General features: G+C 52.1%; 78 protein-coding genes, 1 pseudogene and 1 riboswitch (2 of these 80 running past the window's edge). Of the genes and pseudogenes, 10 read left to right on the top strand and 69 right to left on the bottom strand.

Going from position 1 to position 115,343, the window contains the following annotated elements:
* The 37 genes from JYE50_RS12730 to JYE50_RS12550 form a co-directional block, all read right to left on the bottom strand.
* On the bottom strand, nucleotides 1-899 hold the 5' portion of the coding sequence (locus JYE50_RS12730; RefSeq protein ID WP_084096452.1) for a class B sortase. 373 nt of this gene lie to the left of the window's left edge; the window shows 899 of its 1,272 coding nt (coding positions 1-899); its start codon is at nucleotides 897-899; its stop codon lies off the left edge, out of view.
* Nucleotides 900-934: 35 nt separating this feature from the next.
* Nucleotides 935-1,675: a signal peptidase I gene (lepB, locus tag JYE50_RS12725; RefSeq protein WP_283399235.1), complete on the bottom strand. Its 741-nt coding sequence runs from the start codon at nucleotides 1,673-1,675 to the stop codon at nucleotides 935-937.
* Entirely contained in the window at nucleotides 1,672-3,087 is a 1,416-nt protein-coding gene (locus JYE50_RS12720; RefSeq protein WP_084096450.1) for a hypothetical protein, read from the bottom strand. The genes lepB and JYE50_RS12720 overlap by 4 nt, the downstream gene beginning before the upstream one ends.
* A gap of 103 nt (nucleotides 3,088-3,190) precedes the next feature.
* A complete protein-coding gene (locus tag JYE50_RS12715; protein WP_084096448.1) occupies nucleotides 3,191-11,515 on the bottom strand; it encodes an InlB B-repeat-containing protein in 8,325 nt (2,774 codons plus the stop codon).
* A 280-nt stretch (nucleotides 11,516-11,795) separates the two neighbouring features.
* A complete protein-coding gene (locus JYE50_RS12710; protein WP_084096446.1) occupies nucleotides 11,796-13,175 on the bottom strand; it encodes a glycine--tRNA ligase in 1,380 nt (459 codons plus the stop codon).
* 139 nt (nucleotides 13,176-13,314) lie between these two features.
* Nucleotides 13,315-14,229, bottom strand: coding sequence for a signal recognition particle-docking protein FtsY (gene ftsY / locus JYE50_RS12705; RefSeq protein WP_084096444.1), 915 nt, complete (start codon nucleotides 14,227-14,229; stop codon nucleotides 13,315-13,317).
* 83 nt (nucleotides 14,230-14,312) lie between these two features.
* The gene (serS, locus tag JYE50_RS12700) at nucleotides 14,313-15,593 is read right to left on the bottom strand and encodes a serine--tRNA ligase (protein WP_084096442.1); all 1,281 of its coding nucleotides are present in this window, start codon (nucleotides 15,591-15,593) and stop codon (nucleotides 14,313-14,315) included.
* A 44-nt stretch (nucleotides 15,594-15,637) separates the two neighbouring features.
* On the bottom strand, nucleotides 15,638-16,522 hold the full coding sequence (gene jag / locus JYE50_RS12695) for an RNA-binding cell elongation regulator Jag/EloR (RefSeq protein ID WP_084096440.1): 885 nt from the start codon (nucleotides 16,520-16,522) through the stop codon (nucleotides 15,638-15,640).
* Nucleotides 16,519-17,541, bottom strand: coding sequence for a YidC/Oxa1 family membrane protein insertase (locus JYE50_RS12690; protein WP_084096438.1), 1,023 nt, complete (start codon nucleotides 17,539-17,541; stop codon nucleotides 16,519-16,521). The genes jag and JYE50_RS12690 overlap by 4 nt, the downstream gene beginning before the upstream one ends.
* A 6-nt stretch (nucleotides 17,542-17,547) precedes the next feature.
* Nucleotides 17,548-17,790, bottom strand: coding sequence for a membrane protein insertion efficiency factor YidD (yidD, locus tag JYE50_RS12685; RefSeq protein WP_084096436.1), 243 nt, complete (start codon nucleotides 17,788-17,790; stop codon nucleotides 17,548-17,550).
* Complete coding sequence (rnpA, locus tag JYE50_RS12680) at nucleotides 17,787-18,146, bottom strand: ribonuclease P protein component (RefSeq protein WP_084096434.1); 360 nt, start codon at nucleotides 18,144-18,146, stop codon at nucleotides 17,787-17,789. Before rnpA ends, yidD begins: the two co-directional genes overlap by 4 nt.
* Before the next feature lie 132 nt (nucleotides 18,147-18,278).
* Nucleotides 18,279-18,413, bottom strand: a complete 135-nt coding sequence (gene rpmH / locus JYE50_RS12675) for a 50S ribosomal protein L34 (protein WP_084096432.1) — start codon at nucleotides 18,411-18,413, stop codon at nucleotides 18,279-18,281.
* Nucleotides 18,414-18,690: 277 nt separating this feature from the next.
* Nucleotides 18,691-19,863, bottom strand: coding sequence for a methionine adenosyltransferase (gene metK, locus JYE50_RS12670; RefSeq protein ID WP_084096430.1), 1,173 nt, complete (start codon nucleotides 19,861-19,863; stop codon nucleotides 18,691-18,693).
* A gap of 93 nt (nucleotides 19,864-19,956) precedes the next feature.
* A riboswitch (SAM riboswitch) is annotated at nucleotides 19,957-20,070 on the bottom strand.
* Between the two features lie 120 nt (nucleotides 20,071-20,190).
* Nucleotides 20,191-20,763, bottom strand: coding sequence for a phosphate propanoyltransferase (gene pduL, locus JYE50_RS12665; RefSeq protein ID WP_084096429.1), 573 nt, complete (start codon nucleotides 20,761-20,763; stop codon nucleotides 20,191-20,193).
* 235 nt (nucleotides 20,764-20,998) lie between these two features.
* Nucleotides 20,999-21,394 (bottom strand): large conductance mechanosensitive channel protein MscL, encoded by a 396-nt coding sequence (mscL, locus tag JYE50_RS12660; RefSeq protein ID WP_084096427.1) that lies wholly within the window; start codon nucleotides 21,392-21,394, stop codon nucleotides 20,999-21,001.
* Nucleotides 21,395-21,462: 68 nt separating this feature from the next.
* The gene (locus JYE50_RS12655) at nucleotides 21,463-22,227 is read right to left on the bottom strand and encodes a hypothetical protein (RefSeq protein ID WP_084096425.1); all 765 of its coding nucleotides are present in this window, start codon (nucleotides 22,225-22,227) and stop codon (nucleotides 21,463-21,465) included.
* 85 nt (nucleotides 22,228-22,312) lie between these two features.
* Nucleotides 22,313-23,686, bottom strand: coding sequence for a helicase HerA-like domain-containing protein (locus JYE50_RS12650; RefSeq protein WP_283399234.1), 1,374 nt, complete (start codon nucleotides 23,684-23,686; stop codon nucleotides 22,313-22,315).
* 194 nt (nucleotides 23,687-23,880) lie between these two features.
* On the bottom strand, nucleotides 23,881-24,270 hold the full coding sequence (locus JYE50_RS12645) for a hypothetical protein (protein ID WP_084096421.1): 390 nt from the start codon (nucleotides 24,268-24,270) through the stop codon (nucleotides 23,881-23,883).
* Nucleotides 24,271-24,582: 312 nt separating this feature from the next.
* On the bottom strand, nucleotides 24,583-25,680 hold the full coding sequence (locus JYE50_RS12640; protein ID WP_084096419.1) for a hypothetical protein: 1,098 nt from the start codon (nucleotides 25,678-25,680) through the stop codon (nucleotides 24,583-24,585).
* Between the two features lie 49 nt (nucleotides 25,681-25,729).
* On the bottom strand, nucleotides 25,730-27,136 hold the full coding sequence (locus JYE50_RS12635) for a WG repeat-containing protein (RefSeq protein WP_179138382.1): 1,407 nt from the start codon (nucleotides 27,134-27,136) through the stop codon (nucleotides 25,730-25,732).
* A 59-nt stretch (nucleotides 27,137-27,195) separates the two neighbouring features.
* A complete protein-coding gene (locus JYE50_RS12630; protein ID WP_084096415.1) occupies nucleotides 27,196-27,963 on the bottom strand; it encodes a hypothetical protein in 768 nt (255 codons plus the stop codon).
* Nucleotides 27,964-28,021: 58 nt separating this feature from the next.
* Nucleotides 28,022-29,368: a WG repeat-containing protein gene (locus JYE50_RS12625; protein ID WP_084096413.1), complete on the bottom strand. Its 1,347-nt coding sequence runs from the start codon at nucleotides 29,366-29,368 to the stop codon at nucleotides 28,022-28,024.
* Between the two features lie 170 nt (nucleotides 29,369-29,538).
* A complete protein-coding gene (locus tag JYE50_RS12620; RefSeq protein WP_084096411.1) occupies nucleotides 29,539-31,008 on the bottom strand; it encodes a WG repeat-containing protein in 1,470 nt (489 codons plus the stop codon).
* 247 nt (nucleotides 31,009-31,255) lie between these two features.
* Nucleotides 31,256-33,157: a hypothetical protein gene (locus JYE50_RS12615; RefSeq protein ID WP_084096409.1), complete on the bottom strand. Its 1,902-nt coding sequence runs from the start codon at nucleotides 33,155-33,157 to the stop codon at nucleotides 31,256-31,258.
* 28 nt (nucleotides 33,158-33,185) lie between these two features.
* The gene (locus JYE50_RS12610) at nucleotides 33,186-34,280 is read right to left on the bottom strand and encodes a hypothetical protein (RefSeq protein ID WP_084096407.1); all 1,095 of its coding nucleotides are present in this window, start codon (nucleotides 34,278-34,280) and stop codon (nucleotides 33,186-33,188) included.
* A 291-nt stretch (nucleotides 34,281-34,571) separates the two neighbouring features.
* Nucleotides 34,572-35,663 (bottom strand): hypothetical protein, encoded by a 1,092-nt coding sequence (locus JYE50_RS12605; RefSeq protein ID WP_084096405.1) that lies wholly within the window; start codon nucleotides 35,661-35,663, stop codon nucleotides 34,572-34,574.
* A 188-nt stretch (nucleotides 35,664-35,851) separates the two neighbouring features.
* Nucleotides 35,852-36,991, bottom strand: a complete 1,140-nt coding sequence (locus tag JYE50_RS12600) for a hypothetical protein (RefSeq protein WP_084096403.1) — start codon at nucleotides 36,989-36,991, stop codon at nucleotides 35,852-35,854.
* Nucleotides 36,992-37,110: 119 nt separating this feature from the next.
* Nucleotides 37,111-38,307 (bottom strand): WG repeat-containing protein, encoded by a 1,197-nt coding sequence (locus tag JYE50_RS12595; protein ID WP_283399237.1) that lies wholly within the window; start codon nucleotides 38,305-38,307, stop codon nucleotides 37,111-37,113.
* Nucleotides 38,308-38,495: 188 nt separating this feature from the next.
* Entirely contained in the window at nucleotides 38,496-39,368 is an 873-nt protein-coding gene (locus tag JYE50_RS12590) for a leucine-rich repeat domain-containing protein (RefSeq protein ID WP_084096399.1), read from the bottom strand.
* 251 nt (nucleotides 39,369-39,619) lie between these two features.
* Nucleotides 39,620-41,488 carry a DUF4214 domain-containing protein gene (locus JYE50_RS12585; protein ID WP_179138380.1) on the bottom strand — a complete coding sequence of 623 codons (1,869 nt, stop codon included), beginning with the start codon at nucleotides 41,486-41,488 and terminating at the stop codon, nucleotides 39,620-39,622.
* A gap of 1,342 nt (nucleotides 41,489-42,830) precedes the next feature.
* The gene (locus tag JYE50_RS12580; protein ID WP_143763660.1) at nucleotides 42,831-44,033 is read right to left on the bottom strand and encodes a hypothetical protein; all 1,203 of its coding nucleotides are present in this window, start codon (nucleotides 44,031-44,033) and stop codon (nucleotides 42,831-42,833) included.
* 289 nt (nucleotides 44,034-44,322) lie between these two features.
* Complete coding sequence (locus tag JYE50_RS12575) at nucleotides 44,323-45,081, bottom strand: transposase (RefSeq protein WP_084096395.1); 759 nt, start codon at nucleotides 45,079-45,081, stop codon at nucleotides 44,323-44,325.
* An 853-nt stretch (nucleotides 45,082-45,934) separates the two neighbouring features.
* Nucleotides 45,935-57,715: an RHS repeat-associated core domain-containing protein gene (locus tag JYE50_RS12570; RefSeq protein ID WP_143763659.1), complete on the bottom strand. Its 11,781-nt coding sequence runs from the start codon at nucleotides 57,713-57,715 to the stop codon at nucleotides 45,935-45,937.
* Between the two features lie 1,165 nt (nucleotides 57,716-58,880).
* A complete protein-coding gene (gene rph, locus JYE50_RS15585) occupies nucleotides 58,881-60,203 on the bottom strand; it encodes a ribonuclease PH (protein ID WP_084096387.1) in 1,323 nt (440 codons plus the stop codon).
* A 115-nt stretch (nucleotides 60,204-60,318) separates the two neighbouring features.
* Nucleotides 60,319-60,912 carry a CDP-diacylglycerol--glycerol-3-phosphate 3-phosphatidyltransferase gene (gene pgsA, locus JYE50_RS12560; RefSeq protein ID WP_179138379.1) on the bottom strand — a complete coding sequence of 198 codons (594 nt, stop codon included), beginning with the start codon at nucleotides 60,910-60,912 and terminating at the stop codon, nucleotides 60,319-60,321.
* Between the two features lie 31 nt (nucleotides 60,913-60,943).
* Nucleotides 60,944-62,434 carry a glycerol kinase GlpK gene (gene glpK / locus JYE50_RS12555; RefSeq protein WP_084096383.1) on the bottom strand — a complete coding sequence of 497 codons (1,491 nt, stop codon included), beginning with the start codon at nucleotides 62,432-62,434 and terminating at the stop codon, nucleotides 60,944-60,946.
* Nucleotides 62,409-65,786 (bottom strand): hypothetical protein, encoded by a 3,378-nt coding sequence (locus tag JYE50_RS12550; RefSeq protein WP_084096380.1) that lies wholly within the window; start codon nucleotides 65,784-65,786, stop codon nucleotides 62,409-62,411. Before JYE50_RS12550 ends, glpK begins: the two co-directional genes overlap by 26 nt.
* 211 nt (nucleotides 65,787-65,997) lie before the next feature.
* Between JYE50_RS12550 and JYE50_RS12545 the strand changes: the two genes are divergently transcribed.
* Entirely contained in the window at nucleotides 65,998-66,870 is an 873-nt protein-coding gene (locus tag JYE50_RS12545) for a radical SAM protein (RefSeq protein WP_084096378.1), read from the top strand.
* A 108-nt stretch (nucleotides 66,871-66,978) separates the two neighbouring features.
* Here the strand turns inward: JYE50_RS12545 and JYE50_RS12540 are convergent, their stop codons facing one another.
* From JYE50_RS12540 to JYE50_RS12505, 8 genes are all read right to left on the bottom strand, one after another.
* Nucleotides 66,979-67,875 carry a 2-oxo acid dehydrogenase subunit E2 gene (locus JYE50_RS12540; protein WP_084096376.1) on the bottom strand — a complete coding sequence of 299 codons (897 nt, stop codon included), beginning with the start codon at nucleotides 67,873-67,875 and terminating at the stop codon, nucleotides 66,979-66,981.
* A gap of 22 nt (nucleotides 67,876-67,897) precedes the next feature.
* Nucleotides 67,898-68,371, bottom strand: coding sequence for a DivIVA domain-containing protein (locus tag JYE50_RS12535; RefSeq protein ID WP_179138378.1), 474 nt, complete (start codon nucleotides 68,369-68,371; stop codon nucleotides 67,898-67,900).
* Nucleotides 68,372-68,444: 73 nt separating this feature from the next.
* On the bottom strand, nucleotides 68,445-69,413 hold the full coding sequence (locus tag JYE50_RS12530) for a cell division protein SepF (protein WP_084096372.1): 969 nt from the start codon (nucleotides 69,411-69,413) through the stop codon (nucleotides 68,445-68,447).
* A 24-nt stretch (nucleotides 69,414-69,437) separates the two neighbouring features.
* Nucleotides 69,438-70,133 carry a YggS family pyridoxal phosphate-dependent enzyme gene (locus tag JYE50_RS12525; RefSeq protein WP_084096370.1) on the bottom strand — a complete coding sequence of 232 codons (696 nt, stop codon included), beginning with the start codon at nucleotides 70,131-70,133 and terminating at the stop codon, nucleotides 69,438-69,440.
* Nucleotides 70,134-70,140: 7 nt separating this feature from the next.
* Nucleotides 70,141-71,316: a biotin/lipoyl attachment domain-containing protein gene (locus JYE50_RS12520; RefSeq protein ID WP_143763658.1), complete on the bottom strand. Its 1,176-nt coding sequence runs from the start codon at nucleotides 71,314-71,316 to the stop codon at nucleotides 70,141-70,143.
* A 127-nt stretch (nucleotides 71,317-71,443) separates the two neighbouring features.
* Nucleotides 71,444-72,259, bottom strand: a complete 816-nt coding sequence (gene purR / locus JYE50_RS12515) for a pur operon repressor (protein WP_179138377.1) — start codon at nucleotides 72,257-72,259, stop codon at nucleotides 71,444-71,446.
* Nucleotides 72,260-72,437: 178 nt separating this feature from the next.
* Nucleotides 72,438-72,674 carry an HPr family phosphocarrier protein gene (locus tag JYE50_RS12510; protein WP_084096364.1) on the bottom strand — a complete coding sequence of 79 codons (237 nt, stop codon included), beginning with the start codon at nucleotides 72,672-72,674 and terminating at the stop codon, nucleotides 72,438-72,440.
* Nucleotides 72,675-72,796: 122 nt separating this feature from the next.
* Nucleotides 72,797-73,969 (bottom strand): peptidoglycan-binding domain-containing protein, encoded by a 1,173-nt coding sequence (locus JYE50_RS12505; RefSeq protein WP_084096362.1) that lies wholly within the window; start codon nucleotides 73,967-73,969, stop codon nucleotides 72,797-72,799.
* Between the two features lie 277 nt (nucleotides 73,970-74,246).
* Between JYE50_RS12505 and recD2 the strand changes: the two genes are divergently transcribed.
* The 6 genes from recD2 (at nucleotide 74,247) to JYE50_RS12475 (ending at nucleotide 81,590) form a co-directional block, all read left to right on the top strand.
* A complete protein-coding gene (gene recD2, locus JYE50_RS12500; protein ID WP_084096360.1) occupies nucleotides 74,247-76,478 on the top strand; it encodes an SF1B family DNA helicase RecD2 in 2,232 nt (743 codons plus the stop codon).
* Nucleotides 76,475-77,179: a ComF family protein gene (locus JYE50_RS12495; RefSeq protein ID WP_084096358.1), complete on the top strand. Its 705-nt coding sequence runs from the start codon at nucleotides 76,475-76,477 to the stop codon at nucleotides 77,177-77,179. Before recD2 ends, JYE50_RS12495 begins: the two co-directional genes overlap by 4 nt.
* Nucleotides 77,180-77,249: 70 nt before the next feature.
* Complete coding sequence (locus JYE50_RS12490; RefSeq protein ID WP_143763656.1) at nucleotides 77,250-78,572, top strand: aspartate kinase; 1,323 nt, start codon at nucleotides 77,250-77,252, stop codon at nucleotides 78,570-78,572.
* A 376-nt stretch (nucleotides 78,573-78,948) separates the two neighbouring features.
* On the top strand, nucleotides 78,949-79,806 hold the full coding sequence (gene rfbD / locus JYE50_RS12485) for a dTDP-4-dehydrorhamnose reductase (protein WP_084096356.1): 858 nt from the start codon (nucleotides 78,949-78,951) through the stop codon (nucleotides 79,804-79,806).
* A 192-nt stretch (nucleotides 79,807-79,998) separates the two neighbouring features.
* The gene (locus tag JYE50_RS12480) at nucleotides 79,999-80,589 is read left to right on the top strand and encodes a PadR family transcriptional regulator (protein WP_143763655.1); all 591 of its coding nucleotides are present in this window, start codon (nucleotides 79,999-80,001) and stop codon (nucleotides 80,587-80,589) included.
* Entirely contained in the window at nucleotides 80,586-81,590 is a 1,005-nt protein-coding gene (locus JYE50_RS12475; protein WP_084096352.1) for an alpha/beta hydrolase, read from the top strand. The genes JYE50_RS12480 and JYE50_RS12475 overlap by 4 nt, the downstream gene beginning before the upstream one ends.
* 80 nt (nucleotides 81,591-81,670) lie before the next feature.
* On the opposite strand, the gene JYE50_RS12470 is transcribed toward JYE50_RS12475, so the two are convergent.
* From JYE50_RS12470 to JYE50_RS12465, 3 genes and pseudogenes are all read right to left on the bottom strand, one after another.
* A complete protein-coding gene (locus JYE50_RS12470) occupies nucleotides 81,671-83,293 on the bottom strand; it encodes a WG repeat-containing protein (protein WP_283399233.1) in 1,623 nt (540 codons plus the stop codon).
* Between the two features lie 468 nt (nucleotides 83,294-83,761).
* Nucleotides 83,762-83,953, bottom strand: a pseudogene (locus tag JYE50_RS15515) (WG repeat-containing protein); the annotation flags it as partial.
* A gap of 320 nt (nucleotides 83,954-84,273) precedes the next feature.
* Entirely contained in the window at nucleotides 84,274-86,610 is a 2,337-nt protein-coding gene (locus tag JYE50_RS12465; RefSeq protein ID WP_084096348.1) for an FAD-binding protein, read from the bottom strand.
* Between the two features lie 139 nt (nucleotides 86,611-86,749).
* Here JYE50_RS12465 and JYE50_RS12460 point away from each other — a divergent pair, with 139 nt between their 5' ends.
* Nucleotides 86,750-87,499: a MerR family transcriptional regulator gene (locus JYE50_RS12460; protein ID WP_179138376.1), complete on the top strand. Its 750-nt coding sequence runs from the start codon at nucleotides 86,750-86,752 to the stop codon at nucleotides 87,497-87,499.
* Between the two features lie 82 nt (nucleotides 87,500-87,581).
* Here the strand turns inward: JYE50_RS12460 and JYE50_RS12455 are convergent, their stop codons facing one another.
* The 4 genes from JYE50_RS12455 to pth form a co-directional block, all read right to left on the bottom strand.
* Nucleotides 87,582-88,487, bottom strand: coding sequence for an RluA family pseudouridine synthase (locus JYE50_RS12455; RefSeq protein WP_084096345.1), 906 nt, complete (start codon nucleotides 88,485-88,487; stop codon nucleotides 87,582-87,584).
* A 463-nt stretch (nucleotides 88,488-88,950) separates the two neighbouring features.
* Nucleotides 88,951-89,412 (bottom strand): signal peptidase II, encoded by a 462-nt coding sequence (lspA, locus tag JYE50_RS12450; protein ID WP_179138375.1) that lies wholly within the window; start codon nucleotides 89,410-89,412, stop codon nucleotides 88,951-88,953.
* Nucleotides 89,409-93,059, bottom strand: coding sequence for a transcription-repair coupling factor (gene mfd / locus JYE50_RS12445; protein ID WP_084096343.1), 3,651 nt, complete (start codon nucleotides 93,057-93,059; stop codon nucleotides 89,409-89,411). The genes lspA and mfd overlap by 4 nt, the downstream gene beginning before the upstream one ends.
* 96 nt (nucleotides 93,060-93,155) lie before the next feature.
* Nucleotides 93,156-93,734: an aminoacyl-tRNA hydrolase gene (gene pth / locus JYE50_RS12440; RefSeq protein WP_084096341.1), complete on the bottom strand. Its 579-nt coding sequence runs from the start codon at nucleotides 93,732-93,734 to the stop codon at nucleotides 93,156-93,158.
* Nucleotides 93,735-93,956: 222 nt separating this feature from the next.
* Between pth and asnA the strand changes: the two genes are divergently transcribed.
* Together asnA and JYE50_RS12430 are read left to right on the top strand one after the other, a co-directional pair.
* The gene (asnA, locus tag JYE50_RS12435) at nucleotides 93,957-94,961 is read left to right on the top strand and encodes an aspartate--ammonia ligase (RefSeq protein ID WP_084096339.1); all 1,005 of its coding nucleotides are present in this window, start codon (nucleotides 93,957-93,959) and stop codon (nucleotides 94,959-94,961) included.
* 351 nt (nucleotides 94,962-95,312) lie between these two features.
* Entirely contained in the window at nucleotides 95,313-96,524 is a 1,212-nt protein-coding gene (locus JYE50_RS12430) for a L,D-transpeptidase (RefSeq protein ID WP_179138374.1), read from the top strand.
* Nucleotides 96,525-96,658: 134 nt separating this feature from the next.
* Here the strand turns inward: JYE50_RS12430 and JYE50_RS12425 are convergent, their stop codons facing one another.
* The 17 genes from JYE50_RS12425 to JYE50_RS12345 form a co-directional block, all read right to left on the bottom strand.
* The gene (locus tag JYE50_RS12425; RefSeq protein WP_084096335.1) at nucleotides 96,659-98,881 is read right to left on the bottom strand and encodes a peptidoglycan-binding protein; all 2,223 of its coding nucleotides are present in this window, start codon (nucleotides 98,879-98,881) and stop codon (nucleotides 96,659-96,661) included.
* Between the two features lie 163 nt (nucleotides 98,882-99,044).
* Nucleotides 99,045-99,701, bottom strand: coding sequence for a ribonuclease III (gene rnc, locus JYE50_RS12420; protein ID WP_084096333.1), 657 nt, complete (start codon nucleotides 99,699-99,701; stop codon nucleotides 99,045-99,047).
* Nucleotides 99,702-99,714: 13 nt separating this feature from the next.
* A complete protein-coding gene (gene acpP, locus JYE50_RS12415; RefSeq protein ID WP_084096331.1) occupies nucleotides 99,715-99,945 on the bottom strand; it encodes an acyl carrier protein in 231 nt (76 codons plus the stop codon).
* 55 nt (nucleotides 99,946-100,000) lie between these two features.
* On the bottom strand, nucleotides 100,001-101,035 hold the full coding sequence (plsX, locus tag JYE50_RS12410; protein WP_084096330.1) for a phosphate acyltransferase PlsX: 1,035 nt from the start codon (nucleotides 101,033-101,035) through the stop codon (nucleotides 100,001-100,003).
* A 172-nt stretch (nucleotides 101,036-101,207) separates the two neighbouring features.
* Nucleotides 101,208-102,656, bottom strand: coding sequence for a proline--tRNA ligase (gene proS / locus JYE50_RS12405; protein WP_084096329.1), 1,449 nt, complete (start codon nucleotides 102,654-102,656; stop codon nucleotides 101,208-101,210).
* A gap of 54 nt (nucleotides 102,657-102,710) precedes the next feature.
* A complete protein-coding gene (locus JYE50_RS12400; protein ID WP_084096328.1) occupies nucleotides 102,711-103,898 on the bottom strand; it encodes a hypothetical protein in 1,188 nt (395 codons plus the stop codon).
* A gap of 207 nt (nucleotides 103,899-104,105) precedes the next feature.
* The gene (locus tag JYE50_RS12395; protein ID WP_084096327.1) at nucleotides 104,106-104,951 is read right to left on the bottom strand and encodes an Mrp/NBP35 family ATP-binding protein; all 846 of its coding nucleotides are present in this window, start codon (nucleotides 104,949-104,951) and stop codon (nucleotides 104,106-104,108) included.
* A 162-nt stretch (nucleotides 104,952-105,113) separates the two neighbouring features.
* Nucleotides 105,114-106,313, bottom strand: coding sequence for a caspase family protein (locus JYE50_RS12390; RefSeq protein ID WP_084096326.1), 1,200 nt, complete (start codon nucleotides 106,311-106,313; stop codon nucleotides 105,114-105,116).
* A gap of 108 nt (nucleotides 106,314-106,421) precedes the next feature.
* The gene (locus tag JYE50_RS12385) at nucleotides 106,422-108,368 is read right to left on the bottom strand and encodes a peptidoglycan-binding domain-containing protein (protein WP_179138373.1); all 1,947 of its coding nucleotides are present in this window, start codon (nucleotides 108,366-108,368) and stop codon (nucleotides 106,422-106,424) included.
* Nucleotides 108,369-108,417: 49 nt separating this feature from the next.
* Nucleotides 108,418-108,936, bottom strand: coding sequence for a ribonuclease domain-containing protein (locus tag JYE50_RS12380; RefSeq protein WP_084096324.1), 519 nt, complete (start codon nucleotides 108,934-108,936; stop codon nucleotides 108,418-108,420).
* A gap of 54 nt (nucleotides 108,937-108,990) precedes the next feature.
* Entirely contained in the window at nucleotides 108,991-109,350 is a 360-nt protein-coding gene (locus JYE50_RS12375) for a four helix bundle protein (protein WP_084096323.1), read from the bottom strand.
* A gap of 117 nt (nucleotides 109,351-109,467) precedes the next feature.
* Nucleotides 109,468-109,950 (bottom strand): 23S rRNA (pseudouridine(1915)-N(3))-methyltransferase RlmH, encoded by a 483-nt coding sequence (rlmH, locus tag JYE50_RS12370; RefSeq protein WP_084096322.1) that lies wholly within the window; start codon nucleotides 109,948-109,950, stop codon nucleotides 109,468-109,470.
* Complete coding sequence (locus tag JYE50_RS12365; protein WP_179138372.1) at nucleotides 109,947-111,041, bottom strand: GntR family transcriptional regulator; 1,095 nt, start codon at nucleotides 111,039-111,041, stop codon at nucleotides 109,947-109,949. Before JYE50_RS12365 ends, rlmH begins: the two co-directional genes overlap by 4 nt.
* 350 nt (nucleotides 111,042-111,391) lie before the next feature.
* Nucleotides 111,392-112,117, bottom strand: a complete 726-nt coding sequence (locus JYE50_RS12360; protein ID WP_084096320.1) for a TrmH family RNA methyltransferase — start codon at nucleotides 112,115-112,117, stop codon at nucleotides 111,392-111,394.
* A 2-nt stretch (nucleotides 112,118-112,119) separates the two neighbouring features.
* Nucleotides 112,120-112,638, bottom strand: a complete 519-nt coding sequence (gene nusG, locus JYE50_RS12355; RefSeq protein WP_084096319.1) for a transcription termination/antitermination protein NusG — start codon at nucleotides 112,636-112,638, stop codon at nucleotides 112,120-112,122.
* A gap of 168 nt (nucleotides 112,639-112,806) precedes the next feature.
* Nucleotides 112,807-114,084, bottom strand: coding sequence for a glycosyltransferase family 4 protein (locus JYE50_RS12350; RefSeq protein WP_084096318.1), 1,278 nt, complete (start codon nucleotides 114,082-114,084; stop codon nucleotides 112,807-112,809).
* A gap of 66 nt (nucleotides 114,085-114,150) precedes the next feature.
* Nucleotides 114,151-115,343: the 3' portion of a glycosyltransferase family 4 protein gene (locus JYE50_RS12345; protein ID WP_084096317.1), read on the bottom strand. It continues 100 nt past the right edge of the window; the window shows 1,193 of its 1,293 coding nt (coding positions 101-1,293); its start codon lies beyond the right edge, outside the window; the stop codon is at nucleotides 114,151-114,153.

The following is a 115,343-nucleotide window of genomic DNA, read 5'->3' as shown; positions in this document are numbered from 1 at the left end:
GGGGAAACCACATAGTATCCGCTGCCTCGCTGCCGCGTGAACACCTGGTCCGGGAACAGTTCCTCCCCGTTCTCGCCGTAATACTTCACGGTCAGCTTCAGCGTATCCTTCTCTGTTCTGCGTTCCGTCATCCGGCCAAATACCACCAGCCGTCCGTTGGTATTCGTATCCGCGCAGGTGGACAGAGCCAGGACCTTCTCCGCACCCTTCGCCGCTTCCTCATCCCAGGCCGCCAGGGTGGTTCCGATACCCGCGTCATGGCTTCGGTCCCCGGTCAGGAAATCAATCACCTGCTTTGCCCGGTCTCCCATGGTGTAGATCTCTTTTTCATAGGCATCTGTGACCGCAGCGGCAAAGAAGGTCACGTCATAGATCTTTCCGTTCTTCGTGGTCACAACCGCTGTCTGGTGGCTTTTCAGCCAGCTCTGCTCCCGGTACCGGTCCAGGGAGCCGAACATGGCGCCGTTATCCATATGATGCCCGTACAGCAGGTTATAGCTGTCGGAAAAGTCCGGCCTGCACGCCGCGGCCTGGTAGATGGCTCCTGTCAGGGAAACCTTGCCGTAAACGTCATGGGAGGCGTAATGCAGGTCATCCCGGCCCTGGACAACGGGATAATCAATGGGCGTGTCCTCCACTGTAATCCAGGCGCGGTAATCCTTGTTGACCGTTTCCATGGACGGTGCTTCCGCCAGGGGAGCATCCATTGCCCTCGGCTTGTATTTCAGCAAGTCGCTGCCCGAGCTGAAGGCGCTGACCCAGACCGCCATACTGTCAAAAAGAACATAGCCGGAATAGATGATCAGAACAAAGGCAAGCAGCGCGGCACAGGCGGAAACAAGCCCGCTGCCCGTTTTCAGCACGGTCAGGATGCCGTCCCGCGGTTCTTTGCGCTTCATTCCGGTTCCTCCTTTCCCTCCATGTTCCCGTTTTTTTACAGGTTGTTTCTCCTGAGAACCGTAATGACAATTCCCCGGATCTCTTCTGCTTTCACAATGCCGAAATACCGGCTGTCCATACCGCCGTTCCGCTGGTCCGCCAGAACAAAGTATTCCCCTTCTCCCAGCACCAGCGGATAGACCGTCATACCCTCCTCGTAAGGCCGGGTGGGATAAAAGATGTTGGTCTCGATCACTGCGTTTCCATTCACGGCAAGTCCCCGTTCCTCCGAAACTTCCACCGTGTCACCCGGCGCGGCGATCACCCGGCAGACAAAGCGCTGTGTCGCCGGGGCCTCCGGATCCCGGAAGCCCAGCCAGTTCAGTGCCCTCCGGAAAAAGCCCTGTCCGCCGGTTCGCGTATCCGCTTCCGTCTGCTTGTCAATCACAACAATATCCTGGGCTTTGTAGCTCTGTTCCAGTCTGTAGAACAGGAGCAGGTCCCCGGCATCCAGGCGCGGATACATATCCCGGCTGGGCATTATCGTGAGTCCCACCAGATGGAAAAACAGGAAATAGACCACCAGCACCAGGCAGACCAGCCGCAGCAGGAAGGAACGCAGTGCGCGCATCCGCCGCCTGTGTCGTTTTTCCTTCGCTGCGGCTCTTTCTTTTTCGTCCGGCAGACCCTTTCCGTCTTCCGGAAGGAAAACCGGAACCGCTTCTTCAGCAGGAACCGGTCTCCCGGCCGGCCCTTTCTCCGCCCGTTCCGGTTCCTTCAGGAAATCATGGGTCATTCATCTTCCTCCGTATGCTTCCGGTGTTTCTTTGCAACAACCAGCAGGGCAATACCGCCGATCAGCATCGCCACATACGGTGCGAAGCGTACCACATAGCCTGTGGGGGAAATGATCGACAGCGTATTGGTAAACTGGATCACCACATTGGTATCCGCCTCAGGAGCATTTGCCTGCGCGTATATGGCAGTTGCTCCGTCAGGCATCGTGGCCGTCTTATCCTCATCGGCAAGCGCCGCCGTACCGCCGGTAAATGCCGCCGCGGACCCGTCCACTGTCAGCGTGGTGGTATAGGTGGTGCCCGTCACATTGTTTGTTTCGGTAACCTCCGCCTTGGTTCCGGTTGGAATACCGATATATTTCACGGTGCCGCCGCTGGCAATGGAAGGATTCCCGTCCTTTCCGTCTGTGCCCGCTGCGTTCGCGCCGCCGACCTTGTACAGGCTGTTTGCCGCCACAGACGTTCCGCCCACAGAAGTGGCGGCTGCCTGGGCCGTCTTGGTAACCGTCGCGCCGGTTTCCTTCACCGCGAACTGGAAGGTTCCCGTTGCGCTGCCGGCTGTCCACGCCGCGTCAAAGGGGAACTGATGGCTGTTCATGGTGCTGTCCCCTGCCAGGGTCTTGCCCACCGTCAGGTTGAATGTGTGGTACTCATCGGCCTTCACCTTTGTACCGTCATTGGTTGCCGCCACAAAGCCGTTGGTCTTCACAGCGCCGGTTGAAGTGGTATCCCCGTCGGGTGTAATATCCTCATTTTCGATGACGCAGACATAGCCGTAAATCCGCCAGTCATCGCTGGTGATTTCCGCGGCGTCATATTCATCGCTCCGCATCACATATACGTCCAGGCAGCGGGTATGGGTTCCGGTGGTTTCCGTAACGCCGCTTGTCGTGTAAGCGTCAGCAGATTCCGTGATCAGGTACCGGTACACGCCGGGCTGGGTGAAAACCACGTCGGTAAAATCCAGGGTGAATGCTTTGCAGTTAGCCGTACCTGCATCGGCCGCGTCCAGGATATCCGCGTTTGTCCATTCCAGCGTACCGGCTGCGGAAGCCGCTGTTCCCGCTGTCCCGCCGTTGACTTTCATCCCCGTGGTGATGCCCGGCAGCGTGGTGGTTTCGGCCGCTGTACCGGAGGAATGATCGGAGGCCGCGTCCGTGACGCTCACTGCCGTGCCGGGCGTCACCGTATAGGTATAGGTGATCGCCGGTCCGTAAATCAGGGCCTCATCCGGGTTGAAAACGGTAATCTCCTTCTGGATGCTGACCACCTTATCATTCACGTTCGGGGTGTCCGGCTGGGTGAAACCGCCCGCCTCACCGCCGTCCAGCCCGACGGCAAAGGACGCGCTCACCATCAGCGCCAGCACCAGTACCAGCAGCAGGAATCCGGTCTTTTGCAGTTTCTTCATTCTGATTCTCCTCGCTTCTGTTTGATTTGTCCGCCTTATTTCATGCTCCGCAGTGTTTTGTTTTCGTTTCATTCTCCGGGGTCACCCCGGTTTTCCGCTTTTCTCATTTCACAGGATCACCCTGCTTTCCGGCTGTTTCCTCCGTCTGCGCGGCCTTTCCCTGCCTGTATTTCCTCACACGTCCCGGCAGGATGATTCCGGCGGCCAGCAGCAGCCCTGCCAGCATCATCAGCGCAAACGGAACGATTCCTGTCCGGACGCCCGTCGGCGCGATGATGGGTTCACCTGTGTTGGTAAAGACAATCCGGAGGCTGTTGTCTGCTCCTGCTGTATAGTCATTCCGGGCCTGTGCAAACCGGCTGCCCTGGCGTACAGTGAAACTGAACGCGCGCTCTTCCTGGCTCGTGTCGCAGACGATTTCTCCGACCATATCCTCCACAGTCACTTCTGTGTCATAACCCGCCGCGGCTTCTTCGGAGATCTTCAGGGTATACTGGTAATCCGAGACAAAGTTTTTATAGGTGTTCTTTTCGCAGTAGATCACCTGTCCGCTCCTGATGACGGCGCTGTTTGCGTCTGTTACTTCTATCCCGACGCCGTAAGCACCGTCCCAGTCGGGTATATAGGATACCGTAACGTTCACCGTATACTGCTGGTTGTTTTTCAGCCTCACGGCCGCGGAACCCCATCTCCTGGCCGGAGGTCCTATGGTGTTCGTGCTGCTCGTGATCTTGCCGTAAACCAGTTCATCCAGCACCTCCACATTGAAGGTGAACTCATCATTCGGATTGCCGTCCACCACCCGTTTTTCCACCGTGAAGGTGAAGTGCTGCGGTTTGTTCGATGTCCAGGAAGTGACCAGCGTCACCGTTTCCATAATCCGCTGTGAAAAGTCAAAACCATAGTCCGCGATTTCACTCGAACTGGGCTTTCTGTCATTGCTGCGGAAGCCGTCTGTCTTCGCGTTATGTTCCAGCCAGGTAATGAAGTTCCAGTTTGGCCTTTCGGAATGGGGAGACGGGTTTTCCGGCTTGACCGCCCGGTCGCCCTTGGCCATGGACCAGATCACATACCGGGGATCCTCCTGGCTTCTGTAGAACACATAAGGCTTATCAGTATCCGTTGTTTCCGGCCCGTTCCATATATGCAGCTTAGTGTTGCTGCTGTACATCATGTTATAGACCACGCTGACCTTGTCGCTCCACACGGCATACAGCGTCTGCTCATAAGGCGGCGGCTGGCTGAAGTCCCACAGATACTCTTCCCTTACCTTATCCAGCACAACGCCCCCCTCGTCCGGGATAATCGTTGTGCTGCCCCAGGTTACCGCCTCTTCTGTGCTGAAATCCCTCTGCGCTGCGATATCCGCGTTGGTGGTCCAGCCGATGAACACCAGGCCCGGATGGGCCGGATCCGCCGGCCGGTAGGCGTTGTCCGTGATCTTTGCCTCGTAGATCGTATACAGGTCATCCTCCAGCTGGATATAATCCGTGGAGGTTTCCTGCCAGTGGCCGGTATTCACGTCAAAGAGCACCTGGTTGTCCGGTTCCTCTGTATAGGTGACCACAATGCCTTCTTCGTCAAACTGCAGCGTTCCGGACCAGGTCGCCGTATCGTCATAGCGGACGCCCTCTTCACCCGTTCCACAGGGCTCGTCCCGGAATGTGCCGCTGACGCTCATCTTCTTCCGCGCGTGATCGTTCAGTGCCTCGGCTGTCAGGACGTCCGTCCCGGCCTCCGCGCAGGGAAGGACCACTTTGATCATGCCGTCGGTCTCTCCGGTCCTTGCCGGAATGGTGATCGTGCCCCGGGTTTCCTCCCGGTCGTATTCTCCGGTGACCATATTCACCACCCGGACCGTTTCCGTACCGGCGGTTCCGCTGAATCTGACCGTGATCGGTTCGGAGGTGGTGTTCACAAAGATCGCGTAGATCATGGGTTCCCACATGGCATAGAGGGTCTTCTGCCCTTCCCTTGTCACCGCAGCCACCCCATCGGCGGCAAAAGCGGGGATGTAGGGGGAGCCGGTTGTGGGATTCAGGGGATCCTCCTGCTCGTCAAAGCCAAGCAGCAGGTAGAAATCATCGTTCGAGAAATAGCTGGTTCCCTGCACGCCGTCATGCGTCTGTTCCGTCGCATACCGGTACAGGTGCAGCGCCAGGTTGGACTGCAGCAGCTCTTCCGTATCGCCGAACAGGATCTGTGTCGGCCGTCCGCTGCCGTCCAGGTGATCCTCCGTGTTGATCCAGGTATGGCCCGGATGGTCCAGCGCGGGAAGGCCTGCGGAATCCGCGCTGTTCACATATCCGCCCCGGGGATCGTTCGCGTCCAGGATGAGGCTCGTCACGTCCGGCCTGCGGTAGGAGGTATCATCCGGTTCATAATAAGCCTGCATATGAATCACAGCACCGTTGCCCGCAATTTCCGAAACCAGGCCGGAGTCAATGATAAAGTCACTGCCGGGCTGATAATACACGGCTTCCCCGTTCTCATCCAGCTGGATCGGTTCCCAGGTTTCCCCGTTCAGGCGGACCACCCGCCATCCCCGGAAAACCCAGCCCGGGGTAATGTTCGAGGGTGCCCGCAGGATATGCGTGGGGGACTGGTCCGCGTACAGCAGCCTGGAGGGGTCCTCCGGATCGCTCCATTGCTCCACGTTGCCCATGACCGTTGTTACGTTTCCGTGGCCGTCATCTTCGGTATAGTTCGGGTTGTACCGGATATAATATCCGCCGTCCAGCCGCCACAGCGCACGGATCTCGGTATCCTCCGTGATCATCGTGTTGAAATTGAAGGGAGCGGAAGCCAGCGATCCATCCTCCATCACCTGGTACCAGCCCATAAAGGAGTAATGCTCCGCGCCCTGCTTCCGGCGGTATTTTGTCAGGTTATCCAGGTTGTGTCCGCCCAGATAGGCGTCCATCCACTCTTCCTTATTGGTAAACTTCACCGCGCCGCGCTCGGTAAACCGTTCTTCCGGGAAGGAACTGTAATAGGTCCAGTACTCGTCAATTTCAGCCGCGGTCAGGTACAGCGCGCTTCGGAGGGCGCCCGGAATAAAGTTCCCGTCATGCTCCTCGCTGATATACCGGGTATTCAGGTAGTAATAGAGTTCCGTTTCCGGATTCAGGCCGAGCTCCCGGATCTCCTGCTCGTAGGTGGGCAGGTAATTGCGCTCCAGGAAGTTGTAGGCGCTGATAGTTTCCTTGTAGTTCACCCGGAATCCCGTGGAGGCGCCGGCGGAAGTGGATCCGGCCCGCCAGCGGTCGATCTCCGCCCCGTTCGGATCGATCCGGATCACGTAATCCAGCTTTTTGAACACCGGATAGAGCACAATGCTCTGGCTCGGCATGGTTGAATGTTCAAAATCAAAGGGCTCGCCCGCACCTGCCTCATTGGTATACCAGCCCAGGAAGCTGTATCCTTCCTTCCAGGGATCCTCGTATTTTCTCGCGTCCGCCAGGGACTGTCTGTAGAAGTAGGTGTCCATCTTCCGGTCCGCCTCGTTCTCATACATGAACGTCAGCGTATACTGCTTCGGCGTATAGAAGAAATAAACGTGATTATCATATCTTTCCGGTACGTTATAGCAGCTGTAGAAGTAGTCATACCCTGAAAAATCCCACGCCATCTGGAATTCCGGATTCACGTTGGAAATAACCGGCACCGGCGAACCGTCGGACTCATAGAACATCTTGTCTGTGATGACTTCAGGGCTTACATGGGCAATATCGCTGCTCCAGGTTGTCCGGCTGTACCCGGTATAGTCCTCACCCGGCACCAGGGTAACTTCCGCCGGGTCATAGGTCCCTTCCACTGCCTCAAACAGCGTATGGTACTGCTTGATCCTGTCCTGGTTCGATTTACGGCCAAAGTAAGCCACAATATGGTGGACCTGGTTCTGGTTGATAATGCCGGTACCTGCCCGGTTGGTGCACAGTTCCGCGGACATATAGCTGTAGATGCCGTTCAGGTCCGGGTTGTTGCCCTGCTGTCCTGCCCAGGTCGGCCGGTCGTTGGCGATCTGGCAGTACAGGCTGCCGTAATACCCCGCCCATGTATACATGGTATGTGTGGTATTGGAAGGCTCATCAAATCTGAACCTGGGATTGGAAGGGCTCGGCCAGCGGTCCCCGATATAAGCGCCGTATTTCGCTGCCAGCACATAGACGTTCTCATCCGCGGCCGGCACATAGTCGCCCATAACGTTCGCGTTGGTCGTCACATATTCAGATGTATACGTCCGTCCTTCGAAGGTCATGCTGTACAGGCCCCGCAGGGATGAACCGCTGTGGGCCGTATAACCCAGCTGCGTAAGTTTGGGGTCATTGAACATGAACTCAATCCAGTTGCCGTCCCATCCCTCGGCAGTCTTCTGGGCGCCCCCGGTCTTCACATATCCGTCCCGGCCGATGTGGAAAACCAGTTTGAATACCTTCCGGCTGTAGTAAACATTGAAGATCGCGTTGCCATCCCCGTCTATAATCTTCGACCGGTCGGATTTTTCCGTATTCAGGTCATAGAAGATTTCCTCTCCCGCCGGCACGGCACTTACATCGTCCAGGAATCCGGTGCTCAGCACGCTGACGGAATCTTCGGTATAGGCCTGCAGGCCCTCCAGCGTAATCTCGGATCCGGAAGCATAAGCTGTGTTCAGCTGATCATTCAGTTGTTTTGTGGAAATGGTCTTCACCGCGCTGGAGGAATATCCGTCGTCATCCGCGTTCTCCGTCCAGTAGACCACAGTGATGCCGGAAAGATCGGGGATCCAGTTGGCATACAGCGTCAGGCGGTCCAGGGCGTCATAGAACTTCAGGGAGGTGCCTGAACCTTCAAACAGGTCGTATCCGCTCCCGGTATCCAGCGTATATTTGCCGCTGTAGACAATCCGGCCGTTTCTGTCCGTAATCTTCTTCGCTGTTGTGTTGATCGTAACCAGCTGTTCCTGCAGGTTGTCGTCAATGTAGCTGACGGGCACGTCCTTCGGCTCCGTCAGGTTGGTGATTTCCCCTGTATCCGGGTCAGTGCTGGCAAAGGCATACCAGCCTTCGAACAGATAACCCTGCCGCTGTGAAACCGGAATGGACGGATCAAATACATTAACGTCCGGATCCGGCGTCATTCCCTCGGGCGTCACGCCGTTCCTGCCCCAGGATTCCAGGAAGCGGGATCCGACAAAGGCTGCGCCGCTGCCGCTGACGCCGCTCACAAAGTCCACCCAGCGCGCTTCCACAAAAATGGGATAAAGGTTGATGCTTTCCCCTTCCGCCATTCCGGAAGAGGTGAAATAAACCCCGTCCCTGCCGGGATCCTTCAGTTCCGCGCCGGTATAGTCCACTGTCGGAAGCTGCACCCAGTCCGGATTTTCTTCCGTTCCGGCGTTGTACTCCCATCCGATAAAAATCAGGTGTACCGCGTCCGTGCTGCTGGACCGGATATCGCTGATCCGTACGTCGATATCCTGCGAGCTGCCCTTGGCGATCAGCTTCCGGGTCATCAGGTTGCTGGCGCCGGAAACGCCCGCGTCCCGGGCATACAGCATAAAGTTGATAAAGTTGTATTTGTCATAAACCGGAGCCAGGAAGACATGCACGCTGCCGTCTTTGTCCACCGTGCCCGCGCCGGAAACGCCGTTCAGGCTCCAGTGAACCGTATCGCCGATACTGACGTTGCTTTCCCCGATGCTGATGGGCTTCTCAAAAGCGATGGCATCCGGATTGGCCGGCCAGCTGTAATACAGCTTTGAATCCGCCGTGCCGATTCCATATTCGTTCGTTGTTCCGCTGATGATGTACGGATCCACCACATACCAGCCGTAGAAATGCTTGTCCTCCAGGTTTCCCGGATCCGTAATCAGCTCCAGCGTCTCTCCGTCTTTCAGGATCTGCGTGGTCTGGTTCTGCCCGTCCTTGTTCCGGAAGGGATATGGGGCGCTCGCGTAGTAAACACGGTTCCCTCCGGTCAGCGCGTTATCATCCCGGGAGATAAAATGGAATTCAACCCGGGGATTGGCCACCGTGCCGTCCTCATGGACAACCACCACATAAACGGAGAAACCGGCTGCCTCAAAGACAATCCTGCCCTCCTCCACGGTGATGTTTTCTATTTTTTCTTCTGTTCCGTCATCCCGGATGTGCCACAGTTCGGTTTCCCGGTCCGGGGTAATCCGGCTGTCAATGATTTCCACGCGGATGGGTTTATCCTCATCCGGCTGGTATTCCCCTTTTTCGTCCGTAATGCTGATGTCAAACGCAGCCAGCGTAATCCATTCCTCCGGCGTTCCCCCCTGCGGCGCTGCCTTCCGTGCCTTCAGCAGGCTTCTCTGCGGGAGCCGCGGGAATACATATCCGGCAAAGCGCTCCGTCACATCTTCCGCCGTGACCTCCGCATTCATGGGCACCAGGCCGTTCAGCGTGATCGTCTGTTCTTCGGTTTTCCCCTCCGGATTTGTGCTCAGCGTCCGGCGGCGCAGGCCCGTATCCCTGATTACAGCAATCTGTTCCGCATCCGGCTTTACGATCCAGCCTTCCGCAGTCTTCTCCCCTGTTACCGCTTCCGCCTGTCCGTCCTTCACCCGGTACAGGGAAACGCTTTCCATCGACTCCGCCGCCGCGTCCTTCTTCAGTTCCGCCCGGATCCGGAAGGTTTCCTGTTCTTCCCCGGCCGGTATCTCCGCCTGCCTGCCGATGGTAAAGGTGCCGAGCACTTCCAGGCCTTCCGCGACCTCCGGATCCTCCGCCCGGTTCAGGCTTACCGGCACGCCGGAAGCAAACCCCAGCACTTCCACCCGGACCAGTTCGGTCTCCCCGGCAGCCAGGGACGTCAGCGCGTTGCCGATGCCGAATACCCCCAGGGTATCCGTACGGAAGGAGAGGATTCCCCTCTGCAGGCTGCTGTCCAGCCCTTCAGGCTCCGCGCCGTCAAGGCGCACAACCCGCAGGACTTCCGCGCCTTCCCGCACATCCGGCAGCCGCATACAAACCGTCATAGGAGCCTTCAGCTCCAGCTCCTTCCCTTCCCCGGTCAGCGTGAACTCTATGTATTTTGTATATCTCAGACAGGATTCATTTTCACACTTCAGGGCTTTCGCCAGCCCCTTCCGACAGGCTTCCTCCCTGTCGGCAGGGATTTCCCTCACATGCAGTTCCGCCTCCGGAGGTATCCCCGCGTCAGGCAGGAAACAGATCCACGCCTCCGTTCCGGGCTCCGTCGCATCCAGCCGCATTTCCGCGGGTTCTTCCGTCTCCTCTTCAGGCAGAAGTTCGCCCGCTTCCGGTTCCGCCGGTTCTTCGTCCGGAGCGGTCCCGTCTTCCGGCTGAAGCACTTCCTCCGGCAGTTCTTCCCCGGTTTCTTCTTCTGTTTGTTCTTCCTTCTCTTCTCCGGGCTCTTCCCCCGGCAGTCCCTCTCCGGTCTCTTCGCCGGATTCTTCTTCCGGCAGTTCCTCTCCGGTCTCTTCTTCCTTTTCGTCGGGCAGTTCTTCCGGAGCCTCTTCTTCTGTTTGTTCTTCCGTCTCTTCCCCGGGTTCCTCCTCCGGTTCCGTCACGGCTTCCCCGTCCGGTTCGGATTCAGGCTCAGTCTCCGGCTCTTCTGCCGGCATGCCGGTTTCTTCTTCTGTTTCCTCTCTCTTCTCTTCCGGAATCGCTTCCCCGGCAGTTTCCGGCTGTTCTTCCGGAGCTTCTCCGGTTTCTTCGCCGGATTCTTCTTCCGGCAGTTCCTCCCCGATCTCTTCTGCCTTTTCGTCAGCCGGTTCTTCCGGAACCTCTTCTTCTGTTTGTTTTTCCGTCTCTTCCCCGGGCTCTTCCTCCGCGCGTTCCGTATTCTCCGTTTCCCTCTCGCGCGTCAGGACGCTCTTTTTCACTATTCTCAGGGTAAATTCCGCTGATACCGCACCGGTAATCCGGACCAGATACGCCTGATCCTTTCCGGTTTTGTATTCTGCCGCGATCCACACGTTTCGGCCGTCTTCGTCCGTCCCGTCCGGAACAAACCGTACCGCGGCACCCGTTTCTTCCGCCGTTACAACTGCCTCAAGCTGTTTGTCGGAGGACAGGATCAGATAAGCCGTCTGCGTTTCCGACGGCGTAAAGCGGACAAGGTATTCCTTCTTTTCCAGTTTACCTTTGATTGTCTGGTCATTCCCGGTGACCAGCTCCCGGTTCACCTTCAGTTTTCCCTCTCCTGCGGCGTTTTCCCCATCCGCAGGCTTTTCCGGTTCCGGCTCCGGGCTTTCATTTTCCTGCTCTGCCGGTTCGGCCGCAGGCGCGTCGATATTCCGGATTCCGTCTTCCTCGGTTACTTCCGCTGCATCCGGCTGCAGGTCGGTCGGTGTGGCGGGAGCATTATCAGACAGTACGGAATAAGGTATGCTCGTCAGCAGCATACAGAAAACGCACAGCCACGCAACATACCTGCGCGTTCCCTTTCTCATTTTCTGCGTCGCCTCCGTCAACGATACGATAATCTGGAAAATGTTGTCTCTGAATGTGATTATATCACAAAACAGTTACACATTCCAGATGCTGGAAATATATGTAACTTAATTGTATACTTCCTCGTGTTCATTTCTGATTCTCCATTTCCCTGATCTTCCGGAATCTCAACGCCTCCGGTCTCTTCCGGAACCGGTTTTTCCGTCTTGGCGGAAATTGACTTTTTTATACAAAAACCCCGGACCGTACGGTCCGGGGTTGCTGATTGGTTCAGATGAATCAGAATCTCATTCTGTCTTCGATGTACTTGCGGATCTCGCTGATCGGAACACGCTCCTGCTGCATGGTGTCGCGGTCGCGGATGGTGACCGTCTGGGTCTCTTCCGTCTCAAAGTCCACGCAGATGCTGAAGGGCGTACCGATCTCATCCTGGCGGCGGTAGCGCTTACCGATGGAGCCGGTTTCATCGTATTCCACCGGGAAGTACTTGCACAGTTCAGCGTGGATCTCGCTGGCCAGGCCGCCCAGCTTGTTCTTCTGCAGGGGCAGCACGGCAGCCTTGTAAGGTGCCAGGGCGGGATGCAGGTGCAGCACGGTGCGCACGTCGCCGCCTTCCAGCTCCTCTTCCTCATAAGCGTTGCACAGGAAGGCCAGGACCATACGGTCAACACCCAGGGAGGGCTCAATGCAGTACGGAATGTACCTCTCGTTGGTCACCGGATCCAGGTACTCCATGCTCTTGCCGGAGTGTTCCTGGTGCTGGGTCAGGTCGTAGTCGGTACGGTCCGCAACGCCCCACAGTTCGCCCCAGCCGAAGGGGAACAGGAACTCGAAGTCGGTTGTAGCCTTGGAATAGAAGGCCAGCTTCTCCGGCTCATGATCCCGCAGGCGCAGGCTTTCTTCCTTGATGCCCAGGCTCAGCAGCCAGTCACGGCAGAAGCCGCGCCAGTAGTTGAACCACTCCAGGTCCTCGCCGGGCTTGCAGAAGAACTCCAGTTCCATCTGCTCAAATTCCCGCACGCGGAAGATGAAGTTACCGGGGGTGATCTCATTCCGGAAGGACTTACCGATCTGGGCGATACCCGCCGGCAGCTTTTTCCGGGTGGTGCGCATGGCGTTCTGGAAGTTGACGAAGATGCCCTGCGCGGTTTCCGGACGCAGGTAGATCTCGTTCGCGCTGTCTTCGTTGACACCGGCGAAGGTCTTGAACATCAGGTTGAACTGACGGATACCGGTGAAATCCTTCTTGCCGCAGACCGGGCACACGATGTCATGCTCGGCAATGAACTTCTCCAGTTCGGCATTGCTCCAGCCGTCGCCGGTCTCAGCGCCCTGGGTAAAGTCCTCGATCAGTTTATCCGCGCGGAAACGGGCTTTACAGGCCTTGCAGTCCATCAGCGGATCGTTGAAACCGCCCACGTGGCCGCTGGCCACCCAGACTTCACGGTTCATCAGGATCGCGCAGTCCAGGCCTGTATTGTACTTGCTCTCCTGCACGAACTTCTGCCACCAGGCTTTTTTCACATTGTTTTTGAATTCCACACCCAGGGGGCCGTAGTCCCAGGTGTTCGCCAGGCCGCCGTAGATTTCGGAACCCGCAAAGATAAATCCGCGGTTCTTACACAGCGCTACCAGCTTGTCCATTGTCAGTTCAGCCATATTCTCATCCTCCCGATAATAGGATTTCCGCACTGCATTTAAGGATGTCATCTCGACCAGGGCCTTCAGGCCGCGTGGAGAGATCTCCCCCGCCGCAGCGGACTTAATTGTTCATTGTTCCTTGTTCTGATGATTCTCATCAGAACAACGCTTCCACAAATTCCTTCGCGTTGAAGGGCTGCAGGTCATCAATTCCTTCACCCACGCCGATGTACCACACCGGCACTTCCAGTTCCTGCCGGATCGCCAGCGCGATGCCGCCCTTGGCGGTACCGTCCAGCTTCGACAGGATGATGCCGCCGATTTCAGCGACTTCCTTGAAGGCCCGTGCCTGCATCAGTCCGTTCTGGCCCGTGGTGGCATCCAGCACAAGGATGCAGCGGGTGTCGGCTTCCGGATACTCCCGGTCGATCACGCGGCGCATCTTGCTCAGCTCATCCATCAGGTTCTTCTTGTTGTGAAGCCGTCCGGCCGTATCCACGATCAGCAGGTCAGCGCCCTGCGCTTTCGCGGACTGGATGGCGTCAAACACCACCGCCGCCGGATCAGCGCCTTCAGCGTGCTTGATGATCGGCACCCTGGCCCGTTCCGCCCAGACGGTCAGCTGTTCGGCCGCCGCCGCGCGGAAAGTATCCCCGGCGCACAGCATAACCTTCCGGCCGATGGCCTGGAAACGCAGCGCCAGCTTCCCGATGGTCGTAGTCTTGCCGACGCCGTTGACGCCGACCAGCAGCATGACCATGGGCCATTTCAGCGGAGGACGCGGGATATCCATCTGCTCAACCATGATCTGCTTGAGCATCTCCCGGGCTTCCGCGGCATCTTTTACCTTACCGGCCTTCACGCGGCTCTTCAGCTCGTCCACGATCGCTTCGGTCGCTTTCAGGCCGCAGTCCGCCATGAGCAGGATGTCTTCCAGTTCTTCATAGAAGTCATCGTCGATCTTCCGGTTTTCCCTGACCATGTCATCGACTTTCTCGGTCATGTTTCCCCGGGTCTTGCTCAGTCCTTCCCGCAGCCGCGCAAAAAGGCCTTTTTTCTTCTCTTCAGACATAGCTGTCTCCTTTGGATAATGAAGATTCTATAATTGTTCATTGTTCATTCTTCATTATTCATTGATCACATTGGATGATGGAATCATCCAATGTGATCTTTACCGCCCATATAAACTCTCAACGCTTCCGGAATCGCCACAGTGCCGTCTGCCCGCAGGTTGTTCTCCAGGAAGGCGATCAGCATCCGGGGCGGAGCCACGCAGGTGTTGTTCAGGGTGTGGGCCAGGTACTTGCTGCCGTCAGCGCCCTTCACGCGGATCTGCAGGCGGCGGGCCTGGGCATCACCCAGGTTGGAGCAGGAACCGACCTCAAAATACTTCTTCTGCCGGGGAGACCAGGCTTCCACGTCCAGGCTCTTCACCTTCAGGTCAGCCAGGTCGCCGCTGCAGCACTCCAGGGTGCGCACCGGGATATCCAGCGTCCGGAAGAAGTCCACCGTGTTCTGCCACAGCCGGTCAAACCACATGGGGCTTTCCTCGGGCTTGCAGATAACGATCATTTCCTGCTTCTCAAACTGATGGATGCGGTACACGCCGCGCTCCTCGATGCCGTGGGCGCCCACTTCCTTGCGGAAGCAGGGGCTGTAGCTCGTCAGGGTCTGGGGCAGCTGGCTCTCGTCCAGGATCGTATCGATAAACTTACCGATCATCGAATGCTCGGACGTACCGATCAGGTACAGGTCCTCGCCTTCGATCTTGTACATCATGTTTTCCATTTCGGCGAAGCTCATCACGCCGGTCACCACGTTGCCGTGGATCATGAACGGCGGCACCACATAGGTGAAGCCCCGGTCGATCATGAAGTCGCGGGCATAGCTCAGGATCGCGCTGTGCAGCCGGGCAATATCGCCCATCAGGTAATAGAACCCGTTGCCGCTGGTCTTGCGGGCGGCATCCAGGTCAATACCGGACAGCCGTTCCATGATGTCCACATGGTAGGGGATCTCCCATTCCGGCACCACAGGCTCGCCAAAGCGCTGGATCTCAACGTTCTCGCTGTCGTCCTTGCCGATCGGCACGCTGTCATCGATGATGTTGGGAATCACCAGCATCCGCTTGCGGATCTCAGCCTTCAGTTCTTCTTCCTTCGCTTCCAGCGCGGCCAGTTCATCGGCCATGGCAGCCACTTCCGCCTTGACCTTCTCGGCTTCTTCCTTCTCGCCCTTGGCGAGCAGGCCGCCGATCTGCTTGGACAGCGTCTTGCGCTTGTTGCGCAGGTTATCGCCCTGCTGGATCGCGTCCCGGAATTCCCGGTCCATGCTGATCACTTCATCCACCATGGGCAGTTTTTCGTCCTGGAACTTTTTCCGGATATTCTCCCGTACTTTGTCGGGATCATTTCTGAGCAGATTAATGTCTAACATTACAAAAACCCCCCGAAAGTTATATATTGTCGGTTACCGTGCTATTACTTCTTGTTGGTAATAACAACGTGGCGGTTGGGTTCTTCTCCCTCGGAATGGGTGGTCACACCGCTCGTCTGCTGCAGCGCGTAATGGATAATCCGGCGCTCATAGGGATTCATGGGCTCCAGGCTCACCTTACGGCCGGTGCGCAGGGCACGGTTGGCCATCCGGTTGGCCAGGCGGATCAGGGTATCCTCCCGCTTCGCGCGGTAGTTTTCCGTATCCAGCGTAACGCGGATATAACCTTCACGGCCACGGTTCACTTTCAGGCTGGTCAGGTACTGAACAGCGTCCAGGGTTTCACCCCGGCGGCCGATCAGGATGCCCAGGGTATCGCCGTTGATATAGCCGTACACATTGCCGTCAGCGTCCGTGCCCATATCAATGGTCACGTCCACACCCATCAGTCTGGTCATCTCCATCAGGAACGCATGGGCGATCCCGGCAGGAGAATCAGCGGCCAGCTCCTCAGCGGGGATCATGGTCACTTCAGGCTTCTCCATCGGACGGATCTCGGGCTTTTCGATCTTCGTTTCAGCCTTCTTTTCCGCGGCGGGTTCGGGCTTCTTCTCAGCCTTCTTCTTTTCGGGAGCGGGCTTCTTCTCTTCCACTTTCTTCTCTGCGGGCTTCTTTTCAGGCTTCTTTTCCGGCTCTTTTTTGGCCTTGGCAGGCTTCTTGTCTTCCAGCAAATCCGCCAGGGGATCTTCCTCGGAATCCTTCACCGTCAGGCGAACCTTAACGGGGCGGGAACCGAACAGGCCAAACAGGCCCTTGCTGCCTTCTTCCACAACCTGAACATCCACGTCACCGATGGAAACGCCAAGCTCCTGAAGCCCCAGTTCGATGGCTTCTTCCACTGTCTTGGCGGAAGCTTCATACTGTTTCATTTTACGGATCCTTCCCCGGCCACAGCACTGGCCGCTTTCTCTTTGTTATCCAGAATCTTGTTAATGATCATTGTCTGGGCGGAGCTTACCAGGTTACCGGCCACCCAGTACAGGGCAAACGCGGAGGAATAGCTCAGGCAGATTACCATGGAGAAGATCGGGAAGAACCACTGCATGAATTTGCCGGTTCCCGCTCCGCTTCCCTGCGCGGCAGGCTGCTGTTGGGTTGTTCCCATGAGCTTGGTCATCGCCATCTGGGTGGCTGCGGACAGTACGGGCAGGAGCAGCCAGCCATTGTATTCATTTACAAGGGAGAATTGTGTAATCAGCAGGTTAAAGGTCCATTGCGGATTGGTCGCGATTGCTTTTGCGTAAGCAGCATTCGCAAAGACTGCGCCGGGTTCTTTGATTGTGCCGATCATCGTCTGCAGCGTGGTAACCAGGTTGTTCTGGCTGAAGCTGTCAACTGTCAGCCCCAGATCCTTGATCAGCACCGGCAGGCTGCTCTGGTCCAGTCCGTTGAACCAGGTCACCCACTGATCGGTGGGAATCTGGCGCAGGGTGTTCAGATCCGGCATGCTGGAAGCGAACAGGCTGTCCGGCATCCACAGGTTCTTGATCCACAGCCAGCGTTCCAGTGTCGGAACCTCGTTGTTCAGGATCTGGGTCAGCTGCATCAGCAGTTCCTTGTTGGCTGCCATGCGCATCGCGCCGAAAACGGCGATCAGGATAGGCCAGGTCAGCAGCAGCGGCAGGCAGCTGGACAGGGGATTGATATGCTCTTTTTTATAGAGTTCAGCAGTCTTGGCGTTCAGCTTTTCCTTGTCGTTGGCGTACTTTTTCTGCAGGGCCTGCAGCTGGGGCTGCAGTTTCGTGGTCTTGCGCATGCTCACGCGGCTCTTGATATCAAGAGGCGTAAGCACGAGACGGATCATGACGGTGAAAACCACCATGGACCAGCCCCAGCTCCCGACCCAGCTTCTGATCCAGGCCAGGATGTTGAAAAGAAAGTCATTCATTCCGGGTTATTCCCTCCTTAAAGTAGTGCAGGGATCATCCGGTACGGGATCATAACCACCCTTGCTGAATGGGTTGCAGCGAAGCAGCCGCCAGGCCGCCATCCGCCCGCCCTTCCAGGCGCCGTACCGCTCGATCGCTGTTACGGCGTATTCTGAACAGGTGGGAATATAGCGGCAGGAGGGTTTATGCTTGCGCGGGCTCAGCTCCCGTCTGTAGAAACGGATCAGGAACAGAAGAAAGCGTTTCATTCGGCGCGGTTCCCTTCATCTGAAGAACGTTTCAGCAGTGCGTTCTGCTTTTTCAGCAGATACCGCACATCCTTCTTCAGGTCTTCGAAGGCGGCCTCTGCAGCTGAAGCTCTGGCGACAATAACGTACAGACCGGTTTTCACATCCCCTAAATAGGGCCGGAAGCATTCCCGCAGGCGGCGCTTGATCTTGTTCCGGGTCACAGCGTTGCCTGTTTTCTTGCTGACGGAAAACCCGATCTTCAGCTCCCTGCCCGGGGCAAGAAGCATGACCAGATTACGGCAGGCGACAGAATGTCCTCTACGATAGACATACTGGAACGCCTTGTTTTTCTTCAGCCGATAACGTCTTTCCATTCGTTTTCCTTCCGCTCCGCGCGGAGTATCCCCCGGCGCCGGTAAAACAGCGCCTTTATGAGGAAAAGCCCGCCCATCTTCAACGGGCGGGCCTTATCCACAGTCATACTGAAGCAGGCTTTACGGCGGTAATTACACCGTCAGTTCCTTGCGGCCGCGGCGACGGCGGGCAGCCAGAACCCGGCGGCCATTCTTGGTCGCCATACGGGCGCGGAAGCCATGCACCTTGCTGCGCTGGCGCTTCTTGGGCTGATAAGTACGGAACATGGTCAACACTCCTCACAGATTTAACTCGTTTTGCGGATCCCGGGAGCAGACCCGGTTCCGGGGAACGTCTTACGATGCATGTCCGCAATGAACGGACAGCTAAATAAATATATCAGAATTGTCGAATCCTTGTCAAGCCTTTTTTGGCAAGGATTGCACGCTTCCAATGCTTTACAATACTCTCCACAATATCCTGTGGTTCAGAGAACAACAATACCCTATTGACGACTATTTCAGTCCAAAAGAATGTCATTGTTCATTGTTAATTGTTCATTGTTCATTTGTTGAAGCTTTTCAAAGCTTCAACATAGTCTTCCTTCTCCCAGGGCAGATCCACATCCGTCCGGCCGAAATGACCGTAGGCGGCAGTCTGCCGGTAGATCGGGCGGCGCAGGTTCAGCCGCTCAATGATGGCGGAAGGACGGAAGTCAAACACCTTTGTCACGATCTCCGCCAGCTTGTCATCCGGCATCACACCGGTACCGAAGGTATCCACCAGCACGCTGACGGGTTCCGCCACGCCGATGGCATAGGCCAGCTGGATCTGGCAGCGCTCCGCAAGGCCGGCAGCCACCACGTTCTTCGCGGCATGGCGGGCAGCGTAGGCAGCGCTCCGGTCCACCTTGGTCGGATCCTTGCCGGAGAAGCATCCGCCGCCATGGGGTGCGGAACCGCCGTAGGTGTCCACAATGATCTTCCGGCCGGTCAGACCGGTATCGCCGGTCGGTCCGCCGATAACGAAACGGCCGGTGGGGTTGATCAGGATCCGGGTCTTTTCCGTCAGCAGCTCCTTGGGGATAATGGGCAGGATCACCTGCTCCTTAATTTCCTTCCGCAGCACATCCATATCCACGTCAGCGGAATGCTGGGCAGAAACAACAACGGTGTCCACCGCCACGGGCTTGTCGTTTTCATATTCCACAGTCACCTGGGTTTTTCCGTCCGGATAGAGGAAAGGCAGGGTGCCGTCCTTGCGCACCTGCGTCAGGCGAAGCGCCATCCGGTGGCTCAGGGCAATCGCCAGGGGCATCCTTTCGGGGGTTTCGGTACAGGCATAGCCAAACATCATACCCTGGTCGCCCGCGCCGATATCCGCTTCCTTGTTGTCACCCCGGGTCTCCAGGGCGTCATTCACACCCATGGCGATATCGGGGCTCTGCTCATGGATAGCGGTCATTACGGCACAGGTGTTGCCGTTGAAGGATTTTTCGGGAGAATCATAACCGATCTCGGTCACAACCTTCCGGACAATGGCATTGATGTCCACATAGGAAGTAGTGGTGATCTCACCCATGACGGTGATAATTCCCGTGGTGGCGAAGGTCTCGCAGGCCACGCGGGCAGTGGGATCATTCTCCAGGATGGCGTCCAGCACCGCGTCGGAAACCTGGTCGCACAGTTTATCAGGATGTCCCTCGGTAACGGATTCGGAAGTAAACAGTCTGCGCATCTTTTTCTCTCCTTTTCTGTTCATATAGTCCGCTGCAAAAGCAAACCGCCTGGCTTGCACACAAACCAGGCGGGATTCGATCTCTTCAGACCGTCCTTATCTGTCAGCGCCTCCCATGGGGGTGTGCACGCTGCGGGATTTGGCACCTTGCTCAAGCCGGTTGCCGTGACGTCATCGGGCCCATCCCTCGGTCACTCGTGATAAGGTATTCAGTTGCGGAGCTATTATATCTGTACCCTGTACCCTTGTCAATATATAATATATACCAAAAAGCAGGATCCGTTTCCGGACCCTGCTTTTGATAAACAATTAATTGTTCATTGTTCATTATTTGATCAGTTCGCCCATAGTGCCGTTCACGGCGCAGGCAGCGTTGCTCTCATCCGTGTCGATATGCATCGCCAGGGAGAACTTCTCGCTCACGCGGACCACAACGTCACCGAAGGTCAGGGCGCGGCCGTCGGTATCCACCTTCACGGAAACAACGTCCTTGTCCTTCACGCCGAACTCTTCAGCATCGGCAGGAGTCATATGGATGTGGCGCTTGGCGGCGATCACGCCTTCGGCTACTTCAACCTCGCCCGCGGGGCCAACCAGCTTGCAGGCGCCGGAACCGGCGATGTCACCGGACTCACGTACGGGAGCGGTCACGCCGATGGAACGGGCGTCAGTCAGGGAAAGCTCCACCTGGGTGGCGGGACGGACAGGCCCGAGGATACGGACGCGCTTCAGTGTGTTCTTGGGGCCGACCACGTCCACCTGCTCTTCGCTGGCGAACTGTCCGGGCTGGCTCAGCCAGCTCTTCACAGTCAGCTCATGACCCGCGCCGAACAGGGCTTCCAGGTCTTCCTTGGTCACATGCACGTGGCGGGCAGAAGTTTCAACCAGAATCTTTTTCATGGATATATCTCTCTTTCTGTTATTCTCACGGTTTCCACCTTCCGTTTTGCTTCAGGCAGCCAACCAATCAGGAATTATAGCACGGAGGCACATTATGCGCCAGTGCATATGTGCCTCCATATTGTATCGGTTATTCCATAATCAAAACAACCTTGTCTTTCCAGACAGGACTAGGGATATAACCCAGTCTTGCAGAAAAACATATAATTCTGAATTCTTAATTCTGAATTCTGAATTAGTCTTTGAGTTCGCTGGTGCAGTTCGGGCAGCGGGTAGCCTTGATGCTGATCTCGCTCTGGCAGAAGGGGCACACCTTGGTGGTGGGTTCCGCGGGAGCTTCTTCCTTCTTCTTCAGGTTCTTGGCCTTGTTGGCAGCCTTCACGATGATGAAGAGCACCAGGGCAGTAAGCAGGAATTCAACAACCACAGCCGCGAAGGAGATCAGCGGAGCGGTCCAGGCGGATCCGCCGTCTTCGATCTTGGGCAGGCTCTCAATAATCGGGTTCAGGAAGATTTCCACCACAGCGGTGACAACCTTGTTGAACGCGGCGCCCAGAACAACGGCTACTGCCAGGTCCAGGACATTACCCTTCATTGCGAAGTCTTTGAACTCTTTAAGAAGCTTTTTCATAATTCAGATCCTCCCCGTATTATTATATATGTTTTTTCAATTGTGATCGTCGCAGCCGTTCGTCGTCATCACTTTTTGCTGCCGAAAATGCCGCCGATCGCTTTGCCCAGATTTTTGATCAGGCCGTTTACAATCGTACGGGTTGCGGAGCTGATCGCGGTGTTCTTTACACGGCCGGCAACGGAGTCATTCCGGCGGGCACGCTCAGCCGCTTCTTCACGCAGCTGGTCATTGCGGGCACGGCGTTCAGCCGCTTCCTGCTCACGGGCTTTCCGCTCCGCTTCCTTGGCGGCAGCGGCAGCAGCCTTCTGCTGGGCTTCCAGAGCTTTGGGATCCACAGCCACGGGGGCGGGCACATAGTTCCCGGTCGCGGGATCAAGTACCATGTCCACCATCTGCTGCACATACTGGCCGGTAGCCTGGTCGAGCACCATCACGGGCATCTTCTGGGCCTGGGGCTGCACCTGAATGGTGGGAACAGCCTGCTGGACAGCCTGAACCACGGGCTGCGCAGCCTGCTGCACAGCCTGCACCACGGGCTGGGCGGCCTGCTGCACGGCATTCACGACAGGAGCGGCAGCCTGCTGGACTGCTTCAACCACAGTGCCCTGCTGAACAGCTTCCACCACAGGGGCAGCTGCCTGCTGCACGGCTTCAACCACGGGAGCCGCGGCCTGCTGAACCGCCTCAACCACGGGAGCGGCAGCTTCCTGCACAGCTTCCACAACGGGAGCGGCAGCTTCCTTCACGGCCTCAGCCACAGGAGCCATGCCTTCGACTTCTTTTTCAACATACTGACCGGTGGTAGGATCGAATACTTTGAATGTTGCCATCTTCTCTCTGCGGCGCTCTCCTCCCTGCGCCGTTCCGGGGTCGTTAAGTAAACAGTGACAATGGAGATCAGCTTCCTGCCGCACCTCAGAAATAGTACCACTGGCCGTTTATCAGCTTAAACCGCTGTGGATCCATTTCCTGTACCTGTGGTACCGGCGGTGCAGGCGGTGTCGGCTGTTCCTGAGTTCCGGGATCATCTGCAGGCTCTGCATCTTCATACTTGTCCTTCATGGGACTGGCGTTGATGACCATCCTGCGGATTTCCTGGCTGATCGCACCCATATAGCTTTGCGGGGGTAGAATGGTGGCCCGCTCCACCACGCTCGGAGCTCCGTGCTCATCCAGGAAGGAAACCAGTGCCTCGCCTGTCTTCAGGGTGGTAATGGCTTCTTCTGTATCAAAGGACGGATTCGTCCGGAACGTCTGTGCCGCGACCTTGACCGCCTTCTGGTCCAGCGGGGTGTATGCCCGCAGGGCGTGCTGGATGCGGTTACCCAGCTGGCCAAGGATCGTCATGGGAATGTCCGCGGGGCTCTGGGTGATGAAATACACGCCCACGCCCTTGGAGCGGACCAGCCGGACCACCTGTTCGATCTTTTCCATCAGGGACCGGCTGCAGTTGTTGAACAACAGGTGTGCTTCATCAAAGAAGAACACAACGATCGGTTTATCGGCGTCTCCCCGCTCCGGAAGCAGGTCATACAGCTTCGTCAGCATCCACAGCAGGAAGGTGGAGTACATCGTGGGATTGTTGAACAGCCGGTCCGCGCACAGAATGTTGATCTTCCCCCTGCCGCTGGCCGGGTCCACCTGGATCCAGTCGTTGATATCAATGGCCGGTTCCCGGAAGAATACGTTGCCGCCCTGGTCCTCCAGCACGCCCACAGCCCGCTGGATGGCGCCCACGCTGGCCGCGGAAACATTGCCGTATTCCAGGGTATATTCCTTCGCGTTCTCACCCACGTGGATCAGCAGGTTTTTCAGGTCCTGCAGGTGTTCCAGCGGAATGTTCTCCCGTGCGGCCACCCGGAACGCGATATTCATCACGCCGCTCTGGGTCTCGTTCAGGTTCAGCATCCGGCTCATCAGCAGCGGACCCATGTCCTGCACTGTCGCCCGGATCGGAATGCCCTGTTCCCCGTATACATCCCAGTATTCTGTCGGATAGGAGGTGTATTTGAACACATCCTTCGGCACGCCGCACTTCCCCAGCCGCTTATCGATCGCTTCTGTCGGGGTGCCGTCCATGACCATGCCGCTCAGGTCGCTCTTGATATCGCTCAGGAACACCGGAACGCCAAGATCGGAAAAGCCTTCCGCCAGCACTTTCAGGGAAACGGTCTTGCCGGTACCCGTCGCACCGGCGATCAGGCCGTGGCGGTTAGCCATGGAGGGCAGCAGATACACAGGGGTGCCGTTTTCGCAGGACCCGATCCAGATCTTGCCATTGTAAAGCACCAGTATCCCTCCCATATCCGATTATTGTCTTCTTTTGATATATTTTACACAGTTTCCCTTGTACCGTCAAGATTTTGAGGGGTTTTGCATTGTATTTCCGGTAACAAAAAAGCAGGTGTTTGCGCCAAGGCAAACCCCTGCTTTTTCTTCATTTCCGGCCTTTTATCCTTCGGCTTTCAGCGTTCCCTTCAGGCTCATTGCCTTCTCCAGTCATCCGGTAATGATTTGTGCAGTTTTCTCAGCTCATAAAGCCGGTAAACAAAGATGATAACAAAAAGCGCCGGTGCTATCATTAACAAAAAACCACAAAAACGCCCGAACCGTCTTGTCCTTATATTAGATCTCCTGTAAACATGGTCATCTGCCACAAATTCAAATATCAGGTATAATCCGCCAAATACTGATCCAAAAAACAGATACCCCGGCCATTCATTCGATATGCCATCCATGAATTGGCCACCGCGCTGAGAGGAGATAAGCCAGCCAAGCAGCATTATTCCCAGGACGAAAAGGATCAACGATATACCCAGCTGTTTCCAGATCCAGTCAATTCGTTCCAGGATCTTTTCCTCTTTCCTGTTCATCCTTCAATACCTCTTTCCCGGGTCAACAGGGGCCTCTGTCCGTTATTGCTCAATACTTCCCCCGTCTCCACATTTTATGGTCTCGGAGAGTCTCATGCAATACCTGTTGTCTTTTCCCAGAGAACCTGTCTGGATAATCTGCTTCCAAATCATTATAATTGTGCATCTATAACCCTGTCTCCTTGTCTCGTATCTCCTGTAATTATATTTCATCCATCAACAGAAAATCGGAGTCAACGGGGACGGTTCTGTTTGACTCATTCAGCACTCCGATACATTGTCTTCCCTGAATCGTTCCCTGTCTTCTTGATTCTACAGTGTTATTTCTCCCAGATGTACCCTGTAGCACGGTCCAAACGAAAACCCGAACGAGTTGAAATTCGCTTCATATTTGTCAAATTCCACCACTAGCCAAACATCAAATGTATCATGTGTCTTTTTTTGTTTGGGAACAAAATAGTACAGAATAATCGTATTGGACTCCATGTCTGAACAACCATCAAAGATATCTTCATCCACAAAAATGATCTCTGATTCAGTTGAGTCGAACTCGGGTTTGGCAAAGTAAAACTCAGGATTTTCATCCGAAAGAGTGATAGTACATGACCTGCATTCATACTGATCCGGATGATCTGTCAGCTTTTGCTTCTTGTTTCTGTCCTTAACACCAGACTTCATAAAATATTGGATTACATTCTCGTCCAACTTTGTCTCACTATCTTCTATGGATTCAATTTGAAAAGTTACTGCCTCTTCAGGATTAATCCGGACAGCCTCGCTGAGATCCGCAGTATATGTATACTCATTTCCTATCATGTCCGAGAACACAAATCTGATGTGCGCTCCGGTTATCGCCTGATTCACATCATCGAATAAGTCATTTTGAACGATGATGATCAAATACACGTCATTGCTGATATCCTTTTTTATTTCCACATCATCATATCTGGGTAATTCCTGTCCGCAGCCCCTGTCTATCCAGAGACCTTTATCATCCGTCTCTGAATACAACAGAAGCAGGTCTTCCCGGGTTTCTATCCGGCAATGCGCCCAGAAACGACTGTACTGTTCTGGATTCATATACATTTTGATCAGATCATCATCATTCATTCCAAACTGAGTTTGAACACATGATACTTTTTTTACCTCTATTGGTACATTGATATCATCTTCACTGTATAAAGAACACTGTGCAAGAATATCTTTGATGTGTTTCATTTTTTCTGTTATATCAACTTGTGAGTCCTGCACAAAAATATAATCTGTTGCTTTTCCAACCCAGTTATTCCTGAATTCACCCGCACATTCATATGTTGTTCCTGTTATTCTTGCCTGACACCCTGAAGCATAACAAACTGAACACAAAGCACAGCAAACAATACATAACAACACCAATAACTCTTTTTTCATTTTACACTTCCTCCAGGGATACAGGAGACACGAAATCGTCCCCTGGCTCTTACCATACAGGCAGTTTTACTCCGCATATGGGCTGACCATTCTGGTCGATATACCCTTCCACGAACCCCGTATCTGTCCGCATACATACCTTGGACAGCAGCATTTCATCATATTGCTCAAAGCAACCCGGCATAGCCCAAATATAGTCAGTCACATATTCACCTTTGTTGTTTATGACAGCCCATGCTTCCCCATCCCCTACAAACGCCAGACCGTTTGAAAAACCATCTGCAAGTTCCCATTGAAAGGGGAATACCATATTTCCGTAAATATCCATATACCCATCTTTTTTACCTTTTATTACCACACTCAAACCTTCCTGCTTTATTGGTTCGCCCATATAATGCTGATAATTCACTTTACAAAGGATATTACCGTTTCGATCCATGTATCCCCATTGGTTTATATCGTTTATATCAGTAAAACAAACTGTTTCGTCTGAATCAAAATAATCATCTGTTACCATCTTTTGTAATGGAATAACATATTCGCCCTCTTTGTTGATAAAACCAGACAGATTGTCTGTTTCGACTTTTGCAACCCCTTGGGAGAATGCATATACGTTATCCCATAAAAAAGGAATTACCTGATTACCGTCCAGATCAATAAAACCCCATTTCCCATCTTTTCGTGCCATCAGGGGATCACCGCTTTTAACATAAAAAGAAGATATGTCATCCCATTCCAGCGCAGCGCGAAGTTCACCCTTGCTGTTTAAAATCCCTTTTTTCTCATCCTTCCCCACGATATAGCAATCGTCCGCTTTTCTTATATAATCCCATTCAAAGGAGATCAGAACTTCTCCCGCGGGTCCCAATGCCCCATACTTTCCCTGCGCATCCTGCGCTAAAAGCGAAGAAGATAATTGATCATAATCAAAGTTGATTTTCGAATACCATTCCTGGCACAGGATTCTGCCTTGCGTGTCAATCAAATTATATTGATTGTTACGCTTTACAATTGCTGTTCCACCGACAAAAGGGGATATATCGTCCCATAGCTCTTCGTTAATAACACCATCAAGTGTTACAAAACCAAACTTTCGCTCTTTTTCATATATCAATGTTTCATGATGCATGGTTTTATTGATGGCAGTGCCCATAAAATATAGGGCATCCCATTGATGAACAGGCTCAATCAATACCTCTCCTTTATCTGTAATCGCACCAAGAAGACCATTTTCTTCCACAACAGCTATGTTGAAATAAAAAGGCTTTGCGTTCGTGAACCTTGGCTCAATGAGCACTTCCCCGTTAGTCTTCATAAGTCCGATCAGTCCATCTTTTTCAAAGTAGCATACTTCTCCCTGAGGTGCCCATATATAGGTATTCTCAACAGTTTCGCACCGACAGACAGGGGACCATAAACATATTCCAATCAAAAAGAATATTATGAATCTTCTCATATGGCTAACCTCCTCCGGGGAGACAGAGAACTGTCTCCCGTCCCCTTTATCTCCAGCATTCATGACTTCAGACTGAAAAACCTTGAAGTAAAGAATTGTTGACAGGTCTTCTCCGATATCGCCCTGTTTTCATCAATAATACGACGAACAGTCTCTGGCTTTTTGTTGATTAAGTCTGCCAACTCAATTGTTTTTTGTTTCTCCTGCATCCACCAGCGCACACTGTCTTTAGATTCTGCGTTATACTTTTCTATCTGCTTTTCACACAGATCTGTATTCAAATCAATAATCCTCATGGAGCGCTTGATATCACCCAGTCTGTATGCTTCAAGTGCCAGATCCAGCCATTTGACTCCTTTTTCTCCAAGATATGCTTCGCATTCCATCAGATACAGTTTTTCCATGCTTGCAAAATATTTTTCCACGTCATTATCAAACATAAGTAAAGGATATAAATATGTTCCAAGATATGGTTTCAAAGCTTCATATTGTTTTTTCATAACAAGATCTGCTTTTTCATACGGATCATCCCAGGTGATCACTTGTTTTCCTTCATGTCTTAATACATACATGCCAACCCGCAGGCATGTCTTGAAATAAAACCCGTTCGCCTTTCTTGTCTCTTTTAGTTTTACGGGTTCCTGACTCGTTGCGGCACATAAAACAATATCGTTGAGTGTTCCCCATCTTGTTGAATCGACCTCCAACGACATAACATAACCTATCGAAGGATCATATTTCCAGATTTTCCCTTTATATAGTTTAAACCCATAATCCTGTATATGTTTCAGCATATCAAGATATATTTCTTTCAACACTGGTTTCACAGCAAATCCCCCTGACAGAAAACTGTCCTGTCTGCATCCCCGGTCTCCTGCGCAGTCATTACCACTTACTATTGTTCCAGAAATAAGGACAAACCCATTCTCCTTTTATGTTATATACCTGTACTTCATAATCTTGTCTTTTTCTGCCTATAATATAAACCTCTTTATCTCTTTCAATAATCATGTCAAGGAATTCCCATTGCGGTTTACACACCCATTCTCCCATCTTATTTATTATTCCATAGAGTGACCCCAATTCAGCATATGTATACTCACCTTCAAAGTCTCCAACAGAATCATATTCCGTTTCAAGAATCCATGTCCCATCATGTTTTATCATGCCATACTTTTCTTTGAGTGTATCATAAACCGGAATATATTCCAGCGAACTATAAAGATCAGGGAACCATGAATATCGACTGCTATCCACTTCAAAAAGAACATTCCCCCGTTCGTCCATAAAACCCCATATTTGTTTATCTTCCTCCGAAAAAAGTATGCCCCATTTTGAAAAATGTGTAATTAGGGAAATCGCATCTGTTCTAATTTTATGCAATTCTTCACCGGCCGTATTTATAAAGTAATAAAATAGATCGTCCTCTACAACAGCTTTACCATTGGAAAAATTGTTCGAGCCAATGTTATATATAAACGGAACAGTCAAAACACCTTGTTTATCAAAAAACCCAATTTTATCTTTTCTTCTTGCAAGAATAAGTCCATCGTGATAACCGGTATAATCTATAAAATCACAATCCCCTATTATTTTGGCTAAATCAGATAAGCTGCGCAGTGAACATTTTCCATGTATCGAAGAATCATGCATATATACATATTCTTCGGAACAACGGCCTACAGTTTCTCCATCCGCCTGTATTTGAGCAACAACTTCCCCATTGTCATCAATTTCAATAATATTTTCACCGTCTTCTATTAGTGCTCCGCCTAGAGGCATAGCCGTTACTTTTTCATACCAGCCTTCGGACAGCAAATCTCCGTCAGGGTTGCAGATATTATATTTATTTGTGACAGTATTTTTGATGACCATCAGATTGCCGATAAAATACTCGTATTTGCTGTTGTTCCACTCAGGATCATATTTCACCACTTTACCATTTTTACTGATACAGCCTGCTTCCTCACCTTTTCTGTAAATATACCAACCATACTCTTCAGATGAAGGTAAATATAACCCTTTGGCCATGATTATGCTGTCATATTCTGCCTTTGTAAGTTTAACACCATCTGTATTGATAAGGCCATACCGATCATTTTCCTTATAGATGGCAACTCCGTTTTTATCATAAAAACCGATTACAATATTATCACTTGCATCAGCATAAGCAGAAAGCCCCGACATTAGAAACATTACTAAGCATAGAATTACTAATACTATCTTTTTCATCCTTAATCTCCTATTGCAAAAGCAGGTTGTATTCCCCAGGCATTTATTTTCGAATAATGCCAGAAAAAGGAGATAGTTTTATTCCACATATGGGCTGACCATCCTGGTTGATGCACTCTCCTTACTGGTTGTCCAGTAAAGAGGGTGCACATCACTTTTGCTTTATATTATCATCCAAATGATTGCCCCAAATAATGCATGCTTTCAAGAATATCACCGTGTGTGTCAAAGATGAAACTGTCGCTGGAATCCTCATATTCCTTATCCGCATAAAAAACTCCGTCTGCTTGTGATATGGAGGAATACTCCGGCTTCACAATATATTGTCCATCAGCATCAATGACACCCAGCTTCGGTTCCTCTTCCTCCCCGCAGTTCACAATCGCGTAACCGTTCTCAAACGGTTCAATTGTCTTCCATTCGGGTTTAGAAATTACTTCCCCGGTATCAATGTTCACAACTGCGGCTGCCGGCTGATCTTCTCCGTTATCAAGATAAACAGCCAGAAGCCCGCTTTTCTCCTCAATGCTGTTCGGAAAATATACATTCTGTATCTCCGATATCATTTTGCCTTCCCGGTCATATAGGGTTAGCCGCTTTTTCTCTTCGTCGTAAACAGCGATCTGCACACTTCTTAAGACCCGCAGTTCCTGATTCGAAAGATCCAGAACCGTGCGACCATTCTCATCGATCACCGATTTCCGCTCTCTGTTATATACAACGGCTAAACCATTATGAAACTGCCCCGCTCCATCCCACTGCGGAGAAATGACCCATTCCAGTTCCGGATTCATATAACCGACTTTGCCGTCCTGTAAAACCGCGATCCGGTTCTCTGAGGGTACGGCGATATCCTCAAATTGAAGCGGCAGAAGCACTTTGCCCTCACAGGAAATCATGCCAACCTGCCCTTTTTCACTTCCCTGACCCTTTACGATGATTCCCCAGTCTGTACTGATCATCCAGTCATAAAGATAATCCACTGTAAGCTTTCCAGTGCTGTCAACGATTCCCCAGAGCCCGCCGTCCTTCTGCACGCAGCCTCCGCCGGATGGCAGAGGAATGCAATTGCTCCACGTTTCAGGGAAAAGGGGCTGAAAGTTTTTGTCAAACAGCCGATATCCCTTGTCGGTATAAAGGAAAATCGACCCGTTTATAAAATAGAAATCAGAATTGCGCTCAGCCTGCAGGCCGGTAAGATTTAATTCTTCCTGATCTGGAAACCGGCTCACTGTTCCATCTGCAAACACAACGTACTTTTCACCGTTTTTTCCTTCTGCGTAATATGAACCATATTGTCCGGAATAACCGAGCCCTGGGTGTTCCCGCTCACAGATATAACTAAACTGATCTGATTCTATGAGTTTTTTTCCATTCCGGCTGATCATTCCCCAACTTTCTTCTCCATTCACTGTTTTACAGACCGGAGCCAAGCCATTCTGATCAAAGAAACCAATATAGTCATATTCTGCCGCTGCCAAAACTATTCCAGGCTCCTTCAACAAGCCCAGCTTCCCCTCCGCGTTTCGGTATCGGGCAATTCCATCCATATAGGCGTATTCCTGCTCAGTATCTTCGGCATAGCACACTAGTTCACAAAGTAGAATCAGTATGAGTACAGGTATGATAATTCTTTTCATCTTATCTCCCTCTCAATTATTCATCACAGGGGACAACTCTGTATCTCCTTTTACTCTTACTTTTGTTCTCTGTCTATTATGACGTTTTTTGCTGTCAATTGCTTCCAGTTCTCTGGTTTTTCCCTGTGTTTTTTCGTAAAGAAAAGGCCCTGCATCTGCAGGACCTTGTGATGGAGACAGGGTGGGAGACAGGGGACTGAAAAGGAGGCAGAGAACTGTCTCCTGTCTCCCGTTAAGTAGAAACTCTTTATTCACATAGGTCAATTTCCCCTTTTGTCGCCCATAGTCCAAATTCAATTGAGTCGATACAGTTATAAAAAACCGGTTCATATGAGAGCGGAAAGACCACCTGAGAATCAGACAGCATATTAACAACATCTTCCCTGGATGCGTTTCCATCTCTGACCACCAAATGGATCATAAACTGATTATTCTTCCCAATTTCCTTGTTTGTAAATGCCGGATAAAAGTAATCATGATCCTCGAAAATATAGATTTCTTCACTTCGGGGAGATTCCATTCCGGCATAGCAATAAAATATGGAATCATCTGATGCCGGTTCACACTCCAGCGTAATCTCCCAGCAACTGTATCCATTCCATAAATAAGAACAATGCCATAGATCAGGCGTCTCAGACTCTTCTGTCAGAGGTTCAACAGATACGATTCGTATATGCGATTGAGGATATGAACTGTATTTCCACAATTTCAGTTTGTCATTATATACCATCGCATCCCGGTTGATTGGTGTGTTTATACCGGGATCTGTTACTGGTTTCAGCTCAACGACCTGTTTGTTTACATTGCCTTTCAGTATCATTGCATCAGGTTGCAGCAGCGCATAGACCGCTTCTTCCGGCTCTGTATTCTTATCCACGCTGATTGCAATTGCGATCCTGAACCACATTGTTTCATCGATATTGATTGTATTGGTATCAGATAAAAACGGAGGAATGCAGACATTCACACCATCAATGGAACATGATACTTCTATGTCTTCGAGATCAGGAATATAATCTGATCCATATATCCATCCCAGCAACCAGACAAGTTTATGTTCGCTGTCTGTATAGTCAGAGAAAAACTCTCTTCCAGTCTCATCCATGTTTGGATAATATAACGGCGAATCATCCCATGAATCCAGGCAAAAAGTATATGACACTGGCTTTGCCAGTTTCACTTTTATCGGAGTGCACATCCTTGGCCCGTCAAACCGATCCCCGGCATCAAATGTGTCAAAAGTCCCCGCATACTCCGTTGAATAGGTCACAACCATTTCAGCATTCCGGATGAGGTCAGGAATGGATTCGGTATCATCCGCCAACAGAGTCCCTTCGAAATAGATATCTTTCTCGGTTTCATATAGAAGGTCATACGCGTCAAGCCATTCGAAAGATGATACGCCGCCAACCCCGCCATCCCAGTTAAGGGACAGATAAGATGATAAGGAATAGAATTCTACTGCGCCTATTACTTTGTACGGAGGTTTCCGTTTCTCCTTTCCGTACAGTTTGACACGGTAACACTTTATTCCTGGATGCGTATCTCTGTACATCCTTAGCTTCGTATCAAGATTCCGATCTGATATGTCAATCTCTTCATACTCATATTTGTTGACAGTTATCTCATAGGCTTCCTCATCTGTCTCTGTCTCCATAACTGCATTTTCACTGTCTATATCGCATTCAACTGCCAGTTCTTCACCGCTGTCCTTTTCGCGCAAAACAAACCGGGCTTCCATATACCCGTCACTTATCAGATCCCTGATATAACTGTCATCTACAGGATCCTTCATCCGCATATAGCCAAACCGGTAATCAAAAATATATGGATCAGATGAGGATAATAACTCGACATCAAGAACTCTGTTTTCGTTCGGACCATAGTACAGTATTTCTGTATCTTCTATTGTAAAGCGTTCCTCATCATACTCTACAATAAACCGAAGCCAAACATTCTTTTTGTATTCTTCATATGTACTTTTATATCTGTCGACAATATCATACGAAACAAGCGTCATGTTCACGTTTGCCGGCTGTAAGTCTTCGATATCTTCCGTTTCTGCGCGGCATGCACATAAAGGCATCATAACCAGCATCATCACTGCTGCCAGGCAAATAATCCCTTTCTCGATCCGCATCTGTTTCATCACTTTTTCTCCATTGTAATCATTCATTTCAGCAAATAGTGTCCAAATGTTTTTTGGGTGCAAATCCTCTAATAGTTTCCCCGTTTATTTCAACCTCAACATATACATAATTTGCGTCTAATCCTCCCAGACCAATCATTTTTGTCCCAGCCGGTATTTCTATATACTGATTCTGAGAATAGAAAGGATCCATTGTCAACCATGTGTTTTCTTCAGCTATCAACGGAGTATTATATAATGCTATTTTTGTAATCCTTTGTTCCCTTTTGCTCAAGGATAGCATTTTCTTCGTTATATAGCCCACACAGGAATAATCGTGATCATTTTGATAACCGACAATGTACCATTCATCGTCCAAACAGCCATAATATATAAATGTATCCTGTTTAAATAAAAGAGATGTGTCTATTTCTTTGCTGTTTTTATCAGGGCAGTTATACAAGTGAGTTTTTCTTTTCAAATGCTTGATTTTAATGGCAGTCCCATCCGGAAAATACTCGCTTAAGGATGCCATAATTCTATTGCTCCGGTCAGCTTCTTCAATACTTTTAGGAAACAAATATGGGTTAAAATTCAGCCATGTTTGGTTGTCATAGTATGGTGGAAACCATCTCGTTTCTTCTCCGTTGCATGTAAAGAGAATGCTTTCTCTTCCTTCTCCTTTTGCAATACATATTCCTTTGTCAGTCTGAATCTCCGCTTCATAGAACCAGCAATAATGATCCGTTCCTCCAGCATAGAATCGATAGGTTTCGCCAGGCCAGCCTATTTCAAAGCGTTGTGAATCAATTTTTGTGAGTTTTATTCCTTCATTCATAACCTTTGTTGGATATAGGCTTTTGCGGGAACAAGCTTGTGTAATCCATCCTGCATCCGTTTCCCTTGCAACAAAAAGGATACAGCACTCCCCTTTTGCCAGCATAACCAATGATATATCTGTCGGGTATCCCCTCAATGTATCCTCATCGGCTGTTATCAATTCAAACCCATTAAGTGTCTCTTCTTTCTGAATGAGTAATCGAATCTCTTCTGGCAAATATGTATTATCCATAGATAATGCACATACTATACCAGGTATAAGGATTACTGCTATTAAGCATATACATATCACTTTTTTTATCATGTTTTTCTCCTATTAGTTCGCTGTGCCATCAAGGCATATACAGGACAATTCCGCGTCTCTTTTGCCATTGCTTTTTGTTCTCTGTCTATTATGACGTTTTTTGCTGTCAATTGCTTCCAGTAATCTGGTTTTTCCCTGTGTTTTTTCGTAAAGAAAAGCCCTGCGTCTGCAGGACCTTGTGATGGAGACAGGGGACTGAAAAGGAGACAGCGAACCGTCCCCTGTCTCCTTGTCTCCTTGCGTTCTTGCAAACTGGCTGGGGCACTACATATTATCCTCTGTCTCCACTCTTTAGTTATTGTATATTAACGGTAATTCTATTATAGGCCCAGGCCATCCTGACCCACCACCTTCTTCCCAGTCAATATAGCCAGCATACTCATTTGACAAGCTAATGCTAATCCTCAGTTTATTCATCAATTCTTCTATTTGTGGGTAATTGTTTTTTCGATATAGTAATAAAATATCTTCACAGAAATACTTACCTTTCCCCCAATACACTTGGAAATCGCCGCCCGAATCATCTGTTCCCCATATCATCCAGATATTATCTGTTGGATAAGTCATCCTTCTCCTTATATTGCATATTCCTGCCCCAATCCTGTTCTCAATATAGAATGATATTTTAGTCAACACAAAATTTTCCGGATTCTCCAACAATTCACATTGAACTGCTTGTGGAATATATCTGGAAATATATCCTTTGATATATTCTTCATCGTAGAAATCACTATCAACAGATAATGATTCCTCCTTTATTGATGAAACAACCGCAGAATATGCGTTATCATCCAGTAGCCTTTTTCTTTTTACAGAGTCATCAATATGTATTTTAGCGTTTTGTTGTTCTTCCTTACCAAAAACTATATCACATTCGAACTCTGTATCGTATATAGCAGATTCGACAGCATCTTCGATATATATATCTATCGGATAGACACACAATGCTTCCAACAGCCAGTAGCGCTCAAACATTTCCCCTTCATCTTCCGTATAACCTGTCGAAAAAAACATTTGTCCTTTAGGGAATAGATAACAGTCACCTTGGCAAAAAGATCTGACGTTCATAATCTGAACAATGTTATTCTCTTCATCATTAATTTGATGATTCTCAATCTGAAAACGAAGTAACACCTTATGCATGCTCATGTTCTCTTCGTGTTGTGCTAAATCAAATCCAACATAATCAGTATCCAGAAATTCATATGAGGAGCCGCCTATCGTATATATACTGTTTTTTTCGCCCCAATTGTTCGATGCTGAGAAATCATAACTAACAAGCTTAATTTCCACCGATTGGTTCTCTGTTGTTTCACATATTGATATCGAGTATTGAAATAATAACACCATGGATATTACAATACATAAAACCGTTTTTCTCATAGTACATATCTCCTTTATGCCTTTCTGACATTAGTTACTTTTTTTCTTTTTCTCTTGATCTTCTTTGTAAATCTCAAATTTTTGTATTATTTCCGGATTATTGTATATATAGGAGACAGGGAACTGAAAAAGGAGACAGAGAACCATCCCCCTCTCCATCTCCCAGTGTTTCCTCAATGGTCTCAGGTTCACGGCTTCTGTGCTTCAGCCTTTCCACTAATCTCCTGTGATATTTCAATTACAATATTAAAAGGTATTTCGTTGAACCATTCTTTGCCCTGAATATGTACTGTACAAAAGCTCAGCCATAGGTCACCAGTGCGGATATCTGTTAGCTTTTTATTGGTCAGCAAGTAGTAATTTTCGAGTTTCGCGTTTTTCACCGGACCCCATACAGTCTCCTGACTTTCATCCTCCAGAAACACAACCCAGGAGTCTTCAATTGGTTGTTCCTCATAATCGTATGGCGTTACAGATATATCATCGTTTATACTGATATCTAGCTCAAGCGCATACAAATATGACGGCAAATCGTCTGTATCTCTATCCAATTCGTCATCTACATAGATAATATCATAAGCAGTATCAAGGTTTGGATCATCATCTTCAGTGCATAATTCTGCTTTGTTTAGGCGAACCGAAACCGCCGCTTTATTCAATGGTTGTGCCTTTTTGATATTATTCAAACTAATCTCAACATCCTTATATGTGTAAAATCCGTCAGATTGCAATACGTATACATCAGCATACAGGCAAATATCCCGCATTTTTTCTTCCAATATATCATCCGGATTGTCGGCTTTTTTGTAAACATATTCCAAAACCCATTCATTACTGATCATGGAATTATCTGTATCCGGGTCTTCATTATACAATACTTGCATATAATAATATGGATATATACCTATCTCATTGCTATTGTCTATTCTGATATTTTCAATTGACATGTTCCCGTAATACAATAATCCCCTATTGCTGTATTTTCCTGTTATCTCTTTCAATACTTCAGGTGTTGAAAAATAACCGAGATTGCCGACCCCATCTACCCATGAAGGGGATACGCTAAATAGAATCCATCCCTTCCCCCAATTTTCAGGATGATCATACATATCCTGTAATTCGGATTGCGGCATATCCTGAAACTTCTGGAAGGTCGCATCCAGATCTTCATTATTCCAAGTCGCAGAGTATCCCCAATAAAGAGAAGAAGAGTAATCATATCTTAAAGGGTTAATGCGAGCCGATTCTTCAGCGCATGATGCCACAGGGAAAAGGAAGCATAATAAAATTATAATGATCTTCAAGCAAACAATAATATCTCTTTTCATTTTTCCTCCCGTATTATTTATCATATTTTATATAATGGAGACAGGGGATGGAAAACGCCGAAACACAAAGACATGGCGACTGGAGACAGAGAACCGTCCCCTGTCTTCCTGTCTCCTTCTTAGTCTTGTATGGTAGTCTTATATGGTGCTATAACATGACCTTCTCTATCTATCCAATAAGCATTATATTCTTTGTCGTAAACCACTGTATACTCATCTTCAAAATCATTTGCACTTTGCCATTCTGGCGCAATAACCAAGTTCATATTATAATCATAATATCCATATGCACATTTATCTATATCGTAATAACATACTCGTTCACCAGAAGCTAATTCTCCACCTGGTATTGTAAACAATAGTTCTCCATTAATATCATAATAATATGCATTGTCTGATTCATAATCATAAGCAGTGACAATTCCATCCTGATAGCCAATAGGAATCCTATCATGCTCAAGTTCAAATAAAGTGTTACCAGTCTTATCGAAGCATAACCACTTGTGTTCTTCTGCTTTTACAAAACCCCGTCCTTCCGCAAAAGAAGTCATATCATCTATCGTTCCAATTATGCGAGACCATTGTCTTCCATCTGGATTAATATACCTGACTGTGTTTTCTGAAGACGATTCTTCATCAATCAATATAAGGATATCATCCGATATATATGCTATATCTGCTTTGCTTATAAACGGACCAATCAAAGTAAATTCTGTATTTAAGACATAGTAGTGATAATTCTCGCCATATGTTTTCTGCCACATTCTGAGTATATAGCAACCGTTAACACATGTAGTTATAGCCAAGTCATCCGGAATATCGAAATGTTGATCGTTTATAAAATCCATAAAACGAAAAACTATATTACCATTATTATCTATAAGATATGGATTACCCTCCAAGTCATAGACTAAAGCACGATTACAGTAGAAATACTTGCTTGACTTCTCAGACCATATAGGTTGAACAATTATATTTCCTAATGTATCGATAAATCCGATTCTATTTTCAATCATTATTGAAGCAAGTCCACATTGGTAATCCCAAGCTTTTTCCCAAATCGGTTCTGAAATAATAGATCCAACCTCATTATAAAAACCAATGAGGTGGTCTTTTATCAACATGGCACACCCATTATGAAAATCAGGTGATATATATTCATATTCAGCATCTACAATAGTATTCCCGTTATTATCACATATCCCCATCTTCCCATTTTGTTCAAATTGTTGTAACCCATATTGACCATATGGAGAAAAAAGCTTCTCTCCGTATGCAAAAACTGGTATTATAAGCAAAATAAGTAAAAAACACATTTTTCTCACGACAACCTTCTCCTTTTGACTTCTGCATATAATATTGGAGACAGGGAATAATATGTAGTGCCCCAGCCAGTTTGCAAGAACGTGGAGGAGACAGGGGACGGTTCTGTGTCTCCCGTCCCTTTCTCCCATGGAGGGAACTTATCAATCCCCTGTCACTTGTATCTCTTGTGCCTAAATGCTTAAGGGGCAAGCTCCATAATGCCATCAAGACTGATAAGCGGCAGGTCTTTCAGCGTCTGAAGGTTTTCTATAGGGTTTCCTGCCAGATACAAATATTCCAGTTTCTTCAGTTTGCTCAGTGGAAATACATCAAAAATGTTATTATTTCTCACATCTAGCCAAATCAAATTCTCCAGTGCAGATATAGGATCCAGATTGTCTATTCCATTCCCTGCCACAGATAATTCCTCCAGTTTTTTCAGAGTGCATAGAGATTCAATATCTTTAACAGCCGTATTGGATAAAGATAATGCTTCGAGTTTTTCAAGGGTGGATAATGGAGTTATATCTGATATTCCCTTGTTTCCTTCAATATATAACACTTTCAGATTTATCAACTCTGAAACAAAAGAGATGTCTGATAATTCATTCTCTGAAACATCAAGAAACTCCAAATCACGCAAAGATGCTATTGGATTCCCATTCCTGATGCTATTGCCAGATAACCCAAGGATTTGAAGATTGGTTAATGAATTGAGGAAATCTATGTTTACAAGGTCAGCATCACATAGATTAAGCACTGTTAGATTTCTTAAGTCTTTTATAGAACTATAATCTTCACAAGTGACACCGGAATCAATAGTTAATTCCTGTACATTGGGAAAGAAAGAAAAAGCGTTTTGAGGAATAGTATTCAAGCCATCCTCATCATATAGGATCTCCAAATACAAGCATTGTTCATATTCAGCGGTATTCCCATCACGTATTGCCGTAATAATATCATCTGCTGTTTCAAACATTTCGCCTACCCGATTATCGTCTGATAATGATATTACTGGGGAAAAAATAATACTACTAATGATAAACAATATTATAAGGGTTTTTGTTTTCATAGCTTAATTACCTCACTTTTACTGGGCGACAGGCGGACGGGCGACTGGGAGCAGCTCTGTATCTCCTTTTACTCTTACTTTTGTTCTCTGTCTATTATGACGTTTTTTGCTGTCAATTGCTTCCGGGCAGCTGCTTTTTTCTAGTTTGGAGTCAACAGCGACTGTCCTGTTTGACTCATCCAGCACTTCGATACCTTCATATGGCACAGGGGTTACAGCATGCCGCCGTAACCCCTGTACTTATACCCACCTCAATCAATCATCGAAGATATTATAGCCTTAAATTCTTTTGTCTTTGAGAATGTCTTCACCAGTTCCTGCAGTTTTGTGCCATTGTTCAGTTTTTCGACCCAGGTGTTCAGGTCTTCCTGATCAGCTTCACGGCCCATGTACACCCTATATAGGATTTTCACAATCTCCTCGCTATCCAGGTTCCTGTTCTCGAATTCCTCAGAAGAGAAGAAGCTGTTAGCCACCTGCTCCGGCGTCATCTGTCCACTTGTCAGTATCTCGGCCCAGTTGGTCAGGCCGTCCTGGTCCACTTCCCTGCCCAGAATCCGTGCATAACAACGGCGGATAAAGTTTTCCGCTTTCTCCTTTTTGATCGTACGCCTGGCAGACGTCAGGATTCTCGGGTTATCCGCTCCGTTATTGCCGTTTCCTGTTTCGTTTGCACTCTCGACCTTCACCGAACCGGGTGTGATTCCGTATTCCCTGCAGATCCGTTGGAATTCATTGGACGCGCAGAACCCATTGATGGCTGCCCCCACAGGCTGACCATCCTCCAGTTTCGTAACCCAATATTCCTTGCCTTTGGCATCAGAACCGCGTCCCAGCATGGCTTTGTACAGGATCTCAACAACATCAGAGCAGCTGTAGTTCTTGTTTTTGAACTCGTTGCTCCCCACAAAACCGTAGATAATCTCAGAAGCGGTCTTTGTCTTGTTCCTCAGGGCTGTCGTCCAGTCCGCGAATCCCGCGGCATCCGGTTTCCGGCCCAGGATGATGCTGTAGCACCGGGTCACAAAGGCTTCCACCTTGTCTCCCGAATCAACAATAACCGTGCAGCTTGCTGTTTTTGTACCGTCTTCTGACATTGCGGTGATTGTTGCCTTGCCGGCCGCAACAGCAGTCACCTTACCTCCCGCGTCCACCGTTGCAACGCTGTTGTTATTGCTGCTCCAGATGAATTTACCGTTAGTAGCATAGGCGGGAGTAACCGTGGCAAACAGCGTTTCCATGGCGCCTTCTGACAGTGTCAGTTCGGCCTTGTTCAGTGTCACACCCAACACAGGTACAGAGCCTTCTCCATTAGGAGAAACTGTAACCACACACGCGGCAGTCTTTCCGCTGTCCTCAGTTGTCACCGTTATCGTTGCGCGTCCAGGCGTCACAGCCGTTATCTTTCCGTTTGAATCCACTATCGCAATTTCCGGATGATCACTATCCCATCTGATATTCTGATTCCCCGCATAGAAAGGAGATATTGTTTCTGTCAGCTGCTTATTCTCGCCCGCGGTCATATCCAGCTTGGTATAGTTCAAAGAAACACTTTCAACCGCCACCGGAATGAGCCTGACATTTTTATCCACGGCGAAGTATTCCTCCGGGATATATCGGCTCCAGCCATAGGTTTTATCATCCTCAAATCTTGTTTCATCCACAATCAGTTTGATAAGGGCAGGACATTTACTTATATCCAGTACCGTTATTTTGTTTTCGCTGCAGTTGAAATAAGCCAGTTTGGGATTTTTACTCACGTCCAGCGTTGTCAGCTGATTACCGTTGCACCAGATTGAAAATATGGTTCCGTTGTTTTCTGTGTTCAGTTCGGTAAGCTGATTATTATAGCAATACACGCCCCATAGGTCAGCGCATTTGCTGATATCCAATGCTGTCAGCTGGTTGTCATTACATACCACAGTTTTCAGTTTTGTGTTGTTGCTTAAATCCAGTTTTGTCAGCTGGTTTTCCCTGCAGTCCAGCTGCGTCAGTTCCGGATTGTGGCTTAAATCCAGCTCCCTAAGATTATTATGCAGGCAATCCAGTTCCTGCAGATTTGCATTCTGGCTCAGATCAATAGATGTTATCGGAAGATACCAGCAGGTCAGTTTCTCCAATAAAGTATTTTTGCTGACATCCAGAGATGATATATTCGTCCGTGAACAGTTTAGCAATCTCAGTTTTGTACATTGACCCAAATCCAGCGATTCTATGGGACATCCATAACAATTAAGCTCTTCCAGATTCGTATTTGCCCTCAGATCCAAAGACGTAATGTCTATATCCATGCAGCGAAGCTCTTTGAGGGATGTAAAGAACTCAATACCCTTGAATGATTTTATATCTTCGTAATTTACATATATTGAGGTGACGCTATCCACTTCTTCCGGAGTTAAAATCGCGTCGCCGTTATCACAATACCTTTCAATATAAGCTCTGAATGTTTCATCCGGGAAATTGGTGTCATTCAGGACAATCCCTTTATCAACACCTGTTATCAGGCTTACTGTTTTATCAACACTCAAACATCCTGATTCTCCGCCGTCCCAGGAATAGTAGGTATCATATTCCTTCTGTTTGTTCTTTATGATCACTTTCACAAGATCATGGCATTCACTGATATCCAGTTCAGATATTTTGTTGCCTTTGCATTCAAGGCTTTTCAGATATGGATATGCGCTGCTGACATCCAATGATGTCAGCTCATTTCCGCTGCAATTCAGTTTTTCCAGGTTGTAGTTGCCCGTCACCGATAATGATGTCAGGCTATTATCTTCACACGAAACAACCTTAAGATTCCGGTTGTCACCGGTAAACAGGGCCGTCAGCTGGTTACCACTGCAATACAATTCTTCCAGTTCTGTAAAGTTATAAAGTCCTCCAAGCGTTTTGACTCCCAGATTGGTGACATCTATACATGTAACAGCATCAATCTCTTCATCATTCAGAGAATGATCTCCATCTGTATCAAACTGAAGTAAATATGCCCGGAATGTTTCATCCGGAATAAAAGTTTCACCGTCCAAATCCAGTCCGTCAGCACATGCTCCAACAGCTATACACAGCATTACAACCATCACAGCAATAAACAAACCAAGCTTCTTCATGAACTTTCCCCCAATGCTTTTGATCAACCTTTATGATCCGGAAAGGCTTCTGATCCACAGCTGCATTATGTTGCTTCCATATATTTACAGATGCAAATGTGGTTCTATTTTCGCATATTTGACCGTACATTTCAATCATGCTTACAAATCTTTCCTGTTTGTGTTGCTAAAGCCAGCACTTGCCGACTCACTCATGTCCCCAAATGCCCACAAAAAAGGCCCTGCGACTACAGGACCTTTCTTTCATCAGCGTAAGGCGATTGAAACATTGAGACAGCATCGTACTGTTATTCTTCACATTTCTTAGTCATTCTCAGCGCACAAGGACTCTATCCATTTCCCGTCAGGCTTTTCAATGATCTTGAGCTGTTCCATTGCTTTCGTATCCTTTACGGCAGAAATAGCGTAACAATTCTATAATTAATGGCACCTTGTACATTGATGATAAAACTATTAAGCTTATACAATCTTTGGTATAATTTCCTGTTTTACATAATAAACAAGGAATTATAGCCATGATGGCATATATAACCAATCTAAGAACAGAATCCCATTTCTTCATATGATGAGTACTTTGAACTATAGTTGTTAGTATAAGATAAAAAGCAGGAAATAGTGTGCAATTAAATATTTTAATACCCGGGTAGTAACTATCAGTGCTCAAGCTCAGATATCCCATAAATAATTCTATAAATACTGCTAATATTATACTCATGAAAAAGAATCGATATTTTCTTATGCATTTTATAGCAAACAACAAATAAATCGCTATTCCAAAGATAATAATAGTTACAACTCCAGTAATCAAAACCGGCCAGTTAATTCTTCCCAACATTGACCACAAGCCAATCTCAGAGCATCCTATCAAAGCATTCCATATGATTGAAATAATCAATCCAAACACAATCAATAGATAGGGCAATCTGTGTATCATCACTATTTCGCTATTCGTTATTTTATTACATAATCCACATAATAACATAGAAACAGCTGGAATGCTCATGACTAATACAAATATAACTTTGCTTAACGAATTACAAACATCATTATAATATGCACCCGTAACCAAATCACATATAATGACATGTAGCCCAAAAATAACTAGGATATATGCACAAAACACAATCTTTTTTGTTCGATTGCCATAAACAAATATCATTGAAAAACCAAACCAACTCACAACAAATAATAAAGCAAGAGAAGACGTAGAAAAAACTCGATAGATTTCATAATCGTCTGTCACTTCTTGTTGTGCTACCATCCATATACATAGGAAGCCACTTAAGTAAATCATGAACTTCATATGGATAGATAATGAGTTGTTGTCATGTGCACTGCGTTTTTTTAACCAGTATATAATTATACTCACGCAGGTAAAGCAAGACATTTCACACCTGCATACCGGATTGATTGTATAGCCCAATGAAATACAACTATTATTTAATATATTCGATGTAATATAATATACATTACTCATATTAGCAACGCTAAATCCAACCAACATAACCCATATTGCTAAGAAAACAATCCTAGTATCTTTTGTACTGATTTTCAAACAAAGGGCCCTCCTATTTCCACATAATATGTATACAGGTATATAACAATATATCAAAGCAGAAGCATTAATGCATTATATCTACTGTGCATAAATCAGTTTACTTTTGTTCGCTTTTATCTTTGCTAATTGTTTTTTCAGGAGACACAGGAGACAGGGGACGGTTCCATTCCAGGAGACAGGGGACGCAGGAGACAGGAGGAGACAGGGGAGGAGGAGACAGGGGACGGTTCTGGGAGACAGGGGACTGGGAGACAGGGGACGGTTCTGTGTCTCCTTTTTTTGTTCATTATTCCAACGCGTTTTCAATGATCTTTTTGGTTATCCCTGTCAGCCGGCTCAGCTGCCGTATGGATATTCCGGCACGAATCAGTCTGTTTATTGAGCTGTTCAGTCCTTTTCGCTCTTTCGCTTTCCCTATTGCAGGTATAACGCCGCCCAGTTCCTTGCTGATCAGTTGCCTGGCTTCTTCATCCGTTACCCTTTTTCGGTTCGTTTCATCCATTTCCATGCACTGATCTTCATTCTTCTGGTATATGTATTCCTTCAGGTTCTTTTCATTATACATTCCCTTGATATATGACGTATCAGTTATTCCGTTTATTCCTTTCAGATACTCCCCCGCACTGCTGTATGGATACTCTTCCGCTTTGCAGCATAATCCCGCCTTTACAGGGTTATTCAGTATATATCTGAACACTGTCAAAAGATATGTCTCATCTTCAACCGGTTCACTTTTATATCTGTCCTGAAACAGATGTCCTACTCTCTCATACTTGATGTTATACCAATAAACAAACGCACTGCCTATATGCCTGAAGATATCTCCTGTTGTTACTTCATTTCCTTCCCGGATCAACAGATGAATATGATTCCCCATCAGGCAATACGCATATATCTCATATCCGCACGGTTCCTTGTACCGTTCCAGCAAACTGACAAAGAACTGATAATCTTCTTTTTCATAAAAGATCTGCTGTTTATTGATCCCTCGCAGCATGACGTGGTAGATTTGCTTACAGCTCTTTTTCCTGGCCGTACGGGGCATCTGTTATCCCTCTTTTCCTGTCGATATGCTGTTCCTCCTATGGCTTTTTCATATCAAGCCTGTTGAATGCCGTCAATAAAAAAGGAGACAGAGAACCGTCCCCTGTCTCCTTTTTTTGTGTCGCATAAAGCTTACAGGTAAATCCACGATGTTGCAAACTGGTAGGGGCACTACATATTATCCCCTGTCTCCTGCTGGTTTATGCATAGAATACCAATATAATTGGATAGATGATAAAACTAATATTATAGTCTACATATACTTTTTCAGTGTAAAAATCAAACGAAAAGGAAAGTATTGGTAAAATACATATAACCGCAGTACAAATTGTCCCTATACATAGTACTTTCACTAAAAATCCATCTCTATCGGATGTAAAGAAACAATATGCTGCAAAAAAAGCCATCGGATATATTGAAGAGCAAAGAAGTTGAATTCTGTTTTCGGATGATATGCCATATATTTTCCACTTTATGAATTCTATTATACCCATACATATTAGAATAACTGAAAACGCTTTTAAGCGATTTACAGATACTTTTTCCTTTGATGTTTGAAAATGCTTTATATACCGATAAAATAATAATGGGCCTGCAATTCTTCCTATAATCTGAAGGAAAAACATTCGATTAACCACCTGGATAGATGATAAATCTTCAAACTGATAAAAACCCGTATCTAGCAGATATACATAATAATTCCATACTATAATTGATAAGATAAACTGTAACCAAAGGAATAGAAAACATAATCGCAATGGTTGCACATTATTCTTATGCATTTATTACCACCCCTTTTTATCTTTACCACAGTTTTTTTTTTCATGTAAGGACTATGACTATCTTATTGTCTCCTATTTGACTTTTTGTTTTCTTGGATAAGGCGTTGGTTGTGTGATAGGTCCAGGCGTTGGTTGTGCTAAAGGCATGGGTATAGTCAACTGTTTCACAGGTTGTAAAGTGGGGGTAGGTGTTGGGCGCAGGCTAAGCAACGGAGGTGGTGTTTCCTCTGGCACTACTAGATTCGGAAAAGATTCTACTTTTGTTGGTTTTTTATCTTTTTTAAAAACGTAACTTTGAGCTGGACTCGGAAAGCCTTGGAACAAACCTTGGGCGATAGATTTTATACTAAAATCAGCTGCAGTTGGTGCCCATATTGAACCAGTTGGAATAAAACCTTTATCTTTATTTTCTTCACGCAATTTGTCCACTTCTATAACTATTGGCGCCTTAGATACAGTCCCTTTATCATCTACCAATATTCTCTTCTCTTTGGGATAATCAATAAAACTATATTCTGATTTTCCAGCGTATGCGTATACATCTACTCCAATTGCATTAGCCATATATTGTGCAAGACTATTTTCAAGTCGAGAACCCGCATTACACGCTTGAATATATATTTCTGCGTTTTTTGCAAATGCTTGTTTATTCCATGAGCTTACTGTTTCTTTTGTAATATTTAATTTATCATTATGAGTGGAATATCCAAGTGCAATAGTCCCATCATTATTTACTGTTCCGTGGCTATATATTTTCATACTTGTTATTTCATCGTTTTCTCTTCCTTCTTTGTTAATATATTGACTACATTCATCAGCTGTTTTTATGTATGTTATTGTTACTTGTTTTCCAGCCAAGTCTTTCGCTGCTTTCTCAAAATTAGGTTTATCTACATCTTCTATCCAACCGTCATCTGCAATAAGCCACCCTATTTTTTCATTTGATTCTGTTTGCACTATCTCTCTAATATCGCGTAAGGCAGATGATATAAAATTGTAATCCCCAAAAGCAATTTTTCTATCACCATCTTTAGGTGGTTCATTGACCACATTGCCAGATACTATTATTTTTTCCATTCCATCTATATCCACAAACACTATCGGACTATTCACACAATACCCATACCTGTTCAAAGACAAAGGACTGGTCACCTTGCCCTTCAGAATATCTTTCTGACTGAACCGGTTCATTGTCGCCTCATACTGCCGTGCGCGTAGATTCAGCATTCCCGTAGCAGCGTCATATGCTTCCGCGTTATACGTAAATCCACTTGTCTTTGTATGCTGTTGTTCTCCGAAAGGTGTGTACCTGTAAGATTGGATATTCTTGCTTTGTACAGGATCGGTTGTGATTCCCGCCATGAGCGTTATCACCGTCTGTGATACAGAGCCCCTGCCATCATAAATATATGAGGTCTTTGTGTCTGCGGTATATCCTGCAATCCGTTCCAGACCATAGATATAGTTGGAAGTACTTTCCTCATTTCCCTTGGTGGTTGTTTCCTGCAGCACCTGATAGTATCCTTCGGTAATATCATACAGATACTCTGTTGTCGCCCACTCATAGTCTTCTTCCACGGCCCCGGGTTCAACAATTTCCGGTAATCCTTCAATGTTACCCCTAAGCAGTTCTTCGAGAGTAGACCGTTTCGCGTTTCCCTTCTCCTGCTTCTTCAGGCGCATACCACCCGCGTCATAGGTGAAGGCCTGGGTATAGCCATCATAACCGGTATAGCCGATCAGCTGATCCATCACATCATACGTATAACTATCCGTCAGTGTTCCGTACTTCTGGCTGTTCAGCACCTTCTGTACCATGCTGCCATTAGGATCATAGCTGTAGCTGATACGATCCCTGCCATTCAGCATTTCTGTCAGCTGATTTCCCTTGTTGTATTTCATTTTCAGGGTAACTGGTGCCTTTTTGTTCTCCGGTGTGATAGTCTTCTGCGTCATATTACCGGCAGCGTCATAAGTATACCGTTCTGCGTAGCCTGTGCTCTGCACGAAAGCGGTCAGCTGTCCCAGAGCATCATACGTATAGCTGCTTTCTGTGTCCTCACCGTTTTCTGTCCGGATCTCTTTGGTAATATATCCGTTTTTGTTATGACTGTAGCTGAAGGATACATTACTGTCGCCTTCGGTCAGCTGACGAATCAGATTGCCGACACTGTCATATTCATATGCTGTTGTCAAGGTGCTGTTTTCCGTCTTTATCCTTCTGCCAATAGCATCATAACTGTAACGGGTTTCCTCACCATCAAATTCCTTTACACTCGTCAGCCGGTTCAGGGCGTCATAGGTATAGCGGATCTCCCGTCCATCCGGAAGGATCATTGTTTCTTTATTGCCAAACGCATCGTAGGTATACCTGACTGTTTCGCCCTTAACATTCGTCACAGAAACCAGATATCCCTGCTCATTATACTGGTAGACGATATCTCCTTCCTGACTGCTTAGCCGGTTGACCTGTCCCATCACGTTATAGCCTGTGGAAACAGTGTATTCATCCCCGGCTTTCTGTGCCAGAAGATTACCAGTCTTATCATAGGTAAAGGTTATTTCTTTTCCGTCCGCCTTTATGACCTTGTCCGTCCAGCCTTCCGGTGTGTATATATAACGCACCGTATTCCCGAGAGCATCCGTTTCTTCGGTCAGGTTGCCCTGGTTATCATACACATAGCTGGTAATACGCCCAAGGGCATCCTTTACCTGCGCAAGGTTATCCGCCGCGTCATAGGTATAGCTGGTCCTGTGTCCCAGTTCATCCGTCACAGCAGTCAGGCGATTCACTTTGTCATACTGGTATTTCTTTGTATAACCTTCCGCGTCTGTTTCGGAAAGCATATTGCCCGCAAGGTCATACCTGAGTGACTGCTGTGCGCCGTTGGCATAGGTAACCTTCTCCAGCAGGGATTCAGGCGTATAGGCATATTCGGTTTTATTCCCAAGCGGATCAGTTGAGGTAATCAGATTGCCGATAGCATCGTATTCATAGCTCGTTTCAGATCCGTCCGGAGCTATTGTTTTTGTCAGGCGGGAAAGCAGATCATACTCATATCGGGTGATTCTGTCTCCCTGCTTAACACTTATTGTATTACCAAGCTCGTCATAAGCATATTCCGTTATCAGGCCCGTACGAGAAACCTGCCGGAGAATCCTGCCCAGGACATCATATTCTGTTGTGTCCTTGCTTCCGTCCGGATAGATCACTTCTATAGTATTGCCCGCAAGGTCATACACGAAGCGAACCGTTCTGCCTTCCGCATCCATCACTGCAGAAATATTTCCGGCGGCATCGTACTCATAAGTGTCAGCATTACCGTTAACGGCGCTGGAAGCAATCTGTCCGGCAGCGTTATATGTATAAACCGTCTCACAGCCTGCCGCGTCCGTGGTTTTCTCCAACCGTCCGGCGGTATCGTATTCATAGAGGGTGACCCCTCCGTCAGGCGCAGCAATCCTGGAGATGTTTCCAAGCGAGTCGTATTCAATGCTCGCTTTCTGGTTCAGAGCATCCGTAATCTCCGTTATCAGGCCGCGCTTGTTATAATTGTACTTTGTAGTGTTTCCGTTAGCATCTGTTTCAGACGCCACCTGTCCGGCTTTGTCATACGTTGTGGCAAGCACGCCGCCATTTTTCTGCCTGGCTGATATAGCCTGCCCAATCTTGTCATACTTTACGGTGGTCACCTGACCAAGAGCGTCTCTGACTGCTGTCAGATTACCGTTTGTATCATATTCGTATGCTGTTGTATTGCCAAGCGCGTCTATGGATGCGATCAGATTTCCGGTCACATCATATTCATACTTCGTAACTGCCCCGTTAGGTGCTTTTTCTTCCGTAACCCGGTTCAGCGCGTCATAGGTATAAGAAAGTGTATTTCCGAGCGTGTCCGTGGCTGTCAGAAGATTACCGTTGGCATCATAGGAATAGGTCGTCTTTGCACCCAACGGGTCTGTTACCTCTGTAATCCTGCCCAGCAGGTCATAGGAAATCCGGGTTTCGCCGCCTATAGCGTTGACCTGCCGGATCACACGGTTCATGCTGTCATATTCCGCCGTAATTTGCGCGCCATTGGGGAGTATTCTTGTCAGGATGTTACCGCAGCCATCATACTCGAAGGTTTGCGTACTGCCAACAGGATCTGTTACTGCCAGTGGCAAACCAACCGAGTCATAGGTATAGACAGTCTTTCCGCCAAGCGCGTTGGTTTCAGACAGCAGATGTCCGGCAGCGTCATAGGTGTCGGTGGTTGTATATCCATCCGCGTCGGTTGCTGTCAGGCGGTTCCCGTTGGCGTCATAAGTGAAGAAAGCAGCATTCCCAAGGGCATCCGTTATAGATGCAGTCTGGCCGTTCTTCGTGTAAGAGGCTTCCTGTCTGCTGCCATCCGGAAGCGTGGTCCGGATCAACTGGCCAAGGCCATCATACTGATACCGGATGGTATTTCCTTTCGGATCCGTCATGGCCGTTTTACGGCCGAGGGCATCATAGGTATACGAAACAGAAGTATGATCCGCATAGGTAATCTTCAGCAGATTGCCTTTCGTGTCATACTTTGTCTGGGTTGTTTCGCCCAAAGCATTGGTCTCGGATGCCGGATAACCGTATTCATCATATTGATAACTGGTTTTATTCCCAAGCGGATCTGTTACTGTTTCCAGCAATCCCCTGCTGTTATATGTATAGTTCGTTGCGTTTCCAAGAGTGTCCGTAATGGACAGCATCTGCCCATGATCGTCATAGGTATAACTTGTCACGCCGCCATCCGGTGCTGTTTCAGTAAGCACATTGCCTGCTTTGTCATAGGAATAGCTTGTTGTGTTTCCGTTCTGGTCTGTTCTGCTGAGCAGGTGATGTGCTCCGTCCCAGATGAAGAATACGCTTTCGCCCCGGGCATCGGTTGAACTGATCTTGTTCCCCAGCCTGTCATAGCTGTACATGGTCACGTTGCCCAGGGGATCCGTTTCGGAAATGATTTCTCCCTGTTCACCATAGGTAAATAAGGTCACTCCGCCCAGCGCATCAACAATCTTGCTGGTACGCTGCTGTTCATCCCGGAAATATGTCACGGAATTGCCTTCAGCATCTGTAGCGGTTGTATAATCCTCTCCGTATTCCAGCCGGTATTCTCCGCCATTAGCATCTGTCTGGGCAATGACCCGATTCTGGTCATCATAGGTATTCTTGGCCTGGCATACGCCGTTACCGTCATACCAGGCAGTCATCTGTCCTTCCGGATCATATTCATAACGGGTCTTGTTACCCTCTGCATCCGTCACTTCAGTCAGCATATTCCCTTTATAGGAATAGCGCACAAAGGAAGTATTGGTCAGCCAAATCTTCACAATCTGTCCCTGATCGTTTGTTTCCACACGCAGTTCCCTACCGGAAGGCAGAATGACTTTTTCGAGGCGGCCATTTTCATTTCTGACATATTTGATTTCCTGCCGTCCGCCATTCTTCTTAGTCCAGATCAGGCTGCCTTCTCTGTCGAATCCGTATCCCGTTCCGTCTTCCAGCAGGATTACGTATCCTTCTTCAGTCTCAGCGATCGCTTCATATTCTGTTGTATCCGTAATGAAATGACCGTCTTCCTTCTTCATAAAGCGGACAACACTGCCGTCACTGCGTTTCCAGCAGAGAACCCCGTTATCATTCATTGTCAGGGTCTGTTCTGCTTCGCAGGACCACTTATCACCGAAAAGTATACCTTTAGTCAGAGACTGGCTGTTGTAGGTACGGATCAGATCAAGTCCTGTTCCGCCCATATCCGGGATCACGAAATCCCGGGCTTCCACAAAGAAATCGCCGGTGTTGAAGTTGATCGGTTCAAAGCCAAGCGAACAGAAACGATGAGGACCAAGCAGGCTCTGATCCAGCGCAAAATCCACTGCCGGAATCTCGCCCGAACTCACATACTCCATGTTGGCATAAACCCGGCTCGGATCCTCAAATTCTATCAGTTTAGGGATTTCAACCGGCACAGGTGTTACACTTTCAATGCCGTATGTCGGCAGCGCCATCGGCGTCGCCGTTACTGTTACAGGCTCCGGTGTTGGACGGGGAGTCGGTTTCGGGGTGGACGGCGGCGGAGTTGGATCATCCGCGATATATATCGGTGTCGGTGTTACAACAACCGGTGGATTAACTTTGCTAACAGACCCGGTTTTTGCTTCAGATTCTCTTGTCAGAATGTTATCTTTGCCATCTTTAGGGTCTTCATACACTTTACGAATGGCAACTTTATATACAGCATTATCAATATATTCTGTATCTGTAAAAGTAGTCCGCCGGACAGACGCAATCAGCTCGTTATCCCGGTAAATATCATAGAATACTGTATTATCACAGGTTGTATCCTTTTCATTCGGATCCGTCCAGGACAAAACATATCTCTTCAGGTCTCCGGTATAGCTGCCATAGTCGGAAACACGGACATTGGCAGCCGGTTTTACCAGTGTTGAAATAATGGATGCGTTCTTCAGACTAATGCCTTCGACATGAATACCCTTCAGAACAATTCCTTTGGGGAGTACAGCACGCAGGTACACTGAACGGGTCGCTTCCTGCAGGAAACAATACTCCGAAAGATCCAGCGTCTTCCATTCATCCCCATCAACAGAGTACTCAAACTGTCCCTGTGCCGCAGGCGTCCCGTTTTCATCCATGCACAATGCTTCTGCCCGAAGAGCATGGATCTCGTTCTTCAGATCGATCTTCCCTGTTTCAAAAGCGTCCGTTGCATCCGGAGCGCTTCGAAGGATCACAAAGGAAGAAGCACCACCGCCATAAAAAGAACCGTCTTCCGTCACGCCGGCCTGAGCCACCGTATGTTTTGTTCCATCCTCATAAGGAAGCAGATGAACCGTCTGACTGTCATCCTGCTGCGCTCCGTCAACATACAGCGCAACAGAAGCAAACTCAGCGTCACAGTTGTTCTCCGGAACTACCGCTGCTGTCGAACCCTGTGCCGGTACCAACAAAGAATAGGTGTGGACCGGTTTGAGCAGATTGCTCCTGAAACGAACAGGATTCCCTTCATGGATCTCTGTAAGATCCATGCCCTGCAGAACAGTACCCGCATTATTCATTTTGCAGCGGATCTGTATGGACTTTTTCGGAGACGGGAGCACCGTGTCTTTATCCCCATACAGCGGAAGCCAGTTTGCTCCGTTATCAATACTGTATTCGCAGGAAATGACAGAGGATCTGTTTGACAGGCAATGTATCCGTACTGCCACTGCCTCACGCAGGAAGGAAATGGTCTTTAAGGTAAAGGTCGCGCCGTCTGCCAAAGCCAGAGCTCCGGTTTCTGAAAACTGCACATTATTGGAATCGGCTATCTTTTCATCGTTCTGCAGCAGATCACTGAAGGCCAGGGTACTCTGGAACCCCTGGGAATAATGGGACTGTCCTTCTGCGTCTGTGGAAACAACAGAAACAGTATGGATGGAATTTTCGGGATAAATAATGGGATACAGCAGGAAGCTCAATCCATCTGTCTTCCTGAGTACATTTCTGTCCAGGATGGCAATGCCTTCCGTTTCCTCTTCAGAGTACTGCAATTCATATTGTCCGGAAGTCTGAACCGCAGACAATACCTCGTTGTTTTCCGGTGATGTGATTTCAACACCGGCGGAGACCCGCTGCGCCTGATGGACCGCTTTGATACAGATACCCTGTGACACCGTTTCATGACCTGCCGAATCATGCGCCGTCAGTTCCATGTGAATTTCAGCACCGTCAGGGAAAACACTGGTGTCCAGCAAGCCTAATTGTTCTGCCTGTTTCTCCTCATTTCCCTGCAGCTGAACCGTTTTTCCGGAATCGTCCCAGGCAGTAAACACCCAATCCTTCAGTGAAATGTCTGTCACGCTGCCCTGGATATCCAGGACGCCCGTCACAATATCTCCCTCTGCAGGGTAAAGGATCTCTGTTTCCGGTACTGTCCGGTCAATCCGGTAAGTCAGAGGAATAATGCTGGCATTCTGTGCGTTATCAGTAAACCGCAAAAGCAGTTTCTGTTCCCCGTCCGGTATTTCGGATACAGAAATCTCGCTTTCACCATTTGGGGCTGTATCAAGAGCAGTATAGGAAAGGCCATTATCGAGGCTGTACTCTACAGATGCCAGGCCACTATGGGCATCGGCAGCACCATTCCAGAGGATCTTCACAGTCTCTGTGTCTGCCCAATCATCCGGAGTGACGGTCGTTACTTCCACAGTGGGAGAAGTTCTGTCAATCCAAAGGGAAGTTTTGTCTTCCGCTGTCACACCAGCCTTGTCTGTTACGCGGAAAGTAACAGTATGCTTTCCGTCCGCCAAAGCTGAAAGATCCATTGAAGCGGAATCGCTTTCTTTCAAAGAGACAGATATAGGATCCCTTGTATCAATCTGATAAGAAATAGTATTCAGGCCGCTCTTTGCATCCGACACTCCTTTCCAGGTCAGGGTACCTTCCTTGTCATTGCTCCAGATATCCGGAGTAATGCCCCATTCCCTGATAATCGGCGAAGTACGGTCAATATAGATAGGAACCTCTTTTTGCGTCTCGTAGCCTATTTTATCTTTTACATACAGCGTCAGGGAATGGATTCCGTCTGTCAACGCGGAAACATTCACTTTGACCCATCCGCTTGCAAGCAGCGCGGCGTCCAGTTTTTGTCCTTTATCCACAGTATATTTGATTGAATTTAATCCGCTGTATTGATCTGCCGCGTTTTCCCATATCAGCTGCAGTTCTTTTTGTGCCGTCCAGGTTGCAGGATCGGCGTTTACTTTCCCGATGGTCGGAGCGGATCGGTCAATTTTAAACCATGCGGAATACGCCCTTGCATTACCCGCTTTATCTGTCAGCTTTAGCCTGGCAAGGTGTTCTCCTTCCGATACGCCCGAGACACTAATATCCGTTGGTCCATTCACAGATGTAGTAGTATCTGTAAATGCACCATTGTCTACCGCGTAGGCTATTTTGTTTAGTCCACTGTATTTGTCTGCAGCACCGAACCACTGAATCTTTATTGTGTTTAGGTTTGTCCAGTCTGCTGGTTCAACTGTCAGATCCTTGGAAAGAGTTGGCCCGTTTCGGTCAATATATATTGTTGCCGTTCCTTCTTTACCTGCATTTCCTACACTGTCCACACCACGAATGCTTATAGTGTGCGTCCCCTCAGAAAGGTTCTTCAGATCTATTGTATCAACTGTACCCGCTCCCGCGTTGGGTTTGTTCAGATTGATATAACTTCCCTGATCTATGCGGTATTCAACACGGAAATTACTTAGTTCATCACTGAGTCCTTTCCATGATACCGCACCTTTAGCCTGCGATGTCCATGTGTCAGGAGTAAACGATACTGTCGGTGTTGTAGGCGCTTTCTTGTCGATATATATGTATTCGCCCTTAGCCGCCCCATAATTTTTATTTTTATCCTTGCCACGAATATATATGATATGTGCCCCATCATTCAGCCCGCTTACATTCAAAGAAAATGATTCTTTATCCGGTGTAACTCCCGTATCTATCCATGTCCATGTTGTTTCTTTTGTATTTGCCGGCGGATCCAAAGTATATTCAATATGCCCGCCATCCATAGAAGGCGATGGAACATCTGTAATTCCCGACCAACTTACCGTTACATTTTTGGCATTTGTATATCCTTTTGGATCGACTTTCACACTAGTCGGCATGGTTGGACCTAATCTATCCGGAAGTGAAACCGCCAGTGTAGCCGCAGCTCTGGAGCTTGTTGTCTGACCGTATTTGTTTGCAGGAACCAGAATAAAGCAGTAATCCATATTGGACACGCCTTCTCTTGGGACTGTTGTCAATTCACGGCCTTTTCCATCCCAGTGTATAACATATTTTTTTTCTTTATCTTCTTGTTCCGTTATCCAGAGCTTTTTCCCTTTAGTTGTATATGTATATACATCTTCCCCGACATAGGTATACCTATATTCGTTTATATTTTCACGTTTATCCTCTCCGGTCCAGATTCCTAAAAGATAGTTTTTTGCGCCTTCAACGGGATTCCAGCTTAACTCTACCCAACCAGTTCCGGAACTAATATCTCCGCCGGTTTTTGCGGAAACACTTGGCGCCGGTACATTCGTATAGTATGTTGCGGAAAAGTTCATTCGCTGTGAACGTTCTCTGTCCGCAGAATAGATATGGGCCCAGGATGAGGATATTGTTACGGCAAAACCATAATTAGGCAATTGTCCCCATGCGTTCAGCCATGAAGAAAAAAGTGGTGTCACGTCAATCCAGTTCCAGCCTTTATGCAACGGTTCTGTTGACTCGGCGTAAATATCAGCTGATACTGAAGGCTTCGTGTTATATGTTACATCTTTCGAGTTCCATGAGCTGGTGGCAAGGTTGACCCTGATTTTTGCATTCGCGTCACCAAAGTTTTCCACATAATAATACCAAATAACACTTTCTATCAGAATCGGAACCTTCTCGTCTAAAGGAAATCCGACTGCTTCCGGTCTTGCAGAATCTTCAAAACCCCTTAATGACGGACAAACAAAGGCGGTATAATCTCCACCATCTTTTTGCCCAACATACAAATCATCTGACTTGAAATCATATAGCCTGGCCCCGTTATTTGCATTTACATAATTATCTCCGATACCACTTGCCAGATTGTTATAGTATTGTGCTGTCGGATCAATTGTTACCGGATAAACAGCGGACTTCATCCATTCATCATTAGGCACATAGGTAAGCGTATAACTTCCGCCGTTTCCTGTCAGTGTTACAGCGATATCCGTGCTGTAGTTCCCGGCGGCGTCTGTCATATTCGGCGCGCCAATGCGCGCAAGGCAGTTTCCGTCACTGTCAATAAGATTGACCACGTTTCCGGACAGGGAAGCTGTCAAGTCTTCTGTATTCAGCTTATAAGAATAGACATGGTTCCCGGTATACCGTGAAACAAGGATATCTTCCTTCACACCGGTTGTGGTAGCAGACAGGCGTACATCCGTAGCTTCGTCAAACAATCCGGAATAAAGGGCAGCACTGAAACCGGACGAAGCAGGTGCCGCGCTCTTGAGCATCCTTTTTTGAACGCCTCTGCTGCCGCCGATTTTTTGTCCTGTAATAACTGTCGGACGGGTTTTCTCTTCTTCCGGCCGGATCTCCTCCGCGGCAGCGGAAGAGATGAAAAGGTCCAACAGACTCCTGCCTGTATTATTATCCGAGTCATCAGTGTTTTCCGTGGGCGTTTCTGTAACTGAAACCACTTCTGTTGGATCCGGAGCAGGTGACTCTGTCGGCGCGGGTTCCGGTGTGTCTGTAGGTATGGGGGTCGGTGTGTCGGTTGGTACAGGCGTCGGAGTATCTGTAGGTACCGGAGTGGGTGTGTCTGTAGGCACAGGAGTGGGGGTATCCGTTGTTTCCGGAACAGGCGTGTCTGTTACGTCCGGAGTATTGGTTGGCGTAGGATCCGGCGTGGATGTTTCGTCCGGTTTCTCCGTTTCCTCCGGATCTGTGGTTTCATCTGTTGTCGGTGTTTCTGACGGAGTTTCTGTCGGATCAGGAGTTTCATCTGATTCCGGTTCATTGCCTGGTGCGGGTGTTTCCTGAGATGCAGGTGTTTCAGATACAGAAGGCTCTTCCGTATTGCCCGGTGTTATCACATATTTGCTTGTACGGAGAAGCGGATGTTCGTGCCATTCACGATAATCTTCCTGCTTTTTCGCTTCTTTAACGGCGTTCTGTTCTTCTTCCGGATCCAGGTTAACAAGCCTGTTTGCCCGGACATATCCTTCCACAATTCCGTCCGGAGTATCAAAAACGATATAAGCCCATTGGCGTGATATCTGTGAAATAATATAAACGATCACATTGGCAGGCAGTTTTCCGACAGGTTCCGTATCTCTTGCCCTGTGATATACTTCTATCTCTTTTTCTGTTTTTCCATACCCTGTTTGAAGCGTTGCTGTGTCTTCCGCGGGTTCATCTATCGGTTCTTCCGCCGGTCCCTCTGTTGGATCTTCCGCAGGTGTATCTGTTGGTTCTTCTGCAGGTTCATCTGCAGGCGTTTCTGTAGGTCCTTCTGTCGGTTTGTCTGTCGGTTTATCTGCAGGCTCATCCGCAGGTTCGTCCAGAGCCGGCGTCTCTTCCGGTTCCCCGGTTTCAGCCGGCTCTTCCGTATTGTCAGGTTCTTCAGGATCTACTTCGTCAGGATCATCTTCATCAATATCCGGATAATAATCATCATGCATGATCGGCGCAAACGAAAACCCGGTTCCATCCATGCTGACTGAAACAAGCGTCTGGTTCACATGGTACGCAGACTGAATCTCTGTACGGGCAGGACCATCAGTATTGGTAAAAACCTGTCCGTCTTCTGTCATGGATGTCCTCTCCGGAGTCAGGGCTTTCAAGGTATACTCCGGATCCAGTGCCCATGTCACGGTATGGAGCTGCGGACCGTCATCCGTCTTTTCCGACTCTGTGAATGCTGGGGCTTGTACATTGAAAAGAATCAGGAAAGAGAGGATAAATGAGACAATTCGCTTGATACGCATACGTTTCACTCCTAGTCCGAATACTGAAGATTAGGGTTGGGTCCTGCGGCTTTGAACTAAAGAAGAAGCCCTACCGTCATCAGGCAGGACTCCTTTTTCTCACTGATTACTCAGTTGTTTGTCAGCAGCTGTGACATGTTACTGCACATTTCAATCTCTGCCGGAATAACAGCTGATCTCTTTGCTGTGTTTTTTTCGAGACAACCTTTCGTTTTTATCCCCCGGAAAGCGAAAGCTGAAATCAGCCGGATATGGATTTTTATGGTCTGTTCATCAGGGTTCTGTTTTTCCTTCAAATACCGTAAATGTCTTTGCAATTATACTATTTGTATTTACTTTTGTCCATATTTTCCCAATCGGTTATATAAAAAATATACCTTGAACCATTAATGTGTTACCAGGCAGTCAGTGATCTATACAATCGAGTGAATAAAAAAGATCCTGCGTCTGCAGGACCTTTTGATACTTGAATCTGTTGTTATTCTTTTGTAATCAGCTGGGACATGATGCTGCGCATCATCTCCGCCGCGCGGGAACGGTGACTGATCTGGTTCTTTTCCTCCGCGTTCATCTCCGCGTAGGTCTTGTTCATCGGCTCATAGAGGAACAGCGGATCATAGCCGAAACCGCCGGTACCCCTGCGCTCTGTCAGCAGGACGCCGGGGCAGCTGCCCTCCGCGATAATGGTATCCTTGCCCGGGATCTTCAGGGCCAGCGCGCACTTAAAGGCCGCGGCACGGTCCTCTTTTCCTTCCATCCGGCTCAGAAGCAGATCGTTGTTTGCCTCATCGTCCCCGTGTTCTCCGGCATAACGGGCGGAGTAGACGCCGGGTTCTCCGTCCAGCGCTTCCACTTCCAGGCCGCTGTCATCACCGATGGCGGGCAGGCCGGTCGCCTCGCACACAGCTTCCGCCTTGATGGCGGCATTGCCGGCAAAGGTATTGGCGTTCTCCTCAATTGGTCCGAAGAAACCGACAGCAGTCATCGGGGCAAGGGTATAGAAATCCTTGAACATCTCCTGCAGTTCCCGCAGCTTGTGTTCATTGCCCGTGGCCACCAGCAGCAGGGGCTTCGGCGCGATATACGCTGCCCGGTCCCCGAGGGCTTCCCGCTGGGCATCCATCAGCTCCCGGATACCCTTGGCACCGTAGTCCATGATGGTATCCAGTTCCTGCTTGGTGAAGGCACGGCCTTCACCGGTGCCCTGCAGTTCGATGAACTCGCCCTTCTCGTTCATCACAAAGTTCATATCCACCTGGGCATGGCTGTCTTCCTGATAGCACAGGTCCAGGCATGGAACGTCATCAATCACACCGGCGCTGATGGCCGCCACCTGGTGAATAACGGGACTGATCGGAAGTTTCTTCTCCCGCACCAGCCGTTCCGCCGCGCAGGTCAGGGCCACCATGGCTCCGGTGATGGAGGCCGTGCGGGTACCGCCGTCTGCTTCCAGCACGTCGCAGTCCAGCGTAATAGTCCTTTCTCCCAGGGCTTTCAGGTCCACTGCCTGCCGCAGGGCCCGGCCGATCAGCCGCTGGATCTCCACGCTCCGGCCGTCCTTTTTGATGCCGTCGCGCTTTTTCCGTTCCGTGGTGGATGCCGGCAGCATTGCGTATTCCGCTGTCACCCAGCCCTGTCCCTTCCCCTTCAGGAAAGGAGGCACTGCCTCTTCCACGCTCGCGGTGCAGATCACCCGGGTGTTTCCCGTGGCGATCAGGCAGCTGCCATAGGCCGTGCGAACAAAATCTGTTTGAATGCTTACCGGCCGCTTCTCGTCCGGTGCTCTTCCGTCTAGTCTCATAAAAATCCTCCGGATTTTCTTTAATTCAGAATGCAGAATTCAGAATTTTATAATGTGAACCAATATTGCCGGTCTTTCCAAACACAGCAAAGCTAAATAAACAACAGTTCCGAAATTATGCCTGCCCGCTTTTCTTCGCCCGGATGGTTTTGATCGCGCCTGCGGCATAGACGCCCATGGCGATGATGGCCAGGGCCACGGTGAGCCACAGGATCAGGATATCCGGCGTCATTCCGAACAGGACAATGTTTCCTTCAAGGAACTTGTCATGGAAGAAGGACAGGATCAGGGCTGCGATGAAGCCCACCTGTGCCGCCTTGCCGAAGTAGTTGCTGTAGACAACCACGTCCTTGCTGAGCATAAACACACCGCCGAGAACCATCATCAGTTCTTTGGCGGCAACAATGATCACCGCGACCAGCGGCAGAGGGCCCCAGAACGTCTGGCAGACCATGGCGGTCAGAACCATCAGCTTATCGGCCAGCGGGTCAAACAGCTTGCCGAAGTCCGTGATCTGGTTCAGCTTCCGGGCAAGATACCCGTCCAGCATATCCGTCAGGCTGGCGGCGCAGAAGACTGCCAGGGCCGCCATTTTCTGTCCTTTGAAGAACAGGACGACGAACACGGGGATCAGGATGATCCGGAGGATCGTCAGCACATTGGGGATCGTCCAGACATTGGAAAACAGTTTGTGGATCTTCTCTTTCAAGAGTAAGGACTTCCTTCCGTAAAATGATATGTTAATCCTTTGCCCAGTTTAAGCTTCTTTCAACAGCCTTATGCCAGCCCTTCAGGTTCAGCAGCCTGGTGGCTTCATCCATTTTGGGATCAAACTCCAGGTCCTTCTGCCATACCTTCGCGGTTTCCTCCAGGCTGCTGTAGATTCCCGCGCCGAGGCCGGCCAGCAGTGCCGCGCCCAGTGCTGTTGTTTCCAGCACCCGCGGCCGCACCACCGGGATGTTTGTGATATCCGCCTGGAACTGCATCAGGAAACTGTTGGCGCTCGCGCCGCCGTCCACCTGCAGGCTTTCCGGCCTGCTGCCGCAGTCCGCGATCATCGCGTCCATCAGGTCCGCGCTCTGGTAGGCGATGGCTTCCAATGCCGCCCGGATAATATGGGCCCTGCCTGTACCCCGGGTCATGCCGACCAGTGTCCCCCGGCTGTACATATCCCACCAGGGGGCCCCCAGGCCCGTAAAGGCCGGCACGAGGTAAACCCCGCCGGTGCTCTGCACGGAACGGGCAATGCCTTCCGTTTCCGCCGCGTGATCAATGATCTTCAGTTCATCCCGAAGCCACTGGATGGTGGCTCCGCCCATGAACACGCTTCCCTCCAGGGCGTAGGTCGGCTTTCCGCCTATACGCCAGGCCATGGTGGTCAGCAGGCCGTGTTCGCTCATCACCGGCCGGTCGCCGGTATTCATCAGCATAAAGCAGCCGGTGCCGTAGGTGTTCTTGATATCACCGGTTTTCAGGCATGCCTGGCCAAAAAGGCTGGCATGCTGGTCGCCCGCCATGGCGGTCACCGGTATCGCCCGTCCCAGGATCGCGGGATCCAGCATACCAATCGGTCCGGCTGTATCCACCACCCGGGGCAGGCAGGCCTTCGGGATGCCCAGCAGCTTCAGCAGGTCGTCATCCCAGTCCTGCGTCCGCAGGTTAAACAGCATCGTCCGGCCGGCGTTGGTCGCGTCGGTCACATGCGGCCTGCCTTCCAGCAGGTTCCAGCACAGGAAGCTGTCAACCGTACCGAAGCACAGCTCGCCTTTTTCCGCCCGGTCTGTCAGATTGTAATAATCCAGCAGCCATTTCAGCTTGGTTCCGGAGAAATAGGCGTCCGGAACCAGACCGGTCTTTTCCCGGATCATATCCCCGCAGCCGTCCGCCACAAGCCGGTCCACGATCTGGCTGGTGCGCCGGCACTGCCATACAATCGCGTTGCCAACACACTCGCCGGTTTTCCGGTCCCAGAGGAAGGTGGTCTCACGCTGGTTGGTGATGCCGATCGCCGCAATATCCGCCGCGTTCACACCGCTCAGGCGCACTGCTTCCCGCAGGGCTGAAATCTGGCTGTCCAGGATGTCCTTCGGATCGTGTTCCACCCAGCCCGGTTTCGGATAATACTGGGGGAATTCTTTGTTGAAGGCGGACAGGATCTCTCCGTCTTCGGTAAAGATCACTGCCCTGGAGCTGGTTGTTCCCTGATCAAGCGCCGCCAGAATCTTCTTCATTGCCGGCCTCCTCTTCCAGTCCGACTCCTGTTTCAATCTTGATACCGTATACGTAAGATGTTCCCTTGCCCGTTGTGCCGATGACCATGATATCGTCATAGGCCGCGGGGGATGCCTCAATCTGGGCTTTCAGCTCGCAGGTGTCCACCAGGCTGCCGTTCCGGCCGTCCAGCAGGTGGATCTTGCCGTTCTGTTCGCACTGGATGATCCAGCCGTTTCCGTCCTTGTCATAAACCGCGATCGGAGAGGATTCGCTGCGGCTGGACAGTCCGAAGGCCCAGACGATGTTCCCTGTTTTCTTTTCAAGCGCGATCAGCGCCGCGGGAGCGTCACCGGACAGACCGAGCCGGCTCCTGCCTTCATCTGAAAGGCCGGTCACCGTGTAGTAAACCAGATCGCTCAGCCTGTTCTGTCCGATCACCGGGGAGGCCTTGGCACCGACGTCTTCCTTATCCTTCTTGCCCTTGTGCACGCCGATGTCCACGCTCCAGGCCTGCTTGCCGCTCAGCGCGTCATACCGGCGGATCTGGATGTTGCTGTCTCCCTTTTTCCGGTTATTCAGCATATTCGCCGTATACAGGCTCAGTTCCCGGTTGTCATCAATCGTTGTTTCAGTCTGTTCTGCGTCTTCCGCTTCTTCTGTTTCGGCCGTTTCCGCTTCTCCGGCTTCCCCTTCCTCTTTTTCAGTCAGGTCCAGGGCGATTGCCGCCATAACGGAGTCTCCCGTATCCACAGCCCAGACCGGTTTCAGGAAGTCCGTATCCACACACCGCAGGATGCCGCCCATATCCGCGTAGAAGACGTATTTGTCATATGCCGCAATGGAGGATTCCACCGCCATCAGCGCTGTGCTCTTCTGGCCCTTGGCCTTGGAGGTCATCACGGTGATGGACGGGGAAATGCTCATCACATTGGCATTGTAGTCAAAATTCGTGTTCAGGGCTTCCAGGTACAGCATACCGTTTGAGCCGGCAGTGATCAGCGTTTCAGTGGTCCAGTCAATCAGCGCCGACGTCTCGAAGCTGCCCACGTCATTCAGCGGACGGTGGTACTTTCCGTCCAGGCCGTCCAGGAGCTTCAGTTCCTTCTGGGAATACAGGTTATACTGCCGCAGGCCGATCTTGCCCGTCTTGACTTTCATCTTCCGGGCAAACTGTCCAACGCTCATGAAAGGAGCTCCGCCGGGATGTAAACTCGGGGTTCCGCGCATGGGATAACCCAGTTTGATGCTGTTACGCGTGATTGAGCCGTCCTTCAGGTCCAGGAAGCGGATGTTGCCGTCCATTCCGGCAATGATCACTTCCTTCAGGCCGCTCTTTTCCTGTTTCGACTGGAACAGGTTGCTTCCCGTGCGGACTTCTTTACTCCACAGGGCGATAGCAGGCTGGCCCGTCCAGCCGTAGCCGTAATAGGTCGTGTTTGTGCCGCGGGCGCTGCCGCTCTCTTCATCCCAGATCACTGAAAGCTTCGTCGGGGCCCCGTCCAGGGTACCGACAGCGGCGTTCCGGCGGAAGTTATCGCCCCGGAACGTCAGTACTCCGAGTTTTTTCCCGCCACGGTAGTATCCGTCAGCTTCCGGCATATGGATCAGTTCCTTGGCCGGCCTGCTGTATGATTTTTCCTTCTTGGTGTTGCTGGTATAAACCGTTGTGCTGGTGATCAGCGACGGATCCGCTTCAGCAGCCGCTTCCACCTTCATCGGCGGAGTTGCTGTCGGCTTCGGGGTTGCAGGCGCCGGCGTTTCTGTCGGCTGTATCGTCCGCAGTTCAGCGATTACCGGCACATCCTCATCCGGTTCATCTGCTGATCCTTCGTTCAGTCCCTCTTCCGGTTCGTCTTCAGGTTCGTCCTCCGGTTCCCCTTCAGGCTCGCCCTCCGGCTCTCCTTCCGGTTCGTCGTCTCCGGCGGCCGTTCCGTCAGCCGCTTCCCCGTCACCGGTCAGTTCTCCCTCCGCTTCCGCAGCCGCTTTGGCAGCCTCCGCGTCGGGATCATAGTAATCATCATCTTCCTCCGGATTGGCACCGTCATAAAGGTCAGCCGCGGCTTCGCCTGTTCCGTCTTCGCCGTCAGCCGGAGGCTCTGTGTCCTCACCGGAGCTGCCTTCTTCCGGTTCCACTGTTGTCAGCGGCGCGATCACGTGAATCGGTGTAGTGTACTCGGTGTTATACCACAGGTCATCACCGGCCCGGTGAACCTGAAGGGTTACCGTACCGTCAAAGCCGGTTTCTATATGGAGTTTGATGCCCCATTCCATGGCATCTGTATTGGAGGCAACCACAGTCTCTGTATCCAGGGCCCTGTCACCGTCCGCGTACAGGCGGACCATGTCCACGTCCTTTTCGGTTGTCACCGCAAAGCTCAGGTCTGCCGGAGCTGTCAGGCCTTCTGTCTCCGGTTTGACCACGTAATCAATCACCCTGGGAGCTGTCCGGCGGACCGTCGCGTCCCTCTTGTTTTTGTTCCGGATGATCATCACACCTGCCATGACAAGGCCGGCAATGATCAGCAGCGCCACAACGATCCGCAGCAGCTTATGCTCCGGACGGTCCTGTATGGGGGCTCCGCTGTTCTCTGTGCGGAAAGGCTGGCTCCGTTTTTCAAGATAGGCTTTGGCGTCACGGGAATAAAGCTGTTCCCGGATCGTTTCCTGCGTGGGGATCTGCTGGGTCATATCATCGCTCATCCGTCCGGGAGCATAGCCCACCCGTACCCGCGGTGACCTGCCCTGCTGGTTTCTTTCGGGAGCAGCCGTCCGTGCGTTTGCGTTCACATTGCCCTGCGGCCTCGGCCTGGGCCGGGGATTCACCGGCCGTTCGGTCTGGATCGGTTTCCTGGGCGGCGCAACCTGCGGACGGGTACCCGGCCGCTTTGCTTCCGGCCTGGCCGTTCCATACGGCGCTGCCGCCATGCGGCGCGCTTCCGGAGGCACCCGGCTGTCCGCCTCCTGTCCGATGACAGGTGTCTCTTCTTTTATTTCTCCGGCGGATGTCTCTTCCTTCGTTTCCGCAGCAGGAGAAACGGGAGAATCATCAGATTCTTCCGGAATTTCACTTTCTTCCGGCTTGTCATTCACTTCCGGCAGATCAGCCGCGGCCTCTTCAGGCATGGCCGCTTCTTCCGGCAGATCCGGCTCTTCCGGTACGGCCGGCGTCTCCGGTTCTGCGGGCGTTTCCGGTTCGCTCTTCACAACCGGCCTGCGGAATATATTGGGGTCATACCGGATTTCCGGTTCTTCCGCCGCATTCTTTGCGTCCGGCGCTTCCGGGACTGCCTGGTCCGGTTTCCTCCGGTGCCTGCGCTGGGCGTTCATATCTGTATATAGATTCTGACCGTCACGATTCCATTTATCCAATCTCGTCTTCTCCTTTTCTGCAAAGTTTCCGACAGCATATATTATATCTGAAAGCGCTTCTGTTCTCAAGTCCCGTACCGGTTGCCATTTCCTCAGCGCCCTTATATAATACGGTCACGGACAGTTTTCTGTTTCCGTTTCCCCTATATCTTCTCCAAAAGTTGGCTGTTAGCTTCCCAAACATATCATTATGCATTGTGAATTGTGAATTATGAATTGTACTTTATGTCCCCGCCAATGCGGCGCTGACCGGTCCAGGCAGCCGGGTTTCTGCGGTCTGGGTGAGGATATGCTCATTGCCCGTATTGCCCCGCACCTGTGGGAGGAACCGCCTGTTTCGGGTGCCCGCGGCACCGGCGCGGTTTTCTTTTCCGGATGCACCCTCCGCTGTGTCTATTGCCAGAACGGAGACATTTCCCACCGGAATGAAGGCCGTCCTTTTACCCCGCGGGAATTGTCAGACGCCTTGAAGCGCCTGACGGATCTCGGCGTTCACACCCTGTCGTTCATCACCGGAACCCCTTTTATTCCCCGGATCCTGGAAGCGCTGGAACTCTGGCGCCCGCCCCTCCCGCTCGTCTGGAACACCTCCGGTTATGAAACAGTGGAAACCCTTCGCCGGCTGGAAGGCGTCATCGACGTATACCTTCCGGACCTGAAGCATTTCAGCCAGCGGGCCGGACGGGTATGCGCCGGTGCGCCGGATTACTTTACTGCCGCCTCCGCCGCGCTGAAGGAAATGTGCCGCCAGACCGGCACCCCGGTTTATGATGAAGACGGCATCATGCTCCGCGGCACCCTTGTCCGCCATCTGATCCTGCCCGGTTTTACCTCCGAAAGTCTGCGTCTCCTCACCTGGATCCGGGATGAACTGCCAGCAGGTACCCCTGTCAGCCTGATGCGGCAGTATATTCCCTGCAACAATGTATCCGTGCCCGGTCTGGACCGTCGGATCACGGAAAAAGAGTATAACCGGGTACGGGACCATATGCTGGCCCTGGACCTTCCCGGCTTCCTGCAGGAGCCCGACTCCGCCGACCGGGATTTCATTCCGCTGTTCAATCAGGACGAAAGCTTTGTTTAAATCCCATTCCGAAACAAAGGAGTGTGCGTTTGCACACTCCTTTCAGTATTTCATTCTGCATTCTTCATTCTGAATTCTGCATTGCCAAAGTGAAAAGGCTTGACGATGTCAAGCCTTTTTCACTTTAGGCACATGGTATTCATACTTGTTGTCAAAATCAAACCGGACAGATTCCGGCGGGGCTTCCAGCAAAGCGGGATCATCCATGTATTTGATCATGGAGGCGAAGAACGCCGAATAGTGGGCGCCGGAGCACATCCGCTCATCCGCCGTCATGCCCAGCGGCAGCCAGCGCTTCATCCTCGTCTTGCCTTCGCTGTCCGTAATGGCTTCCTTCAGGATGTTGCCCATGCCGATAAACATGCTCACACTGCCGAAGTTATAGATGTGATGCCATACATGGTTCAGGCCGATGGACGCGTTGTTCGTGATGAACAGGCCGCTGTAGAAGGGCAGTTCCCGGATCAGGAATCCCGGTGCGAGGCCGTAACGGTCCAGCAGCCGATACAGTCCCACAATGCCTGTGGCCAGGCCGGGGATCTTCAGCAGGGCACCTGCCAGCTTGGTGAGGAAAGCATCGTCTTCCTCTTCCCGGATCTTCTCCTGGGCGGCGATCATCCGGTCCCGTACGTCAAAGATCGTATCTGTCAGGTCAAACTCGATCCGCGCCGTCACTTCGTTGCTCTCATTGTTCTGGGGATCCTTCAGGACCACGTAGGAAATGGAGCAGTTGTTCCGGGCATAGTATTGTTTGTTGAAAATATACCGGTTCAGTTCAGGCAGCTGGCTGACCGACCGGACATAAGCGGCGGCGATGATCTGCATAAAGGTGATCTTTTCGCCCTGCCGGTTCTTCTCGGCGATATACCGGGCCGCCTTTTCATAGTCCATTTTGTGCTGCAGGAACACCTGCGCGTCGCAGCGCATGGGCATCAGGTAAGGAGTAATCTGCACAATGGGGTCTACGTCCCTCAGACGTTTTCCATCCGGTCTGAAACCAAACATACCGATGCCCTCCCTTTATTCCTTAAAACAGGCCAGTAGCCTTTTCCAGCGCTTCCTGCTGCGCGTGAAGGAGTTCCTCAAACTGCCTGCGGTATTCCACCGCGGTTTCCTTCAGGGCGGCAACTTCCTTCTCCAGACCTTCCCGCTCTTCAGCCAGGCCGTTCAGGCGCTCACTCGCTTCGGTTTCAGCCTTCAGGCGGATCGCTTCCGCGTCTTCCCGGGCTTTACGGATGGTTTCTTCCTTCACGGTTGCGGCCATTTCCAGGATCTCCCGGAATTTGCCTTCATCTTCTTTGCTGATCCCGTTGTTTTCGGTCTCAGGTGCCGTGGGTCTTACGATCGTGGTCTTCTGGCGCAGGTCCTGGATTTCATTGTTCAGTCTGTCCAGTTCTTCACAGATCAGGTCCAGGAAGCCGTCCACCTCGTCCCGGTTGTAACCTCTTGCTTCAATGGTAAACTCCTTGTCCGCAATGATATCGGCCGTGATTCTTTCCATGCTCGTATCCTCCTTCCGGCTCATAAATTATTCATTGTTCATTATTCATTGATTCAGAATCAGCGATTCTGAATCAGAACCCGTATCCTCCGAAGCTGCCATAGGCTCCGGCAGCCACCGGCATCGTTCCGGTATACGGATTATATCCCTGCAGCTCGCCGTTGCGTGCCGCGTTCCATTCCACCGTGTTTGACCCGTTCCGGCGTTCACGCCGGCCCGGATAGGGCGCTTCCGCCGCCGCAGCCGGCGGCACCCACGCGGACATTACGTCCGGCTGCCGCAGCATTTCCGCGGCTGCCGGCTGTTCCGGCAGGATCTTCACGCCTTCCGGCGCGATCACCACAATACGTGCGCCTGCCAGCAGACGGACAGAGCAGCCAAGGGTGAAGGCCGCGCCCGCCAGCATATCCTGGCAGCGCATGCTCTCGCTCTCATTGGCGATGGCATCCAGCATCACGATCAGGGTTTCCCCGTCTTTCATGCACTCAATCGCTTCATAGCAGCTCTTCAGGCCGGTCAGGGTAATGATATGCTCCACATGATACTGCGCGTGGTCCATTCTCGGTTCCATGCCGGGCATATAGGAAATATTATCCCTGCCGCCCTGCATATAGCTGGTCTGTCCGCTGAAGCTGCCCTTGCCGACATAGTCCTGCGCGGGCATCTGTTCCTGCGTACGGAAATATCCGGTTCCCTGCTGCTGGCCGTAAACCGTCTGATTATAGGCGGTCTGGTTGTAGGCAGTCTGCCCGTAGGCAGTCTGGTCATACGCGGTCTGACCGTAAGCTGTCTGGCCGAAAGCAGTCTGCTGTTCGTAACCGCCGTAGTTCACGGGCGGATTCATTCCGGTAAACCCTGTATGTACATAAAGGGGATCCTGGCCGGCACCCTGCGCCTGGGGCATTCCGCCCTGCTGGGGTTCCGCCGACTTTTTCCGAAGCGGGCGGTAATGACTGGTGCCTCCGTCCGGCCGGCGGGTAATATCCGCCGACACCCGGGAAAAGACCCCTTCAATACTCTTCATCAGATCTTTCAGTGCCATCTGCATTTCCTTTCTTTTGCCCCGTCAACCGCGGGGTCCGAATATCGCGCTTCCTACGCGAACCATGGTCGCTCCGTGAGCCGCCGCCAGCTGGTAGTCACCGGACATTCCCATGCTCAGCTCTTCCATGGCGGCTCCGCTCAGATTCCTGTCTTTCAGGCGATCAAACAGTTCCCGTGTCCGCGCGAACAATCCGTCAAGATATTCCCGGTCTTCCGTCAGCGGCATCACCGCCATCAGGCCCCGGATCTCCAGTCCCTCCAGGGGAGCGATCTTTTTCAGGAACGCTTCCGTTTCTTCGAAGGGAACCCCGCCTTTCTGTTCTTCCCCGGCAGGGCTGATCTCCACCAGGACCGGCATCCGCTTTCCGGCGGCCAGTGCCCGGTTATGAATCTCCATGGCCAGCGGTTCGCTGTCCACGGACTGGATCATACATACGTCTCCGACAATCTGCTTTACCTTGTTCCGCTGAAGGCGGCCGATCAGGTGGATCCGGAAGCTGTCCCGGAGCGCCGGCAGTTTGGTCAGCAGCTCCTGCACCCTGTTTTCGCCGATCTCCGTGATCCCCATCTCCGCCAGCGGCAGGATCTCCTCCGCGCTGTGGGTCTTGGTCACAGCGATCAGCTTCGGAACGGGATACCGGCCGTTCGCGGCCTCCTCCAGTTCCTGCCGTACCAGCGTAACCCTGCGTTCCAGTTCCTCCCGGGTCATGGATTCCATGTCCTCCTCACCAGAACAGTTTTACCGTCTGTCCTTCATAGATCGTATCCGGCTGGATCGGGGAGATATAAACCATCCCGTCCCGCTTGTCCACAACATTCACGGGGATAAAGAACGGATAATCTCCGTCCAGCACCACCACGCCGGGCATATTGTCCTGCGTCCAGATCGCCTGGGGCGGAACCATGAGGCTGGTCACGTTGTCACCCAGGACGCCTGTGCATGTACGGATATACATAACCGGCTGGACATCGGACATGACCTCAAGCTGTACCTCCAGCTCTCCGCCCGTCCGGGTAAAGCTCAGCACCCTGGCGCGAACCATCGTATCCTTGAAGTTTTCCAGCTTCAGTTCGTATTCAGCGCCTTCCACCGGATTCCAGTTGTTGTCCCTGATCAGCATCAGCACAACCCAGTGCCCGTCCTTGATCAGGCGGTAAACGGTGGTCTTGCCCTTCAGGCTCAGATTGTCCGAAGGTTTCGCTCCGTTGATCATCGCCCGGACTTCCGCGGGACTGAACTCAGAGTAGTTGGACATCGTCAGCCCGTACTCGTAGCCGTCGGAATAGAAGCTTACCAGGCCTTCAGCCTTTGCGTCACACTGCTTTGTCCAGCTGGTGATCCGCTGAAGCTGGCTCTGCTCATCGTCATAGTAACGGCTCAGGCGCTGATCCTTGACATACAGTTCCCGAAGCCTTTCCTGCCGTTTCTTGATCGCGGCGGCAAGCTCCGTTTCCTGGTTATACATATTGCCCCTGGCGCCGGCGATCAGTTCCCTGACCTCCCGCGCGCGGGTCAGCACGTCAGCCTCCAGTTTTTCCATGTAGGCGTCAGTGCTCACCTGCTGCCTGAGCAGTTTAATCTGGTATTCCTTGATCTGGTCCCGGTAATCCTGCAGCACTTTCTGTTCCTTGGTGCTGTAGCTGGTGGAGTAAACGTTGCAGATCTTGGTTCCCTTTGTGACATAGCTTCCCTCTTCCGCCACGTAGCGCACGCTGGAAACCGTGTCCTCGTTATAAGGAATCTCATCCCGCACGATCAGGCAGTCACCCGTATACCGGGAACCGATCACACCGGCCTGGATCTGGGCGGAAGTCGGGTTCTGGGGGGCCAGCGCGGTGACAAGATACCAGACAGCAAACGCAAGCACCAGCACGATCAGCATGATCTGCGGCACACTCATTCGTTTGTTTTCCGGCGGCGTCGGCATTTGTACCGGCTCCGGAGGCATCATTTCATACACCCGCGTTTCCCCTCCTTCCCACAACAGAATATTATATCATGCGTATTCGCTCTTTGGCAAATTCAGCTCAGCGCAGCCATTCCGCGGGACGCACAACGGCTACGGGCGTTTCATCATTCGTTACTTCCAGTGTCATCAGGGCTTTCTCCCCGCTGATCCGCTTCTTTTCCGGGGTCGCGGTAGCCATGACAAACGCCATTCCGACCACTTTCACATTGAACTCCCGCATCAGTTCCACCATACCGCCGGCGGTTCCGCCGCCCTTGAGGAAGTCATCCACAATCAGCGCCTGCTGGTTTTCCTTCACCGCGCGGCGGCTCAGGCTCATGGTTTCAATGCTTCCGCTTCCGGAAACATAGTTGATGTTCACCGCGGATCCCTCATACACCCTGGAGGAATGGCGGGCGATCACCAGCGGGACACCCAGCGCGTTCGCCGTGGCGAAGGCAACCGGAATGCCCTTCGTTTCCATCGTCAGCACAAAGTCCGGCTGTGTGTCATAGTACTCGGTCGCGATGATCTCGCCCATGCGGTTCACGATCTCCGGCGTGGACAGGATATCGCTGTAATACAGGAATCCGCCCGGCAGGACCCGTTCCGTTCCGCTGAGCTTCTCGCACAGGTCTCCGATCGTCACGCGCGCCTTTTCCCGGCTGACCGTCGGGCGGTATCTCACGCCGCCGGCAGCGCCGGTCACGGTCTCCACTTCGCCCAGGTCGAAAGCTTTGGAAACCTGCTGCAGCAGGTCAACGTCCTCGCTCATCGTGGACTTCGCGGTACCAAACAGTTCACAAAAGCTGTTCAGTGTGAAAATCCTGTTCGGTGTCCCCGACAGCAGTTTCATCATGGCAGTCATTCGTTCATTCCGGCGGATTCTGTCCATATGCTGTATCTCCCCATCCCTGCTCCAGCAGCGTCCATAAATGCATAACCTTACAAATAAACAGTATACCACTTTTCCCGAATGATTTAAAGATTTTTTGCCGTATTGTTCGGAAAAAACAGAAAAGCCGGCCTTGTGAGGCCGGCAAATCTTCAGTTTCCATTCCGGTTCGGGGAGCTTACTCCTCCGCTGCCAGGAACGGTTTAATTTCCTCCAGCAGGTCGCTGCAGTCATCGCTGTAGATTTCCAGGGTGATAGGCTTTGACAGGTCCAGGGAGAAGATTCCGAGGATCGACTTGGCATCAACCACATGGCGCCCTGCACGCAGATCCATCTCATACGGGTAGCGCGCAACGATGTTGACGAAGTTGTTTACATTCTCGACCAGGCTCAGTCGGATCAAAGCGGACTTCACGGCAAAGCACCTCCTTTGTTTTTTGTCCGTCACCGGAACAATTCCGGTGAGGGTTCATATCATACAGCATTTCGATATCGGTTTCAATTTCCTGTCCGGACGTTTCCAGACCGGATTGTCCATCAGTCAGCTGACTGGGTGGCTTCCTTGTCCCGGATCCGAAGCATCAGCGTGTTCTCTTCCTGATCCCAGACCGCTTCTCCCTTCAGGGCGGAAGCCAGGAACTGGGCATTGATGAAGTGGCCTTCCGTGGCGAAGTCGTAATCGTCTTCCTTCATGGAGATCTCCATGCCGTCCACCGACGCGGAGCAGCCCTTGTCCTCGTTATACAGGACCAGGGTATATCCCGCGGCTTCCAGCACAACGGAACCCACGCCGTCATCCGTCAGCTGCCATCCGTCCACGCACTCGCACAGGTCATCCAGGCTGACGCGGATCTTGTTTTCGTTCTGGCTCAGGCGCGGCCGGGTTGTGACCGGAACGCCGTCTTCCATCACCATGAATTCCAGCGGGCCATCTCCCTCGTTCAGGGCAACGTTACCGCTGACCGGTTCATAGAAGTCCGCGTCCAGATCCACGTTTTCAACCACTTCCGGAATATCCTCATCCGTTGCCGGGGCGGTTTCGGTTTCCTGAACCGCTTCTGTTTCCGCCGGCACGGCGGTTTCTTCGGCCGGAGCTTCTGTCTCAGGCGCATCCGTCACAGGGGCGTCTGTCTCGGGGGGGACAGTTTCAGGAGCCGCGGTCTCGGAGGCAGGGGGTGTTTCCGGCGCATTCGTGGCTTCCGGCGGAGCGGGTGTCACTTCCGGCGCGGCGGTCTGTTCCGGATTCGGAACGATCTGGTCGTTTTCAAACAGGTTGGTCTGCGTCGCCCGTCCGGCAATGCCGTCGGCCTTCAGGCCGTTGTAATACTGGAATTTCTTAACTGCGTTATAGGTTTGCCGTCCGTAGGCTCCGTCCGCGGAATCATCCGGCAGGTATTTCAGCTCGATCAGTTTTTCCTGCAGTTTTTTGACTTCCTTGCCCTTGGTCCCCATGGTCAGGTTGTGATAACCCTTCGTGTTCGGCGTAATGGTAGGCACCGGGAAGGGCGTGATCTTCTCCGTCTCCTTCTCCTTTGCCTTCGGCGCCGCGGTGATGGTTTCACTGCCCTTTTCGACAGTGTCCGTAGTCTCCACGATCGCCGTATCCTGAACGGGACTCGGGATGGGCGTCTCCTTCGGAGCGGCCGTGCTCTGCACCGCCAGCGTTAACGTCGCCGACATGTATATCAGCAGGGTCCTCATTAAATCCATACGTGCCACTCCTCCGTCCTATATGCTGTTACCTTTTCAAATTATTATATCAAACCGCGGCTCTGATGACAATAGATGTTTTGTATGATACAATCAGGCGTCGGCAGTCTGAAATTCCGGAATCAGGAATTCAGGAATATAACGAATCATCACCTGCATATCTTTCACGTAAATCATCTTTTTTCGGTGCTGATATCAAACCTCACCAGACACCCGGTTCATGCATATAAATGATGAATTGTGAATTATGAATTACTGTTAACAGCGGAGCGTATGTATGGAACAGCTTGAAGCAACCATCGAGGGAACCGTCTTCCGGAATGAGGAAAACGGCTGGACCGTCCTTACCGTCCGTTCAGGCCGGTCTGAGGTCACTGTCACCGGTTCCCTGCCGGAACTCAGCCCCGGCGAGCAGGCTGTCTTCACCGGCGAATGGACTGAGCACCGTACCTACGGCCGCCAGTTCCGCTGCGTCTCCTGTGAACTGAAAACGCCCACAACACTCCTGGGTATAGAACGTTTCCTCGGCAGCGGCCTCATCCACGGGGTAGGTCCTTCCACCGCTACGCTGATCGTTGCCGCCTTCGGCGAGGATACCCTTACCATCCTTTCCGAGCATCCCGAGCGGCTGAGCGAGGTCAAGGGGATCGGCAAAAAGCGCGCCGCCATGATCGCCGAAAGTTTCCTGGAGCAGCAGAGCACCCGCCGTGCCATGATCTTCCTCCAGTCCTACGGCATCTCCCCCGCCCTGGCCATCCGGATCAGCCGCCATTATGGCGACCGTACACCGGAGATGATCCGAGAAAATCCCTACCGCCTCTGCGATGACCTGGAGGGTGTCGGTTTCAAAACAGCCGACCGGATCGGCCTGTCCCTGGGGATTCCGCCTGAAAGTGAAGACCGCGTCTGTTCCGCCATGAAATACATCCTGCGTGACGCCGCCGCGGTTTCCGGCCATATCTACCTGCCGGAGCAGGAACTCTGTTCCTCCTCCGCGTCTTTGCTCAACGTTCCCCTGTCGCTCTGCCAGCAGGCGCTGCGCGGCCTGCTGGTTTCCGGCGCCCTTCTGTCCGAATCGGATGATCCGGACACCCGCCGGATCTACCTGCCGTACTACTGGCACGCGGAGCAGGAGGTCGCCCTCATGATCCGCCGCCTGATGACCGCCGCTTCCGCCGATAAATACGCGGGTGTTTCCCGCGCCATCACGTCTTTTGAAAAGAGCCGCGGAATCACTTTTTCCCCCACCCAGCGCAAGGCCATCGCCGGCGCGCTGGAAAACGGCGTCTTTGTCATCACCGGCGGCCCCGGCACCGGCAAGACCACCATCATCAACTGTATCCTGGAGCTGCTCTCGAAGGAGCATGAAACCGTCCTGTGCGCGCCGACCGGCCGTGCCGCCAAGCGCATGAGCGAGGCCACCGGGGCCGAAGCCCGCACCATCCACCGCCTGCTGGAATACAGCGGTGAGCAGGGTGCCTTCACCCGCACCGAAGACAATCCGCTGGATACGGACTGCGTCATTGCCGATGAAACCTCCATGATCGACCTGGTGCTCATGCGGGCCCTCCTCAAGGCCATCCGTCCCGACACCCGCCTGATCCTCGTCGGTGACGCGGACCAGCTGCCCAGCGTCGGCGCCGGCAATGTACTGGGGGATATCCTTGACAGCGGGGAAGTTCCCTGCGTCCGCCTCACGGAGATCTACCGCCAGAGCGGCGAAAGCCATATCGTCCTCAACGCCCACCTGATCAACAGCGGAAAAATGCCCATCCTCAACGAAAAGGGCACCGATTTCTTCTTTGAGCGAAAGACTGCCCTGGCGGACGCGGCCCAGAGCATCACGGCCCTGGTCACCTCCCGCCTGCCCGGCTACCTGCACTATCCGGAAAAGGACCGCCTGGCCCTTTCCGTCCGGAACATCCAGGTCCTGGCCCCTTCCCGCAAGGGGGAATGCGGCGTCAACGCCCTTAACCTGCGCCTGCAGGAAGTCCTGAACCCGCCGTCCCCGGACAAGCCGCAGCTCCTCTGGGGAGAGATTCTCTTCCGTCTTGGCGATAAGGTGATCCAGACCCGGAACGACTACCGGCTGCCCTGGTATCGGAAAACCCCGGAAGGCATTGAGGAAGGCGCCGGTGTCTTCAACGGGGATGTGGGCTTCATCACCGCCGTGGATCCGGAAAACCAGACACTGACCGTCCGCTTCGACGAAGACCGGGATGTCACCTATGAAACCGGGGACCTGGAAGACCTGGAACCCGCCTACTGCCTCAGCGTGCACAAATCCCAGGGCAGTGAGTTCCCGGTCATCGTGATGCCGGTGACCCCCGGCCCGCCCATGCTGCTTACCCGCAACCTGCTTTATACCGCCCTGACCCGGGCAAAAAGCCTGGTGGTGCTCGTCGGCATGGAGTCCGTCATCCGCCGCATGGTGGAGAACGACCATGTGATCCGCCGCTATACCACCCTGGCCCGGCGGCTCATTGATACCGGGGAGCTGGTCCGATGAGTTCCCGTAAATTTGAAAAATGGCTCTTTGGCAAGTGGGGGCCTTTGGAAAAAGCGCTTGCCGCCTGGGGCCGGGATGTGATCTGGCCCGAGAATGTTTTGTGCTGCGCCTGCGGCCGGGCAACGGACGGAGGCGCGCTTTGCGCTGCCTGCCGTGATTCCCTCCGGTACAATGGCCTTTTCTATGCCTGGCGGGAAAAGGAACTGCAGCCAGGACTGACCGTCTGGTCCCTCCGTCCCCATGACGGCGTTCCCCGCCAGCTGATCATCCGGCTCAAATACGGCGCGGAGGCCCGGGCAGCCGGTGTGCTCGCGGACCTGCTCCTGCCCCTGCCGGATGACGTTGTTTTTCCGCCGGATACCGTTGTCACCTGGGTCACCATGCCGGAATCCCGCCGCCGGGACCGGGCTGTTGATCACGGGAGACTGCTGGCGGAAGCCTTTGCCGAAAAGCTGTCCCTGCCCTGCCGCCAGCTGCTGCTTCGGCGGGACCGGTTTGAAAAACACCAGGTCGGCCTCAGCGCCGGGCAGCGTGCCGCTAACCTGAAAGGCGCTTTCCGGGCCAAAGAACCCATTTCTTTTCCCGTGCTTATCGTGGATGACGTACGCACCACAGGCACCACCCTGTGCCGCTGCGCCGATGCTTTGCATGCCGGCGGCGCGGAAAAGATTTTTGCCCTGACCGTCACAGCCCGAAAATGATTGACATAAAAGCCCTTTCAGCGGTATTATAAGCGTTAGTCTGCTATGTACGATCAATGGAGGAACGCCTGTGCTTGAATGTATTGTGACAAAGTTCGGCGGCAGTTCGCTGGCCAATGACGAACAGTTCCGCAAAGTGCGGAGCATCCTGGAGCTGGAACCCACCCGCCGTTACCTGATCCCCAGCGCCCCCGGAAAGCGCTACAAGGAAGACGATAAAGTCACTGATCTGCTGTATCAGTGCTACGATCTTGCCACCGAAGGCAAGTCCATCGCCGAGCCTTTTTCCCGTATCCGGGATCGCTATCTGTCCATCGCCCGCGGCCTGCATCTGAAGGTGGATATCGCCTCCAAGCTGGACGAGGTGGAACAGGGCATCTCCGGCGGCAAGGGCAAGGACTGGTGCGCCAGCCGCGGTGAGTACCTCTGCGGTATCCTCATGGCTGACTACCTGGGATGGCGTTTCGTGGATCCCTATGACGGAATCATCTTCCGCGAAAACGGCACCCTGGATGATGAGAAAACCCAGGAAAAGCTTTCCGCCCTCCTGAAGGACGGCGAGCCTTCCGTTGTGCCCGGTTTCTACGGTTCCAAGGAGAACGGCGAAGTCTGCACTTTCTCCCGCAGCGGCAGTGATATCACCGGCGCCCTGGTTGCCCGCGCGGTCAATGCCGATGTGTATGAAAACTGGACCGACGTTTCCGGTTTCCTGATGGCGGATCCCCGGATCATTGACAACCCGGCGGAAATCTCCTCCATCACCTACAAGGAACTCCGGGAGCTGAGCCACATGGGCGCTTCCGTCCTGCATGAGGACGCCATGTTCCCCGTGCACAAGGCCGGCATCCCCACCAACATCCGCAACACCAACAAGCCGTATCATCCCGGCACCATGATCAGCAAGAACGCTCCCAACGAGATCTCCGTTCCCACGATCACCGGTATCGCCGGCCACAAGGGATACAGCGTTATCTCCGTGGAAAAGAGCATGATGAACAGCGAGGTCGGTTTCGGCCGCAAGGTTCTGCAGGTCCTCGAGAATTACGGCGTGTCCTTTGAGCATATGCCCACCGGTATCGACAGCATGTGCGTCGTGGTGAACAGCTCCTCCCTGGAGCCCCACCGCACCGATATCCTCCGGGAGATCGAAAACCTGGTCAACGGCAGTGGCAGCGTCTCTGTCAGCGACAACATGTCCATCATTGCGACCGTCGGCCGCGGCATGGTGCATAACTGCGGCACCGCCGCCCGTCTCTTCTCCGCCATGAGCCGTGCCCGCATCAACGTGCGGATGATCGACCAGGGCTCCAGCGAGCTGAGCATTATCGTCGGTGTCAATGACAACGACTTCGAAGCCACCATCCACGCCATTTATCATGAATTTGTAGGATAAACATATGATTATTACGCCTGCGGAAATCCGCAGGCGTTTTTCTTTTCCTCACTTCTTGCCGGAAAAACCCCTGATGTTATATAATATATTGTTGTTATTTGATGTTTCCCCGCCGCGGCAGAGATTATTCATTGTGCATTGATTAAGTCTCCCCCACAGTAGTAGAAACCCGTTCGCCAAAGTGTCATTTCGACCGGAACGCAGTGGAGCGGAGAAATCTCCCCCGCCGCCGCGGTCATTGTTGAGCAACTGTCCAAATCTTTGATTTGGGTAACGGTTGCCATGCTACAGCTGTCAAAAGGCGTTTCAGCCTTTTGGTAACAGCGATCGCAGAATTCTGAATTCTTAATTCTTAATTAAATTCCGGAGGTGCTGTATGAGAGTTCTCGTAACCGGATACGCCGGTCAGCTCGGCTGGGACACCGTACGCCAGCTGGAGGCCCGGGGCATTGAATGCCGCGGCGTCGACATGCAGGATTTTGACCTGACCGACGGCCAGGCCGTCAAAAACTATGTACAGGAGTTCCGCCCGTCCGTCATTGTCCATTGCGCTGCCTATACCGGCGTGGACAAAGCGGAGTCGCAGCCTGAAATCTGTGCCGCCGTCAACGGCATGGGTACGGTTAATGTGGTCCGGGCCGCCCTCAGCGTAGGTGCGAAACTGGTGTTCATCTCCACCGACTATGTTTTCCCCGGCACCGGGGATAAGCCCTACCAGGTGGATGATCCCTACGGCCCCCAGAACGTCTACGGCATGAGCAAGGTTCAGGGCGAGGACGCCGTCCGCTCCCTGATGACCCGCTACTTCATCCTTCGCACCAGCTGGGTCTTCGGCAAAAACGGCCACAACTTCGTCCGCACCATGCTGCGCCTCGGTGCTGAGAAAAAGGAGATCCGCGTGGTCAATGACCAGATCGGATCCCCCACCTATACCCAGGACCTCGCCCGCGTCATCTGCGATATGATCATCACCGACAAATACGGCATCTATCATGTCCGCAATGAAGGTTTCCTGTCCTGGTATGATTTCGCGAAGATGATTATGGAGAAGGCCGGCCTTCCCTGTCGGGTCATTCCGGTTCCCTCCTCCGAATATCCCACCCCCGCCAAGCGGCCTCTCAATTCCCGCCTGGACGGTTCCAAGCTTGCCGAATCCGGCTTCACTCCCATGCCCACCGTGGAAAATGCCCTGGACCGGTACCTGGAAGAGATCAAAGACGAAATCCATGCCTGATAAACACTTCAGGATCAGGCAGCGCTCCGGATCAAACGATCCGGAGCGCTGTTTTTATATCATTTGGAACGTTTCTGTTTGACTCAGTTTCTTGACAGAATATATTACTAATAGTAATATTCCTATTAGCAACACAGGAAAGGAGCACTGACGATGGAAAACATGATCCTCAGCCTGCTTATTCTGAAAGCCATGACGATCTATGAAATGCGCACCTATATACAGCAGAATCTTTCCACAGTTTGCAGTGACAGCCTTGGAAGTATGCAGACTGCAATCAGGAAACTTCTGGACAAAGGATATGTTTCCGTAACCGAATATGTGGACAATAATACCCTGAAGAAGCAGTACAGCCTCACACCCGAAGGCGTGTACTATTATAAAGATTGGGTGGGAACTCCGATCAACATCCAAAAGATGAAGAGCATGGAGGAGGGGAAGTTTTTCTTCCTTGGAATCGCCCCCGGCAAGAAAAGAGTCGCGTTCCTTAAATCGTTCATTTCCGATCTGGAGGACGAGTACAGGAAACTTCTTGTCATTAAAGACTGCGTTGATAAAACCCAGAAAACCGCGATAGAAAGAAACACCAGACGAATAAAGGAAGACCCCGGCCTTGTCAGCAACCTGCTGGAGGTTTCCGGAGAAAAGTCCGTTGAACAGGCTGTCACCAACATAGACAATTACCAGCTCTACATGCTGGAGTATGGGTTGGAGAGAGTGAAGACAGATTTGGAGTTTTATAAGAAAATCCTGAAACGCGAACTGAAGGAAGATTCGTTATGAAAAAAGCAGCAGGAAACAGGAAGGTGAAACGCGTGATGATTGCGATCGTAATCGTGGCTGTGGTAATCGTGGCCCTTAAGTTTATATTGTTCCCGCCGGTAAAAGAGATTCCTGTCACAGGGAAATACCAAGTCACTTCCGAAGATTACTGGGTGAATGAAGACAAGGCAGATCCCTATTCCGGGAAGGACAGCAAGAGGCAGCTTCAGGTCAGAAGATGGTATCCCGTTGATTGTACCGAAGAAAAGTCGGTTATTGTGGCGTCTCATGGATCCTGCGGAACAATAGATAACAACGTGAGTCTTTATCGGGAACTGGCAAGCCACGGATACACAGTCCTTGCGGTAGCTCACCCCGGTCAGGCGGCATGGGTCAGATATGAAAATGGCAGGAAAAGCGGCCCAAGCATGGACTTTTTAAAGGAAATGTCTGCCCTGAAACCGGATGAGGATCCTGAGAAGGCCTATGAAGTTTTCCATAAGTGGATGGAAATCAGAACCGATGATCTGAATGCGGTCATGGATGACTGGACAGCAAAAGCCGGAGCATCTCAGTTTATCGCTGAAGGGCATTCCCTCGGCGGGTCGGCGGCATATGCCATGGCCAGGATCAGGAATGACGTGGTCGGTGTTATTGCTTTGGAATCACCGTTTATGTACGACATTAAGGGTGTTGAAAACGGCAAGTTCATTTTTGATGACAGCGATTATAATGTCCCTGTATTAAGCATCTATTCCGATGCCAGTTATCCGCATCTGAAGGAATGGGGACAGTACGGAAACAACGCAAAGTTTTGGGACAGTCCCAACCCTCTTTATACAAACATCCATTATGAAAACATAGGTCATATGGGTTTATGCGACCTATCCCTGGTCTCGCCTGTCTTAACAGCCATTATGGATGGCGGCTTCCAGAAAGTAAAAGCCACCGACCAGCTCACAAAGATGAATGAAGATTGCCTCACCTGGGTTGTTAACCTGACAGACGGAATGTTGAAATAAAGAAAGAGGAAACAAAAGAAATCTTTACGCTTGTATTTTCACGATGGAATAATCATCTGCACAAATAAACATATTCCGGTTTAATAGTATTCATATTCGTATTCCCCCGTATCCGGTACGGTTTCCGTAAACAGGATTTCTCCCGCCTGATTGATCAGCTTCCGTTCATAGATAATCCACCCATAATAACCAAACGGTGCAGCTCTTCCTTCTGTCACCCAGGCCCTGCCATTTATGAAAGATTCCGCTTCTTTATATCGTGGCGGAATAACCCAGTTCCCAACCGCGTCAATATATCCTGCTTTTCCGGATTCAGCATCTATCACAGCACACAAGCCTTCACAAAAACGATACTTGCTGTCGCTATATTTTCTGCCAAACTGCGGTTCTGTCAGGATATTCCCCTGATCATTCATCAGGCCAAACCTGTGTCTTGTTACGAAATCTTCCCCATCCGGATCTTCAATCTCATACCAGAGCACGCCATCCGCTCCGCATGCTTTTATATACTTCAGGTTCGGCACAGTCACGGTGAACAGCAATGTGTCCCCTTCCCCGAAAACAGCCAGCGTATCAGGATTGTCTTCCTGTTGAATATAATCCATATTCTCGGATATATACCAACGTGTTTCAGTGTTTTTGGGGGCGACCTTCAGTTGTCCTTCCGGAGTGATTTCATACCATACATTGTCTTTTCTCACTGAAGCAGTTCCGTCATCAAATGAATATGCCGAGCTGTATTCCGCTGGAATCACCAGCTTCCCTTCCATATCCATGTATCCATATAAACCGCTTTCCTTGTCTTGAACAACGCACAGGTCATCAGAAAAGCGGTTTCCGTATATAGTGGTTCCTTCAGGCGCGATATATTCTTTTCCGTTCTCATCAATCAGCAGGGTTTGTCCGTCCGGAGAGGTCACTGTCGCATAGCCTCTTGCGAAATCATCAGCTGCCTCATACTGGCACGGTATACGGATTCCCCCTGTCTTTCTGTCCGCGAACCCGGTCTTCCCATCTATCTTGATACGGATCAGGCTGGAAGTATTACCATCAGAAGCATAGCCATACAAGTATTGTGGTATTACATCATCATACAAATACCCCGAGAAAAACCCTGTCTCAATATCCAGGAAACCGCATTTGCCGTTAAGTCCCAATATATACAATCCATCATCAGAACGCTTCAGCCAAGCAGACTTGTCCGGATGCAGTACCCACTCTCCATTTGTATTAATCAGCCCTTCGCGGTTTTCTATCGATACTTCCGGTATGACTTCTACTTCTGCATAATCACCTGCAAAGTCATCTGCGTGAATAAATTGCGGGGGCATAACAACCTGGCCCTGTTCATCAATATAACCGAACAATCCGTTTTCTCCTCGATAAGCGTATTTTGGTTTTCCGGTTCCGGCTTTTTCAGCCATAATGACTGTAAACTGTTCATCCTCATCAAGAAGAACTATCTTCCCTTCATGGTCAATAAGAGCATAATTATCCTCCGTCAGTTCCACCGTTGCCTGCCCGTCCACAAATACGCTCGCCCACACATAAGCCGGTGTAATCACCACATTTCCGTTGATATCAGCATAGCCAAACAGTCCTGTACTGTCATCCATTACGTCGATCAGTCCTTCCGACATACGACTGCCATCCACCGCTGAAATACCATCCGGCAGCTGAATGATCCCGCCGTCAGTTTTCACAAGCTCAAATTTGCCCGGAACAGCATCCCCGGTTTCTTCATCCTGTCCGGTCACAGGAGCCAGCGCTTCCACGCCCTCATGAAAAGCGGATATAAAGTATTCTGTGCTGATCCAGTATTGATAAGGAAGCACCAGTTCACCGGTAGTTCGATCGGCGAAACCCATGTATTCTGTTCCATCCCGTTTTTCTGACACAGGAATCAGATCACACTTTCCATATGTATCCAGGACATTTTCATACTTTAATCCGGAAAAGAAACCTGACGGCACATCAAAAAAACCGTATGACTCGTTATCATTCCTATCCCGTTGCCAGACTATATAATACCCGTCATCCCATGTTCCGAATCCTCCAAAACCTTCTCCGTAGCCGTCTTCAATATCATACTCCGGCTGCAGAACAAACTCTCCGCTGCGATCGATGATACCGTCATAAATATATCCATCATCTTTGCGGATACTGACACAGGCATAGTTTCCCCGGAAACCATCAGTATCCTGATACTGTGCAGGGATCACCCAGTTCCCGGCAGCATCGGAATATCCCCACAGTTGATTCTCCGCCTGTTTGGGATACAGTTCATCATTCGTTCCTGCATTTTCCGCGCCTGCAGCCGCAGCCAGCAGGCACAGGATCACCAGGATCACTGATACGGTCATGAGTCGGCGTTTCATTCTCCCGCTCCCCTTTCGGAATGGTCTCCCGCTCTGTTTTGAAATGCGTTTCTGCTTATATGACGGATCAGAATGACAGCAGGTTCCCTTTGTTGCCTTATCATTCTGAATAAAAAGAAAACCGGCTATAACCTCTTGTTTGTACTGGCTTTGATTCTATTATCGTCATACCGGTTCGTCAATGTTTCTTTGACAGTTTTTTCCTTTTCCCTTTCCATACAGCAAAGCCCGGATACGATTTACCGTATCCGGGCTGCTTATGGGGGTATAGAGGTTGCCCTGTCTGTCAGATTTCAGTTGGCTGCTTATTCAGCCAGGATCGTTTCAGCCAGCTTCTGGCCGGCCAGGTAGCCGGAAGTGAAAGCCCAGCCCTGGTCCGCGCCGCCGTAGGTGACGTATTCCTTCTTTTCGGTGAACATGATGCCCAGGCAGTCGGTACCAACCGCGTACAGGCCTTCCAGCGGTTCGCCGTCAGCCTTCAGCACACGGAACTGCTCGTCCACGTCCAGGGCGCCAGTGGTGGAATAGATCCATGGCGCGCCCTTCACGGCGTAGTACGGTCCGTTGCCTTCGACCTTCTCATAGACGTTGTACTCACCCTCCATGGGACGTCCGCTCAGGTCATAGATGACGGGGTTCTTTTCAATACCCTGGGGCGGATTTTCCTTGGTGTCGCAGTAGCTGTTGTAATCCGCCACGGTCTTCGCCAGTGTCGCGGGATCCACGCCGATCTTTTCAGCCAGTTCCTCAAGGGTATCTGCCTTGTAGATGTAATCCATCTCGATGCCCTTCTCCAGGACGTCATACAGTTCGGGGATCGGGGTGTTGGCCGGCCAGCCGCCCTGGTTGATAAAGATACCGATGTTGCTGAACTTCAGGCCGTTTTCCCGGATGGACTGCATCTGCTCATCGGACCAGATGGTGAAGAAGTACGCGCCGGCAGCCCAGTTGCCGTAAGCTGTCAGGGTTGTCTCATCCTTGAAGCGTACGCCCTGGCGGTTGACGGCCAGGCTGTTCGGTGCCACCGCCAGCATCATGGGAACGTCGTTCAGGGAGATGGTGGCAGGCTTGCCGGTGAAGAAGTCCGGATACTCCTGCTGGATGATCGGGAACTCATGCATCACCTTGTAGGCGCCGCCGATGTGGCTCACAGGAGGCATGCCGATGTTATAGGTTGCCGCGCCGTTGTCAATGGCGGACTGGATGATCTTACCGTCGTTCTGGGTCATGCCGTACGCGTTCCAGCGTCCGCCGCCGGAGAGGTTGTAGTATTTGTCAGAGAAATACTTGTCTTCCATTTCCCCGTTGCCGGCGAAACCGCCGGTGGCGGAAACAATGTATTCAGCGTTGATGATATAGGTGGTTCCGTCCGCGCCGACCGCGTTCACACCGGTGACCTTGCCGTCTTCCACGATCAGGGAGGTCGCCTCGGTCTGCAGCATGTACTTACCGCCCTTGGCGGTATAGTTGCTCATGAACTTGTCAAAGTAAGCCTGCACGATGGACTTGTCCACCATGAACCCGTCACCGTAGTTGCAGCAGATCAGGTAGGGATCGGACAGGCCCTGCACCGGCGCGCCGAAGACAAAGCCGTTGTCGATCAGGTAATTCACCGCGTCGCCGGAGGATTCCATCATCATGTCGATGGCCCATTCCTTGGCGTCGCCTTCCGTGTACTCCATCCAGACTTTCTTCAGGTTTTCGGCATCCACGTATTCCTTGCCGTCATTCTTCTCCACAAAGTAGCTGGGGTTGATGGACATGGGGGAAGAGGTAGTGACAGAGGTTCCGCCGTACTTGGCGGCCTTGTCGATCATCAGGACATCAATCTTTGAGGTGTCGCCTTCATAGGCTTCATACAGTTTATCCACAACGCGGTTGCCTGTCATAATGCCGGCGCCGCCCATACCGATAACCAGCACCTTGGTGTTGATGGTTTCGACGGCAGTGCTCTTCTCAGGCACGCTGTAGAAAGCGGTGATCGCGGAAGGATCGCCGCCGGCCGCGTTGATCGCCTGGAGCAGGCAGTCTTCCGTTGCCGCCTTGATGGCTCCGCTGGATACCGTTGCGCCGGTAATGGAGTCCACCTTCACGGACTGGTTTTCGATCATGGCGGGGATCAGGTTTTCAATGGCGGTATTCAGGATGATCGCGGTATCTCCGTTATCTCCCACTTCGATGGATGCGATCTTTCCGCCTTCAATCACCGTCTTCACATTCATCTGGTAGTTCAGGGAAAAGCTCCATGCCTGGGCTTCATAGGTTCCGTCGGCAATAACCAGTTCAGCCGCGCCTTTTCCGGACGCTTCCGCCAGGATCTCGGCAACAGCCGCCTTCGCGGCTCCGGAGGTCACGGTCGCGCCGGCCACACCGTCAATCGCGGCAGACTGCGCTTCCTTCACCTGTCCGGCCAGCGGTTCGAGAGCCGCGGCTCCAACGCCTTCGGTCTCGTTATCGCCGGTGATCGCAACGCCGGTGATCTGACCGCCTTCGATGGTGATCTCAACTTTCACAGGACCGCCAAAGCCCTGCTGTTCCGCGCTGTATGTACCGTCGGTCAGGGCGCTTTCCGCGCAGGCCATGCCGGTCAGCACAGGCAGAACTAGAATTGCGGCAATGAGAATGGCCAGAATCTTTTTCATGTTCTTCTCCTCCTTCGTATGTTCCCGTCAGACGGGTCTTCTCTTTCTGATTTTATTGTAAACGTTGGAACTGTTCCAATGTCAATAGATGCATGCTATAATGTATGCACAGAATGCCTGCCGCAGAAAGGATCCGGATATGAAGATCAATGACGCCTCCCGCTCAACCGGAGTATCCCGTGATATGATCCGCTTCTATGAAAAACTGGGGCTTGTCCGCCCCGGGCGCCTGCCCAACGGCTACCGGGACTATACCGATGACGACCTGTATCAGTTAACCGTCATCCGGTACCTGTCGAACCTGGGCGTCCCTCTGAAGGTTATTGCGAAGGCCTTCAGCAACGGACAAACCGACCTTCTCGTTGGAAATCTGCATACAGAGATTGACCGCCTGACCCTGCTGAAAACGCAGATCGATGCCCGGATCGCCGCCGCCCGGGAATCCATTGACTGCTTCAATCTGCTTTCAGCCGGAACACCCTGGGAAATGTATGAAACCCAGGAGCGGTACCTGTTTTCCTTCGGAAACCAGCACTATCCGGTTTACCGTTCCGCCCCGGAAGAAGGAGATTCTTTTGTCTTTTACTATCGCCAGCGGTATAGTGTGGGCGAAGAGATCACCCCGCTGGGTCCTGCTGACCGCGGGATCATGTTCTACAGCTCTCTGCCCGGCACAGAATGTGTTCCGTCGCAGCGGTGCCTGCGGACAGTGTTGACCCACCCATCCGGAAGCAATCACCTCCTGGGCGCCGGCGAACTGGAGCCATCCCTGCGGCAGGCTGCTTCCCTGACGGGGCAGAGAGCATTTACCGTGCTCATTCACCAGTTCTTCCGGCAGACAGGCAGCAACGATGCCGCCATCCTTTGCGCGGAGATCCTCCCCGGATAACAAAACTCCGGCAGCTTTCGCTGCCGGCGTAATCTGTGTCTTCTCTTCTGCTTTGTTCCGACTTATCAATCTGGATTCTGAATCAAATGATGATCCCGTTGCTTTTCAGGCCTTTCAGGAAATCCTCCGGCAGCGGAGCCTGGAAGGTCATTTCCTGTTTGGTCCGGGGATGGTGAAACTTCAGGCTGAAGGCATGGAGCATCAGACAGGGCACCTTCACACCCCGGTCAAACCCGTACAGTTCATCCCCGCATACCGGGTGATGGATACTTCTCAGGTGTACGCGGATCTGGTGGGTCCGCCCGGTCAGGATGTGAACATCCAGCAGCGTGCATCCCGGTCCTTCCGCCAGCACTTTCCAGCGGGTCAGGGCCGGACGGCCTTCCGGATCCACCGCCATCTTCTTCCGGTCTTTTTTGCTCCGGTCGATCGGCGCGTTGATCTCGCCTTCCGGTTCCTTGAAATGTCCCTCCGCCAGGGCCCGGTAATGCTTTTCGATCTCCCGGTCCTTCAGCATCCGGCTTAGTTCTTCCTGAGTCTCATCATTCTTGGCGACCAGCATCAGCCCGCTGGTCTCTTTGTCCAGCCGGTGCACAATACCAGGCCGCAGTTCCCCGCCGATCCCGCCGAGGGAATCCAGTTTTCCCAGCAGCGCGTTTACCAGGGTTCCATCCGGATGGCCTGCCGCGGGATGCACCACCATGCCCCGGGGCTTCACCACCACCGCAAGATCCTCATCTTCATACAGGATCTCCAGTGTAATGTCCTCCGCCTTTGGAACAGCCTCCCGGGGAGCGGGAACCATCAGGATGATCTCCTGTCCCTCCGGCAGTTTCAGGCCTGCCTTCCGGCATTCCTTCCCGCCGGATACACACAGTCCATCCTCCATCAGGGATGCCACACGGCTCCGGCTCAGGCCGGTCGCCTCGCTCAGCAGCACATCCAGCCGCCGTCCGTCAGAAGACACTTTGTACTCCGTATCTGTCATAGCAGCACCTTTCTGTCCAGCAGTTCACAGTAATCATCATTATGAATTATGAATTGTGAATTATGAATTAATCTCCGTCCGCAACCTCAATCGTCGCGACTGTCTTCCGCAATCTCAGTCGGCGCAGTGGGTATTGCTGACGCTTCAACCCACTGCTTGCTTCGATTGACTCGTTCGGGTCACTTCCGCTTTCAGCGGACAGCCCACTGGGCTGCCGTTTCCCTCGCTCCCCAGACAGCTCGCTCGTTTCGGTTCCTTGCCCGGGGCTGCCGCCCGTTCTCCACTGAAAACGATCCACTGGATCGTTTTCCGGGCGTTCCGAACCCCAGCTCTGACGAAATTTCTTCCCGCAACTTCAATGGTCATGGCTCCCCACTGGGGAGACCATTCCCTTTCAGTTGACCTCAGAATCGATGAGATTCCCTCCACTGGAGGTCATCGGTTCTTCGCCCACTGGCAGTCCTCAGAGCTTCGCCCAGTCCTTAGGCCTGCACAGCAGGCTGATCATCATCAGCACACAGCCCACCGTCAGGCAGCTGTCCGCGATATTGAACACCGGAAAGTTCATAAAAAGCGTCTCGATCATATCCGGCACAAAGCCCCGGATCAGCCGGTCCGCCATGTTGCCCAATGCGCCTCCGGCCATCAGGGCCAGCGCGACTGTCGGGAAAGGAGCGATGTCTTTTGTCCGCAGCCACACATAGCCGCCGGCCACCACCGCCAGCCCCAGGACGCCTGTCAGCCGCGGCACACCACTCAGCAGGGAGAAGGCGATCCCCGTGTTTTCCGCGTACCGTAGTCCGATGACCCCCGGGATCAGCATGATACCCCCGGCCGGGATTCCCGGCGCCAGTTCCTTTGTGATCCTGTCCAGCACCAGCACCGCGGCCACAATCAGCCAGAATGTTAACTTCCTTCTTTTCATTGCTCTTTTACCGATTCCTGATTCTTTGTTTCTTCCAGTTCTGCGATCCGCTTCACCAGTTTCCTCGTTACCTTCAGCGCTTCCTGGAGCATCTCGCCTTCCTGCAGGGTCGGTGCCTTCAGGATCATTTTGGCCGGAGCCCTGGCGGAAAGCGCCAGCCGTCCGTCCGTTTCGGAAATAGCCTGCAGCAGGCATGCCGGATCCGGCACATACCGCTCATCCAGCTTCATGATCAGGCCTTCCTTGCCGCGTGTGACCTGGCTTACGCCCAGCCGGTTGCACAGTGCCCGCAGCTGGCTTACGTCAAGCAGCGTCTCCGCTGCCGGCGGCAGGTCGCCGTAGCGGTCGATCAGTTCGTCCGTCACGTCCGCCCGGTCCTCGTCTGTCACCACCGAAGCGATCCGCTTGTACATCTCCATCCGCTGCTTTTCTTCCGCCACATAGTCGGAAGGCAGGAACGCATCCACCCGCAGGTCCACCCGGGTTTCCAGTTCCCGGGTCGTCTGGCGGCCCTGCACCTCGTTCAGCGTTTCCTCCATCAGCTTGCAGTACATATCATAGCCGACCGTGGCCAGATGGCCGTGCTGCTCCGGTCCCAGGATATTGCCCGCGCCACGGATCTCCAGGTCGCGCATCGCGATACGGAATCCGGCACCGAATTCGGTAAACTCCCGGATGGCCGTCAGTCGCTGCTGGGCCGTCTCCGTCAGGATATGATCCGGGCGTACGGTGAAATAGGCATAAGCCTGCCGGTTGCTCCGGCCCACCCGGCCCCGCAGCTGATACAGCTGGCTCAGGCCGAAGCGTTCCGCGTCATATACGATCAGGGTATTTGCGTTCGGAACATCCAGTCCGTTCTCGATGATCGTGGTGCACAGCAGCACGTCATAGGTGCCGTTGTAGAAGTCCATCATCACGTCTTCCAGCTGGTGTTCCCTCATCTGCCCGTGGGCCACGCCCACCCGGGCCTCCGGCACCAGGGCCCGCAGCCGCTCATAGAAGCTGCCGATGCTCCGTACCCGGTTGTACAGGAAGTATACCTGTCCGCCGCGGCCCAGTTCACGCAGGATAGCATCCCGGATCAGCGCGTCGGAGTATTCCGTCACCACCGTTTGAACCGGGATCCGCTCTTCCGGCGGTGTCTCCAGCACGCTCATATCCCGGATACCGGTCATGGACATATGCAGTGTCCGCGGAATGGGCGTCGCGCTCAGCGTCAGCACGTCCACCTGCCGCTTCATGTTCTTGATGACTTCCTTGTGGGCCACACCGAAGCGCTGCTCCTCGTCCACGATGAGCAGTCCCAGGTCCTTGAACTTCACGTCCTTGCCCAGCAGCCGGTGGGTACCGACGATCAGGTCAATATCCCCGATGGCCAGCTTGGCCAGCACGTCCCGCTGTTCCGCAGCGGTCCGGAACCGGCTCAGGAAATCCACCCGCGCGCCTGTATGCCGGAAGCGCTTCACAATGGTATTGTAATGCTGCTGCACCAGAATCGTTGTCGGGGCCAGCAGCGCCACCTGCTTATTATCCGCAATGGCCTTGAAGGCAGCCCGCAGGCTGACCTCGGTCTTGCCGTATCCCACGTCACCGCACAGCAGCCGGTCCATGTTCCGGTCGCTTTCCATATCCTCCCGGATTTCCTGCACGCTCTGGGCCTGGTCCGGCGTCAGCTCCCACGGGAATTCATCCTCAAACTCCCGCTGCCATGCCGTATCCGGGCCGAACGCATGACCGGTATTCTGGGACCGTTCCGCGTACAGGGCCTTCAGGTCGAAGGCCAGGGACTTCAGGCTTTCCTTAACCTTGCCCTTCTGCCGAGCCCATTCGCCGCCGCCCAGCTTGTTCAGCTTCGGTGCCTGATTCGGGTTGCCGATATACCGCTGCACCCGCTCCAGCTGTTCCACCGGAACATACAGCTTGTCGTTTCCGCCGTAATGGATCAGAAGGTAGTCATGCCAGCTGCCCTCACTCTGGATCCGGGTGATGCCCTGGTAGATACCGACACCGTGGTCCTCATGCACCACATAGTCGCCCACCTTCAGATCCGTAAAGGTGGAAATCCGCTCACCGGAATGCTTCCGGCTCTTGCTCCGCCGGTAGCCTTCTCCCCAGATGTCCGCGTCGGAGACCACCGCCGTTCCGGGGATATCCTTGCCGCCCCGGATCACGAAACCGCCGCTCAGCGTGATCGGCAGGATCACCGCTTCACCCGGCTTTGCCCCGCTGAAGTGTTCCGCCAGCCGGGTCTTTTCATTCAGTTCCTTCAGGTTTTCTTCCAGGCGCTTTCCGCGGCTGCTTCCGCCGGAAAGCAGGTAGATCCTGTATCCGTTTTCCCGCCACAGGGCCATGTCGTTCTTCAGCGCCCGCATCTGGCCGCCGTATCCCTGCAGACCGGTAGCTTCCACCGTAATCGTCTTTTCCGGACGGATGCCGCCCAGTCCCAGCAGGATCTCTGTCAGCAGTCCCTGGGGATAACCGGACAGCTCCTTCCGGACCGTATCCCAGTCCTTCATCAGGTTTTCCTGCGCCGCCACAGCCTCATGCCGTGTCATGGCGCTCTGCAGGTCCTCCGCGAAGCCCTGCATCCGCTCCTCGATCCGGTTGCGCAGCCTGTCCGGTTCGCACAGCAGCACCAGGTCCGGCTTGAACCAGTCGCATACCGTTGCCGTTTTATCCGTCAGTACCGGCAGCCACGCGCGCATCCGCCGGAAGGGAAGCCCCTGCTCCAGCTGCTCCGCGTCTTCCCGCAGGCGCTCCATCCGCCGGTCCGCTTCCAGTTCCTTCTGTTCCTGATACTGTTTCTCCCGGATCTTCGGGGCAACAGCCTTGTCAAAGAGATCCGCGTCGTCATCATCGTCAGGCAGCGGGGGAAGGTCGTCGAAAAGCATTTCCTTTCCCGTATCCGCGCCGGGCAGGTCATCAATGGCTTCCCGCATCCGGCGGGCAGCCTCTGTATATTCTTTTTCTTCCAGCAGTGCCTCGCACGCCGGCGTCAGCACAGCTTTTTCGGCATCTCCCAGGCTTCGCTGGCTGATGCAGTCGAATTCCCGGATGCCGTCAACCTCATCGTCAAAGAACTCGATCCGCAGGCCCTGGCTCAGTGCCGGGGGATACACGTCCACGATCGATCCGCGCTGGGCAAACTGGCCTTTGCCTTCCACCATGCCCACACGGTCATAGCCCATCCGGCTCAGCCGCCGTGCCAGGTCCGCCGGCGGGAACACGTCTCCCGGCTTCAGGGTCAGGCTCAGCTTCCGGAAGGGTTCCGGACGACCCATCCGCTGTGCCAGTGCTTCCGCTCCGGCGCACAGGATCTTTACCTTTCCTTCCGACACCGCGGCCAGTGCTTCCAGCCTGCGCCAGCTGCTTTCCAGGCTTCCCGCAGCCCGCGTCAGGTCGATCTCGCCTCCGGGCAGGCAGCAGCCATCACCGGTCAGCTGACGGATGTCATCCGCCGCGCGGGCTGCCTTCAGGTCGTTGTCTGCCACCAGCAGGGTCTTCTTTCCCTTTTCCGCGGCAAGGCACGCAATCACTGCCGCCAGCGTCTGGTTCACGCCGGCGACCGCGGTCGCTTTGCCCGGTTCCGTGGAAAGCAGTGTTTCCAGCCCCGGTACCGTGATGGAAGATAAAATGTTCGTTCCCATATCCTCTTTCCTGATTAATCTGTCCTTGGGCTTTAAGTCCTCATGATACTGTCTATATTTCAACTCACGGAAAGACTACTAATTCTGAATTCTGAATTATCCTTTGTTGCCCATTTGCATGGCCTTGTCAATGCCTTCCTTCACCCAAAGCCGCGCGCATTCCGCCGCCTTGTTAAAGGCTGCTTCCATGATCTCCTTATCTTCCGGCTTCCAGTGCCCCAGCACCCAGGCCGCCAGGTCCTCACCCGCCGGACGGTCGCCGGTTCCCACGCGGATCCTTGGAAAATCCGTCTTCCCAAGCTGTCCGGCAATACTCCGCATGCCGTTATGCGTTCCGGGTCCGCCGTTTTTGCGTACCCGCACCTTTCCGGGCGGCAGGTCGATGTCATCATAAATGACGATCATATTCTCCTGCGGCACTTTAAAGCGGTTCAGCAGCTTTTTCACACAGTCGCCGCTCCGGTTCATGAAGGTCAGCGGCTCGCACAGCACGACTTTCGTTTCCCCGTCCGTCACTTCCGCCGTCATTCCCTGCAGGAGCAGCCGCTTGCGCAGCTTCACACCATAGTATTCCTCCAGCCGGCTCATGACCTCAAAACCCGCGTTATGGCGGGTATGGGCATACTTTTCCCCGGGATTCCCCAGGCCGACGATCAGTAATGTGTTCTTTACCATAATGGTCTTCTCCAAACTGTCAGGATATTGTTCAATTCACAATGGATTGCGTTTTCTCCAAAAGGGATTGGCGAAGTGAGAGATTCACTCCCCTTCGCTGTTTCATATCATGGCATTTTTCCCTGTTTGTGTCAAGAACACAGCGAATACTTTCCTTTTAACGGTTTTGGTGCTATCCTTTTTTATATTATTTTCGGATGTTCCGGAAGGAGGGTTTCTCCAATGAACCTCATTATTCCCAAGAACTATAATCCTGTCCTGGATCTGCGGGACACGGAGATCGCCATCAAGCTCGTCAAGGACTTTTTCGAGCAGGAACTGGCCAAAGCCCTGAACCTCACCCGTGTCTCCGCGCCCATCATGGTCACGCCGGAGAGCGGTCTGAATGATAACCTGAACGGCGTGGAACGCCCCGTTTCCTTCGACGTGCTGGAAACCGGCGCCACGGTGGAGATCGTTCATTCCCTGGCCAAGTGGAAGCGCCAGGCCCTGAAGACCTATGGTTTCTCCGTGGGTGAAGGCCTTTACACCGACATGAACGCTATCCGCCGGGACGAAGTGACCGATAATATCCACTCCATCTTCGTGGACCAGTGGGACTGGGAACGCATCATGGCCCCCTCCGAGCGGAATGAGCAGTTCCTGCGGGACATCGTCAACCGGATCTATATGACCCTCCGCAAGACCGAAGGTTTTGTCTGTGCCCACTATCCGCACATTAAGCCGGAACTTCCGGATGCCATCACCTTCGTCACCACCCAGCAGCTGGAAGATGAATATCCGGACAAAACCTCCAAAGAACGGGAATACCTCGCGGCCAAGAAATATGGTGCCGTGTTCCTGATGCAGGTCGGCGGCGCGTTGCGCAGCGGCAAGCCCCATGACGGCCGCGCCCCGGACTATGACGACTGGAGCCTGAACGGCGACATCCTGCTTTACGATCCGCTGCTCGATATCTCTCTGGAAGTCTCCTCCATGGGTATCCGCGTGGATCCGGACACACTCCGGAAACAGCTGAAGATCCGCGGCTGCGAGGAACGGGCTGAGCTGCCCTTCCAGAAGGCCCTTCTTGCCGGCGAACTGCCCCAGACCATCGGCGGCGGTATCGGCCAGAGCCGTATGTGTGTTTACTTCCTGCGCAAGGCCCATGTGGGCGAGGTGCAGGCCAGCATGTGGCCGGACGAAGTTGTGAAGGCCTGCCGTAACGGCAATATTCCGCTCTTATAATGCCAAAGGCATTATAAGAAGTTGAGCAGCTGTCCAAATCTATGATTTGGGTAACAGCTGCCATGCTACAGCCGTCAAAGTACCGCAGGTACTTTGGGCGAAGATCCGATGACCGCCAGTGGCGGAAATCTCATCGGATCTGAGGTCAATCGAAAGGGAGCAAGCTCCATAGTGTGGAGTTGCGACCATTGAGATTGCGGAACACGGCGATCGCACTTCACTCTTCACTCTTCACTACCCCGTACAGGTTTTTTTGACATCCATCACCAATTCAGTTTATCATTACATAGGGATTCTATCCCTATGTTTTGTTACTCCCCAAAAACTGTAATCTTGTGACAAATGGTGATTATGAATAAGTATCTGAAAAAACTCCTTTCCCTTCTCCTGGTATTCCTCCTTCTCTTCCCTGCGTTCTGCCTTGCGGAAGATTATGAGGACTACGGGGATTTCGGAGAGGAAATCGAAGAATGGGAAGACATTGTTGAACCGGGGGACACCCTCCTGGCTACCGACGTGTCCTATCATACCCCCAATGAGCACAGCGAGGTCAAATGCGACCACGAGCTGTGTTTCTGGAACCTGGAGATGGGCCGTATGGACGAGGAGTCCATCTGGAAGGTCCTGACCCAGCCGGTTACCGTCCTCAGCGGAAAACAGCGTGAACAGGTGCGGATCCTCGCCAGGCCGGAAGAGAAATGCACCGATTACGTCGGTGTTGTCACCTGCGCCAGCCAGGGCGTCCATGTGCTCCGGCAGGAAGGAGACTGGACCCTGATCGAAGCCTACTCCTCCTCTGAGGAAGGCTCCGCTGTCAAGGTTTTCGCTGAACAGTTCCAGGGCTGGGTGAAAACAAGCCGGCTGAAAGAAGAGCAGGTGGACCAGCACTACGGCCTGGTCATCGACAAGCTCCAGCAGCGGCTCTATGTTTTCAAGGAAGGTAAGCTCTTTACCACCATGCTGTGCTCCACCGGTTTCGCGAAAAACAAGGCCAACCTCTTCCATGAGACTCCCGCCGGTGAATTCCTCATGGTCAGCTGGGTCGGCGGTTTCCAGGCAGAAACCCTTTGGTGCGCCTACGGTATGCGGATCAACAGCGGCATCCTGATCCATGAAGTTCCCAGCCGTCAGGAAACCAACAAGGCCGGTGAAACCTATACATCCTATGCCCGCTGCGAACGGTACCTGGGCGAAAAAGCCAGCCACGGCTGCATCCGTGTCCAGCGCCAGCTGACCCCGGAAGGCGTCAATGCCAAATGGCTCTGGGACAATCTTTCCCGCAAGCCCTATACCAAGGTCATCATCTGGGATGACATGGACCGGGAACTGGGTTATCCGGACGACAGCCTCCTGCTGTACTATAACCCCAAGGGCGGAACGAATTATCATTCCCAGCCCACCTGTTCCCTGGTCAAGGACAAATATGAACCCATGACTGCCTTTACATACGGCGAGCTGGACACCAAGCCCTATAACAAACTGGAACCCTGTCCCGGCTGCGCGCCGATGCCCAGGAAAACCAAAATCGATGAACTCAACGCAAAGAGCCGGAAGCGTCAGTAACGCTCCCGGCCCTTTTTTATTTCTTCCCGCATTGAAAAAAAACACATCAAATGAAAAGAGACAGCGCTTGACAGCGCTGTCTCTTCCACCATTCTTCATTTTTCATTCTTCATTCTTCATTCGCAAAAGATGAATTACTTCATCTTTTGTGTAGTCGCCCATCCGGCATCGATGATCTCCTGATGCTTTGTGGCATACGGTCCGATCGAGGTGACCTGTTCCTGCGTCCGCGGGAAATGCAGGCAGGAGTGTCCGCCGAAGTTATTGTCCCTTATATGCTGCACTTCATGCGGCATGGAATGGGTTGAACCGATATAGACGCTGCCGTCGGAGAAGACGACCCATACGGCCCGGGGATTCCATGTATTGCCGCCGAACACCTTCTCCATCCTGGCGGTATCATTCGCCGTAACGGGCTCATAGTCCGCATGGGCACCAAGGGAGAAGATGTGAATCTGCCAGCTGATGCCGGTGGCAAAGTCATATACCGTTGCGTAAGGATAGTTCCTGGCGACAGACTTTACCTTCTCATACCAGTTCGCGTACTGCACCTTTCCGGCGCTCGGGGCTGTGCTGGTCTTCTGGGTCGGTGTGCTGGCGGTGGCTTTACCGTTGTTCGCCGCAGCGGAAGCGCTGCTCAGGCTGGACAGGGTCTTGGAACCCGCCACGCCGTCGGCAGTCAGCTTCTGGGCCTTCTGGTAGGCCTTCACAGCCGCGGCGGTCTTGTTTCCGTACACGCCGTCCGCGCTGCCGGAAAGATATCCCAGTTCAATCAGCTTCTGCTGCAGGGATTTAACATCATTGCCAGTTGAGCCAACCTTCAGCGCGCCGCTGCTGGCCGGTTCAGCCGTCGCGGTCGCAGTCTGCGGTGCGGCAGTCGCTTTGGCATTTGCTTTCTTGGCGTTTCCGCCGTAGAGCACTCTCTGTGTCTGCTCGCCGGCAGTACCGTCTTCGGTCAGTCCGTTCGCCTTCTGGAAGGCTTTCACTGCCTTCACGGTCTGGTCTCCGTAGTTGCCATCCGCCTTGCCGGACAGGTAGCCCAGTGAGATCAGTGCTTCCTGCAGCTGGGCCACATTGGTTCCGCTGTCGTTCTTCCGCAGCGTAGGCCAGCTGGCGGAAGCTGTCGCGGTCTGTTCAGGCGCGGGTGTCACGGTTTCCGTAGGCGCCGGGGTCGGTGTAACTCCCTTGGCCAGCGCGCTGTCGCTGAACAGGATGGCATAGGTCGCTTTGCCTGCCACGCCGTCCGCTTCCAGTCCGTTGGCCTCCTGGAAGGCCTTCAGGGCTTTCACAGTGGATTTACCCATCTTGCCGTCCACGGTACCCTTATAGTATTTCAGTTCTTTCAGCCGCTTCTGTAGCGTCTTCACATCGGCGCCCGTATCCCCGTTCTTCAGGGATTTTTCAGGCGGAGCCACAGTAGGCGTGGGGGTGGGTGTCGGCGCGGGCGTATTCGTCACCTTCGGGGTGGCGGTTGCGCTGGCGCTGATGGCCGCTTCGGAATGGACCAGCTTTCGGGTTTCCGCGTCCGCGGTACCGTTGGAAAGCAGGCCGTTTTTTTTCTGGAAGGAGCGGATCGCTCCGATAGTGTCAGTATCATAGGTTCCCGAAGGCGTGCCCTTCAGGTAGCCCAGCTCGATCAGCCGCTGCTGCAGGGCTGTCACCGCCGCGCCTTTGTTGCCCTTTTTCATGGATACGCCTTCCACCGGGCTCAGGGTTTTGATGGAAACCTTCTGTCCGGCGGAGTTCTTCGGCTGGCCGCTGTACAGGAAAGCCTGGATATTGGCGTCCATAATGCCTGTGGCGGGATAATCATTCTTCTGCTGGAAGGCGATAACAGCCTTCTCTGTAGCAGCACCGAAATCGCCGTCCGCCTGGCCCATCAGGAAGCCCAGTTCGATCAGCGCCTCCTGCAGCGATACAACATCCGCGCCGGTGGCGCCTTTCTGCAGGATCTGGTATCCGCCGGCATCCTCTTCGGGGCTCAGGGTTACAACAGGTGTGGGCGTGGGAGTCGCCTTCACCTTTTTGACTTCCTTAAGGACAATATAGTCCGTCTTGACATATCCGGAATACTTCTTGTATTCCACTTCAGCCCAGGAGCCCTTCACCGCGTTCACGGTGATCTCGGCCTCCGCGGGAATCTTCTTCAGCAGTGTGCTCCGGGTGGATCGTTTTGCCCGCAGGTTCACCTTTACCTTTGTTGTAGTGGTATAAGGATAGCTGCTGACGGTCTCCAGCACCTCTGTCTGCTCAGATCCGGACGCGGCAGAAACCACGACAGGAACAGCGCAGGCAATCAATACCAGCGCCATCATAAGTGCTGTCAGCGTACGAAGGCAGATCTTCAGCCGTGACATACGATAACCTCCCACAGGCGGGAAAAGGGTATAAAAATCCCGCCGACATTCGCATACAGATTAATTCTATCTCATGCGTTACAGAATGTCAACGGGATATTCATTTTTCTGTAATAATTTCTTAAGGTTTGCGGACCTGGAATCAATAAAGAAAATCCAGGACTTACTGATCCTGGATTTTCTTCAAGGCTGCCAGTGCGGCAGCCTGTTCAGCCTGTTTCTTGGTTTTGCCTTCGCCTTCAGCCAGCGCGTTTCCGCGCCAGTATACTGTTGCGCTGAAGACCGGCGCATGGGGCGGACCGCTTTGCCCGGTGATCTCGTAGGTCGGGGATTCTCCCCCGTCCTTCTGCAGCACTTCCTGCAGCGCGCCTTTGGAATCCTGCAGCGGACGGGCCACTTCGTCCTCGCCCGGCCAGCAGCGTTCCACCACGCCGCGCGCGGCTTCCATGCCGCCGTCCAGGTAAACCGCGGCCAGCACCGCTTCCATGGTGTCGCAGAGAACGCTCGGCTTTTCCCGGCCACCCGTCAGTTCCTCGCCCCGGTCCATGATCAGGGCCTCGCCCAGTCCCAGCTTCTTCGCGATGGGACTCAGCGCGGCCTCACAGACCATAAGCGCCCGCCGGTGGGTCAGCGAACCTTCCCGGTCATCCGGATGCGCCTGGTAAAGCGCGTCGCTCATCAGGTACTGGAGCACCGCGTCCCCCAGGAATTCAAGCCGCTGGTTATCGTTCTTTCCCATGGATGGGTGCGTCAAAGCGCGGCGAAGCAGCGCTTCGTCGCGGAATGTGTACCCCAGGGCTTTCATTACCTGATCAAGCATGACGGTCTTATGCTCAGCCCTTCACCTTGGCGATATATTCAGCCACATCGCCCACAGTCTTCAGTTTCATGATCTGGTCATCTTCCACAGTGATGCCAAACCGGTCTTCCATATCCATGATCATAACCATGATGTTCGCGCTGTCGGCCTTCAGGTCTTCCATCAGGCGGCTTTCGGGCTTAATCTCGGCGGGATCCACCTTCAGCTGTTCCGCGATCATGTTCTTTACGGCTTCAAAATCCATTTTTTCTTCCTCCTCACTTGTGTCTATGTTCACCGGGTTCTCCCGGCAGAAACCATTACTGTTCCGCTTCCTGCTTCTGGTCCTGTTCCTGTTCCTTCAGCATCTTCGTAACGTTTTCCTCAATGATCTTCACAACGTTGCCGTCGATCATCTTCACGCACTGCCCGATCGCGCTGCAGAAGGCGTAGGCATTGCTGGAACCATGGGCCTTAATGACAGCGCCTTGCACACCCAGCAGCGGAGCGCCGCCGATCTCATCGGAGCTCATGGTCTTCTTCACCCGTTTGAATGCCGGTTTGGCAATCAGTCCGGCGATCTTTCCGCGGGTATCCGCCATCAGCTCGTGCTTGATGGTTCCCATCAGCGCACTGGCCAGTCCCTCGGTATACTTCAGGATCAGGTTTCCGCCGAATCCGTCTGTCACGCAGACATCCGCCTGGTCCAGGGGAACGTCACGGGCTTCCACATTGCCGATGAAATTATACGGAGCCTTCTCCATCAGCGGATAGGTTTCCTTCACCAGCTTGTTGCCCTTCTCAGCTTCCGCGCCGATGTTCACCAGGCCGATCCGGGGATTTTCCATGCCCATCACGCCGCGCATGTAGGCATCGCCCATGATGCCGAACTGCACCAGGTATTCCGGCTTGCAATCCACGTTTGCCCCGCAGTCGATCAGCAGGAAGTGTCCGCGGCCGTTGGGCATCAGCGGAGCAAGTGCCGGCCGTTCAATGCCGGGGATCCGGCCCAGCCGGAACATGCCGCCCGCCAGCGTCGCTCCCGTGGAGCCCGCGGAAACGAATCCGTCCGCCTCACCGCTGCGCACCTTCAGCATGCCCTGCACCGTGGCGCTGTTAACCTTTTTGCGCACACCCATCACGGGGCTCTCGTGGTTTGTGATGATCTCCGGCTCTTCCTCCAGGATCAGCCGGTCCTTCACATCCTCGTAATCACCCAGGAAAGGCTTTACCTCATCCAGCTTTCCGGCCAGGATGATCGTCAGGTGCGGATACTGCCGCAGTGCTTTCAGGGCTCCTTTTACCGGTGCTTCAGGCGCCAGGTCTCCACCCATCGCGTCAACGTAGATCGTCATGAATGCAACCTCCAAACAAAGGTATTACATTTGAGATTATACTCTATGAGAAGGCAATCCCACTTCCTTCATTTCTGCGAAGTCTCATGGGCTCGTCCAACCACATACGGCATTTTCTAAGTGCTGCTTAAGTTATAATTCTGAATTCTGAATTCTGAATTCTGAATTAATCTTAGTATGCTTTCGCGAAATACATGACCTTTTCAGCCTTTTTGCCGCAGCACACGCACTTGTCTCCGAACCGGTGCGCATCCTGGTCAAAGGGCATATTGCGGGAGGACGCGTTGAACTTCTCCTTGATCTCGTCCTCACAGGCACGGTCGCCGCACCACATAGCCTTGGCAAAACCGTTCTCCACAGCCTTGCCCAGCTCTTCCATGTTCTCGACCTTCACGGTCCGCTCGTCACGGAAAGCCTTGGCCTGTTCATACAGGGTCTTCTGGATGTCATCCAGCAGCTCGCCAAGCTTCCCGGTAATGCCTTCCAGCGGCACAGTGAACTTCTCCAGCGTATCACGGCGGAACACGGTTACCACACCGTTCTCCAGGTCCCTCGGACCGACTTCCAGCCGCACCGGCACGCCCTTCAGTTCCCAGTCATTGAACTTGAAGCCGGGAGATACGGTATCGCGGTCATCCAGCTTCACGCGGAAACCGGCCTTCTTCAGGTCGCCGAACAACTTTTCGCAGGCTTCCATTACGCCGCCCTTATGGGCCGCGATGGGCAGGATCACCGCCTGGATCGGGGCAACCTTCGGGGGCAGCCGCAGGCCGCGCTCATCGCCGTGGGTCATGATGATGGCACCGATCAGCCGTGTGCTGACGCCCCAGCTGGTCTCATTGACATATTCCAGCTTGCCTTCCTTGCTCTGATAACGGATATCGAAGGCTTCGGCAAAGTTCGTTCCGAAGTTGTGGCTCGTACCGGCCTGCAGGGCTTTACCGTCCTGCATCATGGCTTCCATGGAATAGGTAGCCCGGGCACCGGCAAACTTTTCCTTGTCGCTCTTGCGGCCCACATATACCGGCAGCGCCAGGATATTTTCAGCCACTTCGCGGTAAACTTCCAGCATCTTCAGGGTTTCTTCTTCCGCTTCCTCCGCGGTGGCATGGATGGTATGGCCTTCCTGCCAGAGGAACTCACTGGTACGCAGGAAAGGACGGGTTGCCTTTTCCCAGCGCATGACGGAGCACCACTGGTTATACATCATCGGCAGGTCACGCCAGGTCTGTACCCACTTGGAATACATGGAACAGAAGATGGTCTCACTCGTCGGACGCACAGCCAGGCGCTCCTGCAGTTCTTCGGTACCGCCCTTTGTTACCCAGGCGACTTCCGGCGCGAAGCCTTCCACATGCTCCGCTTCCTTCAGCAGCAGGCTTTCAGGGATCAGCATCGGGAAATACACGTTTTCTGCGCCGGTCTCCTTAAACCGGGCATCCATCTCCGCCTGGATCCGTTCCCAGATCGCGTAGCCGTAGGGACGGATGATCATGCAGCCGCGCACCGGTGCGTAATCGCACAGTTCCGTCTGCTTGATCACATCCGTGTACCACTGTGAAAAGTCTTCACTGCGGGGAGTGATAAAGTTCACAAATTCCTGCTTCTGTTCCTTAGCCATGGTTCTGTTCTCTCCCTTTCCAAACTCTGTTTCCACCGGAAATCTTTTTATATGTTATCTTTCAGGCAATGTCATGGAATACATTGTTTCTCCCGAGGCCAGCAGCATTCTTCCGTCATCCGTGATCCCGTAGAATGCTGTCACTGACACACCTTCCGGAGCCGGGATCTGGTAGCCGAAGAATTTCGTGCTGTTCACGTCCGCCCGGTAGATATAATCCGATGAGATCGCGTAAATGTTGCCGCGGTAGATACTCGCGCCGACACAGGTGGTCGGCAGGGTGTACCGCTTGTCATTCATGCCTTCCAGCACCCGCAGTTCAGAGATCAGCTGCGTACTGGACGTCTGGCTCGTCGGAGCCAGCAGCATCTTGGCGCGTCCGCGCTCCGGGACCTCCGCGTCGATCAGCTTCCATCCGTAAACCAGCATCGTGCTGTTCGACTCCGGTGTGCCCTGATAGTCATAGGTATAAACCTGCTGGGTCGTAAACACCCTCAGCCGGGCGTTTTCATAAATGACCTTGTAGGTCAGGCATTCTCCCAGGGATACTTCCTTGTAGTTCATTTTGCCTACCTGGAAGGTGTTCATCACCGTGTTGGGAGCTGTACCGAACACGTCCAGCGCCAGCGTCCACAGATACTCACCCTGTTCGCCGTAGAAACCGGCGTCCAGGAGCATCAGTGAGCTGAAGGCGTCTTCCATGTCCACCTGGGTACCCTTCAGGTCCTTGACGATCAGCTTGGGCTCTGTATCCTCACCCACAACCACCGCCACGTACCGTTCACCCACGCGGGCAAACTGTACCTTGGATTCCATGCTCTCGTTGTAGGTGGCTTTGCCATCCTTGTCAACCAGGAACAACTGGGTTCCGGACCAGATGGCCAGGTGGGCGGGGCCCACCGCGAACTTCACATCACTGCCGGCCGGGAAGCTCCAGCGGATCGTTCCCGCCGAGGACAGATGATGGATGGATGCTCCGTCATAATAAACAAGTCCGTCACGGAAGGGTGTAACGTTCTGGTTCGAGTAGCACGGCAGCTTGGACATGCCGATCTCTTTGCCTTTTCCGTACCGGCCCAGGAAATGAATTCCCAGTACCACAGCCAGAACAACGCTCACCAGAATAATCCAGCTGCGAATCTGCCGCCGCCGGATATCTTCCGCGCTTTCCCGGGTCTCGGCAGCGTTTCGGCTGCGGGTCCGGTACAGCTGATCGTTAATGTTCTGGTTTCCCCTAGCCATTATGCTCGTTCCTCACAAATTCAGAATTCAGAATGCAGAATGCAGAATGATCTACTCATCCGCTTGCGGAATAATACCATTCCTGTTTCTGTCTCCCATATTCCGAATTGTACTCCTGTCTTTCTGTCTTCTTTCCAATCCCTTGGTGTCATCCCGACCAAGGGCACTTGTGCCCGCGTGGAGGGATCTGTCTATCCTAATTATGAATTATGAATTAATTACCCTCTTGGGGCAGTTCTCCACGGCGCTGATGACCGGGTCCATCCAGTCTTCGTTGAACAGTTCGATCACGCCGGTATCGCACTCCCTGGCAAGCGCCGGATCAATGGGCAGCTGCGCCAGCAGCGGAATACCTTCCTCCAGGGCCACCTTTGCGGTCTGGCTTTCCCCGAAGGGGAAGATCTTTTTGCCGCAGTCCGGGCAGCTGATCCAGCTCATGTTTTCCACCAGGCCGAGCACCGGGATGTTCATCATCTTCGCCATCTTCGCGGCTTTTTCCACGATCATGCCCACCAGTTCCTGCGGGCTGGTCACAATGATGATGCCGTCCACCGGCAGGCTCTGGAACACGGTCAGCGGCACGTCTCCGGTTCCCGGAGGCATATCCACAAACATGTAGTCCACATCACCCCAGAGCACGTCTGTCCAGAACTGCTTTACCGTTCCGGCAATCAGCGCTCCGCGCCAGATGACCGGATCCGTATCGTTTTCCAGGAGCAGGTTCACGCTCATCATTTTCACACCCGTGCGGCTTTCCACCGGCAGGATGCCGTCCTCTGTGCCCATGGCTTTATCATGAACACCGAACATTTTCGGGATGGACGGTCCCGTGATATCAGCGTCCAGAATTGCGGTGCTGTGCCCGTTGCGTTTGGTCAGCACAGACAGCAGGCCGGTGACCAGGCTTTTGCCCACGCCGCCCTTACCACTCACCACGGCGATTACTTTTTTTACATTGCTGAACGCGTTCTGTGCTTCCAGCAGGCTTTCCGGCTTGTTACGGGATGCGCAGTCGGCACCGCAGCTGGAGCAGTCATGCGTACATTCTGACACGAACTCTCACCTCAGTCTCTTGATCCATAAAGGGATTCCAACCTATATATTATGCATGATAAACCATCAATTGTCCATGACCCATCCGGTAAAAAACAAAACAGAACAATACCGGATTAGCTGAAATGATGTTTTTTCCATACAGCAAACACACTGTCAGGTTCAGGTTTTATCCGTTGCTTCCGAATCCTGGACCTCTGTTTCCGGTTTTTCATATGATATGACTATTTCGGCTTCCACTACCGGCGTTCTTTCATCTCCGTGCAGGGAAACGACCTGAAACAAACCTATCCCGTCCGTGCCCAGGTTCCCCCTCGGTATGGAAAAAGTACGGTTACGTGGTTTCCCGTCCGGCTCCAGAAGACCGCGGATCAGGTTTTTCTTTTCCGGGTCTTTTCGTTTCACCGAATGCTCAAAATCCCATTCGCCGTTATTGCTGGGAACCGTACGATACATCAGCCACGTCGATTCTTCTATGTTGAAATGTATCTTCAGTTCCACTGGAGCAGTATCGTCATCCGCCTTGATCGGATCGAAGTAAAGTCCCCGCAGCCGGTTGCCCGGTTTCCGGTCCTTCGGCAGGCTGAACAGCGGCATACGGCTTTTTTCCGGCCAGCAGTAAACCGTGCTGGCTCCGTGGATCCCGCGCAGGCGCGCGGTCAGTTCCTCCAGGCTTACATTCCCGCTCCCGTTCGGGTCAATCTGGGAAAGGTCGCTCGCGCGCAGGGCATTGTTCATAGCCGAGGTAAAATACCCTGTTCCCGTATATGCATCCTTATCCGCGCTCCAGAACCAGCTTTCCTCATCGGCTCCGCTGGATACCAGCACCCGGCAGGCATCATTCTCGAACCAGTTAATGTTCGCGCCTTCGCCGCAGCCGATCATCGCGCCGGAATGGCAGGCATCCAGGATCAGCACTTTCTCTCCCGGAATCCCGTCCAGAATCTGCCGCAGCCTTTCCGGTCCCAGTCCCTCTTCGTCAGTACCGTCCGACAGCAGGAGTTCCACCCACTGCCGGCCTGATTCATCCTCCTTCAGGATCCCATGTGTGCTCAGGTAGATGACAGCGGTGTCAGCAGTGTTGGCGTCCCGGAAAGTATCCGCGATCAGCTCTTCAAAGCCCCCGATCGTTCCCGGGCCGTTCACCTGCTGCTGTACTGTCGTGCCTTTCGGAAGGAAATCCGTCAGCAGCGCCGCCATCGTATCCACGTTGTTGGCGCTGGCCGGCTCTGTTCCGGGCATCGACACAAACCGGTCGCACCCGATCAGCAGGCACCTGGTCTTACCGTCCCCTCCCGCGTTTTTCATCCCAATTGGAATCAGCAGCAGACAGAGAAGAAGGCAGAGTAGTTTCTTTTTCATTCCCTTATCTCTGTACCCGGCGGCCCTGTTTTCACAGGTGCCGGTTTTCTATATTATTATGCAGAATGCGTCACATACGATGCACCTGCTCTTCGATATTGACTGGAATCAATAACCAAAGAGAATCATCAGCGTCCTGGAACCGCACTTGCCGTCAGGTGTCAGCCCGTTTGCGCTCTGGAACGCCTTCACCGCGGCAACAGTGGCGTCATCATAAACACCGGTAATGGAATCCAGATAGCCTCTTTGCACCAGGCAGTCCTGGATCTCAACCACCATTTCGCCCCTGTCGCCGGACTGTACAGTATCATAGCTCACATCTGCGACAGTCGCGGCAACCGCGTCGGAGGAATACATCTTCCCCAGCGTCTTGGAGCCTGCCACGCCATCCACCGGCGTGATCTTGTTCTGGATCTGGAAAGCGCGTACGGCGTCCGCGGTTGTTTGTCCGTATTTGCCGTCGATCGCGCCGTCATAATAACCCAGTTCATACAGGGTGTACTGCAGGTTCTTGACAGCGTTTCCTTCATCTCCCTGCCGCATGGAAGCGTAGGTGATGTTCGTCTTGCTGCCATACAGGACCCGCTGCGTGGCGGGACCGGCCTTGCCGTCCACCGTCAGGTTGTTGTTCTGCTGGAAAGCCATCACCGCTGTTTCGGTGCCTTCGCCGAAGTTTCCGTCCACATTGCCGTGATAATAACCCAGTTCCTTCAGCCGGTTCTGCAGCGTCCTGACCTGTTCACCGCTGCTTCCGCTTTCCAGGGTGATATATCCGGTGGAAGAGATGTTGGAAGTATCCCGTCCGGAGGAGTTATTGTCATCCAGCTTTGCCTGTGTGCCTGTGAACTTTTTGGCCGTACCGCTGTACAGCTTGTTCAGGGTGGCGGTGCCGGCCTTGCCGTCCGCGGTCAGGCCGTTATTCTTCTGGAAGGTGATGACAGCCGCTTCCGTAGCTTTACCGAACTTTCCGTCCGCGCTTCCGCTCAGGTAGCCCAGGTCCTTCAGCTTCTGCTGAAGCTGTTTCACATCATTGCCCTCACTGCCCATCTCCAGTGTCTCCATCTTGCTGGACACCGGGTTTGAGCCCTTCGGAGCATTCGCGGAATACAAGGCATTCAGCGTATCCGGACCGGCCTTGCCGTCCACCCACAGCTTCGCCTTCTTCTGGAAAGCGCTTACTGCCGCCTCTGTTGCGGCGTCATATTTTCCGGTTACGGAACCGCTCATCCAGCCCAGTTCGATCAGCCTGCGCTGCAGGGTTTCGACCTTCTTACCGGAAGATCCGGATTCAAGATAAATGTCCCTGGACAGGTCCGGAGTGGCTGTGGGCCGCGGAGTATTCGTCACCTTCGCGGTCGGTTTGTTTGTCACCTTCGGAGCAGCAGTCGCGTTGGCTTCCTTAGCGCTGACAACATTTTTCGCGTTCATCTTGGCCAGGGTCTTCTCCCCGACCTTTCCGTCTGCTGTCAGTCCGTTTGCCTTCTGGAAGGCTTTGACCGCTTCTTCCGTCGCGGGGCCGAAATCGCCATCGGCGGATCCCTTGTAATAGCCCAGTTCTTTCAGCCGTTTCTGCACCGCGCGTACCGCGTCGCTTCCGGTAAAGCCCTTCTGCAGGCTCTTGGGAACAGGCGAAGGCGTCACCGGCGCCGGGGTCGGGCTTGCCGTCGGAGGCGCTGTTGTGATCACCGCAATGTTGCCGCTTCCGTCAGTCGCGGCAGGCGTCTCACCCGTATAGCCTTCAGGCGTCGGCGTCGGAATAGTTGTCGGTGCCGAGCCCCAGTTATCCCACGCGCTTCCGATGCTGCTGCCGGATGTCGGGGTGGGAGTCTCCTGGTTTCCGACCACTCCGATATTAGGATTGGTGGTCTCAACAACCGTATCCGGCGCTACCGGCGTCGAAGTTGCCTTCGGCGCCAGCGTATTAAAGAACGATGCCGTGATCGCGCCTGTCGGACTGCCGTTATTCACTTCATCCGGCGGCTGGTAGCAGCCTGTCAGCAGCAGGCATAGAGCCAGAACTGCCACTAAACCTATCAATTTCAGATTTCTCTTCATTTTCTGCTTGCCTCCTCGCCCGGTCTCTGCAAACATTTCTCATTCTGAATTAATTATCTGTCGGAAACAATTCTATAAATGTCTGGTAGTGGTCTCCGGTGAACCACACATGGCCGTCGTTTGAATAAATGATACGGTATTCGTTCCTGTCTCCTCCGAAATAGTAACAATCCGCCTCATAATACTTTCGGCCCTGTACCACCGGAAGCTGTTTTTCATAGTTTCCGAAATAGTCCCCGCCGATACTTTTCCCGGGAGCTACATCGCTTACTTTGTTTACATACTTATCCCAGCCAAGTGCCTGGGCTTCTTTCTTTGTGATGAAATTATCCGGCAGTTCCCCGTGTTCAAAAATATAATCAGCAATACGCTGTGCTTCATCCAGGGGCCCTGGCTCCGCAGTGGGTTCAGCCACGGCAGGTGTTTCTGTCACAGCGGGTGCAGCGGTATTCTTTTTTCGTTTGGCTGTCTCAACCGCGTTCGCTGAGCAGGCGCATAAAAGCAGCACCGCTGCAAGCAGCACAGCGAACAGTTTAGAAAATCTGATCAGCCTTCTCCTGCCAAACATAATCAGGACCTCCTAACAATTCAGAATTCAGAATTCAGAATTCAGAATTATAGGTTACTGTTTTCCATCTTTCGAGGTTTTGACAATCGCCACAATCAATCTTATCAGTTCTTCGCAATCAGCAAGCAGGCTTTCTGCCGCATTACCGGTAATATAATCTGTTTCTTTCAGCAGCTCGAGCCAGTACTCTGTTTCATCTGCTTCTTTAAGAGATATCTGCATTTTAGCCTGGAAGTCCGCTGTGCTTTGAGCTCTTACGCTCTCCCGGATATTGGCACCAATACTTGTCCCGCTTTTGAGAATCTGCTTTGAAAGAATATACTCTTTTTTCTCAGTCGTCAGATACTGATACAAACGAATAATCCTGATCGCAAAAGCCTTGCTTTTCTCTAAAACGGGATTATTGTCTTTCATCAGAAACCTCCGTAAAACAGAACTCGTTTCTTCCGCTTCGGCTTGCAGTCTCAATCTCCGTATAGTTTTCCAGACTCGTTCCAGCCTAATTCTGAATTCTGAATTCTGAATTCTGAATTATTTATGGTAACGTTCACCTGCGTTAATCTTTTCCGCCCGGTACAGCTGTTCCAGCAGCATAACCCGTGCCAGCTGATGAGGAAATGTCATCGGACTCATGGACATTTCCTCATCCGCGCGCGCCAACACATTTTTACCCAGTCCAAGGCTTCCGCCGATCACAAATACAAAATGGCTTACCCCGCCGGTTTTCAGTTCCGCCAGGTGCCTGGCCAGTTCTTCTGACGACCGCCGTTTCCCGCCGATCGTCAGCGCGATCACCCGGTCCCCGGGCCGGATCTTTGCCAGGAGTGCCTCGCCCTCCTTTGTCTTCAGCTGCTCTTCCAGCGCTTCAGATGTTCCGGAAGCAGGTTCCGGAAGGTCGGCGATCTCTGTTTCTTCATACTTCCCGTACCGGCTCAGGCGCTTCAGGTATTCATCCGCCATCTGCCGGTACGGTTTCTCTTTCATTTTCCCGACGCAGAGGATAACCGAACTCACAGCCGTTCCACCCGCGGCAGGCTGTCGCGTTCGATCAGCGTCCAGGCCATGTTCACACTGCGTTCCCGTTCACCGCTGATCATCCGCAGGAGCTTCTCCGCGACCAGCGATCCGAAAGCTTCCTTCGGATGGCCCAGCGTGGTCAGCTTCGGAACGGACATTTCGGCGTAAACCGCGTTATCAAAACCGATAAAGCCCATTTCTTCCGGCAGTTTCATGCCTTCCTGCTTCAGCCGTTCCATCAGGCTGGACGCAAACACGTCGTTGTAGCAGGTCACACAGTCCATTTCGTGGTTCATCAGGCGGCACACGAAATTGCTTCCGCTGGGAATGTTCTGCCAGCTCATCCGTTCATCCGTGCTGAACAGCAGCAGGTGCTCATCCGGGATCAGTACGCCTTCACTTCTCATTTCATCCAGGAAGCCCCGCAGGCGCTCCTTGCCCTGCAGGTCATCCACTTTGAACATTCCGCCCGGCCTCTGGTAACCGCGGCTAAGCACTTCACGCGCCGCGATGCGGCCGCCGCCGTAGTCGTCCATCACCACATGGGGGATGTTCGTCATGGCTGGATAATAGGAGTTCATAAACAGCACAGGAATGTTCCGTTCCGCCAGCCTGCGGTACAGATCTTCATTCTCTGTTTCCCGTGCGGTCTGTACACCTTCCACGATCAGGCCGTCAACCTGGCCGTCCAGCATCCGTTCCAGGATGTTCCGTTCAGCCTGGCTGTCATTATATGTCGCGCTCAGGTTCATCACGGCGCCGTTTTCACTCAGGACTGACTCTATACCGGACACGATGGAAGGGAAGATATAGTCCGTGATATAGGTGGTCACCACGCCTACGTGAATCGTACCCTGCATCCTTCTGCGGGGTCCATGGCGCACATAGGTGCCGCTTCCGCGGCGCCGGTCTACCAGACCGTCCTCCTCCAGCAGCGCGATTGCCTGACGGATGGTCTGGCGGGAAACGTTAAAACGGAAACGCAGTTCCTCTTCTGTCAGCAGGGTTTGTCCATCGCGAAAAACACCCTCCGCAATCTCCTTGCGCAGAACGTCCGCAACCTGCAGATATTTGGGCTGTTCGGCCACAACAAACACATCCTTTCCGGTATGTTGTTCCTATCATACCAGACAAATCTGTTTTTTTCAATATGAAAGCGCAAAAAAGTACGAACAACGTACCGGATAATTGTTCGTACCAGCCCATAAATCCTTATAAATCAAAGGCTCAGCGGATTTGTACAAATTTTCACAACTTTTCATCAAAATCCGGACAACCCCCTTTATTTCCGCGCAAAAAAGCTCCGGAAGAGACCTCCCCCCAGAGCTTGTAATTGTTCATTGTTCATTATTCATTTACATAAGTCTTCCGCGGATTCACATTGCAACCCCAAACTCCGAATACTCTTCCTGACTCTTTCCAGCCTAATTCTGCATTCTTAATTCTGAATTCTGAATTGATATATCCCTATCCCAGCCGCGATGGCCAGGTTCAGGGAATCCACCTTGTCATTGCTTTCGATCCGCACCGCCTGCCCGCAGGAAGCGAACTCCTTCGGCAGGCCCCTACCTTCATTTCCGAAAACCAGAGTCCATACCGACGGTTTTGTTTTTACCGCCTCCTGCAGCGGAATGGACGCGTCCAGCATAAACGGATACAGAGGCCTGTCCGGGAAGGCAGCCCGGTAATCCTCAAAGCTGTCATAAACCTTTATCCGCAAGGAAAACACGCTTCCCATGCTCGCCCGGACAGTCTTCGGGTCAAACACATCAACACACGGCCGGATAAGCGCCACGTCTTCAATGCCAAGTCCCAGCGCTGTCCGCAGGATTGTACCCACGTTTCCGCTGTCTCCCGGATTGTGCAGCACAACATGCGGCTTGTCCGCCGCCGGTTCATCCTCGAATTTTTCAAACACCGCGGCAGCAAAGCAGTTTTCTTTTCCGCTGATCCGCGAGAGGGCTTTATCCGCTTCTTCAATCCGTACACCAAGCTTGTCCGCCAGGGCACGAAGCTTGTCCGCGCCCTCCCGTCCCGCGGCGGAAGAGTGCAGGAGAAGGCGCCGGACCTGCCCTGGCCGGTGCAGCATGCATTCCATGCTGGGAAAAACGCCCGGCGCGTAGCTGTAGTCCAGGTCGCTCTTGTATGCTGATAATGATGGCATCTTTACTGCTCCTCCCGGTTCTGATGCAGGCGTCTTACTTCTTCCAGGGAGATCCAGCTGCTGCAGCTGGTCCTGTCAAAAACAAATTCCACTTTGGCCCGTTCTTTCCTGTAATCAATCTCGGTCACCCGGCCCCGGCAGTCACTGAACAGCGGATCTTCCAGCGTCACTTCATCCCCGACGCGGCAAAGCCTCATGGATCCGACCACGCCGTCTTTCTCCAGCAGTTTATTCGCAAAATCCAGATCCGGCCCGGCCAGTTCGTATCCGTCATCCTGCTTTCCGACACGCCGGACCACTCCGTCAATCCCGGAAAACATGCGGTAGTCCGTCAGGCGCTCATCACTGAAAAGAAACACATATCCCGGCAGCAGATCAAACCGGCGTTCAATGTTCTCACCTTTCTTCCGCTGCTTCCGGACGATCTGGGGTGAAAAAGCCCGGTTCACGCCGCGTAATTCCATCAGCTGTGCGATCACTTTGCATCGCTGTGTTATGCAGTACAGGCAATACGCGTACAATTCATCTCACCCCTGATACAATTCACAATTCACGATTCATAATGATTATGTCCCTGCCCTTTGGGCAACTCTTCACTTTTCACTCTTCACCGGTAACCGGCATCCTGTGAATGTCAACCCGCCCAGAATGTCATCCCGGCCAGGAACCTGATTCTGAATTCTGAATTCTTAATTCTGAATTAACATAATCTCATCCAGCCGGGCCGCCATCTGCTCAGCGCATTTCGCGGTGCTCAGCTGTTCCCTGATATGCTTCTTTCCGGCTTCCGCGATCTGATTCCGAAACGCCGGTTCCTCCTTCAGCTTCTTCAGCCACGCGGCCGCTTCATGCACGTCCGGATCCGCCCAGGTCAGGCCTTCCTGCTCATACTGATAGGTATTGCCGACAGGCACCCGGGAATAATTCACCAGGCAGGCAGTCCCTTCCGGCATAAACTCCGTATTGGCCGACCAGTTCGTTGCCACCGTTGCCGTTCCCAGGTTCATGGCTTCCGCCAGCACCAGCCCGAAGCCTTCACTGCGATGCAGGCTCAGGAACACGTCGCACAGGCGGATCAGGCTGTTCATCTGCTTTCTTTCCAGCCGGTCAGTCATCAGCACATAGCTTCCGGAGTCCAGCCTGCTTTCCACAAAAGCGATATCCTCCGGTTTGGGATTGCTGATCTTGATGACCAGCTTCACTCCTTCCGGCTTTTCCCCGAAGGCCTCGCGGAACGCGTCAATGGCCGCCCCCGGGTTTTTCCGGCTGGCGTAGCTGTTGGAATCATACATCGTCAGGACCAGGAAATCATTCTCGCTCAGTCCGAAATCCTTCCGGGTCAGATTCTCATCATACGGGGTCTCGATACAGTACAGGATCGGCACCACCGGTTTGTCCGTTTCTTTCCTCATGGTCCGGGCGGTAAACTCTGACGGTGTCCAGACTTCATCCACATAATCAAACATCGGCTTCCAGTCCGCCGGTGCTGTCTCCAGCTCCCACTGGAAAATACCGATATTGTAATGGCCGTCAAACTGGCTCCGCGGGAACATGCCGCACGCTTCCTGCCACTGGTCCGGATTTACATGCATCACATTCACGGCATACCGGTTTTCGGTCTCCAGCCGGCTGTCAAAGGTGGTATCTTCCTGCGGCAGCCAGTCCAGGAAATCCGTATTCAACAGCGTATGGGGAATATTCCCTTCCTCCAGTGCCCGGGCATACATCTTGACGCCCTGTGCCAGTCCATTTTCCGCCTTGAAAAAGCCGTACAGGTTGATCCCCTTCGGATATTTCCCGGGAATATAAGGCGCCGGTACGCCGGTATGCGTTGCCAGCGCGTCCATAACCTTCCCGGAGATCCGGTGACGCAGCGAGGCCGGGACCAGTTTTTTGATCGCCAGGTCCGAAGCCAGCCAGTTCCTGAATCGGGTCTTTCCCCTGTTCAGCAGTGTCTTAACATCCATCACGGTAAATCTGCAAAAGATGATCCCGTCATCTTTTGCACTCCCTCCTACCTCCTACTTCCTGCCTCAGCAATGTGCGTCGCGCATTGCGAGTATTTCTTCCATCCGCTTCCGCATCTCATCCGCGCAGTGCTCCATGGACAGGTTTTCCTCAATAAACCGCTTCCCGCCCTCAGACTTCTGCCGATAATACTCAGGATCATCCCGCAGCCGCTTCAGGTATTCCGCCGCGTGATGCACGTCAGGATCCGCCCACAGCAGCTCACCGTTATCAAACTGATAACCGCCGGCCACCGGGATCAGGGTGTATTTCACCGGGCAGGAAACATCCTCCGGCATAAATTCTGTATTCGCGCTCCAGCCGGTTGCCACCGCCGGGGTTCCGAGCATCATGGCTTCCGCCATCACCAGGCCGAAACCCTCCGCCCGGTGCATGCTGATGAACACGTCGCACAGGCGGATCAGGCTGTTCAGCCTTTCCTTGTCCATTCGTTCCGTGATCAGCAGGTACCCGGCCTTTCCGCCGATATGTTCTTCCACAAAGGCAATATCTTCGGCCTTGGGGTTGTTGATCTTGATGACCAGCTTCACATGCTCCGGATTCTCTCCATAGGCTTCCCGGAAAGCATCGATCGCTGCCCCGGGGTTCTTCCGGCTGGCATAGCTGTTGCTGTCGAACATCATCAGCACCAGGAAGTCATCCTCGTTCAGTCCGAAATCCGCCCTTGTCAGCTTTTCATCATAGGGTGTTTCCATTCCATACAGGATCGGAATGACAGGCTTGTTCGTTTCCTTCCGCATGGTCCTTGCCGTAAACTCAGACGGGGTCCACACTTCATCCACATAGTCAAACAGCGGCTTCCAGTCATCCGGCAGGGTCTCCAGTTCCCACTGGAAAATACCCACATTGTAATGCCTGTCAAAATGGCTCTGCGGGAAGGTGCCCAGCGCGTCCCGCCACTGCGGCGGGTTGATGTGCACCACATTGATCGCGTATTTGTTTTCAACCGTCAGCCGGTCATCAAATGTTTTATCCTCCTGCGGCAGGTCCGGAATAAAATCCAGGTTCAGCAGCGTATGGGGGATATTGCCCTTTTCCAGCGCACGGGCATAAAGCTTGGCGCCCTGAGCCAGTCCGATTTCCGTTTTAAACAGGCCGTACAGGTTGATCCCGTCCGGATACCGGCCCGGTTCATAAGGCTTGGGTATCTTTGTTTTCCGGATCACGCGCTTCTCCAGCGGCTTGCTGATCATATGCC

It is taken from the genome of Aristaeella lactis, assembly GCF_018118585.1.
GTDB lineage: Bacteria > Bacillota > Clostridia > Christensenellales > Aristaeellaceae > Aristaeella > Aristaeella lactis.
Note: the sequence above shows the minus strand (reverse complement) of the source record. Positions and strands in the feature narration are given on the sequence as shown.

Coding starts and splice junctions, on each gene's coding strand:
- JYE50_RS12710 (WP_084096446.1), bottom strand. CDS start 13,175: ATGGCTGAACTGACAATGGACAAGCTGGTAGCGCTGTGTAAGAACCGC.
- JYE50_RS12600 (WP_084096403.1), bottom strand. CDS start 36,991: ATGAAAAGAGATATTATTGTTTGCTTGAAGATCATTATAATTTTATTA.
- JYE50_RS12380 (WP_084096324.1), bottom strand. CDS start 108,936: ATGTTTGGCAGGAGAAGGCTGATCAGATTTTCTAAACTGTTCGCTGTG.
- JYE50_RS12530 (WP_084096372.1), bottom strand. CDS start 69,413: ATGGCACTGAAAGATCTGATGAAGAGTATTGAAGGGGTCTTTTCCCGG.
- JYE50_RS12375 (WP_084096323.1), bottom strand. CDS start 109,350: ATGAAAGACAATAATCCCGTTTTAGAGAAAAGCAAGGCTTTTGCGATC.
- JYE50_RS12545 (WP_084096378.1), top strand. CDS start 65,998: ATGAATTGTACTTTATGTCCCCGCCAATGCGGCGCTGACCGGTCCAGG.
- JYE50_RS12360 (WP_084096320.1), bottom strand. CDS start 112,117: ATGCCATCATTATCAGCATACAAGAGCGACCTGGACTACAGCTACGCG.
- JYE50_RS12400 (WP_084096328.1), bottom strand. CDS start 103,898: ATGGCTAGGGGAAACCAGAACATTAACGATCAGCTGTACCGGACCCGC.
- JYE50_RS12655 (WP_084096425.1), bottom strand. CDS start 22,227: ATGGCAACATTCAAAGTATTCGATCCTACCACCGGTCAGTATGTTGAA.
- JYE50_RS12620 (WP_084096411.1), bottom strand. CDS start 31,008: ATGAAAAGAATTATCATACCTGTACTCATACTGATTCTACTTTGTGAA.
- JYE50_RS12690 (WP_084096438.1), bottom strand. CDS start 17,541: ATGAATGACTTTCTTTTCAACATCCTGGCCTGGATCAGAAGCTGGGTC.
- JYE50_RS12425 (WP_084096335.1), bottom strand. CDS start 98,881: ATGTCACGGCTGAAGATCTGCCTTCGTACGCTGACAGCACTTATGATG.
- JYE50_RS12635 (WP_179138382.1), bottom strand. CDS start 27,136: ATGAGAAGATTCATAATATTCTTTTTGATTGGAATATGTTTATGGTCC.
- pduL (WP_084096429.1), bottom strand. CDS start 20,763: ATGAAAAAGATTCTGGTTGAAACTTCTGCCCGCCACGTGCATGTGACC.
- rph (WP_084096387.1), bottom strand. CDS start 60,203: ATGAGACTAGACGGAAGAGCACCGGACGAGAAGCGGCCGGTAAGCATT.
- mfd (WP_084096343.1), bottom strand. CDS start 93,059: ATGGGAACGAACATTTTATCTTCCATCACGGTACCGGGGCTGGAAACA.
- JYE50_RS12430 (WP_179138374.1), top strand. CDS start 95,313: ATGAATAAGTATCTGAAAAAACTCCTTTCCCTTCTCCTGGTATTCCTC.
- ftsY (WP_084096444.1), bottom strand. CDS start 14,229: ATGTCTGAAGAGAAGAAAAAAGGCCTTTTTGCGCGGCTGCGGGAAGGA.
- JYE50_RS12590 (WP_084096399.1), bottom strand. CDS start 39,368: ATGAAAACAAAAACCCTTATAATATTGTTTATCATTAGTAGTATTATT.
- JYE50_RS12495 (WP_084096358.1), top strand. CDS start 76,475: ATGAGTTCCCGTAAATTTGAAAAATGGCTCTTTGGCAAGTGGGGGCCT.
- lspA (WP_179138375.1), bottom strand. CDS start 89,412: ATGAAAAGAAGGAAGTTAACATTCTGGCTGATTGTGGCCGCGGTGCTG.
- rfbD (WP_084096356.1), top strand. CDS start 78,949: ATGAGAGTTCTCGTAACCGGATACGCCGGTCAGCTCGGCTGGGACACC.
- acpP (WP_084096331.1), bottom strand. CDS start 99,945: ATGGATTTTGAAGCCGTAAAGAACATGATCGCGGAACAGCTGAAGGTG.
- metK (WP_084096430.1), bottom strand. CDS start 19,863: ATGCGCAGACTGTTTACTTCCGAATCCGTTACCGAGGGACATCCTGAT.
- JYE50_RS12615 (WP_084096409.1), bottom strand. CDS start 33,157: ATGAAACAGATGCGGATCGAGAAAGGGATTATTTGCCTGGCAGCAGTG.
- JYE50_RS12525 (WP_084096370.1), bottom strand. CDS start 70,133: ATGGAATCCATGACCCGGGAGGAACTGGAACGCAGGGTTACGCTGGTA.
- yidD (WP_084096436.1), bottom strand. CDS start 17,790: ATGAAACGCTTTCTTCTGTTCCTGATCCGTTTCTACAGACGGGAGCTG.
- JYE50_RS12460 (WP_179138376.1), top strand. CDS start 86,750: ATGAAGATCAATGACGCCTCCCGCTCAACCGGAGTATCCCGTGATATG.
- JYE50_RS12390 (WP_084096326.1), bottom strand. CDS start 106,313: ATGAAAAAGAAACTACTCTGCCTTCTTCTCTGTCTGCTGCTGATTCCA.
- plsX (WP_084096330.1), bottom strand. CDS start 101,035: ATGACGATCTACGTTGACGCGATGGGTGGAGACCTGGCGCCTGAAGCA.
- mscL (WP_084096427.1), bottom strand. CDS start 21,394: ATGAAAAAGCTTCTTAAAGAGTTCAAAGACTTCGCAATGAAGGGTAAT.
- JYE50_RS12595 (WP_283399237.1), bottom strand. CDS start 38,307: ATGTGTTTTTTACTTATTTTGCTTATAATACCAGTTTTTGCATACGGA.
- JYE50_RS12605 (WP_084096405.1), bottom strand. CDS start 35,663: ATGAGAAAAACGGTTTTATGTATTGTAATATCCATGGTGTTATTATTT.
- lepB (WP_283399235.1), bottom strand. CDS start 1,675: ATGACCCATGATTTCCTGAAGGAACCGGAACGGGCGGAGAAAGGGCCG.
- serS (WP_084096442.1), bottom strand. CDS start 15,593: ATGTTAGACATTAATCTGCTCAGAAATGATCCCGACAAAGTACGGGAG.
- rnpA (WP_084096434.1), bottom strand. CDS start 18,146: ATGGAAAGACGTTATCGGCTGAAGAAAAACAAGGCGTTCCAGTATGTC.
- recD2 (WP_084096360.1), top strand. CDS start 74,247: ATGGAACAGCTTGAAGCAACCATCGAGGGAACCGTCTTCCGGAATGAG.
- proS (WP_084096329.1), bottom strand. CDS start 102,656: ATGGCTAAGGAACAGAAGCAGGAATTTGTGAACTTTATCACTCCCCGC.
- JYE50_RS12385 (WP_179138373.1), bottom strand. CDS start 108,368: ATGAAGAGAAATCTGAAATTGATAGGTTTAGTGGCAGTTCTGGCTCTA.
- JYE50_RS12535 (WP_179138378.1), bottom strand. CDS start 68,371: ATGGAAAGAATCACGGCCGATATCATTGCGGACAAGGAGTTTACCATT.
- rnc (WP_084096333.1), bottom strand. CDS start 99,701: ATGCTTGATCAGGTAATGAAAGCCCTGGGGTACACATTCCGCGACGAA.
- rpmH (WP_084096432.1), bottom strand. CDS start 18,413: ATGTTCCGTACTTATCAGCCCAAGAAGCGCCAGCGCAGCAAGGTGCAT.
- JYE50_RS12640 (WP_084096419.1), bottom strand. CDS start 25,680: ATGAAAAAAGAGTTATTGGTGTTGTTATGTATTGTTTGCTGTGCTTTG.
- glpK (WP_084096383.1), bottom strand. CDS start 62,434: ATGAAGAAGATTCTGGCGGCGCTTGATCAGGGAACAACCAGCTCCAGG.
- JYE50_RS12520 (WP_143763658.1), bottom strand. CDS start 71,316: ATGAGTGTGCCGCAGATCATGCTGATCGTGCTGGTGCTTGCGTTTGCT.
- JYE50_RS12720 (WP_084096450.1), bottom strand. CDS start 3,087: ATGAAGAAACTGCAAAAGACCGGATTCCTGCTGCTGGTACTGGTGCTG.
- purR (WP_179138377.1), bottom strand. CDS start 72,259: ATGGACAGAATCCGCCGGAATGAACGAATGACTGCCATGATGAAACTG.
- JYE50_RS12455 (WP_084096345.1), bottom strand. CDS start 88,487: ATGACAGATACGGAGTACAAAGTGTCTTCTGACGGACGGCGGCTGGAT.
- JYE50_RS12465 (WP_084096348.1), bottom strand. CDS start 86,610: ATGAAAAAGATTCTGGCCATTCTCATTGCCGCAATTCTAGTTCTGCCT.
- jag (WP_084096440.1), bottom strand. CDS start 16,522: ATGAAACAGTATGAAGCTTCCGCCAAGACAGTGGAAGAAGCCATCGAA.
- JYE50_RS12645 (WP_084096421.1), bottom strand. CDS start 24,270: ATGAACAGGAAAGAGGAAAAGATCCTGGAACGAATTGACTGGATCTGG.
- JYE50_RS12625 (WP_084096413.1), bottom strand. CDS start 29,368: ATGAAAAAGATAGTATTAGTAATTCTATGCTTAGTAATGTTTCTAATG.
- pth (WP_084096341.1), bottom strand. CDS start 93,734: ATGGTAAAGAACACATTACTGATCGTCGGCCTGGGGAATCCCGGGGAA.
- JYE50_RS12480 (WP_143763655.1), top strand. CDS start 79,999: ATGACGATCTATGAAATGCGCACCTATATACAGCAGAATCTTTCCACA.
- JYE50_RS12575 (WP_084096395.1), bottom strand. CDS start 45,081: ATGCCCCGTACGGCCAGGAAAAAGAGCTGTAAGCAAATCTACCACGTC.
- JYE50_RS12350 (WP_084096318.1), bottom strand. CDS start 114,084: ATGGATGTTAAGACACTGCTGAACAGGGGAAAGACCCGATTCAGGAAC.
- JYE50_RS12715 (WP_084096448.1), bottom strand. CDS start 11,515: ATGAGAAAGGGAACGCGCAGGTATGTTGCGTGGCTGTGCGTTTTCTGT.
- JYE50_RS12505 (WP_084096362.1), bottom strand. CDS start 73,969: ATGGATTTAATGAGGACCCTGCTGATATACATGTCGGCGACGTTAACG.
- JYE50_RS12540 (WP_084096376.1), bottom strand. CDS start 67,875: ATGTTTGGTTTCAGACCGGATGGAAAACGTCTGAGGGACGTAGACCCC.
- JYE50_RS12475 (WP_084096352.1), top strand. CDS start 80,586: ATGAAAAAAGCAGCAGGAAACAGGAAGGTGAAACGCGTGATGATTGCG.
- JYE50_RS12610 (WP_084096407.1), bottom strand. CDS start 34,280: ATGATAAAAAAAGTGATATGTATATGCTTAATAGCAGTAATCCTTATA.
- asnA (WP_084096339.1), top strand. CDS start 93,957: ATGAACCTCATTATTCCCAAGAACTATAATCCTGTCCTGGATCTGCGG.